Annotated in this window: 88 protein-coding genes, 1 tRNA gene and 1 riboswitch; of the genes, 34 read left to right on the plus strand and 55 right to left on the minus strand. The window is 64.5% G+C overall.

The genetic code is table 11. The features are described from left to right. Positions 1-12: 12 nt before the first annotated feature. The 5 genes from AYJ54_RS47920 to AYJ54_RS28805 form a co-directional block, all read right to left on the minus strand. A protein-coding gene (locus AYJ54_RS47920; RefSeq protein ID WP_430641378.1) for an IS5 family transposase occupies positions 13-773 on the minus strand; the annotation gives its coding sequence in 2 pieces (ribosomal slippage) (positions 13-414 and positions 417-773; 759 coding nt in all). Positions 774-970: 197 nt separating this feature from the next. Then, positions 971-2653 (minus strand): DUF262 domain-containing protein, encoded by a 1683-nt coding sequence (locus tag AYJ54_RS28790; protein WP_063704310.1) that lies wholly within the window; start codon positions 2651-2653, stop codon positions 971-973. A gap of 234 nt (positions 2654-2887) precedes the next feature. Further along, positions 2888-2964: transfer RNA gene (locus tag AYJ54_RS28795), tRNA-His, on the minus strand. A 194-nt stretch (positions 2965-3158) separates the two neighbouring features. After that, the gene (locus AYJ54_RS28800) at positions 3159-3593 is read right to left on the minus strand and encodes a phasin (protein WP_063704311.1); all 435 of its coding nucleotides are present in this window, start codon (positions 3591-3593) and stop codon (positions 3159-3161) included. Between the two features lie 268 nt (positions 3594-3861). Continuing rightward, positions 3862-4245 carry a phasin family protein gene (locus AYJ54_RS28805; protein ID WP_063704313.1) on the minus strand — a complete coding sequence of 128 codons (384 nt, stop codon included), beginning with the start codon at positions 4243-4245 and terminating at the stop codon, positions 3862-3864. 318 nt (positions 4246-4563) lie between these two features. Here AYJ54_RS28805 and AYJ54_RS28810 point away from each other — a divergent pair, with 318 nt between their 5' ends. Beyond that, positions 4564-7971, plus strand: coding sequence for a PAS domain-containing sensor histidine kinase (locus AYJ54_RS28810; RefSeq protein WP_063704315.1), 3408 nt, complete (start codon positions 4564-4566; stop codon positions 7969-7971). Between the two features lie 283 nt (positions 7972-8254). Here AYJ54_RS28810 and AYJ54_RS28815 read toward each other — a convergent pair whose 3' ends face one another. The 12 genes from AYJ54_RS28815 to AYJ54_RS51475 form a co-directional block, all read right to left on the minus strand. Beyond that, positions 8255-9427 (minus strand): thiolase family protein, encoded by a 1173-nt coding sequence (locus AYJ54_RS28815; protein WP_063704317.1) that lies wholly within the window; start codon positions 9425-9427, stop codon positions 8255-8257. A 247-nt stretch (positions 9428-9674) separates the two neighbouring features. Next, positions 9675-11264 (minus strand): phosphoglycerate dehydrogenase, encoded by a 1590-nt coding sequence (gene serA, locus AYJ54_RS28820; protein ID WP_063704318.1) that lies wholly within the window; start codon positions 11262-11264, stop codon positions 9675-9677. Between the two features lie 18 nt (positions 11265-11282). Then, a complete protein-coding gene (locus tag AYJ54_RS28825; RefSeq protein WP_063704320.1) occupies positions 11283-12059 on the minus strand; it encodes an enhanced serine sensitivity protein SseB C-terminal domain-containing protein in 777 nt (258 codons plus the stop codon). Between the two features lie 75 nt (positions 12060-12134). Next, positions 12135-13307: a phosphoserine transaminase gene (locus tag AYJ54_RS28830; protein ID WP_063704321.1), complete on the minus strand. Its 1173-nt coding sequence runs from the start codon at positions 13305-13307 to the stop codon at positions 12135-12137. Positions 13308-13395: 88 nt separating this feature from the next. Further along, on the minus strand, positions 13396-13593 hold the full coding sequence (locus AYJ54_RS28835) for a hypothetical protein (RefSeq protein WP_063704323.1): 198 nt from the start codon (positions 13591-13593) through the stop codon (positions 13396-13398). Positions 13594-13750: 157 nt separating this feature from the next. After that, positions 13751-14224 carry a GNAT family N-acetyltransferase gene (locus tag AYJ54_RS28840; RefSeq protein WP_063704848.1) on the minus strand — a complete coding sequence of 158 codons (474 nt, stop codon included), beginning with the start codon at positions 14222-14224 and terminating at the stop codon, positions 13751-13753. 16 nt (positions 14225-14240) lie between these two features. Then, positions 14241-14831, minus strand: coding sequence for a glutathione S-transferase family protein (locus AYJ54_RS28845; protein WP_063704325.1), 591 nt, complete (start codon positions 14829-14831; stop codon positions 14241-14243). Positions 14832-14906: 75 nt separating this feature from the next. Beyond that, a complete protein-coding gene (locus tag AYJ54_RS28850; protein WP_063704327.1) occupies positions 14907-15794 on the minus strand; it encodes an outer membrane protein in 888 nt (295 codons plus the stop codon). A 169-nt stretch (positions 15795-15963) separates the two neighbouring features. Next, complete coding sequence (locus tag AYJ54_RS28855) at positions 15964-16812, minus strand: outer membrane protein (RefSeq protein ID WP_063704329.1); 849 nt, start codon at positions 16810-16812, stop codon at positions 15964-15966. 227 nt (positions 16813-17039) lie between these two features. Next, entirely contained in the window at positions 17040-18293 is a 1254-nt protein-coding gene (locus AYJ54_RS28860) for an MFS transporter (RefSeq protein WP_063704331.1), read from the minus strand. A gap of 293 nt (positions 18294-18586) precedes the next feature. Then, positions 18587-19930, minus strand: a complete 1344-nt coding sequence (gene glmM, locus AYJ54_RS28865) for a phosphoglucosamine mutase (RefSeq protein WP_063704332.1) — start codon at positions 19928-19930, stop codon at positions 18587-18589. A gap of 219 nt (positions 19931-20149) precedes the next feature. Further along, positions 20150-20320: a hypothetical protein gene (locus AYJ54_RS51475; RefSeq protein ID WP_201724275.1), complete on the minus strand. Its 171-nt coding sequence runs from the start codon at positions 20318-20320 to the stop codon at positions 20150-20152. A gap of 92 nt (positions 20321-20412) precedes the next feature. Here AYJ54_RS51475 and AYJ54_RS28875 point away from each other — a divergent pair, with 92 nt between their 5' ends. After that, a complete protein-coding gene (locus tag AYJ54_RS28875; protein WP_063704336.1) occupies positions 20413-21549 on the plus strand; it encodes an alpha-hydroxy acid oxidase in 1137 nt (378 codons plus the stop codon). Between the two features lie 385 nt (positions 21550-21934). Here the strand turns inward: AYJ54_RS28875 and AYJ54_RS28880 are convergent, their stop codons facing one another. From AYJ54_RS28880 to AYJ54_RS28920, 9 genes are all read right to left on the minus strand, one after another. After that, entirely contained in the window at positions 21935-22561 is a 627-nt protein-coding gene (locus AYJ54_RS28880; RefSeq protein WP_063704337.1) for a single stranded DNA-binding domain-containing protein, read from the minus strand. Positions 22562-22637: 76 nt separating this feature from the next. After that, complete coding sequence (locus tag AYJ54_RS28885) at positions 22638-23264, minus strand: hypothetical protein (protein ID WP_063704339.1); 627 nt, start codon at positions 23262-23264, stop codon at positions 22638-22640. Between the two features lie 54 nt (positions 23265-23318). Beyond that, the gene (locus tag AYJ54_RS28890) at positions 23319-24152 is read right to left on the minus strand and encodes a shikimate dehydrogenase (RefSeq protein ID WP_063704341.1); all 834 of its coding nucleotides are present in this window, start codon (positions 24150-24152) and stop codon (positions 23319-23321) included. An 82-nt stretch (positions 24153-24234) separates the two neighbouring features. Beyond that, positions 24235-24879 carry a YoaK family protein gene (locus tag AYJ54_RS28895; protein WP_063704343.1) on the minus strand — a complete coding sequence of 215 codons (645 nt, stop codon included), beginning with the start codon at positions 24877-24879 and terminating at the stop codon, positions 24235-24237. A 70-nt stretch (positions 24880-24949) separates the two neighbouring features. Next, the gene (locus AYJ54_RS28900) at positions 24950-26701 is read right to left on the minus strand and encodes a SulP family inorganic anion transporter (protein ID WP_063704344.1); all 1752 of its coding nucleotides are present in this window, start codon (positions 26699-26701) and stop codon (positions 24950-24952) included. Between the two features lie 91 nt (positions 26702-26792). Continuing rightward, positions 26793-27065: a helix-turn-helix domain-containing protein gene (locus tag AYJ54_RS28905; RefSeq protein ID WP_063704346.1), complete on the minus strand. Its 273-nt coding sequence runs from the start codon at positions 27063-27065 to the stop codon at positions 26793-26795. A gap of 431 nt (positions 27066-27496) precedes the next feature. Next, complete coding sequence (locus AYJ54_RS28910; RefSeq protein ID WP_063704347.1) at positions 27497-29545, minus strand: elongation factor G; 2049 nt, start codon at positions 29543-29545, stop codon at positions 27497-27499. A gap of 231 nt (positions 29546-29776) precedes the next feature. Continuing rightward, positions 29777-30259, minus strand: coding sequence for a DUF992 domain-containing protein (locus AYJ54_RS28915; RefSeq protein WP_063704349.1), 483 nt, complete (start codon positions 30257-30259; stop codon positions 29777-29779). Positions 30260-30422: 163 nt separating this feature from the next. Further along, a complete protein-coding gene (locus AYJ54_RS28920) occupies positions 30423-31625 on the minus strand; it encodes a pyridoxal phosphate-dependent aminotransferase (RefSeq protein WP_063704850.1) in 1203 nt (400 codons plus the stop codon). Positions 31626-32303: 678 nt separating this feature from the next. On the opposite strand from AYJ54_RS28920, the gene AYJ54_RS28930 reads away from it, so the two are divergent. From AYJ54_RS28930 to AYJ54_RS28950, 6 genes are all read left to right on the plus strand, one after another. Next, positions 32304-32924, plus strand: a 621-nt coding sequence (locus AYJ54_RS28930; protein WP_136624034.1) for a glutathione S-transferase family protein, incomplete at its 3' end; no start/stop codon positions are given. Between the two features lie 185 nt (positions 32925-33109). Continuing rightward, positions 33110-33286 (plus strand): hypothetical protein, encoded by a 177-nt coding sequence (locus tag AYJ54_RS51480; protein ID WP_201724276.1) that lies wholly within the window; start codon positions 33110-33112, stop codon positions 33284-33286. 76 nt (positions 33287-33362) lie between these two features. After that, a complete protein-coding gene (locus AYJ54_RS51485) occupies positions 33363-33509 on the plus strand; it encodes a hypothetical protein (protein ID WP_201724277.1) in 147 nt (48 codons plus the stop codon). A 149-nt stretch (positions 33510-33658) separates the two neighbouring features. Continuing rightward, a complete protein-coding gene (locus AYJ54_RS28940; protein ID WP_063704356.1) occupies positions 33659-34471 on the plus strand; it encodes a PAS-domain containing protein in 813 nt (270 codons plus the stop codon). A gap of 95 nt (positions 34472-34566) precedes the next feature. Then, the gene (locus tag AYJ54_RS28945) at positions 34567-35022 is read left to right on the plus strand and encodes a GNAT family N-acetyltransferase (RefSeq protein ID WP_063704358.1); all 456 of its coding nucleotides are present in this window, start codon (positions 34567-34569) and stop codon (positions 35020-35022) included. Between the two features lie 269 nt (positions 35023-35291). Next, on the plus strand, positions 35292-36233 hold the full coding sequence (locus tag AYJ54_RS28950; RefSeq protein WP_063704360.1) for an aldo/keto reductase: 942 nt from the start codon (positions 35292-35294) through the stop codon (positions 36231-36233). 16 nt (positions 36234-36249) lie between these two features. Here the strand turns inward: AYJ54_RS28950 and hmuQ are convergent, their stop codons facing one another. The 3 genes from hmuQ to AYJ54_RS28965 form a co-directional block, all read right to left on the minus strand. Next, positions 36250-36573, minus strand: coding sequence for a heme-degrading protein HmuQ (hmuQ, locus tag AYJ54_RS28955; RefSeq protein WP_063704362.1), 324 nt, complete (start codon positions 36571-36573; stop codon positions 36250-36252). A gap of 138 nt (positions 36574-36711) precedes the next feature. Further along, complete coding sequence (locus AYJ54_RS28960) at positions 36712-37929, minus strand: DUF1501 domain-containing protein (protein WP_063704852.1); 1218 nt, start codon at positions 37927-37929, stop codon at positions 36712-36714. Beyond that, a complete protein-coding gene (locus tag AYJ54_RS28965; RefSeq protein WP_063704364.1) occupies positions 37929-39491 on the minus strand; it encodes a DUF1800 domain-containing protein in 1563 nt (520 codons plus the stop codon). The genes AYJ54_RS28960 and AYJ54_RS28965 overlap by 1 nt, the downstream gene beginning before the upstream one ends. A gap of 114 nt (positions 39492-39605) precedes the next feature. Here AYJ54_RS28965 and AYJ54_RS52855 point away from each other — a divergent pair, with 114 nt between their 5' ends. Further along, the gene (locus AYJ54_RS52855) at positions 39606-39815 is read left to right on the plus strand and encodes a cysteine-rich CWC family protein (protein ID WP_063704854.1); all 210 of its coding nucleotides are present in this window, start codon (positions 39606-39608) and stop codon (positions 39813-39815) included. Positions 39816-40044: 229 nt separating this feature from the next. Here the strand turns inward: AYJ54_RS52855 and AYJ54_RS28975 are convergent, their stop codons facing one another. Together AYJ54_RS28975 and AYJ54_RS28980 are read right to left on the minus strand one after the other, a co-directional pair. Beyond that, entirely contained in the window at positions 40045-40743 is a 699-nt protein-coding gene (locus tag AYJ54_RS28975) for a glutathione S-transferase family protein (RefSeq protein WP_063704366.1), read from the minus strand. A gap of 246 nt (positions 40744-40989) precedes the next feature. After that, positions 40990-41697, minus strand: coding sequence for a glutathione binding-like protein (locus AYJ54_RS28980; RefSeq protein ID WP_063704367.1), 708 nt, complete (start codon positions 41695-41697; stop codon positions 40990-40992). A gap of 214 nt (positions 41698-41911) precedes the next feature. Between AYJ54_RS28980 and AYJ54_RS28985 the strand changes: the two genes are divergently transcribed. Both AYJ54_RS28985 and AYJ54_RS28990 read left to right on the plus strand, forming a co-directional pair. After that, positions 41912-43027, plus strand: coding sequence for an MBL fold metallo-hydrolase (locus AYJ54_RS28985; RefSeq protein ID WP_063704369.1), 1116 nt, complete (start codon positions 41912-41914; stop codon positions 43025-43027). Further along, the gene (locus AYJ54_RS28990; protein WP_063704371.1) at positions 43027-43641 is read left to right on the plus strand and encodes an SCO family protein; all 615 of its coding nucleotides are present in this window, start codon (positions 43027-43029) and stop codon (positions 43639-43641) included. Before AYJ54_RS28985 ends, AYJ54_RS28990 begins: the two co-directional genes overlap by 1 nt. Positions 43642-43734: 93 nt before the next feature. On the opposite strand, the gene AYJ54_RS28995 is transcribed toward AYJ54_RS28990, so the two are convergent. Next, positions 43735-43965, minus strand: a complete 231-nt coding sequence (locus tag AYJ54_RS28995) for a hypothetical protein (RefSeq protein ID WP_063704373.1) — start codon at positions 43963-43965, stop codon at positions 43735-43737. After that, on the minus strand, positions 43962-44741 hold the full coding sequence (locus tag AYJ54_RS29000; RefSeq protein WP_063704374.1) for a sulfite exporter TauE/SafE family protein: 780 nt from the start codon (positions 44739-44741) through the stop codon (positions 43962-43964). The genes AYJ54_RS28995 and AYJ54_RS29000 overlap by 4 nt, the downstream gene beginning before the upstream one ends. A gap of 332 nt (positions 44742-45073) precedes the next feature. On the opposite strand from AYJ54_RS29000, the gene AYJ54_RS29005 reads away from it, so the two are divergent. The 5 genes from AYJ54_RS29005 (at position 45074) to uvrB (ending at position 51091) form a co-directional block, all read left to right on the plus strand. Further along, on the plus strand, positions 45074-45991 hold the full coding sequence (locus AYJ54_RS29005) for a LysR substrate-binding domain-containing protein (protein WP_063704376.1): 918 nt from the start codon (positions 45074-45076) through the stop codon (positions 45989-45991). A 100-nt stretch (positions 45992-46091) separates the two neighbouring features. Beyond that, a complete protein-coding gene (locus AYJ54_RS29010) occupies positions 46092-46316 on the plus strand; it encodes a hypothetical protein (protein WP_063704377.1) in 225 nt (74 codons plus the stop codon). Between the two features lie 38 nt (positions 46317-46354). Next, the gene (locus AYJ54_RS29015; protein ID WP_063704379.1) at positions 46355-46588 is read left to right on the plus strand and encodes a hypothetical protein; all 234 of its coding nucleotides are present in this window, start codon (positions 46355-46357) and stop codon (positions 46586-46588) included. Between the two features lie 117 nt (positions 46589-46705). Beyond that, positions 46706-48055, plus strand: a complete 1350-nt coding sequence (locus tag AYJ54_RS29020; RefSeq protein ID WP_063704380.1) for a metallophosphoesterase family protein — start codon at positions 46706-46708, stop codon at positions 48053-48055. Positions 48056-48175: 120 nt separating this feature from the next. Further along, on the plus strand, positions 48176-51091 hold the full coding sequence (uvrB, locus tag AYJ54_RS29025) for an excinuclease ABC subunit UvrB (protein WP_082905905.1): 2916 nt from the start codon (positions 48176-48178) through the stop codon (positions 51089-51091). A 133-nt stretch (positions 51092-51224) separates the two neighbouring features. On the opposite strand, the gene AYJ54_RS29030 is transcribed toward uvrB, so the two are convergent. Beyond that, on the minus strand, positions 51225-51461 hold the full coding sequence (locus tag AYJ54_RS29030) for a hypothetical protein (RefSeq protein WP_063704382.1): 237 nt from the start codon (positions 51459-51461) through the stop codon (positions 51225-51227). Between the two features lie 289 nt (positions 51462-51750). Here AYJ54_RS29030 and AYJ54_RS29035 point away from each other — a divergent pair, with 289 nt between their 5' ends. The 5 genes from AYJ54_RS29035 (at position 51751) to AYJ54_RS51490 (ending at position 55495) form a co-directional block, all read left to right on the plus strand. Then, positions 51751-52203 carry a nuclear transport factor 2 family protein gene (locus tag AYJ54_RS29035; protein ID WP_063704384.1) on the plus strand — a complete coding sequence of 151 codons (453 nt, stop codon included), beginning with the start codon at positions 51751-51753 and terminating at the stop codon, positions 52201-52203. Between the two features lie 390 nt (positions 52204-52593). Further along, a complete protein-coding gene (locus AYJ54_RS29040) occupies positions 52594-53034 on the plus strand; it encodes a nuclear transport factor 2 family protein (RefSeq protein ID WP_063704386.1) in 441 nt (146 codons plus the stop codon). Positions 53035-53461: 427 nt separating this feature from the next. Next, positions 53462-54367, plus strand: a complete 906-nt coding sequence (locus tag AYJ54_RS29045; protein ID WP_063704388.1) for a hypothetical protein — start codon at positions 53462-53464, stop codon at positions 54365-54367. Positions 54368-54609: 242 nt separating this feature from the next. Next, entirely contained in the window at positions 54610-55026 is a 417-nt protein-coding gene (locus AYJ54_RS29050) for a hypothetical protein (protein WP_063704390.1), read from the plus strand. Positions 55027-55357: 331 nt separating this feature from the next. After that, positions 55358-55495: a hypothetical protein gene (locus tag AYJ54_RS51490; protein ID WP_014492018.1), complete on the plus strand. Its 138-nt coding sequence runs from the start codon at positions 55358-55360 to the stop codon at positions 55493-55495. A gap of 42 nt (positions 55496-55537) precedes the next feature. Here the strand turns inward: AYJ54_RS51490 and AYJ54_RS51495 are convergent, their stop codons facing one another. The 3 genes from AYJ54_RS51495 to AYJ54_RS29060 form a co-directional block, all read right to left on the minus strand. Further along, complete coding sequence (locus tag AYJ54_RS51495) at positions 55538-55684, minus strand: hypothetical protein (RefSeq protein ID WP_027551866.1); 147 nt, start codon at positions 55682-55684, stop codon at positions 55538-55540. Between the two features lie 361 nt (positions 55685-56045). Further along, a complete protein-coding gene (locus tag AYJ54_RS29055; RefSeq protein ID WP_063704392.1) occupies positions 56046-56528 on the minus strand; it encodes a MaoC family dehydratase in 483 nt (160 codons plus the stop codon). Beyond that, positions 56528-56980, minus strand: coding sequence for a MaoC family dehydratase (locus tag AYJ54_RS29060; RefSeq protein ID WP_063704394.1), 453 nt, complete (start codon positions 56978-56980; stop codon positions 56528-56530). The genes AYJ54_RS29055 and AYJ54_RS29060 overlap by 1 nt, the downstream gene beginning before the upstream one ends. 153 nt (positions 56981-57133) lie before the next feature. On the opposite strand from AYJ54_RS29060, the gene AYJ54_RS29065 reads away from it, so the two are divergent. After that, positions 57134-57430 carry a DUF4282 domain-containing protein gene (locus AYJ54_RS29065; RefSeq protein WP_063704396.1) on the plus strand — a complete coding sequence of 99 codons (297 nt, stop codon included), beginning with the start codon at positions 57134-57136 and terminating at the stop codon, positions 57428-57430. 119 nt (positions 57431-57549) lie between these two features. On the opposite strand, the gene ychF is transcribed toward AYJ54_RS29065, so the two are convergent. The 4 genes from ychF to AYJ54_RS29085 form a co-directional block, all read right to left on the minus strand. Further along, positions 57550-58647, minus strand: coding sequence for a redox-regulated ATPase YchF (ychF, locus tag AYJ54_RS29070; protein ID WP_063704398.1), 1098 nt, complete (start codon positions 58645-58647; stop codon positions 57550-57552). A gap of 149 nt (positions 58648-58796) precedes the next feature. Beyond that, the gene (gene pth / locus AYJ54_RS29075) at positions 58797-59408 is read right to left on the minus strand and encodes an aminoacyl-tRNA hydrolase (RefSeq protein ID WP_063704400.1); all 612 of its coding nucleotides are present in this window, start codon (positions 59406-59408) and stop codon (positions 58797-58799) included. 57 nt (positions 59409-59465) lie between these two features. Then, entirely contained in the window at positions 59466-60185 is a 720-nt protein-coding gene (locus tag AYJ54_RS29080) for a 50S ribosomal protein L25/general stress protein Ctc (protein WP_063704402.1), read from the minus strand. Between the two features lie 318 nt (positions 60186-60503). Beyond that, a complete protein-coding gene (locus AYJ54_RS29085; protein ID WP_063704858.1) occupies positions 60504-60764 on the minus strand; it encodes an accessory factor UbiK family protein in 261 nt (86 codons plus the stop codon). Positions 60765-60926: 162 nt separating this feature from the next. Between AYJ54_RS29085 and AYJ54_RS29090 the strand changes: the two genes are divergently transcribed. The 8 genes from AYJ54_RS29090 (at position 60927) to AYJ54_RS29125 (ending at position 68716) form a co-directional block, all read left to right on the plus strand. Continuing rightward, entirely contained in the window at positions 60927-61658 is a 732-nt protein-coding gene (locus AYJ54_RS29090) for a dienelactone hydrolase family protein (RefSeq protein ID WP_063704404.1), read from the plus strand. A 14-nt stretch (positions 61659-61672) separates the two neighbouring features. Continuing rightward, positions 61673-62518 (plus strand): prolipoprotein diacylglyceryl transferase, encoded by an 846-nt coding sequence (gene lgt, locus AYJ54_RS29095; protein WP_063704406.1) that lies wholly within the window; start codon positions 61673-61675, stop codon positions 62516-62518. 21 nt (positions 62519-62539) lie between these two features. Continuing rightward, positions 62540-63658 carry a class I SAM-dependent methyltransferase gene (locus AYJ54_RS29100; RefSeq protein ID WP_063704407.1) on the plus strand — a complete coding sequence of 373 codons (1119 nt, stop codon included), beginning with the start codon at positions 62540-62542 and terminating at the stop codon, positions 63656-63658. Further along, positions 63655-64422 (plus strand): peptidoglycan editing factor PgeF, encoded by a 768-nt coding sequence (pgeF, locus tag AYJ54_RS29105; RefSeq protein WP_063704409.1) that lies wholly within the window; start codon positions 63655-63657, stop codon positions 64420-64422. The genes AYJ54_RS29100 and pgeF overlap by 4 nt, the downstream gene beginning before the upstream one ends. A 192-nt stretch (positions 64423-64614) precedes the next feature. Continuing rightward, entirely contained in the window at positions 64615-65232 is a 618-nt protein-coding gene (locus tag AYJ54_RS29110; protein ID WP_063704411.1) for a hypothetical protein, read from the plus strand. Positions 65233-65425: 193 nt separating this feature from the next. After that, positions 65426-66379: a ribose-phosphate pyrophosphokinase gene (locus AYJ54_RS29115; RefSeq protein WP_063704859.1), complete on the plus strand. Its 954-nt coding sequence runs from the start codon at positions 65426-65428 to the stop codon at positions 66377-66379. Between the two features lie 277 nt (positions 66380-66656). Continuing rightward, complete coding sequence (locus AYJ54_RS29120; protein WP_063704412.1) at positions 66657-67685, plus strand: putative zinc-binding metallopeptidase; 1029 nt, start codon at positions 66657-66659, stop codon at positions 67683-67685. Further along, positions 67682-68716: a D-alanine--D-alanine ligase family protein gene (locus AYJ54_RS29125; protein ID WP_063704414.1), complete on the plus strand. Its 1035-nt coding sequence runs from the start codon at positions 67682-67684 to the stop codon at positions 68714-68716. Before AYJ54_RS29120 ends, AYJ54_RS29125 begins: the two co-directional genes overlap by 4 nt. Before the next feature lie 75 nt (positions 68717-68791). Here the strand turns inward: AYJ54_RS29125 and AYJ54_RS29130 are convergent, their stop codons facing one another. From AYJ54_RS29130 to AYJ54_RS29170, 9 genes are all read right to left on the minus strand, one after another. Next, complete coding sequence (locus AYJ54_RS29130) at positions 68792-69250, minus strand: SRPBCC family protein (RefSeq protein ID WP_063704416.1); 459 nt, start codon at positions 69248-69250, stop codon at positions 68792-68794. 9 nt (positions 69251-69259) lie between these two features. Further along, the gene (locus tag AYJ54_RS29135; RefSeq protein WP_063704418.1) at positions 69260-70099 is read right to left on the minus strand and encodes an XdhC family protein; all 840 of its coding nucleotides are present in this window, start codon (positions 70097-70099) and stop codon (positions 69260-69262) included. 11 nt (positions 70100-70110) lie between these two features. Then, on the minus strand, positions 70111-71319 hold the full coding sequence (locus AYJ54_RS29140; protein WP_063704420.1) for a vWA domain-containing protein: 1209 nt from the start codon (positions 71317-71319) through the stop codon (positions 70111-70113). Next, entirely contained in the window at positions 71316-72182 is an 867-nt protein-coding gene (locus tag AYJ54_RS29145) for an AAA family ATPase (RefSeq protein WP_063704422.1), read from the minus strand. Before AYJ54_RS29145 ends, AYJ54_RS29140 begins: the two co-directional genes overlap by 4 nt. A gap of 102 nt (positions 72183-72284) precedes the next feature. After that, positions 72285-74705: an aerobic carbon-monoxide dehydrogenase large subunit gene (locus AYJ54_RS29150; protein WP_063704424.1), complete on the minus strand. Its 2421-nt coding sequence runs from the start codon at positions 74703-74705 to the stop codon at positions 72285-72287. Then, a complete protein-coding gene (locus AYJ54_RS29155) occupies positions 74702-75202 on the minus strand; it encodes a (2Fe-2S)-binding protein (protein WP_063704426.1) in 501 nt (166 codons plus the stop codon). The genes AYJ54_RS29150 and AYJ54_RS29155 overlap by 4 nt, the downstream gene beginning before the upstream one ends. A gap of 11 nt (positions 75203-75213) precedes the next feature. After that, positions 75214-76077 carry an FAD binding domain-containing protein gene (locus AYJ54_RS29160; protein WP_063704861.1) on the minus strand — a complete coding sequence of 288 codons (864 nt, stop codon included), beginning with the start codon at positions 76075-76077 and terminating at the stop codon, positions 75214-75216. 368 nt (positions 76078-76445) lie between these two features. Next, positions 76446-77636 (minus strand): MHYT domain-containing protein, encoded by a 1191-nt coding sequence (locus AYJ54_RS29165; protein ID WP_063704428.1) that lies wholly within the window; start codon positions 77634-77636, stop codon positions 76446-76448. Positions 77637-77735: 99 nt separating this feature from the next. Continuing rightward, entirely contained in the window at positions 77736-78323 is a 588-nt protein-coding gene (locus tag AYJ54_RS29170) for a 6,7-dimethyl-8-ribityllumazine synthase (protein WP_063704430.1), read from the minus strand. 76 nt (positions 78324-78399) lie between these two features. Continuing rightward, a riboswitch (FMN riboswitch) is annotated at positions 78400-78558 on the minus strand. Positions 78559-78966: 408 nt separating this feature from the next. On the opposite strand from AYJ54_RS29170, the gene AYJ54_RS29175 reads away from it, so the two are divergent. Both AYJ54_RS29175 and proC read left to right on the plus strand, forming a co-directional pair. Further along, positions 78967-79467, plus strand: a complete 501-nt coding sequence (locus AYJ54_RS29175; protein WP_063704432.1) for a type III secretion system chaperone family protein — start codon at positions 78967-78969, stop codon at positions 79465-79467. Positions 79468-79711: 244 nt separating this feature from the next. Beyond that, positions 79712-80539 (plus strand): pyrroline-5-carboxylate reductase, encoded by an 828-nt coding sequence (gene proC, locus AYJ54_RS29180; protein ID WP_063704433.1) that lies wholly within the window; start codon positions 79712-79714, stop codon positions 80537-80539. A gap of 115 nt (positions 80540-80654) precedes the next feature. On the opposite strand, the gene AYJ54_RS29185 is transcribed toward proC, so the two are convergent. The 5 genes from AYJ54_RS29185 to AYJ54_RS29205 form a co-directional block, all read right to left on the minus strand. Then, the gene (locus tag AYJ54_RS29185; protein ID WP_063704435.1) at positions 80655-81050 is read right to left on the minus strand and encodes a thioesterase family protein; all 396 of its coding nucleotides are present in this window, start codon (positions 81048-81050) and stop codon (positions 80655-80657) included. Positions 81051-81268: 218 nt separating this feature from the next. Then, entirely contained in the window at positions 81269-81523 is a 255-nt protein-coding gene (locus AYJ54_RS29190) for a tautomerase family protein (protein ID WP_283808716.1), read from the minus strand. 67 nt (positions 81524-81590) lie between these two features. Further along, complete coding sequence (gene hisS / locus AYJ54_RS29195) at positions 81591-83171, minus strand: histidine--tRNA ligase (RefSeq protein WP_063704437.1); 1581 nt, start codon at positions 83169-83171, stop codon at positions 81591-81593. A 224-nt stretch (positions 83172-83395) separates the two neighbouring features. Next, positions 83396-84286: a branched-chain amino acid aminotransferase gene (locus tag AYJ54_RS29200; RefSeq protein ID WP_063704438.1), complete on the minus strand. Its 891-nt coding sequence runs from the start codon at positions 84284-84286 to the stop codon at positions 83396-83398. A gap of 133 nt (positions 84287-84419) precedes the next feature. Continuing rightward, positions 84420-85502, minus strand: a complete 1083-nt coding sequence (locus AYJ54_RS29205; protein WP_063704440.1) for a branched-chain amino acid aminotransferase — start codon at positions 85500-85502, stop codon at positions 84420-84422. A gap of 336 nt (positions 85503-85838) precedes the next feature. Here AYJ54_RS29205 and AYJ54_RS29210 point away from each other — a divergent pair, with 336 nt between their 5' ends. Both AYJ54_RS29210 and AYJ54_RS29215 read left to right on the plus strand, forming a co-directional pair. Further along, positions 85839-86381 carry a MarR family winged helix-turn-helix transcriptional regulator gene (locus AYJ54_RS29210; protein ID WP_063704442.1) on the plus strand — a complete coding sequence of 181 codons (543 nt, stop codon included), beginning with the start codon at positions 85839-85841 and terminating at the stop codon, positions 86379-86381. Continuing rightward, a partial coding sequence (locus tag AYJ54_RS29215) for a response regulator transcription factor (RefSeq protein ID WP_245329161.1) occupies positions 86378-87049 on the plus strand: 672 nt, incomplete at its 3' end. The genes AYJ54_RS29210 and AYJ54_RS29215, both read left to right, overlap by 4 nt.

Below are 87049 nucleotides of genomic sequence, written 5' to 3' on the forward strand. Positions count from 1 at the left end.
TAGGGTCCAGACTCAATTGATCCAATAGGCGACGATGGCTGCGATGTGGACGGCAGCCAAGAAGTTTCTGGCGAGTTTATCGTAACGAGTTGCGACACGCCTGAAATCCTTGAGCCGGCAGAAGCAACGCTCGATAACATTGCGCCCTTTATAGATGCGCTTGCTGAAGTTGTGGAAGGTCACCCTGTTGGATTTGTTTGGAATGACGGGCTTGGCGCCACGATTGACGATTTCGGCGCGAAAGCCGTCGCCGTCGTAGCCTTTGTCCCCAATGAGGGCAGACATGGGCGGCGCGAGTTCCAAAAGGGCCGGCGCTGCGGCAATATCTGCGTCCTGGCCCGGAGTGAGATGAAATGCGCAGGGTTTGCAATCAGGGTCGCTCAGCGCGTGGATTTTCGTGGTCCGCCCGCCGCGCGAGCGGCCGATCGCCTGTTCATGTTCCCCCCTTTTCCGCCGCTCGCCGAGCGATGCGCCTTGATCGAGGTGGAGTCGATGGACAAAGTCACGCCATCCTTGCCGCAGCGGGCGAGCGCTTCAAAGATCGCCTGCCAATGTCCGCGCTTGGCCCAGCGATTGAACCGATTGTAGATCGTCGTGTAAGGACCAAAGTCGGGCGGGCAATCGCGCCAGCGCGCGCCACACTGAAGCATGTGGATGATACCGCTGATGATGCGTCGATCATCTTCGCGCTCCGGTCCGGTCTGGTTCGTTGGCAGATGCGGCTTTATCTGAGCCCACTGCTTGTCGTTGAGCCAGAACAGCCCCTTGCGCATCAAAGCCCCCGTGCCGAATCAGTTCGGGTGCAAGAGAATCAGAGCGCGCTAATTAGGTACAGACCCTAATATCCCACCCCTAAGGATGAGTGCAGCCCTCAAAGTCTTCCTTGAGTTGGCCCTGCCTTCGCCAACAAGGGGCGGCGAGGCTTCTTCCATTACGGCCAATGGTCAACTGGTTCGCGCCGATAGGTTAATTAGCCTATTGGCCAAGTCTTAACAGCGATTTTGGCAAGCTTACTTTGCCGCGCGTTTATTTGCTCCAGAGACCATGCCGAGGAATTGGCAACCTCCTTGGTGACAAGAAAATTAGATTGTTGATAGGTCTTTCGCTTGTCCGAAAACGACGAATTTCCTGCAGCTACATTCTTCGTTGCCTGAAGAAGAACCATGTTTCCGATACGGCGCTCGCACGCTGCCGCAACCTCGGGATCGACCTTCCAGGCTTGGCTGGGCGTTTTCGGCATTACGTGCTCGAGGTTAATCACGTCAGACTCTGGATTTGCAATATACTCCGGCTCATCTTCGCCGCGCATTTTGCGATCGAGTGTACGCAGGTAGTAGCGGGCCAGGAACGCTTGCGACACTCGCGCCTTCTTGAAGTCTTCCTCAAACGTGGCATCGTTTGGAATTAGGTCCTTCATCGCTGCGAGTAGCTGCTTGGCTTTCGTGATTTTCCCAATTCCGATTTCGTGGGCTCGCAGCGAGTAATTGCGATCCAGCACGCCGCCTCTTCCTCCAGATATTAAAAAGCGGACCGACCAACTGACGAGCATCTTGAGCGCTTTGACAGCTTCTTCAGGTGAAAATTTCCGAGCCACAGCGAAAAGAAGGGGCCGGATTTGCTCGACCTTCAAATCTTGGTCGATATTCTGGACGTATGTTCTGACCACGCTCTTGTACTTATTCCACTTGATGTGACCGGGATTGAACAGCGCCACGTAATCTGGCGCAGCCTCATCAAGCTGCCGTAGAAAGTCTCTGGTTTTCTGATCTCCAGAAATCTTTTTACGGATGCTATCAGCTAGCTCCCGTTCTTTCGTAGGCCCATGCTGCGTAATCCAAAAATGACGTATATAGGTGACAAGAAGGTCGTCGCTGCCGACCGACTCTACAGCTCCCGCAATCGATGACCATCTTGCGTTGGCCTCCTCGATCTTGGTTGTCTTGCTGAAGAAGTAGTTTTTCAGCAAATCTGCTTGAGAAGCCCGAAGTCCACGATCGTTAAGCGTCTCAAACATGCGATACGTCAAAGCACTGTCAGTAACACGCACGACAACCACCTTCGCGTTCTCGTCGAGGAAGGTGACCCAGCGGACTAGAATTTCCTCAGCATCCTTGGAATTGTAGGGGGCTACTATCTTTTCAATGTGCAGCTGAGCGAGTTGAGCCGCGCGCAAAATGCGATGGTTAGACTCTCTCAAATTCTCATGAGGCGCGACATCGGTCCGCTCCTCTGCATCGAGCAGAACATTATTTATGAAAAATTGCTGATCGTCGGCATTTAGGCCGAGACGCGGTTTCGTTTCATCCGTCTTTAGGTCGATCGTGCGAAGATAGTCTTGGTCAATTTGCCGTGCCTTCTTCGGCTTGCCCTCTTTCTGAAAATAGTCCCGAATCATGGCGAGCAGGATGGATGTCGTAGCGAGACGCTGCTGACCGTCCGAGACGTCCGGGACGCCTTCGCCCGTTAGAACAACCGTTCCCAGAAAATAATCGGTATCGCCGTCCTTGATCGCACCTGAGAGATCAGTGAACAGGTCGGTCACATGATCTTCCTCCCATGCGTAAGATCGCTGATTAGGAGGCACAGTAAGACGTCCGCTACGTAGCAGGGCGCCAATTCCCGTGTACTCAAAACCGATCTTGCCTCCAGCCATGCTTCCCCCCTGCAACGGTTACGGGGTCGGAAGATACTCGATCACAGCCAGCGGTTGCGAGGGTCTCCGGAATGTACGAACAGGAAGGTTGCTTCAAGCGGATCGTCTAATAGGGCCGCATATCCTGAGAAAGAGCGACTTCTGCGCTGAGCCGATAGCCGCGGGAAGGGTACCTAAGATCGCCACCTAAAGCGAGCGAACGGATCTGGCACAGAATTAAATCATTGAAATCATTGGTACAGTTGGGTGGGCTCGAACCACCGACCTCCTGTTCCACAGACAGGCGCTCTAACCAACTGAGCTACAACTGCATCCTTGCGAGCCGCCTTAGGTCGCGCCTTGAACGGGCCGGTGCCAAGGGGGCTGGACGGGGCGGAAACTAGGTGCAACGGCCGTTTTTGGCAAGGCCGCAGTCCCCTGGAATCACCCCTCTAAACGACGTTATTTCCAAAACAAAACCCGGGCCGCGGGGCCCGGGTTTCTTGATCAAAACGGGCCAGTTCGGTCAGGCGGCGGGCCGGCCGAACTTCGCGGCGCTGGCCTTGATCGGCTCGGCGGTCTCGGCAGCGACGCGCTGGCCGATCTCGAGGAGCTCCTTGGCCTGGGCCTGGAAGGTCTCGAACTGCTTGCGGGTATGGCTGGTCCACAGCTCCATCGCCTCCGACGGCGACTTGATGCCGAGCAGCTCGTGGGCAAAGTCCAGATGGGCGCTGGTGTTGGCCTTCATGAACTCCATCAGCTTGGCAGTGTATTCGCTCGCGCCCTTGCTGGCGGAGGTGAACACGGCCTCGATGGTGCCGTTCTGGCTTTCGGCCGCGTCCTTGAACTTGGCATAGTTTTCCCGGGCCTGCGAAACGCCCTTCTCGGCGAACGCCCGCATCTGTTCCGGGACCTCGAACGGAATGATCGAGGCGGAGAATGGATCAGTCGCACCTGTCATGATTGTCCCTCACGATTAAGTTGCAAATCGAGTGAGCCGTCTGGCGCGCCCGCCGGCCAAGGCGGCGGGTACAAGAACTGAAAACGCTTTAAACGAGATGGCTCGCCCAGCGCCCAGCATTCTTCACGCCTATCATGTCAACATTGTGCAACGCAATGTGATTGGAGGTGCGCCGCGAAAATTTAACCCGGCCAGGATGCGGTTCCTGGCCGGGGGAACCCGTGGTTGAGGTATCTCGGTGCCAAATCTTGGTGCCAGTGCCAGAACCTCAGTGTTTGGGCTTGGTCGCGTCGATCGCAGCGCGGCTGACGATCTGGCCCAACTCGCTGGCCTGTTCGGCAAGCACGCGCATCTGGGCCTGCACATATTCGCTGTGCAGCCGCATCACCTCGGAGAGGTCCTTGGCGTGGACCAGCGACTGGGCGTAGTCGAGGGACGCCTGCACATTGGCCTCGGCGAAGGCGATCGCCCTGGCGCCGATATTCCTGGCGCCGGCGCGCATGGTCGCGCCGCGCTCCTCGAGCGAGCCGGCTGCGGCCTCGGCGCCGGCGAAAAGCTTCTCGAACGTCTCGCGCGCCTGCTTGAAGTTGGTTTCCGCCATGGATCGCATCTCCGGCGAAATCTCGAAACGATCATGCGCCTGTTCGGTCATGCCTACCACTCCCTGTCATGTTGCTTTCAGCCTTTGCGGCCGGTCCCCGACGCGCCCGCGTCAAGACTAGCAGCGGCGGGTATTGCCGGTATGACGCGGCGGCCCACGCGCTGCGAATCTTGAGGGGTGTAACGCGGGAGCGGGCTTGCGAGTTCAGCCGGATTAAGGTTATCGCGGCTTTCGGCCGCCCCTGAAGGACCGCAGCCGTGGACCTGCCCGCGCCCGCGCGCGATACTAACCCTTTCTTAAGGCTGTCATTCCGGCAGCCCCCGAAACCCGACGCCAGCGACGCGTGAGAGCAAGAAGCAAGCCGGTTGGATGAGTAGTTCGGATTTCCAGTTGCGAGGCGTGGGCGATCCGCGGCTGGCCGTACATGCGACCTCCCCGCTGCCTTCGTGGCTCTGGTCGATCGACGGCACGCGCGTGCTGTGGGCCAATCCGGTCGGTGCAAGGCTGTTCGGCGCGCCCCATGCGGCCGCGCTTGCGGCGAAGACGTTCGGGCCGGCGGATCCACATCGCCGCCAGGTCGCCCGCCTTGCACGCCAGCTGGCTGCCAACGGTGCGGTCCGGCTCGAACGGCTGCGCGGCTTTGGCGCCCGGCTCGGCGTCCTGATGACCTGCGCCTGCGCGCGGCTCGATTTTCCCGACGGCAGCCGCGGCGTGCTCGTCACCGCGATGGACCCGACCGGCCGCACCATGCCGCTGGTGGAGCGCCTCCAGCGCCTGGTTGAAGGCGCCAGCATACCAATGGCGGCTTTTGCGGCCGACGGCCTGTTCATTGGCGCAAGCGAAGCTGCCCGCTCCCTGCTCGGCTTTCGCGATCTCGGCGAGGCCGGCCTCGAGCAGGCCCGCAGCGACGCGCTGCAGCAGGGCCGCGTGGAGACGCCGATCGACACCGGTCACATGGTGCTGCAGAGGGTCGGAGCCGGCGCCGATGCCGGCCTCGTCGCGCTGATCGCGCCAGCCCCCGCGCAGGCCGAACCTGGCGCGGACGAGATTACGCCGGAGGTCCCCCGGGAAACTGCGCGCGAGGAGCCCGTTCGGCCTGCGCCCGAGGCCCCGTCGCCTGCAACGCCGGCCGCAACGCCGGATTACGAGCAACCGGCGCTGTCGAACGAGGCACCTGCCGAATTCGCCCTGTTCGATGCGTTCGCCGAACCGCCCGAGACGCCGGCCCCCGCATTGGCCGAGCCGGATCCGCCCGCAGGCGAGTTCGCGTCCGGTACGGCGTCAGCGCAGGCTACGACAAAATCTCCGGTTGAAAGCCTCACCGAAGCCATCGTCTCGCCTCAAGCGGGGCGGATCACGGCCGGTATGGTCGAGCCGCCGTCACACCCCACGGAGCCGCCCGCACCGCGCCATCACCCGCTACGCTTCCTGTGGCAGATGGATGCGCAGGGACGCTTTGTGGTCGGCTCCGATGAGTTCATCCGCCTGATGGGCGCGCACACGGCCGCCGGCTTCGGACGGCCCTGGCATGAGATCGCGGATGAATTCGCGCTCGATCCGGACGGGCGGGTCGCACAGGCGCTCGCCAGCCGCGACACCTGGGCCGGGATCACCGTGAACTGGCCGATCGATGGCAGCGAGGGACTGCCTGTCGAGCTCGCCGGCCTGCCGGCCTATGACCGGATGCGCAATTTTGTGGGCTTCAAGGGTTTTGGCGTGTGCCGCGATCTCGACGGCCTCAACCGGCTCGATGCGCTGCGGCGGTTCGAACTGCTCACCGAGCCGCCCGCGCCGCAGCGCCTCTCCGCCGACATCGTCGAGCCCGAGCCCGAACCGGAGGCACCGCCTCCGCCAGTCGAGGCCGCCTCGCCCGCATCTGAGCCGCCAGAACCAGAACTGCAAGAACCTGGACTGCAAGAACCCGAATTACCCGAACCCGAACTGCCCGAACCTGCAACCGAAGCGAATTCACACCCAACCGATCCGGAAACGCCAGTGGAAACGCCTCCCAACGTTGTGCCGTTCCGCCCGCTCGGCGACGCGAAATCGCCGACGCTCACGCCTGTCGAGAACAGCGCGTTCAACGAGCTTGCCCGGCAATTGTCGGAGCGGCTCGAGCGCGAGCGAGAGACGATGGCGGTCGCATCGTCCGATCAGCTAGCGAGCGAGATCGCCGCCGAGCCCTCGCCGCCGGAGCCGGAGGCGCCGCGCGCGCTGGCTGAATGGCTGGCCGAAGCCGAGCCGCCGGCGCGCGGCGACAGTGCGCGCGACCGCACGCTGCTCGATCTGTTGCCGACCGGCATCCTGATCTATCGCCTCGACCGCCTGCTCTACGCCAACCCCGCCTTTCTCGCGCGCATGGGCTATGCCAGCCTGAGCGCGCTGGAGCATGCCGGCGGGTTGGATGCGCTTTATGTCGAGGCCGGCGTTTCCTCCGCCAGCAGCACGTCGCAGGCCGGCACGCCGATCACGATCAGCGCGAGCGTGGCAGACGGCGACCGGCCGCTCGCGACCACCGAAGCGCATCTGCACACGATCGCCTGGGACGGCGAGACCGCGCATGCGCTGATCTGCGCGCTGCCGCAGGCCGCGCCTATCGCTGCAGCTGTCGCCGCCGAGCCCATCGTGATGATGCCTGACGCGCCCGAGCCGGAGCTCGAGGCCGGCGACGCGGACGCCGAGGATCTTGCCGCGATCCTCGACACCACCGCCGAAGGCATCGTCATGTTCGATGCCGAAGGCAACATCCACGCGTGCAACCGCAGCGCCGAAGCGCTGTTCGGCTATGACGGCGAGGCGCTGCTACAGCAAAATCTGCTGACCCTGTTCGCGCCCGAGAGCCAGCTTGTCGTTACCGACTACCTCGAGAGCCTCAAGAACCAGGACATCGCGAGCCTGCTCGACCATGGCCGCGAGGTGCTGGGACGCGAGAAGAAGGGTGGCGTCCTTCCTCTCGCCATGATCATGGGCCGCACAAGGCCCGACGGTCCGAACTTCTTCGCCGTGTTCCGCGATCTGTCGCAGAGCAAGAAGGGCGAGAGCGAATTGAAGCAGGCCCGCCATCTCGCCAACGGCGCGGCCAGCGCCAAGGCCGACATGCTGGCGCGGATCAGCCACGAGATCCGCACGCCGCTCAACGCCATCATCGGCTTCGCCGAGGTGATGATCTCGGAACGCTTCGGCACGCTCGGCAACGAGCGCTACGGCGAATACATGAAGGACATCCGCGCCTCCGGCGAGCGCGTCATCGCGATCATCGATGACCTGCTCGAGCTCTCGCGCATCGAGACCGGCAAGCTCGACCTCAACTTCGCCAATCTCAGCCTCAACGAGCTTGTCGAGGCCTGCGTCACGGTGATGCAGCCGCAGGCCAACCGCGAGCGCATCATCATCCGCACCTCGCTCGCACATGCGCTGCCGCAGGTCACGGCCGATGCGCGCGCGGTGCGGCAGATCACCATGAACCTGATCTCCAACTCGATCCGGCTCGCCAGCGCCGGCGGCCAGGTGATCGTCTCGACCGCGCTGACCGATCGCGGCGAGGTTGCCCTTCGCATCCGCGACACCGGCCATGGCCTGACCGAGAAGGAGGTCGCGGCCGCGATGGAGCCGTTCCGCACACCGCCGCCCGGCGATGCGTCGGACAATACGGCGCTCAGCCTGTCCCTGACCAAGGCGCTGGTCGAAGCCAACCGCGCCAAGTTCAACATCAAGAGCGCGGCCAATTCCGGTACGCTGATCGAAGTGGTGTTCGCGCCGACGCTGGCCCGGGCTTAGACGAGTGCGAGGTTTACCTCTCCCCAACGGGGAGAGGTAGGATTGCGCCTGGCGATGCGAAGCATCGTCCAGCGCAATCCGGGTGAGGGGCCGCAGCGCTCAGTGAGACCTAAACCCCTCACCCGGATCGCATCTTTCGATGCGATCCGACCTCTCCCTACGGGAGAGGTGTTCTGAATTCTCGGCCTGCATCGATTCAACCAAAACTCATTCTGCTTTGGCGCGGCAAACAAAAAGGCACGGCGCTAGTGGCGTCGTGCCTTTCGCATTCCTGCGGCTTTGATCAGCTATAGATCTCGAACAGGCCCGCGCCGCCCTGGCCGCCGCCGATGCACATCGTCACGACGCCCCATTTGGCTTTGCGGCGCGCTCCTTCCTGGAGGAGGTGGCCGGTGAGACGCGCGCCGGTCATGCCGAAGGGGTGGCCGATCGCGATCGAGCCGCCGTTGACATTGTACTTGGCGGGATCGATGCCGAGCTTGTCGCGGCAATACAGGCACTGGCTGGCGAAGGCCTCGTTGAGCTCCCAGAGATCGATGTCGTCGATCTTCAGGCCGGTGCGCTTCAAGAGCTTCGGGATCGCGAAGACGGGGCCGATGCCCATCTCGTCGGGCTCGCAGCCGGCGGTCGCCCAGGCGACGAAGCGGCCGAGCGGCTTGAGGCCGCGCTTCTCCGCGTCCTTGGCTTCCATCAGCACGACAGCCGCGGCGCCGTCCGAGAGCTGGCTGGCATTGCCGGCGGTGACGAACTTGCCCGGGCCCTTCACCGGCTCGAGCTTGGCGAGGCCTTCCATGGTGGTTTCCGGCCGGTTGCACTCGTCGCGATCGACGACATAGTCGACAATGCTCTCGGCCTTGGTCTGCTTGTCGACGACCTTCATCCTGGTCTTCATCGGGACGATCTCGTCCTTGAACTTGTTCGCCTGCTGGGCGGCCGCCATGCGGCGCTGCGATTCCAGCGAGAACTCGTCCTGGTATTCGCGGCTGAGCTTGTAGCGCTCGGCGACGATGTCGGCGGTGTCGATCATCGCCATGAAGATGTCGGGCGCGACCTTGAGCAGTTCCGGATCAATCGACTCCTTCGGCGAGCCGCCGCCGGGAATCGAGATGCTCTCGACGCCGCCGGCGACGATGCAGTCGGCGCCATCGGAGCGGATCGAGTTGGCGGCCATCGCGATGGTCTGGAGGCCCGAGGAGCAGAAGCGGTTCACCGAGACGCCGGCGGTGGTCTTCGGCAGGCCCGCAAGCAGCGCGGCCTGGCGGCCGATGTTCGGCGCACCGTGGGCGCAATTGCCGAGATAGCAGTCCTCGACATAGTCCTTGTCGACACCGGCGCGATCGACCGCGTGCTGGATGGCGTGGGCCGCGAGAGACATCGGCGGCGTGATGTTGAACCCGCCGCGGGCGGACTTCGCCAGCCCCGTGCGCGCATAGGAAACGATGACGGCTTCACGCATTGGTTTCTCCCTTTTTCGAACGACTTGGAGGTAGCGTCCTCGCGCCATTGGTACACAAAGTTTGGAGGCCGCGGGGAAAATAAAGCGCTGGCCTGGGCCAACAAAAACACCGCCTCCGGTGATGGAGGCGGCGTTGTTCCGCACGTCGGAATATATGATGCCCGTCATTCCGGGGCCATGCGAAGCATCGAACCCGGAATCTCGAGATTCCGGGTTCGCGCTTACGCGCGCCCCGGAATGCCCCCTCTTAGAACGTCAGCGCCTTGACCTGCTTGACCTGCGGCAAGGCTCGCACCTTGGCGAGCACGTCCGCCGGAACCGCACCATCAACCTCGACGAGCGCGATGGCGTCGCCACCCTGCTCGACGCGGCCGAGATGGAAGGTCGCGATGTTGATCTTGGCATCGCCCAGCAGGCCCGCGAACTTGCCGATGAAGCCCGGCTTGTCCTCGTTGGTGACATAGATCATCGACTTGCCGAACTCGGCGTCGACGCGGATGCCCTTGATGTCGACGAGGCGCGGCTTGCCGTCGTGATAGACCGTGCCGGAGACCGAGCGCTCCTGGCGTTCGGTCGCGACCGTGACAGTGATCAGGCTCTCATAGTCGCTCTGGGCGGCGCGTACGATCTCGTCGACCACCATGCCGCGCTCCTTGGCGACGACGGGCGCGGAGACGACGTTGACCTCGCCCAGCATCGGCCGCAGCAGGCCCGACAGCACCGCGGAGGTGATCGCCTTGATCTTCATCTCGGCCACGTGTCCCTCATAGGTGATCTGCACCTTGAGGATGCCGGTCTCGGTGAGCTGGCCGGCGAAGGAGCCGAGCTTCTCGGCGAGCGCGATGAACGGCTTCAGCTTCGGCGCTTCCTCCGCCGTGATCGAGGGGAAGTTGACGGCGTTGGAGATCGCGCCGGTGAGCAGGTAATCCGACATCTGCTCGGCGACCTGGAGCGCGACGTTCTCCTGCGCCTCGGTGGTGGAGGCGCCGAGATGCGGCGTGCAGATCACGTTGGGATGGCCGAACAGCACGTTCGAGGTGGCAGGCTCCTCGACGAAGACGTCGAAGGCGGCACCTGCGATGTGCTTGGAATTCAGCGCATCGACCACCGCCTGCTCGTCGACCAGGCCACCGCGGGCGCAATTGATGAGGCGCACGCCCTTCTTCATCTTGGCGATCGCGGCCGCATCGATGATGTTCTTCGTCTTCTCGGTCAGCGGCGTATGCAGGGTGATGAAATCGGCGCGCTTGAGCAGCTCGTCGAGCTCGACCTTCTCGACGCCGATGTCCTTGGCTCGCTCCGGCGACAGGAACGGGTCGTAGGCGACGACCTTCATGCGCAGGCCGAGCGCGCGGTCGGCGACGATCGAGCCGATGTTGCCGCAACCGACGACGCCGAGCACCTTGCCGGTGATCTCGACGCCCATGAAGCGGTTCTTCTCCCACTTGCCGGCCTGCGTCGAGACATCGGCCTGCGGAATCTCGCGCGCCAGCGCCAGCATCAGCGTGATGGCGTGCTCGGCGGTCGTGATCGAATTGCCGAACGGCGTGTTCATCACGATGATGCCCTTGGCGGTCGCCGCGGGAATCTCGACGTTGTCGACGCCGATGCCGGCGCGGCCGATGACCTTCAGCTTCGCCGCCTTCTCGATGATCTTGGCGGTTGCCTTGGTCGCGGAACGGATCGCAAGGCCGTCATAGTTGCCGATGATCTCGGCCAGCTTGTCCTTGTCCTTGCCGAGGTTCGGCTGGAAGTCGACCTCGACGCCGCGGTCCTTGAAGATCTGCACGGCGGCGGGCGAGAGGGCGTCGGAAATGAGTACTTTCGGTTTTGACATGGGAGGTCTGCCTGGCTGTTATCTGAAGAGTCTCTGGAGGAAACCGCGCTTGGCGGGGAAAATAGGAATTCCGGTACGTAACGTCGATGCGAGTGAACTGCCTTCGAGCGGCACGGCATCGAGCGGCCGGCCTTTCAGCACGTCGCCCGCAACCGCGCGGTTGATCGCGGCCTGCACGTTCGACCACGACCCCGCGTGATCGACGCCGAGCATCCAGCTCTGCTCGGGATGTCCCGCGCGCGCCGCCAGCATCAGCCAGGCGCCGCGGATGGACTTGACCGCACTGAGCTCGCGGGAGAGCGCCCCGATCAGCTCGATCGGCACATCGCTGGGATGGCCGAGCAGCAGCTGCTCGCCCGCGGGAATCCTGATCGTCTCCGCGCCTTCCTCGAAGTGACCGGCGAGCAGCCGCTTCACTTCGGCAGGGGTGAACTCCTTGCCGTAGTCGGAGCCTGGATTGAGCACGAAGGATGCCTCCGGGTAGCGGCCAAACAGATCACGCGTGCGCTCGGGAGCTGCGATATGATCGCCGCTGAACCAGGCACGCGCCCGGGAAGGCGCAGTGAAGAACGGAAGGAGCTTCTCCTCGCCGCGCGTTGCGCTCGGCAGGGTCAGCTTGGTTCCTTCCGGAATGATTGCATTGCCGTCCGGCCCCGGCACGATGTTGCCACCCTCGGGCACCAGCACCACGACGATATCGGCGTCGAGCAGCGCCCGCGCGAAGGCCGGCCGCTCGGACGGCTCCTGCGCGGCACGCATCAGCATGCGCTCGATCTCGTTCTCGGGTTCGAACATGACGGGCCTGTGGCGATCAGGCCGTGCGGAGACATCCGCACGGCATCAACTCACGGCGTTGTCAGGCCGCCTTTATCAGGCCGCCTTGGGCAGCGCGGCTTTGGTCTCGGCGAACGCCCAGTCGATCCACTGGGTCAGGAGCTCGACGTCCTTGGCCTCGACGGTCGCGCCGCACCAGATGCGCAGGCCGGCCGGCGCATCGCGGTAGTAGGCGAAGTCGAAGCCCGCGCCTTCCTTCTCGACCAGCGCGACCAGCTTCTTGCAGAACTCGGCCTGCGCGTCCGCGGAAAGCGAGGTGATCGCGGGATCGGTGAACTTCAGGCACACGGACGTGTTGGAGCGGATCGAGGCGTCCTTCGCCAGGAAGTCGATCCAGGGCGTCTTCGCCTTCCAGTCGGCGAGCACCTTGGTGTTGGCGTCGGCGCGCGCGATCAGCGCCTTCAGGCCGCCGATCGACTTGCCCCAGTTCAGCGCGTCGAGATAGTCCTCGACGCAGAGCATCGACGGCGTGTTGATGGTCTCGCCGACGAAGATGCCTTCGTTGATCTTGCCGCCCTTGGTCATGCGGAAGATCTTCGGCAGCGGCCAGGCCGGCTTGTAGGTCTCGAGCCGCTCAACGGCGCGAGGCGAAAGGATCAGCATGCCATGCGCGGCCTCGCCGCCGAGCGCCTTCTGCCAGGAGAAGGTGACGACGTCGAGCTTTCCCCAATCGAGCGGCTGCGCGAACGCCGCCGAGGTCGCGTCGCAGATGGTCAGGCCTTCGCGGGTCGCGCTGATCCAGTCGGCGTTCGGCACGCGCACGCCGGAGGTGGTGCCGTTCCAGGTGAAGACGACGTCGTTGTTCGGATCGACCTTGGAGAGATCCGGGATTTCACCATAGGCCGCGTTGAGCTTGGTGACGTCCTTGAGCTTCAATTCCTTGATGATGTCGCTGACCCAGCCCTCGCCGAAGGATTCCCAGGCGAGCGTGGTGACGGGGCGCGCGCCGAGCAGCGACCACAGCGCCATCTCGACCGCGCCGGTATCGGAGGCGGGCACGATGCCGATGCGATAATCGGCGGGCACCTCGAGCACCTCGCGGGTCAGATCGATCGCGAGCTTGAGCTTGGTCTTGCCGATCTTCGCGCGATGCGAGCGGCCGAGAGCTGCGTCCTTGAGATTTTGGGCGTTCCAGCCGGGGCGCTTGGCGCAGGGGCCGGAAGAAAAATGCGGCACGTTCGGCCGCGAAGCGGGCTTCGCTACAGTCATGATCTACCCTTCCAGATAGTAAGCCTCCCGTTGGGGGGAGGTGTCCCGCGGCGGCTCATACGGGAAACGGGCAGAATCGTCAAGGAAGTTAGGGCGCCTCACGGCGGAGTGATGGTGTCTCCTCCGCCTTTTCAGGGGATTCGGCTGCGGCCTGGGCGTTCAACAAGTCCATCGCGTCGCTGATCAATTGCGCGGCCCGGCGACGGCTGCTGACTTTCAAAATGCATTTGTCGCCGGCCTGCACGACATAGTCGTTGCCGACCTTGATCAGAGAATAGCTTGTCATCGAAATCCCCGAACCAACCGAGCCCGGTGTCAGACGCTACGTAGCACCGTTCGTTCTGGAGGAAACGTGAACGACGGCTCGGTAGTTTATCAGCCCTTAAGATGAACGAATGCGCGATCCGATTTTGCAAGTCCCACAAAAGCCGTGACGACCTGCCTCAAAAGCGGACAGTCATGCCCACATGACTCGCTGCGAATCCGAGTCGCTTGTAGAAGCGCTGCGCATCGACGCGGCTCGCATGCGTAAGCAGTTCGACCAGATTGCAGCCTTTCGCTTTCGCTTCCGCCACCGCCCATTGCACCAACTGCTCGCCGATGCCGCGGCTGCGGCAATCTGAAGCAACGCGAACGTCCTCGAGCAGACCGCGCACGCCGCCTTGCGAGCTGAGGCCAGGCAGGATGGCGAGTTGCAGACAGCCGACCACCCTGCCCTCGCTCTCCGCGACCACAAGCTGGAGGCTGGGATCGCGATCGACCCGCTCGAACGCCTCGTAATAAGAGGTGGGCAGCGGATCCTCCAGCCGCTCGCGAGCGCGCCCGAGATGGTCGTCGGCGAGCATCGCCACGATCGCAGCAACGTCGTCGCGGCGCGCGCGACGGATGGAGACGGACGAAATGGACTTGGCAGTCATGCACATACTCTCGAACTCAGCGCGCCGGCGGAAGACCAAGAGCAGTCTCGGCTTCGCCGATCCAGCGGCGGACGGCGGCGAAGCGGTTGAGATCGAAGCCGCCTTCATGCGCGAGGCGGGTATAGGCGAGCAGCGCGACGTCGGCGAGCGAAACCACCTCGCCAACGAAGAAGCGGCTTGCCGCAAGATGCTGCTCCATGCGGTCGAGCGCCGCATAGCCGCGCTTGACCTTCTCCGGATCGAGCTCGGACGCAGACTTACCGAGATAGACGAGCTGGAAGCGGCACACCGCGATATAGGGCTCGTGGCTGTACTGTTCCCAGAACAGCCATTCGTCCATCTTGGCGGCAGTGAAGGCATCGCGCGGAACGAGTGCACTGTCACGGGCGAGATAGCGGATGATGGCGTTGGACTGCGCCAGCGTGCGGCCGTCGTCGAATTCGACCGCCGGCACCTGGCCGGCGCCGTTCATCTTCAGGAATTGCGGCGTGCGCGTTTCGCCCTTGCGCGTGTCGATCTCGATCCAGCGATAGGGCAGCGCGAGCTTGTCGCAGACCCACTTCACCTTGAGACAATTTCCGGAATTGCTATCGCCGTGGATCTTCATCGCTGCCGCCCGATTCGAAGCGACAGAGCATCAGGACGGAGGCAGGCTGTCAAACCACGGCGTCGTGAAGCCGCGTCAGAACTTGTAGCCGAGCCCGACGCGCGCATTGTTCAGCGTCACCGAAGTATTCATGACGGGAGAGAATTTCACATACTCGTATTCCACGCGCGCGAACAACCCTTCCCACAGGCAGTATTCGAGCCCGAGGCCGGCGACCCAACCGACCACGAAGTTGTTGGTTCGGTGTTGGGTCTGCGTCTGCGACTGCGCCGGAACGGGGTTCGTCGTTCCCGTCACGATCACCGTATTGCCGAAGGCGTCCGTTGTCGTCGTATCCTGGCGCAGGGTCACGTTGCTCGTCACCGTGCGCGAGACGTCCATCCGGCCGACGGCGGCGCCGGCGAAAAAATAAGGCATGAAGTCGCCGCCATCCCAACCCATGCGCCCCCGGAGCGAGATCATGTCCTTGACCTTCGCCGCGGCGGTGCCGGTCAACGTCACGCCCCAGTGGTCGGTCACGTTGGCGGGCGGTTTGTCACCAGGCGGGTTGATGATGTCGAGCGAATTGGAGCCGCTCGTGAATGTGGAGAGATTATTGAAGTAGCTGTAGGTGCCCTCAAGCCCGAGAATGGCATCGTACCATTGCCAGTTGCGGCCGAGGAAGGCGCCGAAATTGCTGCTTTGCGTGTTAGTCTTGTTCATGAGCGACCAATTCGCGGTCGGCTGCTGAAGCACACTGTCGCGGAAGATGTAGTTCGTCAGGCCGACGACGCTTTGGCTGAAATCGGTCGCGTCGGCCGTGTAGCCGGCATTGCCGCCGACATAGACGCCGTCCCAGTTATGGCTCGTCTTCGACAGGCCGTCGGTGAAGCCGCCGCGCAGAATGGGCAGATCCGGCATGTCGGCCGCTTGTGCGGTGGACGCCGCCGCCAACATCCCCGCCGCCCACAAAAGCCTACGCATTGCCACGCTCCATCGAACTCGAACTTTCGCTCGTGATCATGGCTCGTTAACCTTAACCAATGGTTGAATTGGGCGCTTTCGTGGCTGTCGAGCAATGAAAAAAACACAAAGCAAAACGGCGCGGGAGGATCCCGCGCCGTTAAGAAAGCTTAAGCGATCGAGTTGCCGATCAGCCCTTGGTGACGAGCGGCGGCGGCGCGTAGACCGGCGGGCTGTCGAGATTCCAGCGCACGCCGAGCTTGAGGTCGTGCGAGGTGATGTCCTTGAACGTCATCACGTGATTCTGGCCGGCACCGACGCCGTCCTTGTTCACGAGCTCGCCGGTCACAGCGTCGCCGAGGTTGACGTAGCTATAGCCAAGCTCGAGCGTCACGTTGGGCGAGATCTGGTAGGCGAGGCCGGTATGAAGCGCCCAGGCAAAATTCCATTTGGAGGCCGACGTTGCCGACGCGAAGCCCGGCACCGAACCGAATGCCGCCGTGCCGTTCACACCGTGGTCCGTGAAATTCGAGATCGTATTGCGCGACGCGCCTATGCCGGCGCCGATGAATGGCGTAACGCACCACCAGGTGCCGAGATCGACATAGGCGTTCGCCAGCAGCAGGATCTCGGATTTGCTGGCGCTGTAGGTATCGCTGCCATACTGGACCGTTCCGGTGTCGGTGTAGCTGGTCCTGTCGAAGCCGTGGAAGTTCGCGTTTCCGCGGTACTGCCCTGTGACGTCGGCCCGAAACCAGTTGTTGAACCTGTAGCCAACGCCGACGCCGAAGATGCCGGCGGTGTCGAAGCCGTTCTGCTGATTGAGGCTAAGCAGCGTCGGATACGAATAATAGTCGCGCTTCTTGATGCTCTGGTTGCTGAAGCCGATGTCGCCGCGAAGATACCAGCCGCCGAAGTCGGCGGGCGGAGCCGGCGCGTACATCGGGGGCGGCGCCGCGATCGGCATGTCGGCGGCGAACGCCACCGACGAGATCAGGGTTGCCGCACCCGCGGCAAGCAGAGACTTCACGCTACGCATTTGGCTTCGTCCTTTTGGCCGGTGAGGCAATACGGACGCCTCACGTTCTGGAAACTCACGGGGGGACGATGGCACTAATTGCTTAAGCGCCGCTTAACCCTAATTTTTAAGGTTGATTTTTCCTCACTGCACACGCGCGCGCCGCGCGAGCGTTGCAAAAAGGCGGCGTCTCGCGCATCACAATCGCTAACAATGTATGAAGGCGCCAGGCGCCTGAAGACGGCGCGTTAACGCGCGTGCTGCGGCAGTTTTGGCAGGAACACCGCGAGCAATCCGATCGCCGGCAAATAGGCGCAGACCTGGTAGACGAACTCGATCGAGGTGTGGTCGGCGAGCTTGCCGAGCACCGCCGCCCCGAGGCCGCCGATGCCGAAGGCGACGCCGAAGAACACGCCGGAGATCATGCCGAAGCGGTGCGGCACCAATTCCTGCGCGAACACGATGATCGAGGACGTTGTCGAGGAGATGATCAGGCCGATGATCACGGACAGCACCGCGCTCGCGTAGAGCCCGGCATGGGGCAGCGCCAGCGTGAACGGCAGCGCGCCGACGATCGAGATCCAGATCACGATCTTCCGGCCGAAGCGATCCCCTAACGGTCCGCCGAAGAACGCGCCGACTGCGTTCGCCGCAAGGAAGATGAACAGGTAGATCTGCGCCGCCTGCGTCGACACGCCGAAGCGGTCGATCAGATAGAAGATGTAGTAGCTCGACAGGCTGGAGACGTAGAGCTGCTTGGAGAACAGCAGCGCCACCAGCACGAGAAGCGCAACCGCGACGCGGCGTGAGCTCGGCCCGTCCGGATGCGCATGAATCGGCTTCTCCTTCTTCGTCGTGATCTGCGGCGCGTACCAGCGGCCGATGCGCCAGAGGATGAGAATCGCGAGGAAGGCGATCGAGGAGAACCAGGCGATGCTGCCCTGCCCGAACGGCACCACGATGAGCGCGGCGAGCACCGGCCCCATCGAGGTGCCGAAGCTGCCGCCAAGCTGAAACACCGATTGCGCGAAGCCGTAACGGCCGCCCGACGCAAGCCGCGCGATGCGTGCGGATTCGGGGTGGAACACCGCCGAGCCGAGCCCGACCAGCGCGGCAGCAACGAGGATGACGAGATACTGGTGCGCGGCGCTGAGCAGCAGCAGGCCGAAGAAGGTCGAGGCCATGCCGATCGACAATGAATAAGGCTGCGCCTTCTTGTCGGTGTAGTGCCCGACCACCGGCTGGAGCAGCGAGGCCGTGAACTGGAAGGCCAGCGTGATCATGCCGATCTGCGCGAAGTCGAGCGCGTAGGTGTCCTTCAGGATCGGATACACCGAGGCGATCAGCGACTGCATGGTGTCGTTGAGGAAGTGCGAGAAGCTGATGCCGGCAAGCACGATATAGGCCGGCCCCGCGCTCGGCTTCGGCACAGCGGATGCCACGTCGGCCACGACGACGGGCTCGGTCAGCGTTTCCTCAGGTACGACGACAGGCTTGTTCAATGGAGGAATCCCGGCAGGAGCGGCGAACCGCCCCCGTGATTACGATGCCTCTGGCGGTGGAACCACCGCCAATCGCCGATGGCTGGGCTGCAGCTAGGGCCTTGGATGATCCAGATCGCGCGCGTCGTTGGAGGCCCTTACCGCTCCCCAGCGGGGAGAGGTCGGATTGCGAAGCAATCCGAGTGAGGGGCCGCAGCTCGACGAGAGATCGAAACCCCTCACCCGGCGCTTCGCGCCGACCTCTCCCTATGGGAGAGGTGAGAGGTCCGAGTCTGCGGAATTTGCGTGCCTGCTTAAGCCGCCGCCTGCCCGAGCGCCGAGACGATGGTGTCGACGACTTCCTCGACCAGGATGCGGTCCTCACCCTCGCCCATCACACGGATCACGGGCTCGGTGCCGGAGGAGCGGATCAGGAGGCGGCCGTGGCCGTTGAGCCGCTTCTCGCCGTCGGAGATCGCCGATTTGACGTCGGAATCATCGAGCGGCTTGCCGCTCTTGTAGCGGACATTCTTCAGGATCTGCGGCAGCGGATCGAAGCGGTGGCAGACCTCGGAGACGGGCCGGCGCAGCTTCTGCACCACGGCCAGCACCTGCAATGCGGCAACGAAGCCGTCGCCGGTGGTCGCGTAGTCGGACAGGATGATGTGGCCGGACTGCTCGCCGCCAAGATTGTAACCGCCGTTCAGCATCTGCTCGAGCACGTAGCGGTCGCCGACCGGCGTGCGCACGAGATCGAGCCCGTGCCCTTTCAGGAAGCGCTCGAGCCCGAGATTGGACATCACGGTCGCGACGATACCGGGCCGCGACAGCCGTCCGTCCTCCTTCCAGCTCTGCGCGATCACCGCGAGCAGCTGGTCGCCATCGACGAGATGACCGCGCTCGTCGACGAGGATGACGCGATCCGCGTCGCCGTCGAGCGCGACGCCGATGTCGGCGCGCATCTCGCGCACCTTCCTCGCCAGCGCCTCCGGCGAGGTCGAACCGCATTCCTTGTTGATGTTGAAGCCGTCGGGCTCGACGCCGATCGGCACCACGTCGGCACCGAGCTCCCACAGTGCTTCCGGCACCACCTTGTAGGCCGCGCCATTGGCGCAATCGACCACGACGCGCAGGCCGTCCAGCGAGAGGTCGCGCGGCAGCGTGCGCTTGGCGAATTCGATGTAGCGGTCATGCACGCCGTCGATGCGGCGGGCGCGGCCGAGGCTCGCGCTCTGCGCCAGCCGCTTGTCGAGGGATTCGTCGAGCAGCTGCTCGATCTGCTTCTCGACGTCGTCGGAGAGCTTGAAGCCCTGCGGCCCGAACAGCTTGATGCCGTTGTCCTCGAACAAATTGTGCGAGGCCGAAATCATCACGCCGAGATCGGCGCGCATCGACTTGGTCAGCATCGCGACCGCCGGCGTCGGCATCGGGCCGACCAGCAGCACGTCCATGCCGACGGAGGTGAAGCCCGCGACCATCGCATATTCGATCATGTAGCCCGACAGGCGGGTGTCCTTGCCGATCACGACGCGATGGCGGTGATCGCCGCGCTGAAACGCGAGGCCGGCCGCCTGGCCAACCTTGAGTGCGAGCTCCGGCGTGATCAGTCCGTTGGCGCGGCCCCTAATCCCATCCGTCCCGAAATATTTGCGGCTCATATGATCCCCCACGCACAACCAGGAATCCCCGCGGCAACCATCGGATGCCCAAGCGGGCCCCGCATCCCTGATCTGCTGAACTCTTATAATGCCATCGCGGCCAACTTGGCTTCAAAAAATATGATGAATCATTACGGAACCGGGGCCGGATCGCCCTGGTAACCTATTGTTAGCATTAATTTTCCGGCTGGAACACTGGAACGAAATGGAACCCGCCGACTAGTCCGTGCGCTTTACGTGGCTGTCCCCGCGGCTCGGCGGCGGCTGGGTGACGTTGACCGGATCGGAAGCTGGAAAGGTCTCTTTCAAGCCCTCCTCCAGAGCTTCTTCGAGGCGGTGCTTCTCCTTGATCTCTTCCGGCGTCGGCTCATTGTGCGGCGGCCTGCTCATGGCGCCCTCCTCGCAAACGATTTGGCTGTGCATCCAACCATGCTAGATGACCCCTCAAATCTTCTGACGCAAGACGGGCCGGGGGAACGTTCATGAAGCACATCACCTGTATCGACGATCTTCGCGCGCTGCATAAGCGCCGCGTGCCGAAGGCGTTTTTCGACTACTGCGACCGCGGCTCCTATGCCGAGGAAACGCTGCGCGCCAATCGCGAGGACTTGCAGGCGATCAAGTTTCGCCAGCGCATCCTGGTCGACGTCTCCAAGCGCGACACCTCGACCACGATTCTCGGCGAGCCCTCGACCATGCCGCTGATCCTGGCGCCCGTTGGCCTCCTGGGCATGCAGCATGGCGACGGCGAAATTCACGCCTGCCGCGCCGCACAGGCCGCCGGCATCCCGTTCACGCAGTCGACGATGTCGATCTGCTCGATCGAGGACATCGCCGCCAATGTCGAGAAGCCGTTCTGGTTCCAGCTCTACGTGATGAAGGACCGCGGCTTCATCAAGGACCTGATCCAGCGCGCGATGGCCGCCAAGTGCAGCGCACTGGTCCTGACCGTCGACCTCCAGGTGATCGGACAGCGTCACGCCGACATCAAGAACGGCATGACGGTGCCACCGGAATGGTCGCTGTCGAAACTCCTGGATTTCGCCAGCAAGCCCGCCTGGGTCTCCGGCGTGCTGCGCGGCAAGCGCCGGACCTTCGGCAACATCGCGGGCCACGTGAAGAATACCGAGGATCTCAACCGCCTCGCGGAATGGACCGCCTCGCAGTTCGACACGTCGCTGAACTGGAAGGACATCGAGTGGGTCCGCAGCATCTGGCCGGGCAAGCTGATCATCAAGGGCATCCTCGACGTCGAGGATGCCGAGGAAGCCGCCAAGACCGGCGCGCAGGCGCTGGTCGTGTCGAACCATGGCGGCCGGCAGCTCGACGGCGCGCCGTCCTCGATCGAGGTACTGCCCGAGATCGTCGACGCCGTGGGCTCGAAGATGGAGATCATGTTCGACGGCGGCATCCGCTCCGGCCAGGACGTGATGCGCGCGCTCGCGCTGGGCGCAAAGTCCTGCATGATCGGCCGCGCCTATGCCTATGGGCTCGGTGCCGGCGGCCAGGAGGGCGTCGCCAAGGCGATCGACATCATCCAGAAGGAGCTGCTCACGACCATGGGCCTGTGCGGCGTCAACAAGATCGACGAGATCGACGATCACATCATTGCGGTGTGAGGCGCTTGGCGTGACGCCGCAGCGATTACGACTGTCGTCCCGGACAAGCGCAGCCGTAGGGTGGGCAAGCCGTAGGGTGGGCAAAGCGAAGCGTGCCCACCAACTTTCGTACGCGAAACATGGTGGGCACGGCGCAAGAGCGCCTTTGCCCACCCCTACGATTCCGGGATGACGTGGGAGCGCGCAGCAATAACAACTGTTGTCCCGGACAAGCGAAGCGCCGATCCGGGACCCATACCCCCAGGGTGGAGTCGTAGCGCGAGATGGTGGTTGGCAATCTTCGCCAAACACAATCCTGTAGTTATGGGTCCCGGATCTGCGCTGACGCTTGTCCGGGACGACAGCGGAAATTGTGGCGGCAGTTACGCACTACACTTACCCACCCTCACATCGGCGGCGTGATCCCGTCGCGGCCGACATTGATGCGGTTGGCCTCCAGCGAGCCATCCTCCTTCTTCGCCGCGCCGAAGATGATGAGCTTGGCGCCCGGCTTGATCTCGGACCTGTCGCTGGCAACGAAGGTGACGATCGGCGTGTCCGGCGGCACCACGACTTTCTTCTCGCCGTCCTTGTACTTCACCAGGATGTTCTGGCCATCCGTGCCTTTCACCGTCTGCGCCACGGTCGCATTGGTCATGGTCGAGTTGGCGCGCGCATCCCAGGGGCGGAAGCCTTCGGCTGCACCGCGCTGGTTTTCGGGGAAGATGTGAACCGCGATCGCCCGCTGCGTGCCGTCAGGCTCGGGCATGCCGGTCACGCCGATATAGGAGCCTTCCTTGATCTCCGACAGCGAGGTCTTGACGACGGCGAAGACGGCGACGTTGTCGGTCATGCGCACTTTCGCGTCGGCCCCTTCGCGCGTCTTGATGCCGAGCGTGTTGCCGTCGACGCTCTCGATGGTGCCGCGAATGCGGACCGTCGGTGCCTGCTGCGCCGAGGCGGACGAAACGAAGATGCTGGCCGCAAACGCGGCCACGGCAAGGCGTGGCATCAAGTTGATCAGCTTCGGCATGGTCTTGTCCCTCCAGGGTGTTGCGGCGGTCAATCACGGCAAACCCCGCGAGACCGCCGCTATTCCGCGACGCCGATCACATCGGCGGCGTCAGCCCATCACGACCGACGCTGACACGGCTGGCTTCGAGCGAGCCGTCCGGCAGCGGTTTGACGAAGGCGATGATCTTGGCGCCGGCCTTGAGGTCAGACTTCCCGCCGGGCACGTAAGTGACCACCGGCGTGTCGACCGAGACGAAAACCTTCTTCTCGCCGTCCTTGTATTTGACCAGCAGCGTATGACCATCGTTGCCGACCACGCTCTCGGCGACCGTCGCATTGGTCATGCTGGAGTTCGGCTTGAGGTCCCAGGGGCGCGAGCCCTCGCCGGTGCCTCGCATGTTCTCCGGAAACACGTGGACCTCGACCGCGTTCTGGCCACCGTCCGGACCCGGCACCGTGGTGGTGCCGACGAAGGAGCCGACCTTGATGTCGGAGAGCGAAATCTTCGTGATCCCGGACACCATCAGATCGGAAGGAACGTGCAGCTTGACGTCCTCGCCGCTGCGCGACTTCACGGACAGCGTATCGCCGTCGAGGCTTTCGATCGTGCCGCGCACGCGCGTGGGCACGGGCGCTTTCTGCGCGAATGCGTAAAAGGTCGAGAAGGCCACCATCGCGACGGCGAGAAGCGGGCGTGCGAAAGTTACACGTTGAATAGTCATTGACGATCTCCGATTGCCCCAGAGACACAACTCCGGAGGTCGTGCGCTATTCTCTCAAGATTTCGTGAGATCAGTCTCGACCAGCGCGCGCAGTTCCGCAGTGACCTGCGGCCTTTGGCCGAACCACAGCTCGAAGCCGCGCACCGCCTGGTGCAACAGCATGCCAAGCCCATCGGCAGTCTTCAGCCCGCGCGCTTGCGCGGCCGCGAGCAGCGGCGTGACCAGTGGAACATAGACGAGGTCGGCGACGACAGCCGCTTGCGGCAAATGTGTCACATCAACATCCAGTGACGGTTGTCCGTGCATGCCGAGCGAGGTCGTGTTCACCAGCAGTCCTGCACGCGGCAGGACGTCATTGATCGCGTTCCATGGAATCGGATGCACGTTCGGCCCGAACTGCTTCGTGAGCGCCTCGGCCCGGGCAATGGTGCGATTGGCGAGATGGACACGACTGACACCGCGTTCGAGCAGGCCGAATACGACCGCGCGCGAGGAACCGCCTGCACCCAGCACCAGCGCCTCCTCGGCCGTATCCCAGCCGGGCGCGCTGGCGTCGAGATTGTTGATGAAACCTTCGACATCGGTGTTGGTCGAACGCAGTTCGCCGTCGGCGAACCACAGCGTGTTGGCAGCGCCGACGGCCTTGGCGCGCGCGTCGGGCGTGGACAGTGCCAGCACACTCTCCTTGTGCGGGATGGTGACGTTGGCACCGACGAAGCCGTGCAGCGACAGCCGCAGCACGAAATCGCGCAGATCATCAGGCGGGACAGCCTCGATGACATAGCCGCCGGCAATGCCGAGCGTGCGCAACCAGTAGTGATGGATCAGCGGCGAGCGCGAATGCGCCGCCGGCCATCCGATCAGGCAGGCCGCGGGCGCCTTGGTCACGATCGTCCTCTCAAGCCGCAGGCCTGCATGGTCCCTCCCCGGATCGTCTCGCGGCGATCCATTTCGCGTCCGGTCGGCCCTGTCAAGCACGCGGGCGCCGCAGGACCGCGGCGATGACGGCCCCGATCGTGAGCGCTGCCGCCGCAGCGAACCAGATCGCGGCAAGGTTGATCCAGAAATAGGCCAGAGCGCCCGCCGTCGAGCCCGCAACCAGGGCCGCCCACAGCAACAGGTTCGGCGCCCAGCGCCAGCGTGGTCCGCCGGTGAGGCCGACGGCCAGCAATTGACCGACCTTGACCAGAGCGCCGGTGACATAAGTGAGGCCGAGGCCCGCACCGCCATCGATCTGGAACACGGTGTTCTCCAGCCCCATCGCGAGCACGATCCCAGCAATCGCGAGGACGGGCAGGCCGAACATATGGGACAGCGCGGCGCCCGCAAGCAGTATGGCCTCGGTGAGAAGCAGCCAGGGCTGCCGCTCGACACCGCCGCCGAGCACCACGAGGCTGCCGGCAGCCGCACCAGCGACGAACAGCGCGATCAGCCCGAAGGCCTCGGCGGCCTGCCACCATTGGGCTTCCGCAAGACTGACGCCCAATCGCGTGGAATTGCCGCTCATGAACGAGACGAACAGGCCGCCGAGATGCAGGAAGCCGATGCCATCGACATAACCTGCGAGCGCGCTGAGCGCGGAGGCCAGCGCAATATCGCGACGCGAATCCAACATCCCCGATGCCCCATTGCCGTGACGTCGGGGCAGTGTCGATCAAATCCGCCGGCTTGAGAAGGATGCGCCGCTAGCCGGCATCATCGGCCACGGACACGCTCGCAGCCGGGGCGCCCTTGATGTCGGCAACCGCGCGCTCGATCGTCGCGCGGTAACGCGCGCGCGGAGGAGACACGCCATGGGTAAGCAACGCGCGGCGGACCGCGGGCGAGGCTCCGGTGACGAACAGCCTGATGCCTTGGCGGTGAGCCTTGGCAGCGACGCGCCCCAAGACGTTCGCCGCGGTGGAGTCCAGGAACGGGACCGCGGCAAAATCGACGACGAAAGCCTTGCGCCCGTCAGTAACGCCGTCGAGCACGCTGCCGATTGCGGAGGCGGCGCCGAAGAAGAACGCCCCCGTGATGCGATAAACCAGCACGTCACGATCAACCGCCAGCGCGGGATCATAAGGTACGCGCTCGCCATTTCCGTCGTCGGGGCGGTCGGCGACGACCAGCGGCGAGCGCTCCTCGATCCCGGTCATTTCCGCCATGCGGTGGATGAACAGCACCGCACCGAGCGCGAAGCCGACCAGGATGCCTTCGGTGAGGTCGCGGAAGACCGTGAGCAGGAAGGTCGCGAGCAGCACGACGGCGTCGCCCCACGAGGAGCGCAGCAGCGTCGCGAACTCCTGCTTCTCCGCCATGGTCCAGGCCACCACCACGAGCACGGCGGCGAGCGCGGCCAGCGGGATGTAGCTTGCGAGCGGCGCTGCGACCAGCATGAACAGCAAGAGGAAGACGGAATGCAGCATGCCCGCGAGCGGGCCCATTGCGCCGGCGCGGATATTGGTGGCGGTGCGCGCGATCAGGCCGGTGACGCAGATGCCGCCGAACAGCGCCGAGCCGATATTGGCGACGCCCTGCGCGACCAGCTCGCAATTGGAGCGGTGGCGACGTCCGGTCATGCCGTCGGCGACCACGGCCGAAAGCAGCGACTCGATTGCGGCGAGCAGCGCGAAGGCGATCGCATCCGGCAGCACCGCCTTCGCCTTCTCCAGCGAAAACACCGGCAGCGCTGGCGACGGCAGTTCACGCGGAATCCCGCCGAAACGTGTGCCGATGGTTTCGACCGGCAGCGACAGCGCAGAGGTCACGACCGCCGCAAGCACGACCGCGATCAGGATGCCCGGCCAGGACGGCCGCCAGCGTCGCAGCGCGGCGATGACGAGAATGCTGAGGGCTGCAATCGCGACGGCGGACGGATTGACGGTGTGCAGGCCCCCGGCCAGCGCGACGAGTTTTGGAATGAACTCGCTGGGCTCCTTTGCCGACAGCGTGATCCCGCCGAGATCGCGAAGCTGGCTTGCGAAGATGATGACGGCGATTCCGGCCGTGAAGCCGACCGTCACCGGATAGGGAATGAACTTGATGTAGGTGCCGATCCGCAGGAAGCCCGCGGCGATCAGGAACAGCCCCGCCATCATGGTGGCGAGGATCACGCCGTCGACGCCGTGCCGCTCCGCGGTCACCGCGACCAGCACGATGAATGCGCCGGCCGGTCCGCCGATCTGGAAGCGGCTGCCGCCGAGAAGCGACACGATGAAGCCGCCGACAACGGCAGTGTAGAGGCCGCGGTCCGGCGTCACGCCGGAGGCGATCGCGATCGCCATCGACAGCGGCAGCGCCACGATCGCAACCGTGAGGCCCGCGAACAGATCGGCGCGGAAATCCGCTAGGCCATAGCCCTCGCGCCAGACCGTGACGAGCTTCGGCAGGTAGAGTTCGGTGAAGGTCGGCTGACGAAACTGATGCAGCGCTGCGCGCTCGCTGGTGATGCTCATGCCCCACAATGCTCCGGTGCATCGTGCGGCCGCGTTGTCTCGGCGCAACGGTGCGCTAGTTCAATTGCCCCCGAGCACGATCATTGCCGGATCATGCTCCAACCCGGCGTGGCGGTCCCGGCTCCCTGAGGCGAACGCCACGCCCACCGCTGTCGCTGCGTGCATGCTCACCGATCAGTTCGACGCCGGCCCGCTCGAACGCCTCGACCACCTTGATCAAGGTCTCGACCACGCCACGAACGTTGCCGGTGCTGGCTTCCATCCGCTGGATGGTCGGCAGCGAAACGCCGGCGAGTTCCGCCAAGGTCCTCTGGTCAATGCCGAGCAACGCGCGGGCTGCCCGCATCTGGAATGACGTGATCACCTTGGCCTCACGTATTGGAGCTTATAATTGATGCTTTATATATTTACAATGATGTAAAATACATCATCCATGACCAAACGCAAGCGCCGCTCCACCTCTCCCCGCTCTTCCGCGGGAGAGCCATAGACCGCCTTCGGCGGTCGTCCTGAAGAACGCCGAAGTGAAACTTCGGCTATGTCGCGTCAGCGATCCGGGTGAGGGGCAGAGCATTCCGTTGCCACGACGGAATGTCTATCCGACTCGTGAGACAACTGCATCGAGCGCATTCCACCTCGAACTCCCGGAAGCGGCCCTCCCCCCTCCCTCTCCCCGTAAGGACGGGAGAGGGAGTGAAAGAGTGGTGCGTCCCTTACCGCGAGAGTCGAACTGGAGGGCAATACGAATGCGGCTCCATAGCGCCTGCTGGCGCATGAGGCCGACTGCGGCAGGTCTCACGCCGCGTCGCGATGCGCGGCGATGATCTGGTCGGCGGCACGCCCGGTCACCTCGGCCATGTGGTCGAACTGACGGGTGAAGCTGCCGGCGCCGGCGGTGGCCGAACGCAGTTCCACGATCAGCTCACCGATCTCGGCTTCCGGCATCATGGCGCGGACGCAGTCCCAGCCACTCCAGCCATCGCGGGTGTCGAAACCGAGGATCTGCCCGCGCCGCGCCGACAGGATCGCGTTGATCTTGGCGGTTGCGTCCGTCGGGCAGACGATCTCGACCATGTGGATCGGCTCCAGCAGTACCGGCTGGCATTGCGGCAGGCCTTCGCTGAGCCCGATCCGCGCCGCCGTGCGGAAGGCGAGGTCGGAGGAGTCGACGCTGTGAAAGGAGCCGTCGGTGAGCGTCACCTGCACGTCGGTGACGGGGAAGCCGAGCGGGCCGCGCGTCAGCCCGTCGACGACGCCTTCTTCCACCGCCGGGATGTAGTTGCGCGGCACGGCGCCGCCGACCACCTTCTCGGCGAATTTGAAGCCGTCGCCGCGCTGCAACGGCCTGATATCGAGCACGACGTCGCCGAACTGCCCGTGGCCGCCGGACTGCTTCTTGTGGCGGCCGCGCTGGGTGATCGGCTTGCGGATGGTCTCCTGATAGCCGATCGCGGGCGGGTGCGACTTCACGTTGACGCCGAAGCGGTCACGCAGCCGCTCGACCTCGACGCGCAGATGCATCTCGCCCTGCCCCCACAGCACGGTGTCGTGGGTCTGGGCGTTCTGCACGATGACGAGCGAGGGATCCTCCTCGTGCAGCCGGGCCAGCGCCTGGCCGAGCTTGACGTCGTCCTTGCGATCGCTCGCCGCAATCGACATCCCGAGCACCGGCGGCGTCGGCTCTGCGACGACCAGCGCCGTCGGCTGGGTCTTTCCGCTCGAGACCATGTCGCCGGTCTTGATCGGATCGAGCTTACCGAGCGCCACCGTGTCGCCGGCTTCCGCCGACGGGCGCTTGGAGTCGTAGGCGCCGTTGACGGCGAGAATGCCGGCGATGCGGCCCGCCCCTCCGGAGGAGGACTGCAGCGTCGCACCGTCATCGAGATGGCCGGCGATAAGCCGTGTCAGCGACAGCTTGCCGCCGTGCTGGGAGTGCAGGGTCTTGAAGACGTAGCCGAGCGCATCCTTGGCTTCCGACGCACCGAGACGCTTCGCAGTCTCGGCGATGCCGGGCGCCTCATGGCGCAGCGCCTTCATCAGGCGCAGCACACCATTCTCGCGCGCGGCGGCACCTAGCAGCACGGGACAAATGAGCCCTTCGCGCAATTCGCGGGCGAGATCGTCGAACACGGCATCGCGCGGCGGCTGGATATCCTCGAGCAACTGCTCCATCAGCGCATCGTCGTGATCGGCGAGCTTCTCCAGCATCGAGAAGCGGGCCTCCTTCTCGCGATCGAGATCGCCGCCTTCGAGCGCGACTACCTCGGACGCCTTGTGCTCGCGATAGACGAACGCGCGCTCCAGCGCGAGATCGACGAAGCCTTCGATCAGTTCGCCATTCCAGATCGGAATCTGACGCAGCACCAGCGGCACGCGGGAGGCGGGTTGGAGCGTTGCGAGCGTCTCGCGGATGCGCTTGTTGGCGCGGTCGATCTTGTTGAGGAAGAGGAAACGCGGGATCTTCAGCTCCTCCAGCTCGCGCAGGATGATCTGAAGCTGCGGCAGCTTCTTCTCGTCGGCCTCGCAGACCACGACCGCGGCATCGACCGCGGGCAGCGCGGCGCGCATGTCGTGGGCGAATTCGACGGAACCGGGACAATCGAGGAAGGTGTAGCTGTCACCCATGAAACTCGTGGTGGCGGCGGTCAGGCCAACGGTCATCTTGTGATGACGGGCCTCGGGACTGGCGTCGCCGACGGAGGTTCCGGCGTCGACGCTGCCGGCGCGCGGGATTGCGCCCGTTCGCGCCAGGATTGCTTCAAGAAGAGTGGTTTTACCGCTTTGGAAAGGGCCCACCAGCGCGATGCACCGTGGACCTCGGGGACTTCTGACGTCTTGTCCCATTCGCCGCCTCCTTCATGTGGAGCTCGGCCCGTGATTGGGTCGGCAATCGGCGATGCTCTGCCCGTCCTCAAGGTTTGGCAAGCATCAAACTTCGCTGCGCTGCGTCGTCAGTTGGATCAAGCCTTGGCGCCTGATGAGATCAGGTACGGCCTGTTGCCCCAGAGGTGTTCCACCTCTCCCCGGCGGGAAGAGGTGGACGGAGCTGGCGCTGACTCTACACTTGGCCGCGCATCAACGGCCCGGGCGGAGCTCCAGGCTCTCGAGGCCGGCCGCGACGTTGAGGCCGACCTGACCCTGCACGCCGAGGGGCTGGAGCGCGATCGAATTGTTGGAGCCGCCGACCAGCACATTGCCCCCTAAGCCGACGCCGATCGACGCGCTGCCCTGCGCGCCCGCATAGTTGCCCGAGAGATCGCCGGGACCGAGCCGGTCGACCGGCGCGAACACGCCCCAGGCGAGCGCCGTCTCCTGGGTGATGCCGATATCGAGGCCCACCTTTTGGATGGTCGCAACGTAACGGTCATCGGGCACGCCGTCGGCGCGCAGGACGCAGCCGAGATTGGTCACCGACCCCACCACGAAGCCGATGCTGGCGCCGCCGCGGCATTCGAGCACGCCGACCCGCACCATCCGCTGCTGCTGCGCGCTGGCGCCCACGACGGAGGCAGCGAGGCTCGCGACAGTGAGCCCGGCGAGGAGGAATGAGCGGCGCATGAAATGTCTCCGGCTATGATGTGATGCGAGCATGAACGGCGCGATACCCGCCGCGCGCGACGTTCTATGCCACAATAGTTCCACTGGTGCCAGATCGCGCGCGTCCCAAAGAAAAAGGGCCCGCAGCGAGCGGGCCCTTTCATCTCGCATCGTTACTGCGAGCTTATCGCAGATTGCCGCAGAAGCGCTGGATCCGCTTGCAGGCATCTTCGAGATCCGAGGTCTTGGTCGCATAGGAGATGCGGAAGGCCGGGCCGAGGCCGAAGGCCGAGCCTTGCACCACGGCGACGCCCTCGGTCTCCAGCAACTCGGTGACGAACTGCTCGTCGTTGGAGATGATGTTGCCGGACGGCGCGGTCTTGCCGATCGTGCCGGCGCAGGACGGGTAGACGTAGAACGCACCTTCCGGCCGCGGGCACTCGATGCCGTTCGCCTGGTTGAGCATGGAGACGACGAGGTCGCGGCGCTCCTTGAACACCTTGTTGTTGGCGGGGATGAAGTCCTGTGGACCGTTCAGCGCCTCCACCGACGCCCACTGCGCGATCGAGCACGGGTTCGAGGTCGACTGCGACTGGATGGTCGCCATCGCCTTGATGAGCTGCGCCGGACCGCCGGCATAGCCGATGCGCCAGCCGGTCATGCAGTACGCCTTCGAGACGCCGTTCACGGTCAGCGTGCGGTCGTAAAGCTTCGGCTCGACCTGCGCGACGGTGGTGAACTGGAAGTCGTCGTAGACGAGGTGCTCGTACATGTCGTCGGTCATCACCCAGACCTGCGGATGCTTGACCAGCACGTCGGTGAGCGCCTTCAGTTCGGACTTGGTATAGGCCGCGCCGGTCGGGTTCGACGGCGAACACAGGATGACCCATTTGGTCTTCGGCGTGATCGCGCGCTCGAGCGCCTCGGCCTGGAGCTTGAAGCCGGTCGCGGCGGTGCACACCACCGGCACCGGCTCACCGCCGGCGAGCGCCACCATCTCGGGATAGCTGACCCAGTAGGGCGCGGGGATGATCACCTCATCGCCCGGATTGATGGTCGCCATCAGCGCGTTGTAGAGTACCTGCTTGCCGCCGGTGCCGACGATCACCTGGTTCGGCTTGTAGCTGATGCCGTTCTCGCGCTGGAATTTCGCGACGATCGCTTCCTTTAGCTCGGGGATGCCGTCGACCGCGGTGTACTTGGTCTTGCCGGCTTCGATGGCGCGGATCGCCGCCAGCTTGATGTTGGCGGGCGTGTCGAAGTCGGGCTCGCCGGCGCCAAGGCCGATGACATTGCGGCCCGCCGCTTTCAGCGCGCGTGCTTTATCCGTGACCGCGATGGTCGCGGACGGCTTCACACGGTCGAGCGCAGCGGCAAGGAAGGACATCATCATCTCCTGGCGAGCGTCGTGAGCCATAGGGCCTCACGACTCTGATTGTGGGAATGCGCCACCCTAAAACGTGCGCCGCTGCACCGCAAGAAACTTCGGCCCGATCTCGAAAAAGTTTACGAATCCGGGCGTTACGAGCCTCGGTTCGACGCAATATTCCGCAACTTTGCTGCGGGAATCCCTCATATCCGGCAAGGCCTGTCCTCGGAGCAATTCCACGCCTCCCGACGGCCACGACACTGACGCCGACCTGACGTCGAACAGCAGGGTGATCGCGTATGCCAGCTTGCAGGAGGTCCCGGGCATCCACGTTCGTTGAGCCACGGGGGCGCGTGGATGTCGGGAGACACGCGAGCGGAAGCGACGCTGTCCTTCAGACAGCTATGCCCGGCAATGACGATGCGGAAGCTTCAGCGCACCAAACGCTCGCGTCGTATGCGATTACCCTGCCTCGTGCACGATCGCGTGGAATAATGCCTGCGCATGTTGACGCAAGCGTGATCCGATTTGCCTCGTCGCGCGGAAATGATTTTCCGTGGCGTTGCAGTGCGGTAGGGTTTTCGAGTTTTTCTATTGGCCGGGCCTTGCGGCGGATTCGCAACGGCATCATTGTTTAGCCGCGTTGCGGGGGAACAAGCTCCGCAACTTATTATCCCTCGGAATCGAATCCTCAGAATGTACAAGCTCTATTCGATGCAACGCTCCGGCAACAGCTACAAGGTCCGCCTTGCGCTGGCGCTGTTGAACGTGCCCTACGAAGCGATCGAGGTGGACATTCTGCGCGGCGAGAGCCGCACGCCGGAGTTTCTGGCGAAGAATCCGTCCGGACAGGTGCCGCTGCTCGAGGTCGGCGACAACCGCTACCTCGCTGAGTCCAACGCCATTCTCTGGTATGTCGCCGTCGGCACGCCGCTCGCGCCGGAGAACCGCATCGATCGCGCCGAGGCGCTGCAATGGATGTTCTTCGAGCAGCACGCGCTCGAGCCCAACCTCGGCGCGGCCTATTTCTGGCTGTCGCTGGTCAAGGGCGGTCGCGACCTGCAGACGCACGCGTTGGAAGACTGGATGGAGCGCGGCTATGGCGCACTCCAGGTGATGGAAAATCACCTCAAGACCAACGCCTATTTCGCCGCGCGCCAGCTCACCGTCGCCGACATCGCGCTCTACGGCTACACCCACGTCGCCGAGCGCTGCGACTTCGACCTCTCGACCTTCCCGGCGGTCCGGGACTGGCTGAAGCGGGTCGAGGAGACGCCCGGCTTCGTAACGATGGACTGGCGGCCAGCCGATATCGACNCCCCGCCAGCATCGCGGCGGGCGCCTGACGGCCAAAGCCGTCTCAACGAATAGCGGGCATAACGTTAACCATTGCCGCAATCCCGCCATCTTCGGCGCGGCAGCCGCCGCAATATTGCCGGTTGAAACCGTGAAATTGTTCGGCGTCGCGGGTGATTCGCTCGCACGCTGAAGGATTTAGACCCATGATTCGGGCGTCCGGCACGGCCGGCTTTCAGGGCCGCCCCGTCATCGCCGCCTCTTCCCGGTTGACCGGCGCGGTGGCGGCCTCGCTCGCGATCGCGGCATTGTCGCTCTGCCTGATCGTCACCCTCACGGCGCTGTCGACCAAGGCGACCATGGCGATGGGTCTTCCGGTCTGATTCCCGTCTCATCCTGGACCAGCCTTCAAGGCGCCCTGTGAGCACCCGCGCCGATCGGCATCGCGACAGGACATCGATGAAGTCACCGGTGATACTCGTTGCCATTACCCTGACCGCGGCCATCCTGGTCGCGGCGTCGCTCCTGATTTTTGCCGGCACGCGCAAGTCCACCGGGACCTCGACGCTGAACGCGCCCGCGCACCTCATTCGCAATCACGCGTGATGCACGGCGCACTTGGCTTAAATCATCCGAAAGCTTTGCGCTCCCTCGCAAGCCGGCCTTAAGCGCTACACACGAAATCGCATCGCATTTTCTCGACGATCGGTCAGTCTGACGACCTCACCCCGTTCGGGGAGGAGCGAGACAGAGCCATGCGGTTCGGATGGCGTGCGATCTCCGGTCCGGCAGTGACGGCAGCGATTGCGCTGCTGACGATCCTGCTCGATCGATCCTTTCCAGTCCCCTCGCCCGCGCCACTGTTCGTCTGCATCGTGGCCGTTGCCGGCTCGCTGTCGGGCTTCGCCTCCGCCATGACCAGCGCGGCCATTGCAGTGATCGGCGCGGCGCTGCTCTTTCTTAGTCACCGCGCCGTTCCCGGCTACACCGTGATCGACCTGGTCCGGCTCGGCCTGCTGGCGATGACAGCCGCCGGCACCGCCGCCATCACCGGGCTGATGCGCGAGCGCCTCACCGACACAGTCGCCGCCGAGCGCCGCAACCACGCCACCGCAGCCCGCCTGTCGGCGGCGCTCGACCAGATCGATATCGGCATCGTGCTGCTCGACGCCGAGACGCGCGCCGAGTTCATCAACGGCGCCTTCCGCGACTATTTTGCGCTGCCCGATGCGAAGGCGGACGGCAAGCCGCCCTTCATCGCGCTGATGTATCATGGCCGCGACACCGGCGCGTTCGAACTGCCGGAGGACGAACTGAGCGCCTTCATCGCACAGCGAATGGAGATGGTGCGGATCGGCGATGCCACGCCGATCAACATCAATCTCGCCAATGGCGAGGTGCTGCGCTTCGTCTGTACCGCACTGCCCGATGGCGGACGCATGCTGAGCTACACGCCGGTGACCGACCTCGTGCGCCACACTGATACGCCGGAGCGTGCAGACTACTACCGCTCGCTGCGCGATCCCTCAAGCCGCAAGCTGACCCGGTACTTGCACGTCGCCGAGTAGCGCGAGCGCGATTGATCGGCGCGCCCATCATCACGTATGAAGGGATGTCACCGAGGCTTCGCACCTCTCCTCCTTTGAGATCGCGGGATTTCGACATGTCGCTCACCATTCGCTCCGTCACGCGGCAGGATTACGATCAATGGCTGCCGCTGTGGGACGGCTACAACACCTTCTATGGCCGCTCCGGCCCGACCGCGCTCGCGCCCGAGATCACGCGCGTGACGTGGCAGCGCTTCTTCGACGCCTACGAGCCGGTGCATGCGCTGGTGGCCGAGAGCGATGGCCGGCTGCTCGGGCTGACGCACTATCTGTTCCACCGCAGCACGACCGCGATCGAGCCGTCCTGCTATTTGCAGGACCTGTTCACGCTTGAAGCCGCGCGCGGCAAGGGCGTCGCGTCGGCGCTGATTTACGGTGTCTATGAGCGGGCAAAGCTCGCAGGTTCGCCGCGCGTCTATTGGCAGACGCATGAGACCAACCTCACGGCGCAGAGCCTCTACGACAAGGTCGCCGAGCGCTCCGGTTTCATCGTCTACCGCAAACTGTTCTGATCCCCGGCGGCCCCGAAGCCCCTGTGGATAACTTTGCCTGTCACCTGCACGTAACAGTAGAGGACTAGGTTTGGCCTGCGTCTGATCAGGCCCCCCGTCACCGATCAAGCGCCCCAAAGCGGTCCCCGTCAGTCGCCGCGTCTGACAGGGGCCGCGTTTTTTTGCCTGCAATTCTCTTGTCGGCATGGCAGCACCGCATTCGTCGCCTTGCCGGTGCGGCGCACGGCGGGTCACAATGCCGCCGCCGCTTCCCTCTGACAGGATCTCCGATGGAAATTCGTAATCTCGGCGCCTCCGGCCTGCGCGTGTCTGCGGTCGGGCTTGGCTGCAACAATTTCGGCCAGCGCACGGATCTGGAGACCTCGCGCAAGGTGATCCACCGCGCGCTCGATCTCGGCATCACGCTGTTCGACACCGCCGACATCTATGCCGGCATGGGCGGCTCGGAGACGGTGCTCGGCATCGTGCTCGGCGATCGCCGCAAGGATATCGTGCTCGCCACCAAATATTCCAAGCCAATGGCGGCCGACGGCACCAAGCAGGGCGCCTCGCGCCGCTACATCATGAGCGCGGTCGAGGCGAGCCTGACGCGGCTCAAGACCGATTACATCGATCTCTACCAGCAGCATGATTACGACCCCTTGACGCCGATGGAAGAGACGCTGCGCGCGCTCGACGATCTCATCCGTCAGGGCAAGGTTCGCTACATCGGCAATTCCAACTTCCCGGCCTGGCGCATCGCGGAAGCCGAGTTCACCGCGCGCGCGATGAATGTCAGCCGTTTCGTCTCGTGCCAGGACGAGTACAGCCTCGTGGTCCGCGACATCGAGAAGGACCTGTTGCCGGCTGCGCAGGAATACAGACTGGGCCTGTTGCCGTTCTTCCCGCTCGCAAGCGGCCTGCTCACCGGTAAATATCAGCGCGGCGCCGCAGCGCCCGCCGACACGCGCTTTGCCAAGGCGCCGGCGCTGCGCGACCGCTACGTCACGCCGCGCAACGAGGACATGGTCGAAAAGCTCCAGGCCTTTGCCAAGGCGCGCGGCCACACCATGCTCGAGCTCGCCTTCTCCTGGCTCGCGGCGCGCCCGCAGGTGTCGAGTGTGATCGCAGGCGCCACCCGCGTCGAGCAGGTCGAGGAGAACGTCAAGGCGATCGCCTGGCAGCTCAGCGCCGAGGATCTTGCCGAGATCGACGAGATCACCAAGGGCTGATGTTCGCGACGCGGCGCTACTTCGCGCCGCGTCCCACCGTCTGCATCACTTCAAAGCCTTCGAACTGCGGATGGCCAAGATAAAGCGGCTTGTTGTCGCCGGCCCGCTGATGCGCCGCCCGAAACGCCTCGGATTTGGTCCAGGCCTCGAACGCCGCGTGGTTCGCCCACACCGTGTGCGAGGCGTAGAGCGTGTGGTCCTCGAGCTCCGGTCCCCTCAGCAGATGAAACTCGATGAAGCCCGGCACCTTGTCGAGGTGGGTGTCGCGCGTGAGCCAAACCTGCTCGAACGCAGCCTCCGAGCCCTTGGCGACACGGAAGCGATTCATGGCGATGTACATGCGGATAGTCTCCTGATGTTCGGCCAATTATTTCGTCATTCCGGGATGCGCCGCAAGGCGCAGACCCGGAATCCATCGCTCCGCGGAGGAATGGATTCCGGGTTCGCGCTGACGCGCGCCCCGGAATGACAGTGTTGGCTAGGCAACCAGCCCCTTCATCGGCCGCGCTGCCGCGCTGTCGGGAAACACCGTCTCCGCCAGCACGCGGTCGGACAGGCCGAACTGGCCTTGCAGCACACCCTTGATCACCGAACGTAAATCGGTGGTGGGCTTGAGGTCGCGGCCTTCGTAGAGATTGGCGAGCTTGAGGCCGGGCCAATCGGAGATGACGCGGCCGCCTTTTACGGCGCCGCCGGCGAGCAGTGCGATGGTGCCGGTGCCGTGATCGGTGCCGTCGGTGCCATTGATGCGCGCGGTGCGGCCGAACTCGGTGGCGACCACGACGACGGTGTCGCGCCAGCGATCACCGAGGCCGCTTTCGAACTCGGCAAGCGCACCGTCGAGTCCGCCGAGCAGGAAAGCGAGACGACCGACCGGACCGCCTTCATTGGCGTGCGTGTCCCAGCCGTCGAAGGCAAGTGCCGCGATGCGCGGGCCATCGTCGGCGCCCATCAGCTTGGCGGCGCCACGCGCCACCTGCCGCATCTGCATGGCCGCATTGCCCGGTTTCGGCTTCATGTCGTCTCCGCTCGCCGCCTTTTCGAGCTGGAGGCCCTGCGACAGGGCTGAGGCCAGCGCGGGGTCGCGGTGGCGATAGAGATCGACGAGCCGCATCGCGGTGTCGTCGTCGGCCTGCGGCAGCGCGACCGGCGCCCAGCCGACCGTCGGCGCGGCGCCACGCAGCACCAGCGGCGTGGTCGGACCGACCGCAAGGCCGCTCGACACCCGCTCGCCACGCGGCAGCGCTTCCAGCGCGCGGTTGAGCCAGCCGGACTGCACGCGGCCCGGGCCGGCATAGCCGCTTTCGAGCACGTCCTGGCCGTCGAAATGCGACCGATCGCGATAGGGCGTTGCGACGGCGTGGATCACCGCGGCGTGCATGTCGCGATACATGCGGGCGAATTCCGGCATCGCCGGATGCAGCGCGAAGAATGTGTCGAGCATGATCGCGGGATGCGCACCATCCGCCGTGAGCGCGATCGAGCCGTGCAGGCCGGCGTAATCAGGATCGCCGATCGGCGCGACGGTCGAGAGCCCATCGAGCGCGCCGCGCAGGATCACCACGATCAGCCGCGGATCGCGCCCGTCCGCCGCGCGCGCGAATTTCGGCAGGTAAGCCCAGGCCGCGAAGGACGCGCCGCCGAGCAAGAGGCCGCGGCGCGACGTGATGAGCCGGTTCTCGACGCAATCCATCATCATCTCCTCTGCATTTCCGGAGACATCAGCAGCAGCGCCAGCGCCTGCTGGCGCGATTCCGCGCGCTCGACGGTCCGCCGCGTTTCGATGGAGGCCGCATCGGCCGCGGCGAACTCCAGGAGATCGAGCGGATCGATATTGTTGCCGAGCCGCGCGCCCATCTGCGCCGCGATGTCGAGCCTGAGCTTCATGCCTTCCGGCGCGGCCCAAGCGGCGCTGGTGTCGGGGAAGCCGTTGGGTCCGGCCGGCGACCACAGCGGCTGGCCGAGCAGATTCAGATTGTTGAGATAGGCGCTGGGATCCTCCGGCACGCGCGCGAGCAGACGTCCGCTCGCGACCAGGAAATCGTAAGGCGAGCGCATCTTGGTCAGCGGTGCCTTCCAGGCCTCGTCGGAATCGACCAGCGCGGTCGCAAGCGCCCTGAGATCGCCGTCGGTCCTGACGAAGACGTCGCGCAACCGCGCGACCAGGACTGCCGGCGGATCGTCCGCGACGAAGTGGCGGACGAATTTGGTGGCGATGAAGTTGGCGGTCGAAGGATGGCGCGCGATGTCGGCGAGCGCGGCCTCCCCCTGCGCGAGGCCGGTCGGCGCATAGGTCTTGCCGAGCAGCACCTGCGGCCCGGGCTGGTGCGCATTGGTGTTGAACACGAAGGAGCCGGGCACCCCAAGTTGCCCCTGCCGGCCGGCAAAGGTCCAGCCGGTGATGATGCGCGCGAGCGAGGTGACATCTTCCTGAGTGTAGCCGCCGCCGACGCCGAGCGTATGCAGCTCCATGATCTCGCGCGCGAGGTTCTCGTTCAGCCCGCGCTTGCGATTCTGGCCCGCGCGCGAATCCGGTCCGAGCGATTGCTGGTTGTCGAGGAAGAACAGCATCGCCGGATGCTGCTCGACCGCCTTCAGCATGTCGGCAAAGCGCCCGAGCACATGCGGGCGGACCGCCTCGCGCTCGAACGCGCCGGCCCACATCCGTGCCAGCTCGCCCTTATTGGCAGAGATGCAGAAATGGTTGGACCAGAACACCACGAGCCGCTCGGTGAAGCCGCACTCGACCAGCGTCGCGCGCTGCAATCGCGCCAGCGCCTCGGCGCGAAAGGTTTTCTGGATGACGTTGAGCGGCTGCGGCGCGGGCTTTGCAGCAGGCGGCGTGGCCGCGTTCGGTTGCATGGTGTCGGGCTTCGCCATGTTGTCCGCCGGCTTCGCGTCGGCCATCTGGCCGGCGATATCGGTCATCACGGCGTTCAGCGACAGATTGCGACGCAGCTTGGTGTCCGGCTTCTGATCGGCCGGCGCCTGCGGCGGCGCCTCAGTGGGTGCCGCCGCCTTCGCGGCCTCGCGCGCCTGCTTGACCTGGTCCTGATACGCAAACACCGCCTGCCCAAGCTGCGGCGTCGATTGCAGGCCCGGCGCTTCCAGCAGCACGCCGTTGGGCCGGCCGAGTTCCGCCTTCACGAAGCCGCGCGGATCGGAGGCCGCATTGATGAGATCGCCGGAGGCACCGCCCCGCGCACCGAAGCCGAACCGGTTGAGTGCAACGAGGGCGGCTTGCGAATCGCGGGCCATCGATTTGTCCTCCGCGCATTGCCAGGCGCTTTGCGGGCGGCTGCGCCGCGCCTAATATACCGCGGCGGGAGATGAACCCGACATGAAAATGACGGCAAAGCTTCGGCGCGAATGATGACAAATCCGAAAGAATTTCCGTTGCAGGCTCCGCCTGCGCGCCGCCTCGCCTGTGCCCGCTGCGGCACCGAGTTCGGCTGCGACCTGTCGGGCACCTGCTGGTGCGTGGAGGAGACGGCCCGACTGCCGATGCCGGTCGAGGGCGAGGATTGTTTGTGCAGGGAGTGTTTGCGGAAGGCGGCGGAGGCTGCGAGCGCAGCGAAATAAGCCGCACTACCGCCCGCGAGACGCGAGCACGCCGCCACATCCTCCAGTGTCGTCCTGGCGAACGCCAGGATCCATTACCCCAGGCAGATGTTTGGCGAAGACTCGTCGTTCGGTACGACGACCAACCGCAACCCGAGGGATCACGCGGTATGGGTCCTGGCGTTCGCCAGGACGACGTTGTGGTGAGACCGTGCACGCGCGCAACGACATCGTTGCGGCCCTCCGCCAGCTACACTGGATACCCCGGCGACTTCCGCGCCATGCCGTCGAAGGCGTCCAGCAGTTGTTCGCGCCAGGCGTACACGGGATCATCGGTCTCGAGCAGCTTGAACGGGCTGGTGACGCGGGCCCATTGGAAGCCGCCGAACACGATGTAGTCGGCATAGTTCGGCGCGTCGCCGCCGATATAGGGCTGCTTCTTCAAGGTCTGCCGCATGACCTCCAGCGATTTCCGGAATGCCACCACGCCGGTGTCGCGGCTTGCCATGATCTCTTCCAGCGCCTTGCCGCCGAAGCGTGCCTCGCGCGACTTGCGGAAATAGGCGGCATCGGCCTCAGCGAGGTTTTTGGGGATGTCGGCGATGATCAGCGGAAAGATGCCGCCGACGATGGCGATGTCGCCCCATGCATTGAGCATGCGCGCCATGGCGCGGCCGCCCTCGCCGCCGAACAGCGACGGGCGGTCCGGAAAGTTGTCTTCGAGATAGTTCGCGATCGTCCAGGACTCGACCACCGGCTTGTCATGATGCAGCAGCACCGGGACCTTTTCCGAACCGTGCGGCGCGATCGCGCTCTTCTCGGTGAAACGCCAGGGCAGCGATTCCGCCGACAGCCCCTTGTGCGCGAGCGCGAGGCGCGTGCGCCAGCAGTACGGGCTGAAGGGGCGAGCGGCATCGGTGCCGACGAGTTCGAACAGCTTGAGTGACATGGAAGGCCTCTTCCCGGAGCTCCGTCATTGCGAGCGAAGCGAAGCAATCCAGACTATCGCCGCGGAAGCATTCTGGATTGCTTCGCTGGCGCTCGCAATGACGATGTGCGAGAGGTACTCGCAGCAACTTCCGCTGTCATGCCCCGCGAAAGCGGGGCATCCAGTACGCTGCTGCGGCCTCTCCGCACCCCACCGCCGTCTCTGGAATACTGGATCATCCGCTTTCGCGGATGATGACGGCTGCCCCTATCGCACCACCGACGCGGTCTGGCCGAACAGGATCTTGCGCTCCTCCTCGGTGCGGATCGCAGGCTTGCCGAAATTCGGGTTGACGTCCTTGGCGAGCGCATAGGCCCGCTCGGTGGCAGGGCGCGCGCGGATGGTTTCGAGCCACCGCTTCAGATGCGGGAAGTCATCGAGGTTCTGGCCCTGGTTCTGATAGCCCACCACCCAGGGATAGGACGCCATGTCGGCGATCGAGTAGTCGCCGGCGACGAATTCGCGGTCGGCGAGGCGCTTGTTGAGCACGCCATAGAGACGGTTGGTCTCGTTGACGTAGCGGTCGATCGCATACGGAATCTTGTCCTGCGCGTAGTTGCGGAAGTGGTGGTTCTGGCCCGCCATCGGCCCGAGGCCGCCCATCTGCCAGAACGTCCACTGGATCACGTCGTAACGCGCGTAAATGTCGGTCGGCAGGAATTTTCCGGTCTTCTCGGCGAGGTACAGCAGGATGGCGCCGGATTCGAAGATCGACAGCGGCTTCGTCCCGCCTTTCGGCGCGTGATCGACGATCGCGGGGATGCGGTTGTTGGGCGCGACCGCCAGGAACTCCGGCTTGAACTGCTCACCCTTGCCGATGTTGACCGGGATGATCTTGTATTTCAGCCCGGTCTCTTCGAGGAACATCGTGATCTTGTGGCCGTTCGGCGTGGTCCAGTAGTGCAGATCGATCATGGCTGGGGCTCCCGGCTTCTGATTGGCGCCGCTCGAGGGCGCGGGCGATAAACATGCAGTTGCATGAAATTCGCACCGTCGCGCCGGCCTGTCAATCACCCCGGGCGATCACACTCGCGCGAAACTGATTTCGCGGAGATTGCCGTGCGTTGAGCCGACTCCGGATCGGACCTAAGCTCGCGGCATTTCGAACATCCCATACGGGAGAATTGCAATGACCAGGGCCATTCCACGGCGCGATTTTCTTCTGGGCTCAGTGGCGCTTGCCGGCGCGGCGGCCACGAATGCCTTCACCTGTGTCGAGATCGCGAGCGCAGCGCCGATCGCGGTTCCGACCGTCGACAAGCTCTCGGTCCGCGTGCTGGTGGACTCGAGCTTCGACCTGTTCTTCCGTCCCAAGCAGATCAACGGCGTCTCCATCGCACCGGCCGCGCGCGGCGGCGACTTCCGCAAATCGCTTCACAATGAATGGGGCTTGTCGCTTTGGCTGGAGTCGGAAGGCGGCGGCAGCCAGCGCACGCTGATGCTCGACTACGGCTACACGCCGGAGGTGCTGCTCAACAACATGGCGCTGATCGGCGTCGATCCGGCCAAGCTTGACGCGCTCATCGTCAGCCACGGCCATTATGATCATTTCGGCGGGCTGAACGGCTTCCTCGACAAGTTTCGCGACAAGCTGCCGGCGGACGTCAAGCTCTATGCGGGCGGCGAGGACAATTTCTGCCATCGCCTCAATCCGACGCCGACGCAGGGGCAGTTCAGTGACTTCGGCACGCTCGACCGCCGGCAGCTTGCCGCGCAGAAGGTGACGACCGTGCTGTGCGAGACGCCGACCGTGATCGCGGACCATGCCTTCACCACCGGCAAGATCACCCGCCGCAGCGGCGAGCGCGTGCTGCCGAATACCTTCGTCGAGTTCGGCATGAAGGACGGGCTCGGCTGCAATGTCGGCCACTATTTGCCGGCCGAGATGGAGGGCAAGATCGTTCCCGACGAGCACATCCACGAGCACGCCACCTGCTTCAATGTGCGCGATCTCGGCCTCGTCGTCATCTCGTCCTGCGGACATGTCGGCATCGTCAATTCGGTGAAGCAGGCGCAGGAGGTGTCGGGCATCCAGAAGGTGCATGCCATCGTCGGCGGCTTCCATCTCGGGCCGGCGCCGAAGGACTACCTCGCGCAGGTCGTGAGCGAGATCAAGGCGCTCGATCCCGATGTCGTCGTGCCCATGCATTGCAGCGGGCTCAACTTCGTACAGGAGGCCAATGCGCAGATGGACGGCAAGGTGGTGGTGACGACGACCGGCAGCCGCCTCACCTTCGGGCTCTGATGCGGCGTCCCCTCTCGTGGCTGTGCGTGGTGCTGGCGCTGTCCTGCGCGGGAGCGGCGCAGGCGCGCTCGGCTGCGGAGACCATGGACATCCTGATGTGGAATCGGGAGCCGGTCGGCGGACCGTTCGAGCTCATCGACCACACCGGCAAGCCGCGCAGCGACCGCGATTTTCGCGGGCAGCTGATGCTGGTCTATTTCGGCTTCACCTATTGCCCCGACGTCTGTCCGACCGACTTGATGGCGATCGGACAGGCGCTCGAGCAGATCGGGCCGGACGCAGACGCGGTGCAGCCGATCTTCATCACCGTCGATCCCGAACGCGACACGGCCCAGCATCTTGCCGAATACGTGCCGCTGTTTCACCCGCGGCTGATCGGACTGACCGGCGACCCAGATGCGATCCGGAAAGCGGCGGATGCCTACAAGGTCTATTTTGCGAAGGTCGCGATTGGCAAGGAGGCCGGCGACTACACCGTCGACCACACGTCCTTCATCTATCTCATGGACCGCGACGGAAAATATCTCGGCTTCTTTCCGCCGGGCACCTCGGCCGAGCGCATGGTCGAGATCATCCGGCCGCGGCTTGCGGGGAAGCAGGGACACCAACGATGACAGCGAATTCGCGGAAGCTCGCCCTCACCCGAAATTTGCTCTCGCAAATTCCGGCCTCTCCCCGCAGGCGGGGAGAGGCGAAGAAAGCGGCCCTCACCGCCCGTTGGTGCGTAGCAGCTTCTCGCCAGCCGCGGTCACCGCGATGATCAAGCCCATGCCGGGCAGCGTCTCGCGCGCGACATAGCCGAGGTCGGCGGCGTCTTCCCAGATGGTGAGGCGCGGGCAGGACGTCTTCCAGGTCGAGACCACTTCGGCATAGGCGCGCGGCTCGCGCGCGATCCACTCGACGAAGTCGAGCACCAGCGGATCGGCCGTCTCGCTCATTGCAATCCTCCCTTATCGAAGGCCGCCATGACAGGCGTGCGGACCAGGAGCCAGCTGCCATAGGCGATATAGTAGCAGGCGATGGTGGTGATCAGCCGTGTCGCCCAGACGCGGTATTGCTGGTCGCTCATCGCCTCCAGCAGGCGGCGGGCAAGGCTGGTGCCGAGCATCGAGGCGGCGATGGCAACCGCGGCCAGCACCGGATCGAGCGAAGCGGCCTGATCGATGATGCCGCCGAAATAGAGCAGCTTGGTGAAGTGGCTCGCGACCTGGCAGGTCGCTTTCGTTGCCACGATCTCGCGGCGGCCGAACTTGCCGCCCAGGAAGAACGTGTCCATCAGCGGGCCGGAGACGCCGGTCATCAGCATCAGGCCCATGCAGACCGAGCCATAGAATGCGCCCTGCCAGATGCTGTCGGGATCGGGCTTGATGCCGGACGGCATCATCCGCGCCATGAACGGCGTGACGCCGAGCATCAAGAGCGCGACCGGCTTGTCCGGCACGTAGCGCGTGATCGACCACAGCGCGAGCGCCAGCGCGCAGCCGATCAGATAGACGAACACCGGCCGCCAGCGGATATGCGCGCGCCACAGGAAGGCGCGCCAGCCGTTCGAGGCCATCTGCGTGATCGCATGCAGCACCATCGCGGTCGGCAGCGGCATCAAGGCGAGCAGCACGCCGATCAGGATCAGCCCGCCCGCCATGCCGAACAGCCCCGACAGGAAGGCGGTGGCGACCATCAGCAATCCGAGGGCAGCGATCATGATGGGCGTCACGAAGGTCTCCTGTGGTGGCACGTCAGGGACGCAAACTGCCTGCACTCCCTCGCCCCGCCCTTGCGGGGAGAGGGCGGGGTGAGGGGCTGCGTCCGCAGTAACGGCGAGAGTTGCCCCCGCGGAAGCTCCCCCTCACCCGCCGCGCACCGGACGATGCTTCGCATCGCTCGGCGCGCGCCGGCCTCTCCCCGCGGGCGGGGAGAGGCGAAGAGGCGGCCTCCTCATCCCAACAAGTCAGCTTGGAATTACGCTCATTCTTGTGCCGCGCTTGTCCCCCGCGCGCAAACTGAGTTATCTTGGCCTGGCATCAGCTTTCCTGAGGGTATGGACGTTTGCGACGGCTGCTCTTTCTCAACGGCATCAAGGCTTTCGAGGCGGCGGCGCGGACCGGCAGCTTTGCCTCCGCCGGCGTCGAGCTGAACGTGTCGGCCGCTGCCGTCAGCCGCATGGTGCATATCCTGGAGGAGCGCCTTGGCGTCGCGCTGTTCGAGCGCAAGGCCAACCGCCTCGTGCTGACCCAGGCAGGGCGCGCCTATCAGAGCGGGCTGACGCCGATCTTCGATGCGCTCGCAAGCCTCACCGCGCAGGTGACGGCGCCCTCGAGCGTCCGCGTGCTCACCATCGGCGTCGGGCACACCTTTGCGATGCGCTGGCTGATCCCGCGCCTGTCGGAGTTTCGCAGCGAGGAGCCCGATATCGAGGTGCGCTTCACCACCGGCGGCGCGGCGGTGCCGTTCGGCGAGGACTGGAACTGCGGCATCAAGCTCGGCACCGGCGACTGGCCCGGCCTGGTCGCCGAGCCGCTGTTCGCCGGCGACCTCACGCCGGTCTGTGTGCCACGACTCGCCGCCAGCCTGAAACGGCCGTCCGACCTGAAAGGCCCGAGCCTGATCCGCGTCGCGCATTCGCCGGAGGACTGGCCGATCTGGCTCAAGGCCGCCGGGCTCGCCCGGATCAACGCGCGCGGCCCCGAATTCCAGTTCTACGGCCAGGCGCTCCAGGCCGCCGCAGACGGGCTCGGCATCGCCATGGGCATCCGGCCCTATATCGATGACGACCTCGCCGCCGGCCGGCTGATTGCGCCGTTCGACCTCTCGGTGCCCAAGGGCATGCGCTGGTATCTCGTGTATCGCAGCTTCCAGACCGAGCAGCGCGACTTCGCGGCGTTCCGGCGCTGGATCATGCGCGCCGCGGCCGGGCCCGCGGCCCGTCCGGCCAAGCGAATCGGCCGCGCCGCCGCGCGGAACTGAAGGACTGTGGCGAAAAAGCCGCCGCCCTGTGAACCGCTTCACATACGCAAATCCGGAAACGTGGTCCCCTAATCCCCCAACAAGAAACATGGGGACTGCAATGACGACCATCTACGACGGCTTTGACATCGAATCATTCGAAGCTGGCAAGGGGCTGTGGCACGCCCGGATCCGGCGCGCCGACTTCAGCCCGGTTGCCATCGACGGCGTACTGTTTCCGGCCATGGAGGTCGGTTTCGCCTGGCCCGATCGCGACGCCGCGATTGCCGATGCGAAGACCCACATCGACCGCTTCCGCCGGCGGTTCGATGGCGACGACGAGTAAGCAGGCGGGACTGCGCGGCGCAATACGAGGACCGGTTTATGTCGTACATCGAAATTGAAGAGACACAGCCGCTCGCCCGATCCTACGCAAAATCCGTACTGTCGAAATGCACGGAATGCGACGGCGATCTCGCGGTGCTGCGCGTGATCGGCGGCCGCGCCGGATGCGAATACTGGACCATGCGCTGCACCGGTTGCGGCGGCATCCATCTCGACATCCTCAAGCCGCACACGGCGAGCGAGGACGACGACGGGCCGCTGCCCGCGGCATGACACCCCGGCCAAAGATGCGGCCGCAGCGGTCTCTCCTGGGAAAATCAGGAAACCGTCTTCTTGAGGTTGTAACAATCAGCAAATACGCTTGCGGCTTTCCAGAGAGGAGAGCCTGCAATGGCCAGAGCCGTTCACTCCCGTCTTCCTGATGCCGTTTTTCACGAACCCATTTTCGGCGAGCCTGAAAAGCTGCCGGAGCCCAACGGCTTTTCCACGGAGCACCCGAGCGATTCGGAATTGTACAAGCAGATCGAGGAACTGCTGAAGAAGGACGTCGTCGCGATTCCGCCATCGCGGGCCGCCGCCGACGCCGTGCTTCCGCTTGCGGAGGCTTATGGAAGCCACGGCCCGCAGGTCACGAAACTGATCGAGGACGCCGGCAAGATCATCTTTCACGCACTTGGCGATTCCGGCGCATCAAACGTCCGCAAATATGCCAACGAGTTGCATGTCGCCGACCAGGTGACGCTTGACGCTGCGTCATCGTCGGCAGGCAACCGGCCGGCGTTCCTGTTCCATCTCGGCGACATCGTCTACAACTTCGGCGAGGCGCAGTACTACTACGACCAGTTTTACGATCCGTTCCGCAATTACCCCGCGCCGATATTCGCGATTCCCGGCAATCACGATTCCTTCGTCGTTCCAGGCACGCCGGAAGGGCACGAGCCGTTGACGACGTTCGAACGCAATTTCTGCGCCCGCGAACGCACCATCACGCGGGAGGCCGGCTCGCTGCACCGGACCGCGATGGTCCAGCCCGGCGTCTATTTCGCGCTCGACGCTCCCTTCGTCAGGATCATCGGCCTGTTCAGCAATGCGCTGGAGGATCCCGGCGTGATCTCCAGTGAAGACGGCAAATGGCCGGAAGTCTCCGACCTGCAGATCAAATTCCTCCACGCCCAGCTCAAGAAAATCAAAGACGAGAACTACCAGGGCGCCGTTCTGATCGCCACGCATCACCCGCCCTTCAGCTATTCGCCGCAACACAGCGGCGACGGAACCGGCGGCAACCATGGATCCAGCACAGCGATGCTGAAGCAGATCGACAAGGTCTGCCATGATGAAGGCGTCTATCCGCACGCCTTCCTGTCGGCGCACGCTCACAATTACCAGCGCTACACCCGGATCATCGAGTTCGGCGGCAAGGAGATCGACGTGCCGTTCATCGTGTGCGGCGACGGCGGTCACAATGTCAATCCGCTGGTGCGGGCCGCGCGCGGACATCGGGCGGAGGAGCCGCACAGCGGCTCGAATGTCAGGTATCTCGAGGGCCAGCATCGGCCGGCATGGGCCAAACAGCTGCTGCTGGAGAAATATGACGACCAGAATTACGGCTATCTGCGCATCCATGTCGACAAGGAGGAGCTCAAGATCGGCTTCCACCAGGTCGGCGTGCGAACGCTGGCGCAGTCGCGCTATGACATGGTGACGGTGAACCTCGCCGATCATACCATGGTGGCGAACTAGTCGCCGCTTTGACCCGCGGAGCCGAAAGAGGCTGACCTGCTGCCACATGATGTCAGCAGGTCCGCATTACCATGCCTTTTCGGCCTTTTCTGAGCGCCGGACTCGTCCCATATTCGGCGCATGGCGAAGAAACCTGCACCCTCCGAAAAATCCGGCAAATCCCCCAAAACCAAGACGCCGAATTCCAAGGCGCATCGGCCCGACGTGCAGCCGATCGCACCCGCGCTGGCTGAACTGCTCAATCCCGCGATCAATCGCGGCGACGCCGGGCTTGGATCGGGCACCGGCCTGCAGCCGCCACCGGATAATTCGCGCGACCGCCGCGCCGGCGGCGAGGCCGCCGCGCATCGCGCGCGGGCCTCGACGCCCAAGGATTTTCCCGGCGATCGCCCCGCAGGACTGGAAGAGGCGCCGCAGGCCAATTACGGCACCGCCGCGACCGTGCCGTTCCTCGATCCGGAACTGGCCCGCCAGCTCGGGCTCCCCACTGAGGAGGACGACGCCGAGGCGCTGGCGCGTCCCCCGCGCTCGAAGACCGAAGCGCTCGGCGTGAAGGCCACCGCGGATGCGCTGGAGGCGCTGATCCGCGACGGCCGGCCGGAGTTCCGCAAGGACGACGGCTCCATGAAAGTGTGGACGCCGCACCGGCCGCCGCGCCCGGAAAAGTCCGAAGGCGGCGTGCGCTTCGAGATCAAGTCGGAATATCAGCCCAAGGGCGACCAGCCGACCGCGATCGCCGAGCTCGTCGAGGGCATCGAGCGCAACGACCGGTCACAGGTGCTGCTCGGCGTTACCGGCTCGGGCAAGACCTACACCATGGCCAAGGTGATCGAGGCGACGCAGCGCCCTGCCCTGATCCTGGCGCCGAACAAGACGCTCGCCGCCCAGCTCTATGGCGAGTTCAAGAACTTCTTCCCCGACAACGCCGTCGAGTACTTCGTCTCATATTACGACTACTACCAGCCGGAGGCCTATGTCCCTCGGACGGACACCTACATAGAAAAGGATTCATCGATCAACGAGCAGATCGACCGTATGCGCCACTCGGCGACGCGTGCGCTGCTCGAACGCGACGACGTCATCATCGTTGCGTCCGTGTCCTGCATCTACGGTATCGGCTCGGTCGAGACCTATACCGCGATGACCTTCGCGTTGAAGAAGGGCGAGCGCATCGACCAGCGCCAGCTCATCGCCGACCTCGTCGCCTTGCAGTACAAGCGCACCCAGGCCGATTTCACCCGCGGTACGTTCCGCGTACGCGGCGACGTCATCGACATCTTCCCGGCGCACTATGAGGACCGCGCCTGGCGCGTGAACCTGTTCGGCGACACCGTGGAGAATATCGAGGAGTTCGATCCGCTCACCGGCCACAAGCAGGACGAGCTCGAATTCATCAAGATCTACGCCAACTCGCACTATGTGACGCCGCGCCCGACGCTGGTGCAGGCGATCAAGTCGATCAAGTTCGAGTTGAAGCAACGGCTCGACCAGCTCCACGACCAGGGGCGCCTCCTCGAAGCGCAGAGGCTGGAGCAGCGCACCATGTTCGACCTCGAGATGATGGAGGCGACGGGAAGCTGCGCCGGCATCGAGAACTATTCGCGCTACCTCACGGGACGCCGTCCCGGCGAGCCACCGCCGACGCTGTTCGAATATGTTCCCGACAACGCGCTGATTTTCGCCGACGAGAGCCATGTCACCATTCCGCAGATCGGCGCCATGTTCCGCGGCGACTTCCGCCGCAAGGCGACGCTCGCCGAATACGGCTTCCGCCTGCCCTCCTGCATGGACAACCGCCCGCTCCGCTTCGAGGAGTGGGACATGATGCGGCCGCAGACCGTCGCGGTGTCCGCGACGCCGAGCGGCTGGGAGCTCAACGAGAGCGGCGGCGTGTTCGTCGAGCAGGTGATCCGTCCCACCGGACTTATTGATCCTCCCGTTGATATTCGCCCCGCCCGCACCCAGGTCGATGATCTCGTCGGCGAGGTGCGCGCCACCGCGCAGGCCGGCTATCGTTCGCTGATCACGGTGCTGACAAAGCGCATGGCGGAGGACCTCACCGAATATCTGCACGAGCAGGGCATTCGCGTCCGCTACATGCACTCGGACATCGACACCATCGAGCGCATCGAGATCATCCGCGATTTGCGCCTCGGCGCCTTCGACGCGCTGGTCGGCATCAACCTGTTGCGCGAAGGCCTCGACATTCCCGAATGCGCGCTGGTCGCGATCCTGGATGCCGACAAGGAAGGTTTTCTGCGCAGCGAGACCTCGCTGATCCAGACCATCGGCCGCGCCGCGCGCAACGTCGACGGCAAGGTGATCCTCTATGCCGACAGCATGACCGGCTCGATGGAGCGCGCCATCGCGGAGACCAACCGCCGCCGCGAGAAGCAGGTCGAGTACAACAACGCCAACGGCATCACGCCGGAGAGCGTGAAGAAGCAGATCGGCGACATCCTCAACTCCGTCTACGAGCGCGACCACGTGCTGGTGGAGGTCGGCGGCCACGACATGACCGACGATGTCATCTCGATCGGCCACAATTTCGAGGCCGTGCTCGCCGATCTCGAAACGCGGATGCGCGAGGCCGCCGCCGACCTGAACTTCGAGGAAGCCGCGCGCCTGCGCGACGAAGTCAAGCGCCTGCGCGCCACCGAGCTCGCGGTCGTCGATGATCCCACCGCAAAACAGCGCACCGTGCAGAGCAAGGCCGGCGCCTACGTCGGCACACGGAAGTACGGCGACGCCGCCAACCTCCCCGTCAGCGCCATGAAGAAGAGGACCGTGGGCTCGGCGCTGAAAGCCAGCGGCGGCGGTGGCGGCTCGAAGGTGCACAAGCCGCATCTCGACGAGATGCACGGCCCGGAGTCGTTACCCTATCGCGCCAACCGCACGCTGCCGTCAAAGCCGTTCGGCGGCGAGAGCCGGATCATCCAGCCGACCGACTCTCGGCAGTCAGGACCGGAGTTCGGACCCGCGCCGAAGTCGACGGGCGGCGCGCCGGGGCGACGTGGGGGATGGAAGAAGAGGTAGGCCGCTCGATTGGTGAGGACCAGCGGGGCAACGCTGCCTCACCCCACGCTCGCCCTGCGCGATGGATTCCAGGCTCGCCGCTGACGCGGCGCGCCAGAATGACGTGGGAACGCATGGTACGGCTGTCGTCCGCCTATAGCTTCCCCTGCCCGATCGTCTGGTGCCTCTGTTGCTGCTGCTTCTCCTGCTCCTTGGCGTGATGGCGGCCGTAGAGGCAGCCGGCGGCCGCCCCTAAGACGCCGTGATGGCCGGCATAGTGGCCGGCGACGCCGCCGACGATGGCGCCCTTGATGCAGCCCTTGGCATCGGCGGCGGATGTCGCACCGAGCATGAGAAGCGTGGCGGCGCAGGCGACGAGCGGGGATTTCATGGATGTCTCCGAATTCGGTGTCGGCGTCTCAACGGGCGTGCGCGGGCCGGGTTCCCGCTCGGGCCGCATGGCGCAGCGCGCCGGCTAGTGTGCGCGAGGCGCCATCGCCGGCCTGGCGTTTGGCCCGAATTCTTGCACGGGGATATGCAAACAACGTTGTATCTCATGAACCTGGCATCGCGTCTGCGCGTCACAACCTCTGCAATGACTCCTGTGTTTTTGCGGATTGATGGGCGAATGGACCGCGCGATAGCGTTTTTGATCGGCGGCCGACGAGGGCGAGCGCAGCATGACGGTTGAATCGTTGAACAGGCAGCGCGTGCTTCATCTGCTCGACTGCTTTGCGCGCGGCGATCTCGACGCTGCGCTGTCGTGCTGCACCGACGACGTCGACTTCCTCACTCACGCGCCGATCGACGTGCTGCCGCACATGGTGCCGCGCCATGGCAAGAAAGAGCTGCGCGAGCTCTGGCAGACGGTCTGGTCGCGCTATTCCGAGATCCGTTACAAGGCTCCCCACATCGTCGCCGAGGGCGACGAGGTCGCGACCTACATGCACACCTATTTCAGGAAACGCGGCAACGACCGCATCGTGCAGTTCGACATGGCCGTGTTCTACACCTTCCGCAACGGGCTGGTGGCGGAGATCCGCGAGATCATCGATTCCTACGACCTGGTGCAGCAGGTGCTCGAGCGCGAGATCGGCCCGCTGATCCTGGGCGAGCGGATGGACGGGGTGTAGGGCAGCTCCCCAATGTCGTCCTGGCGAAAGCCAGGACCCTTACCGCGGAATCTATCGATGGCGGGCGGTAGAAGTACCGACCTCGAATCTTCGCCAAACGGCTCCCTGGGGTAATCGCGACGAGCGCAAGGCTCGCGCGGAGGTCCTGGCTTTCGCCAGGACGACATCGAATGTGTGGCGCACGCTCGCGAACTTCGACAGGTAGAATTACGGGGTTCTATTGTAAATCTCACAAACTGCGCTCAATTGTGCATGGCAAAAACGTGAATTGCGTTTTGGCAGAAACTCCGTATTTGTTCGTACACGAATGAGTTGACCGACCCCGCGGGCACCTCCTGTGCATGGGGTTGTTTTCCGTTTTTTTGCAAGCCAGCTTCAGGACTGCCCAAAATGACAGAGCACAGCCTCTGGCGTTTCTCGCGCGCGTTGCATCGCGCGATCAACGACCGGCATTTCCAGGATATCGAGGCCCTGATCGACGAGGACGTCGACTGGGCGCTCTATGGTCCGATCGACATGTTTCCGTTCTTCGGGGCGCGCCAGGGCAAGCAGGCGGTGCTCGACGTCATCCGGCAGCTCGCCGACAACTTCCACGTCCGCCGCTTCGACCGCGAGAGCATCATGCTGGGCGTGGATTCCGCGGCCTCAATGCTGCGCTATTCGTTGACCGCGCTCGACTCCGACAAGCCGCTATCGTTGCGGGTGGCGCAGTTCGCCCAGTTCAAAGCGGGCCGCCTCGTCAACATGCGCGTGCTGATCGACACCTTCGACCTCGTGGAGCAGGCACTCGGCCGCGCCATTCATCTGCCCAAGATGACCAGCGTGGGCTGAGGGGGACGCCAACGGGTCCCGCTTTCGGGACCGATGGCGACGCTCGCGCGACGTCCTGGCCTCCAGCCCCGCCGGATGCCGTCGTCAAGAGCTCGTCATCGGGCGCGCGCCTTTCGCGCGGCCCGTTGGTTCGTAATTTGAGGCGAGGCTGCGGGCCTCGATCCTTCGAGACGCGCTCCTTCGGAGCGCTCCTTAAGGATGAGGGGTGACAGTTATGTCCGGGCCCTTCTATCCCCTCATGGTGAGGCGGCGCGCCGTCTGGCGGACGATGCTACGCATCGCCGCGAGAACCAACGCCCAGCTACACCGCCACAATTTCGCAACGATACAACCGCATGTTGGATGGGGACCGAATGGCGCATGGTTTTCGCGAGAAACCGCTCTATATTGCTTCGGGAAGCATGCGCCGGGGCTCGCGGGCAGGACGATGGAATTCTTGACAGGTTTTGGCAGGACCAGGCTGCCAGTGTTGGCGGCCGCGTTCATTTTCGGCTCGGTGCTGACGGCCTCAGCGCAGATCATTCCGCCAGCGGCAGCGGCTCCAGACGACGAGACCGAGGCTGCGACGACGCCTGATGCCAACGACCCCGACCTGCTGAGGGGGATCGACGTCGACAAGCTCGACTGGAGCCAGCTCGCGATCGACGCCGGCACGCTGAACGATATCATTGCCGCGAAGAAGCGCGCACAGGCCGCGGCCAAGGACGGGCTGAACTGGTCGTCGAACCTGAACGCGAACGGCTCCTCGGCCGTCACCGTGAAGCAGTCAGTGTCATCGTTCTGGGACACGCGGATCGGCGCCGACATGACGGTAGCGCGCGAGCCGACCACGATGTCCGAGCTTCTGGCGCAGAAGGTCGCCAATGGCGGCAGCCTGCCGCAATCCTCGGGCAGCGCCTGGGCGGCCGCGACCGCGCCGGGCGCGGGCTCGATCTGGGACAAGACCGCGGTGGAAGCCCGCGTCGATCCCGGCGCCGAGCAGAGCAAGATCGGCGCCTCGCTGACCAAATCGGTGCCGCTCTCTGACGATTATTCGCTGACGCTTCAGAACGGCTACAGCGTGAACCAGCAGGGCACGACGGCGCTCCCCGGCATCGCCGGGCATACCATCCGCAATTACGAGACCGACCAGTCGGCCAAGGTCACGATCAACGATACCGGCACCAGCATCACCGCCGGCCAGACGCTGTCGACCACGGACGACAAATGGCTGCGCAAGTTCGGCGCCGAGCAAAAACTGTTCGACAACGTCACCGTCTCCGGCTCGGTCGGCGAGACCTCCCAGGGCGTCATGAACAAGAGCCTCACCGCCGGCTTCAAGAAAAGCTGGTGAGCCTCTTCGCCTCTCCTCGCTTCCGCCTTCGCTGAAGCTTCGGCGGAGAAGAGCGGGGCGAGGGAGCCGGGTCAGCATTTAGATTTTTGCAACCATACGCCACGGCAAAGCCCCCGAATGGTCCGGCCTTGCCGCATATTGGCCCAGTTGCTGTCAAAATCGGACGCCCTGATGCAGAGCCTTACAGACGTCGTCGTGCGGGGGACACTCGCGCTGCGCCCAACGTGAACAGGGGAACAACGATGAACGCCACCCGCCCGGAAAAGATTGAAGCGACCGAGACCGAGACGGTCGACACCAACCTCGCCGCCGTGACGGAGGTCGAGGCCGGCATCCGCGATTTCGTGCGTAACGACATCGCCTATCTGCGCCGGCCGGCATCTGGCAGCGAGCCCGCGCTCGATTCCAACGCGGAAGCCACCGTCAACAACGTCAACTCGCTGATCCAGCGCGTCGCCGGCACTTCGCTCGCCGAGATCGAGAACCTGATCTCCGAGCTCGAGAGCCTGCGTGATCTCCTCCACGCCGAAGGCCAGCGCGTCCAGCGCGAGATCTCCGGCTACGCCCAGCTCAGCCAGGCCGCGATGAAGTCGACGCGCATGATCGCCGACAACGTCTCGCAGTGGAAGCGCACCGCCGACGGCCTGCGCAACGGCTGATCGCCTGCATCACACGTCATCAGCCGCCGCGTTTCCCGAGAGGGGACGCGGCGGTTTTGATTTGATGGGGCACGAGAGCGCGCAAGCTCCCAACTGTAGGTGTCATCACCGGCGAAAGCGGGTGATCCAGTATTCCAGCGACGGCGAGGCTGGAGCCGAGAAGCTGCGGCGTACTGGATGCCTGCGCTGTCGCGGCGCATGACAGCGGAGGATTTGGCGCGCCCCGCGCTCCGGACCAGCCACAAAATCCCCGCGTTGAACTTTCAGCGGTTCCGCGGCGACCAATGCCAAGCGCCCGCAGCCTTTGCGGCCGGGCCAGGGGACAATTCACATGGAAAGCATTCGGCCCGACAATACGGACCCGATCCCGCTACGGCCTGCGCCGAACCAGTTCGGCACGATCATGCTACGCTTTGTGGGACTGCTGGCTGTCGCTATCGCGGTGCTGGCGTTCGTTTACAGCCGCTGAGCGGCGAGGCCTGAAATCCGACGGGACAGCGTTAACGAAGTCTTAGTGGCTCGCCTCGACCGTCGAGGCTTCCAGGGTATAGCCACCATCGGCATAGCCCTTCACCACCATGCCGGCGACCAGCATCACTGCCAGCGTCGCGGTAGCGAAGATAAATCCGACCAGCTTGAGTGCGCCTCGGTCTGCCATGGTTCTCGTCCCCTGTCCTTTGCCTATTCGTTCAAATAGACAGCGACAGGTTCATAATTGGTTAGCAACTCGGTGGTTCCGCCGACTGCTTCGTGGGCGGCCCGTCTCGGAGGGGCTTATGGCAGCCAGCCTGAATCGCGTCCATAGCGCGCGGGCAACACTCGGCCTCTATCTCCTCTCCCTCTCCCCGCCCTTCGCGGGGAGATGGTTGGGGTGAGGGGCCTCTTTCCACGCGTGAGACTGTCGTGAGACCTTTACCCCCTCACCCGAATTCGATCTGCAATCGAATTCGACCTCTCCCCGCAAGCGGCCGCAAGCGGGGAGAGGTGAAGACAGAGCGACCACCTGGATAGATTCTAAATTACGCCTTGTTCCCGCGCATCGGCACGAAGGCGGTGGCGGTGATGGAGTAGACCTCCTCGCCGCGCTGGTTGGTGCCGGTGGTGCGCGCCGTCAGGATGCCCCAGCCGGGACGCGAGCCGGATGTGCGCTTGTCGATGACGACACTGACGTAAGCGACGGTGTCGCCGGCGAGCACCGGCCTGATCCAGCGCAGGTCACGGAAGCCCGGCGACGGCCCCCACACCGCGATCTCCGCGCCGCGCGCGGCCGCCTCTTTCGCCAGCCGCTGGCCGTCCGCCACGACCAGGCTCATGCAGGCGGAGCCGACATGCCAGCCGGATGCGGCGAGCCCGCCGAACAGCGAATTCTTGCCTTCCTCCTCGTCGAGGTGGAAGCGCTGCGGATCGAATTTTGCGGCGAACGTCTTGATGGACTCAGCCGTGAACGTATAGGCGCCGAGTTCGCGGCGGTGACCGATCTCGATCTCTTCGAAGAACCGCATCAGACCGCCCCCTCGCGACGCTTGATCAGGATCGGCGAGGTCATCTCGCACAGCGCCTCGCCCTTGGCGTTGCGCGCGGTGCATTTGAACTTGACGATGCCGAGTGAGGGACGGCTCTTCGAGGTGCGGGCTTCCACGACGTCGACATCGAGCGAGAGGTCATCGCCGGGCCTGAGCGGCGACAGCCAGCGCACCTCGTCGACGCCCGGCGAGCCGAGCGAGGCGGCGCGGGTGATGAAGCCGTCGGCCATCATTCGCATCATCAGTGAGCAGAGATGCCAGCCGGACCCGGACAGGCCGCGCAGCATGCTCTTGCTAGCTGCCTCCTCGTCCAGGTGCATCGGCTGCGGATCGAACTCGGCGGCAAAGGCCAAAATCTCGTCGCGGGTGACATGGCGCGGGCCGAACGTGCCGAACCGGCCGGGCGGGAAGTCTTCGAAGGTCAGGGTCATTTCGGGAAAGCTTTGCGGAAATGACAGATTGTGGCCGCACTTTGCGGCAATCTCAACCCGCCGGCCCGCATGGCTCGTGCTACATTCGATCCGGCCGCCTTGGTCTGAGTCGGATCAACCGAGGGCCGAGGCCCGATTTGCCCGGGGAGAGCAATGTTTTCATTCAGCGATCTGTTTCAGTGGGACCGCTTCATCACGCCGACGATCATCAAGACCTTCTACTGGCTGGTGATCGCGCTGATCTGCCTGTTCGGCCTCTCCGGCATCTTCTACGGTCTCACCGAAATGGCGATCAGCCCGTTCGGCGGCTTCCTGATCCTGCTGCGCTCGATCGCCGGCGTCGTCGCCGGAACGGTGTTCTCGCGCATCGCCGCGGAGCTGATCCTGATCGTCTTCCGCATCAACGAGCATCTCGGCGCGATCCGCGACCAGGGCGGCGGGATGCGCTAGCACGTCATTCCGGGGCGCCTCGAAGAGGCGAGCCCGGAATCCATCGGGCCGCCGGAGCGAGCGGATGAATGGATTCCGGGTTCGCGCTACGCGCGCCCCGGAATGACGATTTCGGCTCTTTACGTATTAAACCGGAAATGCATCACGTCGCCGTCGGCGACGGTGTAGTCCTTGCCTTCGAGACGCAGCTTGCCGGCGTCGCGGGCGCCGGCTTCGCCGTTGAGCGCGACGTAGTCGTCATACGCAATGGTCTCGGCGCGGATGAAGCCCTTTTCGAAATCGGTGTGAATCACACCGGCCGCCGCCGGCGCCTTGGTGCCGCGATGGATGGTCCAGGCGCGCGCCTCTTTCGGTCCCACCGTGAAATAGGTGATGAGATCGAGCAGCGTGTAGCCGGCGCGGATCAGGCGATCGAGGCCGGCTTCTTCGAGGCCCAGCGTCTCCAGGAAGTCGACGCGCTCTTCGCGCGACAGCGTCGCGATCTCGGATTCGATCTTGGCGGAGATGACGACGGCTACCGCGCCCTCTTTTGCGGCCTGCTCCTCGACCGCCTTGGAGAAGCCATTGCCGGTGGCGGCGGAGCCTTCCTCGACGTTGCAGACGTAGAGCACCGGTTTTGACGACAGCAGGCCGAGCATCGAGAAGGCGCGCTCTTCCTCAGCCTTGCGCTCGACGAGGCGCGCCGGCTTGCCGTCGCGCAGCAGCACCAGCGTGCGGTTGACGAGGTCGAGCTGCTCCTTGGCGTCCTTGTCGTTGCCCTTGGCCTTCTTGGTGAGATTGTCGACGCGCTTCTCGAGGCTGTCGAGGTCGGCGAGCATCAGCTCGGTCTCGATGGTCTCGATGTCGGCGAGCGGCGCGATCTTGCCCTCGACATGGGTGATGTCGGAATCTTCAAAGCAGCGCACGACATGCGCGATGGCATCGACCTCGCGGATGTTGGCGAGGAACTGGTTGCCGAGGCCTTCGCCCTTGGAGGCGCCACGCACGAGACCTGCGATGTCGACGAAGGTCAACCGGGTCGGGATGATCTGCGCTGACTTGGCGGCCGCCGCCAACTTCTCCAGCCGCGGATCGGGCACGGCGACCTCGCCGACATTCGGCTCGATCGTGCAGAACGGATAGTTCGCGGCTTGCGCCGCGGCCGTCTCGGTCAGCGCGTTGAACAAGGTCGACTTGCCGACATTGGGCAACCCGACAATCCCGCATTTGAATCCCATAACATCCTCTATCCGAATTCGTCATGGCCGGGCTTGTCCCGGCCATCCACGCCTCAACGCGCGGAACGAAGCACGTGGATGCCCGGGACATCTAGCGCGAAGACGCGCTTCGCGCTTCTGCCCGGGCATGACGGAGGAGGCAGAGCAAGCTAACCCTGCTTCTCTCCGTTGTCGTCCTTGGTCAAAAACCCCTTCGCCTGCATGGCGAGATGCACCCTGTTGGCGAACGTCGCATCCGTGCCCTTGGCGAGCAGTTCGGCGTGCTCGGCGACTGCGTCGCAAAGCGTCGCCACCCACTCGCCGTCGGCCTTGGAGAAGTCCGACAGCACGTGGCCGTGCACCAGTTGCTTGACGCCGGGATGACCGATGCCCAGCCGCACCCGGCGGTACTCGTTGCCGATATGGGCGGAGATCGAGCGCAGGCCATTGTGGCCGGCGATGCCGCCGCCGATCTTCACCCGCACCTTGCCCGGCGGCAGTTCGAGCTCGTCCTGGAACACGGTGACGTCGCCCGGCGCGATCTTGAAGAAGCTTGCCGCTTCCTGAACGCTACGGCCCGACTCGTTCATGTAGGTCGTGGGCTTGAGCAGGATCACGCGCTCGGTGCCGAGCACACCTTCCGAGGTCTCGCCCTGAAAGCGACGGCGCCATGGCGAGAAACCATGACGCCGCGCGATCTCGTCGACGGCCATGAAGCCGATATTGTGACGGTTGCGTGCGTATCGTGCGCCGGGATTGCCGAGCCCAACAAAGAGTCGCATGACGCGGCGCGCCCCTCGCTTGGCGCGCGATCAGGACCGCGCGCCAGCTTTGAGAGATTACTTCTTCTTGTCGCCGCCGGCGGGAGCCTTGGCAGCCGCTGCCGGAGCAGCAGCACCCGCAGCCGGCGCAGCAGCGCCAGCCGCCGGAGCAGCCGCAGCGGCACCCGGAGCCGCAGCACCGGCCGCAGCCGCAGCCCTCTGCTCTTCGGCGTAGCCGGACGGCGGCACGATGGTGACGAGCGTTGCGTCTTCGCGGGTCAGCGCCTTCACGCCGGTCGGCAGCTTGATGTCCGACAGATGGAGCGAGTGACCGATCTCGAGCGAGCCGACGTCGGCCTCGAGGAACTGCGGGATGCTCTCGACACCGCATTCGAGCTCGATCGCGTGGGCGACGATGTTGACCGTGCCGCCGCGCTTCACGCCGGGCGAGCCTTCCGCCTTCACGACGTGCAGGGGCACGCTGATGCGGATGGTGGCGCCTTCGCCGAGCCGCATGAAGTCGACATGGATCGGGAAGTCCTTGACCGGATCGAGGTGGAAGTCGCGCGGAATCACGCGGTGCTTCTTGCCGTCGAGGTCGATGTCGACAAGGGTGGTCAGGAAACGGCCGGCGAGGATGCGCTGGCGCAGTTCGCGATCGTCAACCGAGATCGGGAGCGGGGGCTGGTTGTTACCATAGATCACTCCGGGCACTCTCCCGGCGCGACGCTCAGCCCGGGCGGCCCCCTTGCCGCTCTTCGGACGTGCGGTCGCCTTCAATTCCTTGACGGTCGCCATAGTCATAAGTCCTTGTTTTTGCAAAAGTTAATGGGCCGCAAGGCGGCCCATGGTGCTGTCCGCAGCAAGCCTCCAGGGGTGCGGGGGCCGCGGACGTGGCGGGCTTTTACCCGGAAGATGCGGAAATGACAAGGAAAATGGGCTGCCGGGTCGGGCTACCACCCTCCCCTGGAGGGCGAGGGTGCGCGAAGCGATGGGGTGGGGTGACTCTCTCCCCTGGAGCGATGCCCGAGTGGAGAGATCACCCCACCCCGCTGCGCATTCCGCTTCGCTCCATGCGTAATCGACCCTCCCCCTCCAGGAGAGGGTAAGAACGCCCTACGCCGACGTCGCGCCCAGCTTGGCCTCCAGCGCCGCGATCCGCGCTTTCAGTGCCTCGTTCTCCTCACGCGCCAGGCGCGCCATGTCCTTGACCGCCTCGAACTCCTCGCGCTTGACCAGATCCATATCGCGCAGGAATTTTTCCGCCTGGGTGCGCATCACGGTGTCGAACTCGCGCTTGACGCCCTGGGCGGCACCCGCGGCGTCGTTCATCAGGCGGCCGATCTCGTCGAAAAACCGGTTGGTGGTCTGGGTCATGGCGGCCTCCGATAAACTTTGCGCGAACAGCTTCAAAGACAATGGCAATCCGGACAGGGCGGTTCAAGGGCTTTTGCGGCCAGGGTGTATCCTTGTCACGCCCCGGTTTCCTTGCAATCGTATTCAACGTCCCTGCATAAGAAGAATCAAAAGGCGCAAGTGATGATCGACCAGCAGATCGCAATTCCCACCCAGGACGGCCACACCGCAACCTTCATCAGTCATCCCGAGCGCGGCGGACCGTTCCCGGTCCTCCTGTTCTACATGGATGCGCCGGCGATCCGCGAAGAGCTGCGCGACATGGCGCGCCGGCTCGCGACATCGGGCTACTATGTGATGCTACCGAACCTCTATTACCGCTCCGGCGTAATGGAGCTCGGCCCGTTGCCGGCCGATCCGAACTCGCCGGCGCGCAAGCGTATGTTCCAGCTCATGGCTTCCCTCAACATCCCCATGATCATGGACGACACCAGAGCGCTGCTCACCTATGCCGAGGGCCAGACGGCCGCGAACACGAAGCTGATCGGCACCGTCGGCTATTGCATGAGCGGCCGTTACGCCATCAACGCCGCCACGCATTTTCCCGATCGCGTCAAGGCGGCGGCCTCGATCTACGGAACGCATCTGGCAACCGACGAGGCCAACAGCCCGCATCTCGCCGCCGGCAAGACCAAGGCCGAGCTCTATTTCGCCTGCGCCGAGACCGATATCTACGCGCCGCCCGAGGTCATCGAGAGGGTGAAGCAGGGCATGAACGGCGCGAAGGCCGAGGTCGAGATCTATCCCCGCACCCATCACGGCTTCGCCTTCCCCAAGCGTCCGGTCTATGACCGCGACGCCGCCGAGCGGCATTGGGAGCGGCTGCTGGCACTCTATCGCCGCAATCTCGTCTAGACACAGAAGGCGTGATGCCCTTCCTGCTCATCGACTTCCCATCCTTCAATCCGATCGCGGTCGCGATCGGACCGTTCGCCATCCGCTGGTACGCCCTCGCCTATATCGGCGGGATCGTGCTCGGCTGGCTCTATGCGCGCTCGCTGCTGAAGAACGAGAGACTCTGGGGCGGGCCCGCGCCGATCTCGCTGGTCCAGATCGACGACTTCATCCTCTGGGTCACGCTCGGCATCATCCTCGGCGGCCGTACCGGCTATGTGCTGTTCTACAACCTGCCCTTCTTCATCGAGCATCCGACCGCGATCTTCAGATTGTGGGAAGGCGGCATGTCGTTCCACGGCGGCTTCCTCGGATGCGTCATCGCGGCGGTCTGGTTTGCACGCCGCAACCACATCCCCATTCTGTCGCTCGGCGACGTCGCCACCGCGGTCGGGCCGATCGGGCTGTTCCTCGGCCGCATCGCCAATTTCATCAACGGCGAATTGTGGGGCCGCGCCACCGATCCGAGCCTGCCCTGGGCGATGATCTTCCCCAATGACGTGGCGCACCTGCCGCGCCATCCGAGCCAGCTCTATGAAGCCGGCATGGAAGGCATCCTGCTGTTCACCGTGCTCGCGGTGATGATCCGCTTCGGCGCCCTGAAGCGGCCGGGCATGGTCCTCGGCGCCTTCATCCTGATCTACGGCCTGACCCGGATCGCCGGCGAGCAGTTTCGCGAGCCGGACGTCCAGCTCGGCTTCCTGTGGGGCGGGTTAACCATGGGCATGCTGTTGTCGATCCCGATGCTTATTGTCGGCGGCATACTTATTGTATGGGCAGTACGGCGCGGCGCGCCGGGGCCCCTCGAGGCCATTCGTTAATCCATTCCGAGAAAGCAGGCCGTGAGCGACTCGCCGCTGTTGAACGAGATCAAGGCACTCATCAAATCGTCAGGCCCGATGCCGGTCTGGCGCTACATGGAACTGTGCCTGATGCATCCGCGCTACGGCTATTACGTCTCGCGCGATCCGCTCGGGCGCGAGGGCGACTTCACCACCGCGCCCGAGGTCAGCCAGATGTTCGGCGAACTCCTCGGCCTGTGGAGCGCCTCGGTGTGGAAGCAGATGGGCTCGCCACAGGCGCTGCGGCTGATCGAGCTCGGCCCCGGCCGCGGCACCATGATGGCCGACGCGCTGCGGGCGCTGCGGGTGCTGCCGCCGCTCTACCAGGCACTCAACGTCCATATGGTCGAGGTCAACCCGGTGCTGCGCGAGCGGCAGATGGCGACACTGTCCGGCATTCGCAACATCACCTGGCACGACACAATCGATGACGTGCCCGAAGGTCCGTCCATCATCCTTGCCAACGAATATTTCGACGTGCTGCCGATCCACCAGATGGTGAAGCGCGAGGACGGCTGGCACGAGCGCGTAATCGAGATCGACGGCAACGGCAAGCTTCAGTTTGACGCGGCGGCCGAGCCGACGCCGCGCTTCGACGTGCTGCTGCCGCCCCTGGTGCGCGCGGCACCCGTGGGCGCCGTGTTCGAATGGCGCCCTGACTCCGAGATCATGAAGCTGGCAATGCGCGTGCGCGACCAGGACGGCGCGGCGCTGATCATCGATTACGGCCACTTGCGCAGCGACGCCGGCGATACCTTCCAGGCGATCGCGCGCCACACCTTCACCGATCCGTTGAAGGCGCCGGGGCAGGCCGACGTGACCGCCCATGTCGACTTCCAGGCGCTGGCGCGCGCGGCCGAGGACGTCGGCGCCCGCGTGCACGGCCCGGTGACGCAGGGCGATTTCCTCAAGCGCGTCGGCATCGAGACCCGCGCGGCGGCCTTGATGCAGAAGGCCACGCCGGACATCGCCACCGACATTTCGCTGGCGCTCAAGCGCCTGACCGACACCGGTCGCAGCGGCATGGGCTCGATGTTCAAGGTGCTCGGCATCTCCGAGCCACGGCTGACCGGAATTGCAGGCCTCAGCGATCTCGAACAGGCCGGAGAGGCCTCATGACCATTGCTTCGTCGCTGCTGTCCGCGGTGCCCGGCCTGCGCCACGCCTTCTTCACCCGCGAGGGCGGCGTATCGGGCGGCATCTACGCCGCGCTCAATGGCGGGCTCGGCTCCAATGACGATCCGGCCCATGTCGCGGAGAACCGCCGCCGCATGGCCGAGCATGTCGGCGTCGCACCGGAGCGCTTCCTCAGCCTGCACCAGATCCACTCGCCCGATGTTCTCGTCGCCGAAGCACCGTGGCCGAGCGGACCGCGACCGAAGGGCGATGCGCTTGTCACCAGGACGCCAGGCATCGCGCTCGGCGTCTCCACCGCCGATTGCGGGCCGGTGCTGTTCGTCGATCCCAACGCACGCGTCATCGGCGGCGCGCATGCCGGCTGGAAGGGCGCGCTGACCGGCGTGCTGGAATCGACGATATCAGCGATGGAGAAGCTCGGTGCGACACGCGGCGGCATCATCGCCGCGATCGGCCCGCTGATCCGCCAGGAGAGCTACGAAGTCGGCAACGAGTTCGTGGCGCGCTTCATCGAGGCGGATGCAGAGAATGCCATGCTCTTCATTCCATCGGTGCGCGACGGCCACGCGATGTTCGATCTCGCCGGCTACATCCGGAAGCGGCTGGAGGGCGCCGGCATTCTGATGATCGACGATCTCGGTCTCGACACCTATGCCGACGAGCGCTTCTTCAGCTATCGCCGCTCGGTGCATCGCAAGGAGCCGGATTACGGCCGCCACATCCACGCGATCGCGCTGGAAGGGTGAACGCACAGGCAACATCAACAACTGTCATTCCGGGGCGCGCTCAGCGCGAACCCGGAATCCATCGTGCAGCAATTCACGCGGCGAAATGGATTCCGGGCTCGCGCCAAGTGGCGCGCCCCGGAATGACGGTGTGTTTTGTGGCGCCTCCGCCCTAGACGTTAATGGATTTTAACGATATCGCTGCCCTCCATAATGAGGGAAGCGTCATCAATCTTGCGCCGCGCGGGCTCGCGCGTGCTGGCGGTCGTGCTGCTGGCGGCGGCGAGCACGCTTGGCGGCTGCGCCGGCGGCAGTGCGCCGAGCAATTCCTATGCGATGGCGCCGAGCGCCGGCAGCGGGGCGACGGTGGCGTTCGAATCGATCGACGGGCCGCCGCCGCAGGTGTTCGACCGCATGGTCGGGGTGCTCGACAGCGAATCCAAGCTGCGCAGCCTGTCCGTCGTCTCCCGCGAGGGGACGGCCGCCTATCGCGTGCGCAGCTACCTCTCCGCCCAGGTCGTGCGCGGCAAGACCGTAATCGCCTGGGTCTGGGACGTCTATGACGCCAACCAGCAGCGTGCGCTGCGGCTCTCGGGTGAGGAACCGGCCGCCGGCAAGGGCGGGCGCGACCCCTGGTCGGCCGCCGACGATCTGGTCCTGCGGAAGATCGCCCAGGCCGGATTCAGCGGACTTTCCAATATGATCAACGGGGCGCCCCCGGATGCGCCCGAGGCCGCCCCGGGCCTGAGGGGACCGGCCGTGGCGAGCGTAGTGCCGGGCGCAGGCGCGCCGGAGACGCCGGCCGCCGCGCTCGGCTATGCCGAGCGATAACCAGCGCTAAACCACGGCCCCAAGTCCTGGCCAAGCCGTTGGCCCGACTCGGGATTTTCGCTGGGAAAACGTAGCATCCCGGGTTGCCAGCGCGGCCTTGGGCCTGATATTTCCTCGCCCGTCGTAACCGTGCTTCCAGTGGGTATCTGAGATGTTGAACGTCGTATCCAGCAAAGCGCGGGAGGAAGCGTCCATGTCGGCCAAGAACGGCTCAATCAAGCTTGTCGCCGGCAATTCCAATCCGGCTCTCGCCCAGGCGATCGCTCAAGGGCTGGATCTGCCGCTGACCAAAGCGGTGGTACGGCGCTTCGCCGACATGGAGATATTCGTCGAGATCCAGGAGAACGTCCGCGGCTCGGACGCCTTCATCATCCAATCGACCTCGTTCCCGGCGAACGACCATCTGATGGAACTGCTGATCATCACCGACGCGCTGCGCCGCTCCTCGGCGCGCCGCATCACCGCGGTGCTGCCCTATTTCGGCTATGCGCGGCAGGACCGTAAATCGGGTTCGCGCACGCCGATCTCCGCAAAACTCGTCGCCAATTTGATCACGCAGGCCGGCGTCGACCGCGTCATGACGCTCGACCTGCATGCCGGCCAGATCCAGGGCTTCTTCGACATTCCGACCGACAATCTCTACGCGGCGCCGCTGATGGTGCGCGACATCAAGGAGAAGTTCGACCTCTCCAAGGTGATGGTGATCTCGCCCGACGTCGGCGGCGTGGCCCGCGCGCGCGGTCTTGCCAAGCGCATCAACACCCCGCTCGCGATCGTCGACAAGCGGCGCGAGCGTCCCGGCGAGTCCGAGGTCATGAACGTGATCGGCGACGTTGCCGGCTACACCTGCATCCTCGTTGACGACATCGTCGATTCCGGCGGCACGCTGGTGAACGCGGCCGATGCGCTGATCGCAAAGGGCGCCAAGGACGTCTACGCCTACATCACCCATGGCGTGCTTTCCGGCGGCGCGGCCGCCCGCATCGCCTCCTCGAAGCTGAAAGAGCTCGTGATCACCGACTCGATCCTGCCGACGGATGCGGTAAGCAAGGCGCCGAACATCCGCACGCTGCCGATCGCCAGCCTGATCTCGGACGCGATCGCGCGTACCGCCGCGGAGGAGTCGGTGTCGAGCCTGTTCGACTAGCTTCTTCGTCTTTCGAACGTTCGCAGGGTGGGCAAAGGTGCAAGTCGCCGTGCCCACCTTTTCTTTTGCGATGAAGTCGGTGGGCCCGCTTCTGCCTTCGAGCTAAGGCGGACAAGTCGCTTTGCCTGCCCTGCGGTCTGACAACGCGCGTCGGCCGGGTGAAGATTGCCTGGAACCAAAGCGCCCCGCAGCACGCCTCGAAGACTCTGCGGTTGTTGCCGGCTGCGGCCCATGACATCATCCAGATACCGAGCCGTCTCTGCCCTCTGGATGCCTGATGCCACGCCGGAAATTTGCTTGGGAAAAGCTGTCGGATGACCAGTTGCTCAAGCAACGCCTTAGCAGTTTGAGGGTTGCGGTCGAAGGCACCTGGCTCGAGGATTGTGTCAGCACTCTCCACGAAGAGCTCGAAGAGCGGGGCATCCGGCTAAGGCCACACACGTGGATCTCGAGCGAATGGTTTAGTCCGGGAGGCGTGCCCGGCATCGCCATCCCATTCTATCTCGCCCATCCCCGCCTGATGAAGCTCGAGAAGAAGATGATGTTCGACGTCGAGGGCGGAACTTGGCGCGAGTGCATGGCTATCCTCCGTCACGAGGCAGGCCATGCCATGCAGCACGGCTACCAGTTGCAACGCCGCCGGCGCTGGCAACAGCTCTTCGGCCCGTCGTCGAAACACTACCCGCGCTACTATCGGCCCAATCCGGCCAGTAGGCGTTACGTCCAGCATCTTCGGCTCTGGTACGCACAGAGCCACCCGGATGAAGATTTCGCCGAAACCTTCGCGGTGTGGCTGCGGCCGCGTTCGAACTGGCGGACACGATATGCCGGTTGGCCAGCGCTGAAGAAGCTCGAATATGTCGACGAGCTGATGAGCGAGATTGCGGGAAAGCGACCGCTGATCACGACGCGAGAGCATGTCGATCCACTGCGTGATCTCAGCCAAACGCTCGAAGACCACTATAAGAAGAAGCAGGCGTTCTACGCCTTCACGCCACCGAAGACCTACGACCGCGACCTCTCCAGGCTCTTTTCCGCCGATCCACGGCACCGGCGGGCAAACCCGGCTTCGGTCTTGATACGGCGGCATCGCGCCCAGATCAGGCAATTGGTCGCGCGATGGACGGGCGAGAATCAACTTACGCTCGATGCCGTGCTTGACGACATGATCTCCCGCTGCCGTGAACTCGATCTGCGCGCGGTCGGCCCTGAACAGAAGCTCGTCCTCGACTTCACGGTCCTCGTGACCGCCAAGACGATGCACGCGCTGTTTGGCCCGTCTCAGCGCAAATGGATCGCGCTATGAGACGCCTCCGCATTCTGGTGCTCATGCATCCGGACTTCGTGCCTCCGGACTCAACCGACGGATACACCGCGCAGGAAATCAACGCGTGGAAAACAGAATATGATGTGGTGAGTACCTTGCGCGCGGCCGGCCATGAGGTTCGCCCACTCGGCGCGCAGGAGGAAATCAAGCCGGTGCGCGATGAGATCGAAAGCTTCAAGCCGCACGTGGTTTTCACGTTGCTGGAGGAGTTCCACTATAACGTTGCATATGACCAGCACATCGCAAGCTATCTCGAGCTGATGAAAATCCCGTACACCGGGTGCAACCCGCGTGGCCTGATCCTGGCGCGCGGCAAGGACCTGTCCAAGACGTTGGTGCATCATCGCCGGATCGCGGTGCCGGCCTTCGCCGTCTTCCCGATGCGCCGCAAGGTCAAACGGCCAGCGCATCTTGCGCTGCCGCTGATCGTCAAGAGCCTGAACATGGACGGATCCTTTGGCATCTCGCAGGCATCCATCGTCGATTCGGACGAGAAGCTCGCAGAGCGGGTCGCCTTCATCCACGATCGGGTCGAATCCGCCGCCATCGCCGAGCAATTTATCGAAGGGCGAGAGCTTTATGTCGGCGTGCTCGGCAACAATCGGCTGCGTGTTCTGCCAGTTTGGGAATTGAAATTCGGCAGCATGGGCGGGCGCAGGTCACGGCACATCGCCACCGAAAAAGCCAAACACGATCCCGATTATCAGGAGCGCGTCGGAATTGTCGACGGGCCCGCGAAAGACCTGACGCCCGACGTAACCGCTCGCATTCAGCGAGCTGCGAAACGCATCTACCGGGCGCTTGGACTCGATGGTTACGCGCGCATCGACTTTCGTCTCTCCGCCGACGGCACTCCGTATTTCATAGAGGCAAACCCCAATCCCGAAATCGCGAAGAGCCAGGAGTTCGCCACGGCGGCTCAACATGACGGGCTCGCCTATCCGGATCTCCTGCATCGCATCCTGACCCTCGGAATAAGCCGTGCCAAGGCAGGCGTATCTCTGGGCTGAAGGCAAGATGGTCGCGCGTGGCGGTGCGTGCTGATCACCACCAGCGTCGATCTCGACGCCTTGCAGATATACGATCTAAACAGCTTCCACCCTGACGCCAACGACCTCGGCAAAGGATTTGAAGAACTCTCCGGCGAGCTTTGTCGCGGTCGAGTTGATCAGCCGCGCGCCGAGCTGGGCGAGCTTGCTGCCGATCTGCGCGTCGACCTCGTAGTGCAGCACCGTGACGTCAGCGCTTTCGGATTCCAGCCGCACGACAGCGCCGCCCTTGGCAAAGCCGGCAACGCCCCCGGAGCCCTCGCCCGAAATGCGATAGCCGTTGGGCGGATCGAGGTCGGACAGGGTCACCTTGCCGCCAAACGTCGCCTTCACCGGGCCAACCTTGAAGATCACAGTGGCGGTCATCTCGTTCGGGCCGGTCACCTCGAGCGCCTGACAGCCGGGGATGCACTGCTTCAGCACAGCGGGGTCATTCAGCGCCGCCCACACCTGCTCGCGTGACGCGGGGATACGCTGGCTGTCGTTCATCTGCATGATCGGCTCTCACTCTCTCGTTGCTGCCTGATTGGCGGCGCGCTGGCCGCGCCGGCGCTCCCTGGTGATCTCAGCAAGGATCGACATCGCGATCTCCTCCGGTGTGATGGCGCCGAGATCGAGTCCGGCCGGCGCCTTGACGCTATCGATCGCGCCGGCATTCGCGCCTTCCGCAATGAGCCTGGCGCGGAGCGAGGCCATCTTGCGGCGGCTGCCGACGAAGGCATGATAGTCGGCCTTGGTTGCGACGGCAGCGCGCAAGGCGGCTTCATCGCCCTTGCCCTGCGTCGAGACCACGACGAAGCGCTTCGCCTCGTTGAGCTCACCGAGCTGGTAGCCATCAATAATGGTGTCGGCATCTGGCTGAGCGGTGAGATCGGCCGAGCGCGCGGCGAGCGTGACGTGATAGCCGAGCGTGCGCGCCTGCGCCGCCAGCGACAGTGCCACCGGGCTTGCGCCGAGAATGACGAGCGAAGGATGCGGCAGCACCGGCTCGACGAAGATGTCCATGGTGCCCTTGCTCGGGCACATGTTGCTGGCGAAGCGGACGCCGTCGCGGCTGTCCCCCGCCCTCACCCCCAGCTCGGCGAGCAGGTTCTCCGGCTGCACCGAGACCATGCGCGGCTCGCCGTCCGCAAGCGCCTCGCGCGCCGCCTTCAGCACCGCGCCGCGGGCGCAGCCGCCGCCGATCCAGCCCGCAACGATGGTGCCGTCCGCTGCGATGATCGCCTTCGCGCCGGCCTTGGCCGCGGTGACCGAGACCGTACGCACCACGGTCGCGAGGACGAAGGCGCGCTCGGCCGCCTTCATCTGCGCCACGAGATCCAGCACTTCGACGTGAGCGGTCATCGGTGCCTCCTCTAGAGCTTCACCAGATAGGGTTCGAGCGCGCGCAGGCTTTGCAGCGTGTTGGCGGGCGCATAGAGATCGACATGCGGCAGCGCCGCCTTGATGCCCCGCGCCTCCGGCGCATAGCCCTCCCAGGCCATCATCGGGTTGAGCCAGACGATGCGCCGGCAGCGCCGCGACAGCGCGGCCATTTCGCGTCCGAGCAAAGCGGCGTCGCCGGTCTCGTAGCCATCGGACACGATCATCACACAGCTGCGCGAGTGGATCACGCGCGCCGCGTGCCAGCGGTTGAAGGTTTGCAGGCTTTCGCCGATCCGTGTGCCACCGCCTGCGCCCTGCGCCATGATCGAGAGGCGATCGAGCGCACGGCCGGCGTCCTTCTCCTTCATCGCGTCGGAGACGTAGGCCAGCCGTGTGTGGAACAGGAACGCCTCGGCCTCGCGGAATTCGTCGAGGACGCCGTGGATGAAGCGCAGGAACACGGAGGTATACATGCTCATCGAGCCGGAGGCGTCGAGCAGCACGATGAGCCGCAGCGGCTTGTCCTTGCGCTGCCGTTTCACCAGGCTGATCGGCACGCCGCCATGACTGATGTTGCGATGGATGGTGCGCCTGAGGTCGAGACGATAGCCGCGCCGGCGCGCCAGATCACGCCGGGTCAGCCGCGTACGCATCACCCTTGCGAGCTGCGCGGCGGCGTCGTGGGCCTGCGCGACCTGATCGGGATCGCTGAGCTTTCTGAAATCGACCTCGGCGAGATTCTCCGCACGCGAGGCGCCCTCCATGCGGCCCTCGCCGGAGCGCCCCTCCGGCGCATCGTCAGAGGATGGAAGCTGGTCGGCGACAGACTGGCTACCGCCCAGCTCAGCCGTCTTGTCCTGCAAGCTCTTCAGCGACGGGTTGCTGGCGCCGGGCGCTGAGCCGATGGTGCGGGAGCGCGACCGCACGCGCTTGCCGAGCCAGAATGCATCGAACAACCCGTCGAACTTGTCCCAATCCGACTTGCGTGCGGAGAAGAGATGCTTGAACGCCGCGCGCAAGAGGTTCGGCCGTGCCGCATAGCCGGTCGACATCAGCGTCGCCGCATCCTGCCCTTCGGCGAGTCCGATCCGGAAGCCGGCATCGCGCAAGCTGCGCAGGAAGGCGGCGAGCCTTGCGGAAACGAGGTGAGACACCTCATTGAGATCGTCGTAACCGGGGCTGGAGCCACAGCAGCTCATGCGACCCTCCCGAGCAGGCGCTGCGTCACCTGCGGCGTGACGCGCGCGCGGTCCTCCTGCGTCTTCAAAAGGCAGATCAGGGTCTCGTGCACGGTCTCGGGCGCATCATGGAGATCGCGGATGTCCAGGCCGACCAGCGCCGCCGCCCAATCCAGCGTCTCCGCTACGCCCGGGACCTTGCGCAACTCCTCCTTGCGGACACTTTCGACCATGCGCGCGATCTGGAGCGCGAGTGATGGGCTCGCACCGGCGATGCGCGCCAGGATGATGCGGGCCTCGCGATCGACATCGGGATAGTCGACGTAGTGATAGAGGCAGCGACGGCGCAGCGCATCGGAGAGCTCGCGCGTGCCGTTCGAGGTCAGCACGACATGCGGAATGGTGATCGCCGGAATGGTGCCGAGCTCGGGGATCGAGACCTGGAAATCGGACAACAGCTCCAGCAGGAATGCCTCGAACTCGTCATCGGCGCGGTCGATCTCGTCGATCAGCAGCACCGGCGCCTGCGCGCGACGGATCGCGGCGAGCAGCGGCCGCTCCAGCAGATACTTCTCCGAGAAGATCTGGTCCTCGATGCTGTCCGTGCCGCGATGCGCCTGGATCGCCAGCAACTGGCGCTGGTAATTCCATTCGTAGATCGCGGAGGACTGGTCGAGGCCCTCATAGCATTGCAGCCGGATCAGCTCGGTCGCATGCACCTTGGCAAGCGCCTTCGCCACCTCCGTCTTACCGACGCCCGCCTCGCCTTCCAGCAGCAGCGGACGCCGCAACAGCTGCATCAGCGAGATCGCCGTCGCCAGATCCGCATCGGCGATGTAACCCGATCCGGCCAGCGCTTGGGCGATCTCGTCGCGGCCTTTCATCTCAGTATTCCTCCGTCATTGCGAGCGAAGCGAAGCAATCCAGAAATGCCCCGCGGAGAAAGTCTGGATTGCTTCGTCGCCTCGCTCCTCGCAATGACGACATTACGCGACCGCTCCGAGATCCTTCGCCGCCTTCCAGTTGCGCCAGTAGTCGTGCGGCATCTGGATGTGCGTCGCGCCCAGGAACGAGAACGCATCGTTGACGGCATTGGAGAAGGCCGGCACGCCGCCGACATTGGGGCTTTCGCCGACGCCCTTGGCGCCGATCGGATGATGCGGCGACGGCGTGACGGTGAAGTCGGTCTCCCAATGCGGCGTCTCGACCGCGGTCGGCATGAAGAAGTCCATGAACGAACCGGTGACGACGTTGCCGGTTTCGTCGTAGCGGATCTCCTGGCCCATCGCGATGGCGAAGGCTTCGGTCAGGCCGCCATGCACCTGGCCCTCGATGATCATCGGGTTGATGCGGGTGCCGCAATCGTCGAGCGCATAGAAGCGCCGGACCTTGTACACGCCGGTATCGACGTCGATGTCCATGACGCAGAGATAGGCGCCGAACGGATAGGTCATGTTGGGCGGATCGTAGTAGCTGACCGCTTCCAGCCCCGGCTCCATGCCCGGCGGCACCGCGTTGTACGCCGCCCAGCAGATATCCTTCATCGACATGAACTTCTCCGGCAGGCCCTTCACACGGAAACCATCGATGTCCCATTCGAGATCGTCCTCGTGGACCTCGAGCTTGTAGGCCGCGATCATCTGCGCCTTGGCCTTGATCTTTCGCGCCGCCATGGCGATCGCGGCGCCCGCGACCGGTGTCGAGCGCGAGCCGTAGGTGCCGAGCCCGTACGGCGCGGTGTCGGTGTTGCCCTCCTCGACCTGGATGTTGTCGGCGGGAATGCCGATCTCGGTCGCGATGATCTGCGCCCAGGTGGTCTCGTGGCCCTGGCCCTGGCTCTTGGTGCCCATCCGCGCGATCCCCGCACCGGTCGGATGCATGCGGATCTCGCAGGAATCGAACATCGCGATGCCGAGGATGTCGCAGTTCTTCGACGGACCAGCGCCGACGATCTCGGTGAAGAAGGAGACCCCTAACCCCATGATCTCGCGGGTTTCCCCCCGCGCGAACGCAGCGCGCTTCTCCGCCTGCTCTTTCCGGAGCGCGGCGTAGCCGGTGGTCTCCATCATCTTGCGCATGGCGGTGTGGTAGTCGCCGGAATCGTATTCCCAGCCCAAGGCCGAGTGGTACGGGAACTGCTCCGGCTTGATGAAGTTCTTCAGCCGCAGCTCCGCCGGATCCATGTTGAGCTTTTGCGCCAAAATATCCATGGCGCGCTCGATGCAATAGGCCGCCTCCGTGACGCGAAACGAGCAACGGTAGGCGACACCGCCCGGCGCCTTGTTCGTATAGACGCCATCCACCGCCAGATGCGCGGTCGGGAAGTCGTAGGAACCCGTGACGATGTTGAAGAAGCCGGCCGGCCATTTCGACGGGTCGGCACAGGCGTCGAACGCGCCGTGATCGGCGAGCACGTGGACGCGAAGACCCGTGACCTTGCCCTCCTTGGTCGCGGCGATCTCCGTCGTCATGTGGTAGTCGCGCGCGAACGAGGTCGCGGTGAGGTTCTCGATGCGATCCTCGACCCATTTCACCGGCTTGCCGGTGACTATGGAGGCCACGGCCGCGCAGATGTAGCCGGGATAGGCGCCGACCTTGTTGCCGAAACCGCCGCCGATGTCGGGCGCGATGACGTGGATCTTCTGCTCCGGCAGCTTTGCGATCAGCGATACCACGGTGCGGATCACATGCGGGGCTTGGAACGTGCCCCAGATCGTGAGCTCACCCTTGATCTTGTCGAAGGAGCAGACGCACTGGCAGGTTTCCAGCGGCGACGGATGGGTGCGGTGATAGGAGATCATCTCCTTGATCGTCACCTCGGCCTTTTTAAACGCTGCGTCGGTCAGCTCCTTGTCACCGACCGTCCACTCGAAGATGTGGTTGTGGTGCTTGCGCGGACCATGCGCGCCCGTGGTCTTGCCGGCGAGGTCCTCGCGCAGCACCGGAGCGTCGGCATCCATCGACTTGAACGGATCGACCAGCGGCGGCAGCGGCTCGTACTCGACCACCACCTTGTTGATGCCGTCGTCGGCAGCATAGCGGTCGGTCGCGACGACGAAGGCCACTTCCTGGTTCTGGAACAGCACCTTGCCATCGGCCAAGACCATCTGGACGTCGCCGGCGAGCGTCGGCATCCAGGCGAGGTTGACCGTCTTCAGCGTCTCGGCGGTGATGACCGCGAGCACGCCGGGGACTTTCAGCGCCTCGCTGTCGTCGATCTTCTTGACGCGCGCATGCGGATGCGGCGAGCGGACGAAGTCGCCGTGCAGCATGCCCGGCAGCTTGACGTCGTCGACGTAGTTGCCCTTGCCTTGGGTGAAGCGGATGTCCTCGACGCGCTTGCGCTTGCAGCCCATGCCTTCGAGCACGGCTTCGCGTTGTTCCCGCGTGGGAGTCATGTCGTTCATTCTGCGGCCTCCCGGAATTCCACGCCGTTGATCTTGGCGGCGGCGTACTGGATTGCTTTGACGATGTTCTGGTAGCCGGTGCAGCGGCAAATGTTGCCGGAGATGCCCATCCGGATCTCCTGCTCGCCCGGCGAGGGATTTTCTTTGAGCAGCCGGTGCGCGCGCATGATCATGCCGGGCGTGCAGAAGCCGCATTGCAGGCCATGCATCATGCGGAAGCCTTCCTGCAGGGCCGACAGCGTGCCGTCGGCGTTGGCCATGCCTTCGATCGTCGTGATATCGCTTCCCTGAGCCTGGACTGCGAACATCGTGCAGGACTTCACCGACATGCCATCGATGTCGACGGTGCAGGCGCCGCAATGGGTGGTCTCGCAGCCGATATGGGTGCCGGTCATCCCGAGATTCTCGCGGATGAAATGCACCAGCAGCGTGCGCGGCTCGACGAGGCCTTCGACCTCGGCGCCGTTCACCTTCATGGTCACATGTGTTTTTGCCATCGATCCCTCCCTCATTTCGCCCTGGCGGCGGCGCGCTGCAGCGCGCGCGTCACCATGATGCCGCCGACGTGCTTGCGGTATTCGATCGGCCCGCGGGCATCCGCGGCCGGCGACATGATCGCCTCCGCCGCCTCGGCCGCCTTCTTCATCGTCGCGGCATCGAGGCTGGTGCCGATCACGGCGTTGGCCGCGTCAGTTGCGAGCAGCGGCGTCTCGTGGACATTGGTGAGCCCGATCGTGCAGGTCGCGACCTTGCCGCCTGCCATGGTCAGCACGACCGCGGCGGCGGCCGTGGCGTAGTCGCCGACCTTGCGCTTGAGCTTTTCATAGGCGTAGCCGTGGCCGGCCGCGGGCACTGGGACCAAGACGGAGGTCAGGATCTCGCCGGGCTCGAGCGCGGTGAAATAGGCGCCCTGGTAGAAGTCGGCAGCGGCCACATCGCGGACACCGCCGGGGCCTTCGAGGCGATAGGCCACGCCCAGCGTCATCATCAGCGCCGGCATGTCGTTGCCGGGATCGCCATTGGCGACATTGCCGCCAATCGTGCCGCGGTAGCGCACCTGCGGATCGGCGATGAGCAGCGCTGCCTCGTGCAGGATCGGCACCGACTTGCCGACCTCGTCGGAGGCCAGGAGATCGTGCTGGGTGGTCATCGCACCGATGACGAGATTGTTGCCGTCGCGGCGGATGCCCTTCAGGGCGGCAATGCCGTGCAGGTCGACCAGATGGGCGGGGGTCGCGAGCCGAAGCTTCATCATCGGCACCAGACTGTGCCCGCCGGCCAGCGGCCGTGCATCCTCGCCGAGGTCTGACAAGAGTTTGACGGCATCGGCGACGCTCGCCGGCCGGTGATAGCTGAATGAGCCCGGGATCATCATCTCCTCCCAATCGTCTCTGGCGCTGACGGCGCGGACGTTGGCGGGACGGTCTCTCCGGGCGGAGTTGACCGCAATCATTGGGGCACAAGCGCGGGGTTTTTGCACGAATTGCGGCGAGACACGCACGAATTGCGTCAAGGTCGGCGACGTATGGAGGCAAACTCTGAAACCTCTCCCGCTTGCGGGGGAGGCATAGGCCGCCTTCGGCGGCCGTCCTCTAAGGGACGCCGAGGCGAAGCCTCGGCTATGGCGAAGCGCCGGGTGGGGGCTCTATCCACATTGGGAGTATCGATTGCGGCGACACCCCCACCCCAGCCCTCCCCCGCAAGCGGGAGAGGGAGCGCACCTACAAATGCGGTTGAAGTCTACGCGTGCCGCCGATTGGCCAGTCCCAGACGCGCCTTCACCTCGGCGATCTTGGCCCGGCTGACTGGCACGCGGTGCGGCGACGGACCATCGAGTTCGAGGACGGCGCCGTCGCCCTCTTTCCGGACCAGCGCGACGTGGGGGATCGCGACGATATGGCTGCGGTGCACCCGCAGGAACAGCGAGGGATCGAGCTGCGCCTCGGCCTCCGAGATCGACCACGGACACATCCGCTCGCGCGTGCCGTCATGGACCCGCGTGTAATGCGCATCCGCGCGGACGCTGCGCACATTGGCCGTGTCGATGAAATGCGTGCCGTCGGCTCCTTCGACCGGCAGGCGCGGCGCCGGCCTACGGGGCGGCTGACCGAGACCACCGAGCGGCGTCACCGGTCGCGGCGATGTGACCATGGCAACCGGCTCGGCAGCGGCCGGGGGTGCAACTGGATCAGCGGTGACGGACACCTGCGCCTGCCGCCGCGGATCCGGTACCAGGGACAACAGAAAGCCGGCCGCGATCACGAAGCACAGTACGGCAACGACGATCGACAAGATTTGCTGCGATGCGGCAAGGCTGCCGCCGAGATGGCGGTGTGCCTCGCCCGTTAGCGGCACGAAGTGCATGCCGAGCATCGCGGTGTAGTGCATGCCGGAGACCGCAATGCCGAAGGCGATCGAACTCACGATCAGGCGAAAACCTTCCTGCTGCGCCAGGAAGGCGCGCAGGCCGCCATAGGCGGTGACAACCGCAACCAGGATCGACAGCAGCACCATCGACCAATCGTGCACGATGCCGAAGGACCCGGCGAGGCCGTGGATTCCGACATAATGCATGCTGGCGACACCGACGCCGAGCAAAACGGCGGACGATGCCACCCGCTTCAGTGAAGGCTCGCCGATCGAGACGAAGAACAGGGAAATGCCGACCACCAGTGCGCAGATCAGGAACGAGATGATGGTGGGCAGGACGAGGTAGACGGTGTCGGGCGGCAGAGGCGCGGCCAGCATGCCGACGAAATGCATGGTCCAGATGCCGACGGCCAGAAATGCCGCCGCACCCGCGAGCAGCACGCGGTTGCTGACGCCGGGCGTGTTGCGGATACGAGCCGCAAGCGCAAAGCCGGTATAGCCACCCAGGCTCGCGACCGCCACAGAGAGCGCGACGAGATAGGGATCGTGTCCTTCGAACATGATCTTGTCGGCCGCCCCGTCTCCACGGAGCGTCCTCCTCCCGCCGCCGACTTTATAGGGACGGCGGCGGGATTGACAATCAGCGGCGTGTGAGGGTGTCTAGCCTACAATCCCCGCCGCGACCTGGCCGCGCAGGCGCTCGAGTCCGAGCAGCGTGTTGGCGCAGGCTTCCGCAACTTCGACACCCTTGATCGCGAAGTGCCTGCGGAAGAAGTCGTAGTGCACCTCGGTCTCGTGGAATTGCTGCGGCGTCAGCACTGCGGAGAATACCGGCACCTCGGTGCGCAACTGCACGTCCATCAGCGCCTTGATCACGGTGTCGGCGACGAACTCGTGGCGGTAGATGCCGCCATCGACGACGAGGCCGGCCGCGACGATCGCGGTGTAGCGCCGCGTCTTGGCGAGGATCTGCGCATGCAGCGGAATCTCGAACGAGCCGGGCACCTCGAAGACGTCGACATGATTGAGGTGGCGCGCCTCCGCCTCCTTCAGGAAGGCGATGCGGGCCTCCTCGACCACCTCGCGGTGCCAGCAGGCCTGCACGAAGGCCACGCGTTGCGGTTTTGCAAAACGTGGATGTTCTGGTGCCGGCGGCGGATCCACTGGAACCGGCGGCGGCTGTGTTTGGGTTTGGGACGTTTCGGCTTTGGAAGTTTGAACTTGGGGGTCTTGCAACATCTGATTCATGGCTTTCCTCAGTTAAGGACCAGAATCAGGGCATACGGAACGACAAACAGCCGCATCTAGCGATGCGTCTGCCACCGACCGTTCTCTTTCATCCGGACTTTGACCGTCGGCTTCGGAGTTGCACCGAATCTGCTGACCCTTCCCTTCAGAAAAATCCTTGGGGAAGGCGCTCGCGGGCTTAGGCCTTTCGGCCCTTACCGCCGGTGGGGACTTTCACCCCGCCCTGAGAACATCGGCCGCCCGGGATGAGCGACCTGGACGGAAATATGACGCCGACGAGCTGCCACAGCAAGCGCGTTCCGCATGGGGAAACCGCATGGTCCCATGCCGCCATGGCGGCCCGTGCCTCGCGGGGCGGAATTAACGAATGCACCTTTCGGGAATCCGATTCCGATTTGTTCTTTTCGTTAAGAATTGTGGCCGAGATGAGCTGTGGACGAATGAGTCCGAGGTTGTGGACGGACTCGGGACCCAGTTGCGCAGATTCCGCAAATCACATCACTTGATCCGCGAAAGGCCCGCGCTGATCCGAGGGATCGCAAGAGCGACTCCGAGGGGATCGCCGTTACGACGTTGAGGGAGCGCGCGCCGGGCCAACCGCGTGCGTATCAAAGACAACAAGAAGGCAAGAGGTCGAGACGGCATGTCCCTGCTCGAAGGTGCTATCGATTCCCGAAACCACCCGCTCGCGGTGGTCGAGGACATTGCCGCCAGCAACAACTGGCCGTTCGAACGTTCCGGCGAGGACGAACTCACCATCGTCTCCAAGGGACAGTGGACCGACTATCAGCTCTCCTTCACCTGGATGGGCGACATCGAGGCGCTGCATCTTGCGTGCGCGTTCGACATGAAGATTCCGGTCGCGCGCCGTGCGGAGGTCCAGCGGCTCGTCGCCGCCGTCAACGAGCAATTGTGGATCGGGCATTTCGATCTGTGGACCAACACCGGCATGATCATGCATCGCCAGGCGCTGGTGCTGCCGGGCGGCCTGACCGCCTCGACCGCGCAATGCGAGGCCATGCTCGCCGGCGCCATCCACGCCTGCGAGCGCTACTTCCCCGCGTTCCAGTTCGTGGTGTGGGCCGGCAAGACCACGACCGAAGCGATGGACGCGGCGATGTTCGATACGGTGGGAGAGGCGTAAGGCCCGCTGCCTGTCCAACGCGGTGAGGGTAAGAGAGCCGCGGCTCTCCTCATCGTCGTCCCGGACAAGCGCAGCGAAGCGAAGCGCCGATCCGGGACCCATACGCGTGATTTCGCCGTATTGCGCGATGCTTGTTGCTTTGCCTTCGATCCACTAGAACCAGTCGTGGTACGCGACGAGCGCAAGCGCTCGCGCGGGGGTCCCGGCCTTCGCCGGGACGACAGCGGATTTTGTGGCAACAGCGATGGCCGATAGCAGCACTCTTCAAAACATCACCGGCACCATCCTCCTTGCCGGCGCCGGCAAGATGGGCGGGGCGATGCTGAGCGGATGGCTGGCGGGCGGACTCGATCCGCGCCGGGTCGCGGTGATCGATCCGCACCTCTCGCCCGAGATCAGCGCGCTCGCGGCAAAGGGCGTTGCGCTCAATCCCGATGTGAAAGCGGCCGGCACGGTCGAGACGCTGGTCGTCGCGGTGAAGCCGCAGTTGTTTCGCGAGGCCGGCGCCAAGCTGAAGCCGCTCGTCTCGGACAAGACGTCGGTGGTGTCGATCATGGCGGGAACCACGATCGCATCGCTCCAGGAAGTCTGCGGCGGCGCCGTGGTGCGCGCGATGCCGAACACCCCGGCCGCAATCGGCCGCGGCATCACGGTCGCGGTCGCAGCGAAGAACGTCAGCGCCGGGCAGCGCGCGGTGGCCGATGCGCTGCTGCGCGCCACCGGCTCGGTGGAATGGGTCGACGACGAAGGCCTGATGGATGCGGTGACCGCCGTCTCCGGTTCGGGTCCGGCCTATGTCTTCCTTCTCGCTGAAGAACTCGCGCGCGCCGGTGTGGAGGCGGGGTTGCCCGAGGCGCTCGCGATCAAGCTTGCGCGCGAAACGGTCGCCGGCTCCGGTGAGCTTCTCCACCAATCGGAGCTTGCCGCAAGCACGCTGCGCCAGAACGTCACCTCGCCCGGCGGCACCACCGCCGCCGCCCTCGGCGTGCTGATGGGTGAGCCCGGCCTGCGCGATCTGATGATCCGCGCGATCGCCGCTGCGACGAAGCGCTCGCAGGAGCTGGCGAAGTAACGACAGTGCGGTAGGGTGGGTTAGCGAAGCGTAACCCACCTCTTTGGTTTCCGCTGGGAGAGACCTTGGTGGGTTACGCCTTCGGCTAACCCACCTTACGGTTTCGTGTCCGCCGCTACGTCGCGCCCAACCGCTTGTTGAACAGCTCGACATTGACGAGACCGCGGGCGTGGCGGCCCTCGCCGAGCTTGCGCGTGCCCTCGAACGCCTCGACCTCGAAACGGATGATGCGGCGCTCGACGGCGACCACCTTCGCAGTGGTCCGCACTGTCGCGCCGACGAGGGCTGCTGCAAGATGGCGGATGTCGACCTCGGTGCCGACCGTGACCCAGCCCGGCTGAAGCGCAGAGCGGATCGCATCGCCCGAGGTCATCTCCATCTCCAGGATCATCATCGGCGTCGCATAGACCATCGGCATGCCCGGAACGAAATGCCCGACCGTGCGCTCCACTGGGACCACCAGGCTGCGCTCGGCGCTCATGCCGACAGTAATGAAGTCGCGTGCGTCCATGCTGCCTCACACACAGTGTCGTCCCGGACAAGCCAAGCGCAGATCCGGGACCTCCGCGCGAGCGCTCGCGCTCGTCGCGATAACCACAGGGCATGGTTTGGCGAAGACTCGGGGCTATCAGCTCGCGCCCACAACCGCTCCCTGGGGTTGGGTCCCGGCTTTCGCCGGGACGACGGCTGTGATTGCTTCTGCAGCTGGGCTTATTGCTGCAGCCGAAACTATTTCTTCGCCGCGGCGGCGCGCTCCACAAAAGTCTTGCCGCCCTTCATCTTGTGGCGAAGCGGAGCTTCGTTGATCTGGATGACGACGGCATCGGCATCGACGCCGAGATTCTTCACCAGCGCTTGCGTAATGTCGCGCATCATGCCGGCCTTCTGTTCGTCGGTGCGGCCTTCGGCCATGCTGATGGTGATCTCAGGCATCGTCTTCTCCCTGCTGCTCTCGCGATGACCAGGCACACCCCGGCCATTCATGATCGTGCACATCAAACAGGACGTAGATGCCCGGGACAAGCCCGGGCATGACGATCCCACCGAATGGCTAGCCCCAGCTCACGTCATGGCGCGCCAGCACTTCGCGCACTTTTGTGACGAGGTCGGCCTCGCTGCATGAGAACTGCGCCGGGCGGCTCTCGCGCCATTCCTGGTTGGAGGCGATGGCAGCGGCCGCTTTCGCGCCCTCGATCAGATCCTTGATCTGGACCTCGCCGCGCGCCTTTTCATCAGAACCCTGGATGATCACGCAGGGCGCATTGCGGCGATCGGCATATTTGAGCTGGTTGCCCATGTTCTTGGGATTGCCGAGATAGAGCTCGGCGCGGATACCGGCGGCCCGCAAGGTCGCGACCATCTTCTGATAGTCGGCGACGCGGTCGCGATCGAACACGGTGACGACCACGGGACCGAATTCAGGCCGCGTGTCGAGTTTGCCGAGCAGCGTCAGCGCAGCCTGGAGCCGCGACACGCCGATGGAGAAACCGGTCGCCGGCACCGGCTCGCCGCGGAAGCGAGAGACCAAACCGTCGTAGCGCCCGCCACCGCCAACCGAGCCGAAGCGCACCGGGCGACCCTTCTCGTCCTTGGTGTCGAGCAGCAGTTCAACTTCATAGACGGGGCCGGTGTAGTATTCGAGGCCACGCACGACGGAGGGATCGATCTTGATGCGATCGGGACCATAGCCCGCGGCGCTAACCAGCTCTGCTATATCCTTCAGTTCATTCAGTCCTTGCCGCGCCAATTCGTTGTGACCAAATCGATCCAACAGCACCCTCAGCATATCGGACTGCGCGTAGGACAGTGGCATGGCATCGCCCGCCGCAAGTGCACCGCCGTTCACCTGCGCACTCTCGGGAGGGGCACTCGTCGTAGCGGAGACAAAGACGAAGTCGACAATTCCTTGGATCTGCGACGAATCCAGTCCCGCGCCCTTCGTGAAATCGCCGCTTTCATCTTTGCGGCCTTCACCCAACAACTCTCGTACACCCGGCAAACCCAACCGATCGAGCTTATCGACGGCGCGCAGGACTGTGAGCCGGCGACCGGCGTTCTCGTTCCCACCGAGCCCGATGCTCTCCATCACGCCATCGAGCACCTTGCGGTTGTTCACCTTCACCACATACTGGCCGCGCGCGATCCCGAGCGCCTCCATCGTATCGGCGGCCATCATGCAGATCTCGGCATCGGCGGCCGGCGTCGCCGAGCCCACCGTATCCGCGTCGAACTGCATGAACTGGCGGAAGCGGCCCGGGCCGGGCTTTTCGTTGCGGAAGACGTAGCCGGCGCGGTAACTGCGATAGGGCTTTGGCAGCGTGTCGAAATTCTCGGCGACGTAGCGCGCGAGCGGCGCGGTGAGGTCGTAGCGCAAGGAAATCCACTGCTCGTCATCATCCTGGAACGAGAACACGCCCTCATTCGGACGGTCCTGGTCGGGCAGGAACTTGCCGAGCGCATCGGTGAATTCCATCGCTGGCGTTTCCACGGGCTCGAACCCGTAGAGCTCGTAGACGGCGCGGATCTTCTCGACCATCTGGCGCGTCGCCCGGATCGCGGCGGGATCGCGATCCTCGAGCCCGCGCGGCAGGCGCGCCTTCAGTTTCTGGGGTTTTTTGGATTTCTCGGCCATGCGCGGCGTTTACCAGCCGACGCGCGGTGCGGCAACCGCTGCCTTTCACCCTCTCCGCTTGTGGGAGAGGGTGGCTTCGCAGCAGGCGAAGCCTGGTGAGGGGTCTCTCTCCGCGGAGACAGACCCTGATCCGGCGCCGTAGCCGAAGCTTTGCTTCGGCATTCGCTCAGGAACGGCGGCCGAAGGCCGCCTATGCCACCTTCTCCCACAAGGGGATTCTTCCCTTACGCCGCCGCCTGCTTGCCCTTGGGCTGCACTTCCGCGGCGTAGTCCCGCATCAACTGTTCGGAGATCGCGCCCGGCGTGAACTTCCACGCGGCGATCTCGGAGACCGGGGTGACCTCGGCGGCGGAGCCGGTGATGAAGCACTCGGTGAATCCGTCGAGCTCCTTCGGCATGATCCGCCGCTCGACCACCTCGATGCCGCGGCGCTTGGCCAGCTCGATCACGGCTGCGCGCGTGATGCCGGGCAGGAAACAGTCTGCGATAGGCGTGTGCAGCTTGCCGTCGCGCACGAAGAAGATGTTGGCGCCGGTGCATTCGGCCACCCGGCCCTCCCAGTCCAGCATCATCGCATCCGCGTAGCCCTTCCGTTCGGCCTTGTGCTTGGAGATCGTGCAGATCATGTAGAGGCCGCTCGCCTTGGCGAGCGCGGGGATCGTGCGCGGATCGGGGCGGCGATACTCCGCAAGATCGATGCGGATGCCTTTCAGCCTCTCGGCCGGATCGAAATAGCTCGGCCAGGTCCAGGCCGCGATGGCCAGATGGATGGTGTTGTCCGGCGCCGAGACGCCCATCATCTCCGAGCCGCGCCAGGCGATCGGGCGGAGATAGGCGTTCGGCAGGCCGTTGCTGTTGATCACGAGCTGTTTTGCTGCATCGATCTCGGCGACCGAATAGGGAATCTCGAAATCGAGGATGTTGGCCGAGGCCTTCAGCCGCGCGGAATGCGCGGTGCTCTTGAACACCCGCCCGCCATAGGCGCGCTCGCCCTCGAACACGCAGCTTGCATAATGCAGGCCATGGGTCAGCACATGCACATTGGCCTCCTTCCACGGCACGAGCTTGCCGTCGAACCAGATGACGCCGTCGATGTTGTCGAATGAAACTCCCATGGCTCTCTCCCGGTGCTGTTGAATTTTCCGCGCACGCGGCCGCGCGCGCGTCTCGGCGAGACGCGTGCCGTCCGTGCTTCAATCAGGAAATCTTAGTCAGTCGCAGGAGCGGCGGCGTAATGCCGCCGCCCGGCTACACGACCGTCTTGATCCAGTTATGCGGATCGTTGGTCCGGCCGTACTGGATGTCGACGAGCTGCTTGCGCAGCCCCATGGCGACCGGGCCGGCCGCGCCGCCATTGATGACGAAATCGCCGCTCACCGAGCGCACCTTGCCGATCGGCGAGATCACGGCCGCCGTTCCGCAGGCGAAGGCCTCCTTCAGCTTGCCGCTCGCGGCATCCTTGCGCCACTGGTCGATCGTGTAGGGCTCCTCGCGCACCGGCGTGCCGGCATCCTTGGCCAGCGCAATGATCGAGTCGCGGGTGATGCCCGGCAGGATCGTGCCAAGCGGCGGCGTGAGCAGCGAGCCGTCCTCGAACACGAAGAAGACGTTCATGCCGCCGAGCTCCTCGATGTAGCGGCGCTCGACCGCATCGAGGAAGACGACCTGGTCGCAGCCGTGCGTGATGGCCTCGGCCTGCGCGCGCAGGCTCGCGGCGTAATTGCCGCCGCATTTGACGGCGCCGGTGCCGCCGACCGCGGCACGTGTGTAGTTCTCCGACACCCAGATCGACACCGGCGCAGGGCCGCCCTTGAAATAGGAGCCGACCGGCGAGGCGATGACCGCGAAGATGTATTCGGCGGACGGCTTCACGCCGAGGAAGGTCTCACTCGCGATCATGAAGGGCCGCAAATAGAGGCTGCCCTCGCCGCCCGGTATCCACGCGCGGTCGATGCGCACGACCTGCTCGATCGCTTCGATGAAGACGTCTTCGGGCAGCGGCGCCATGGCCATGCGTTCGGCCGAGGCCTTGAAGCGCCGCGCATTGGCGTCTGGACGGAACAGGTTCACGCCGCCATCGTCGCGCCTGTAGGCCTTGAGGCCCTCAAAGATCTCCTGCGCGTAGTGCAGAACCGCACCGGCGGGATCGAGCTGGAAATTGGTGCGCGCCTCGACGCGCGCGTCATGCCAGCCGCCCTTGGCCTGGTTGTAGCGGACGATCGCCATGTGATCGGTGAAGACCCGCCCGAAGCCGGGGTCCACGAGCTTGGCCACGCGGTCCTTCTCGGAAGTCGGATTTGCGGCGGGCTGGATCTCGAATTTCATGCTCATTTCCTTGCCTCCCGCTGTCGGAATCGGCGCGATTTATGGCGCCGGCCTGCCTCTATACGGGCCTGCTGGCTTACTTGGGTTCGGGCTGGAACACCGCCAGCCTTGTTACGGCCGGTTTCCGTGGCCAGCATGCCGCGGAGGACATGCTTTTGCGGAAGGCGGAAGTCCAGTATGTTTTGCCGAAATGCCGCTCGACAATCGCACGGTAGATCTGATCGGCCGTCGCCACCTGTCCGGCTATTCCCGGCCGACTTGGACGATGCCACCCGGCGCGAAACGACCTAATATTTCGTGCTGGCTGATCGTTTTGTAACATTGAACCCAAGATACGTCAATATGCCTGACATAAATTTCATGACATCCTCTCATGACACGACCGAGCCCAGGCCGGCGGCGTCCGATGGAGGCAATTTGCGCTGGGATATCATCGAGCTCCTGTTCTTCGCCTATCGCGATTTCGTTGGCGATCCCGACCAGGAACTGGAGGCGTTCGGCTTCGGCCGGGCCCATCACCGCGTCATGCACTTCGTCTATCGCTATCCCGGCCTGAAGGTCGCCGACCTGCTCGACGTCCTGCGCATCACCAAGCAGTCGCTTGGGCGTGTGCTCAAGCAGCTTCTGGACGAGGGCTACATCGTGCAGAAGACCGGCGACAACGACCGACGCCAACGCCTGCTCTACGCGACGCCCAAGGGCGAGGCGCTGGTGCAGAAGCTCGCAGGACTGCAGACCACGCGGATCACCAAGGCTCTCGCCGAGATGGGTCCGCAGGATGCGGAGACCGTCAAGCGCTTCCTGCGCGCGATGATCGACCGCGACGATCCGGACAAGGTGCTCGAGACGATCTTCGCTTCCGTCAATCAAGACGCAAAGGAGTGAACGTGCCGCTCGCTGCCACCCTCGCCCGCCCGCCGGCACAGCCTGCCGACGATGCTCCGCATCTCCTGCTGGTCGACGACGACCGCCGCATCCGCGATCTGTTGTCGCGCTTTCTCGCCGGCGAAGGCTATCGCGTCACCACCGCGGCGAGCGCCAGCGATGCGCGCTCGAAGCTTCTGGGGCTGCATTTCGATCTCTTGATCCTCGACGTCATGATGCCCGGCGAGACCGGTTTCGACCTCGCCCGCTTCATCCGCCAGTCCTCCTCGGTGCCGATCGTGATGCTGACGGCGCGGCACGGGGCGGAAGCCCGCATCGAAGGTCTTCAGATCGGCGCCGATGACTACGTGGCCAAACCGTTCGAGCCGCGCGAGCTCGCGCTGCGCATCAACAACATCCTCAAGCGCGCCGCGCCTCCGCCGCAGGCCGCGACGCTAGAGAAGATCGCGTTCGGTCCTTACGTCTTCCACCTCGATCGCGGTGAATTGCGCCAGGGCGAGGAAGTCATTCACCTGACCGACCGTGAGCGGGAGATGCTGCGGATCCTCTCGGTAACGCCCGGCGAAACCGTGCCGCGCAGCGCGCTCACCGGCGATGGCAGCGTGAACGAGCGCGCCGTCGACGTGCAGATCAACCGCCTGCGGCGCAAGATCGAGATCGACCCCGCC

The organism is Bradyrhizobium centrolobii, assembly GCF_001641635.1.
Classification (GTDB): Bacteria; Pseudomonadota; Alphaproteobacteria; order Rhizobiales; family Xanthobacteraceae; genus Bradyrhizobium; species Bradyrhizobium centrolobii.

Coding starts and splice junctions, on each gene's coding strand:
- AYJ54_RS28790 (WP_063704310.1), bottom strand. CDS start 2,653: ATGGCTGGAGGCAAGATCGGTTTTGAGTACACGGGAATTGGCGCCCTG.
- AYJ54_RS28800 (WP_063704311.1), bottom strand. CDS start 3,593: ATGACAGGTGCGACTGATCCATTCTCCGCCTCGATCATTCCGTTCGAG.
- AYJ54_RS28805 (WP_063704313.1), bottom strand. CDS start 4,245: ATGACCGAACAGGCGCATGATCGTTTCGAGATTTCGCCGGAGATGCGA.
- AYJ54_RS28810 (WP_063704315.1), top strand. CDS start 4,564: ATGAGTAGTTCGGATTTCCAGTTGCGAGGCGTGGGCGATCCGCGGCTG.
- AYJ54_RS28815 (WP_063704317.1), bottom strand. CDS start 9,427: ATGCGTGAAGCCGTCATCGTTTCCTATGCGCGCACGGGGCTGGCGAAG.
- serA (WP_063704318.1), bottom strand. CDS start 11,264: ATGTCAAAACCGAAAGTACTCATTTCCGACGCCCTCTCGCCCGCCGCC.
- AYJ54_RS28825 (WP_063704320.1), bottom strand. CDS start 12,059: ATGTTCGAACCCGAGAACGAGATCGAGCGCATGCTGATGCGTGCCGCG.
- AYJ54_RS28830 (WP_063704321.1), bottom strand. CDS start 13,307: ATGACTGTAGCGAAGCCCGCTTCGCGGCCGAACGTGCCGCATTTTTCT.
- AYJ54_RS28835 (WP_063704323.1), bottom strand. CDS start 13,593: ATGACAAGCTATTCTCTGATCAAGGTCGGCAACGACTATGTCGTGCAG.
- AYJ54_RS28840 (WP_063704848.1), bottom strand. CDS start 14,224: ATGACTGCCAAGTCCATTTCGTCCGTCTCCATCCGTCGCGCGCGCCGC.
- AYJ54_RS28845 (WP_063704325.1), bottom strand. CDS start 14,831: ATGAAGATCCACGGCGATAGCAATTCCGGAAATTGTCTCAAGGTGAAG.
- AYJ54_RS28850 (WP_063704327.1), bottom strand. CDS start 15,794: ATGCGTAGGCTTTTGTGGGCGGCGGGGATGTTGGCGGCGGCGTCCACC.
- AYJ54_RS28855 (WP_063704329.1), bottom strand. CDS start 16,812: ATGCGTAGCGTGAAGTCTCTGCTTGCCGCGGGTGCGGCAACCCTGATC.
- glmM (WP_063704332.1), bottom strand. CDS start 19,930: ATGAGCCGCAAATATTTCGGGACGGATGGGATTAGGGGCCGCGCCAAC.
- AYJ54_RS51475 (WP_201724275.1), bottom strand. CDS start 20,320: ATGAGCAGGCCGCCGCACAATGAGCCGACGCCGGAAGAGATCAAGGAG.
- AYJ54_RS28875 (WP_063704336.1), top strand. CDS start 20,413: ATGAAGCACATCACCTGTATCGACGATCTTCGCGCGCTGCATAAGCGC.
- AYJ54_RS28880 (WP_063704337.1), bottom strand. CDS start 22,561: ATGCCGAAGCTGATCAACTTGATGCCACGCCTTGCCGTGGCCGCGTTT.
- AYJ54_RS28885 (WP_063704339.1), bottom strand. CDS start 23,264: ATGACTATTCAACGTGTAACTTTCGCACGCCCGCTTCTCGCCGTCGCG.
- AYJ54_RS28895 (WP_063704343.1), bottom strand. CDS start 24,879: ATGTTGGATTCGCGTCGCGATATTGCGCTGGCCTCCGCGCTCAGCGCG.
- AYJ54_RS28900 (WP_063704344.1), bottom strand. CDS start 26,701: ATGAGCATCACCAGCGAGCGCGCAGCGCTGCATCAGTTTCGTCAGCCG.
- AYJ54_RS28910 (WP_063704347.1), bottom strand. CDS start 29,545: ATGGGACAAGACGTCAGAAGTCCCCGAGGTCCACGGTGCATCGCGCTG.
- AYJ54_RS28915 (WP_063704349.1), bottom strand. CDS start 30,259: ATGCGCCGCTCATTCCTCCTCGCCGGGCTCACTGTCGCGAGCCTCGCT.
- AYJ54_RS28920 (WP_063704850.1), bottom strand. CDS start 31,625: ATGTCCTTCCTTGCCGCTGCGCTCGACCGTGTGAAGCCGTCCGCGACC.
- AYJ54_RS51480 (WP_201724276.1), top strand. CDS start 33,110: ATGATTCGGGCGTCCGGCACGGCCGGCTTTCAGGGCCGCCCCGTCATC.
- AYJ54_RS51485 (WP_201724277.1), top strand. CDS start 33,363: ATGAAGTCACCGGTGATACTCGTTGCCATTACCCTGACCGCGGCCATC.
- AYJ54_RS28940 (WP_063704356.1), top strand. CDS start 33,659: ATGCGGTTCGGATGGCGTGCGATCTCCGGTCCGGCAGTGACGGCAGCG.
- AYJ54_RS28945 (WP_063704358.1), top strand. CDS start 34,567: ATGTCGCTCACCATTCGCTCCGTCACGCGGCAGGATTACGATCAATGG.
- AYJ54_RS28950 (WP_063704360.1), top strand. CDS start 35,292: ATGGAAATTCGTAATCTCGGCGCCTCCGGCCTGCGCGTGTCTGCGGTC.
- hmuQ (WP_063704362.1), bottom strand. CDS start 36,573: ATGTACATCGCCATGAATCGCTTCCGTGTCGCCAAGGGCTCGGAGGCT.
- AYJ54_RS28960 (WP_063704852.1), bottom strand. CDS start 37,929: ATGATGGATTGCGTCGAGAACCGGCTCATCACGTCGCGCCGCGGCCTC.
- AYJ54_RS28965 (WP_063704364.1), bottom strand. CDS start 39,491: ATGGCCCGCGATTCGCAAGCCGCCCTCGTTGCACTCAACCGGTTCGGC.
- AYJ54_RS52855 (WP_063704854.1), top strand. CDS start 39,606: ATGACAAATCCGAAAGAATTTCCGTTGCAGGCTCCGCCTGCGCGCCGC.
- AYJ54_RS28975 (WP_063704366.1), bottom strand. CDS start 40,743: ATGTCACTCAAGCTGTTCGAACTCGTCGGCACCGATGCCGCTCGCCCC.
- AYJ54_RS28980 (WP_063704367.1), bottom strand. CDS start 41,697: ATGATCGATCTGCACTACTGGACCACGCCGAACGGCCACAAGATCACG.
- AYJ54_RS28985 (WP_063704369.1), top strand. CDS start 41,912: ATGACCAGGGCCATTCCACGGCGCGATTTTCTTCTGGGCTCAGTGGCG.
- AYJ54_RS28990 (WP_063704371.1), top strand. CDS start 43,027: ATGCGGCGTCCCCTCTCGTGGCTGTGCGTGGTGCTGGCGCTGTCCTGC.
- AYJ54_RS28995 (WP_063704373.1), bottom strand. CDS start 43,965: ATGAGCGAGACGGCCGATCCGCTGGTGCTCGACTTCGTCGAGTGGATC.
- AYJ54_RS29010 (WP_063704377.1), top strand. CDS start 46,092: ATGACGACCATCTACGACGGCTTTGACATCGAATCATTCGAAGCTGGC.
- AYJ54_RS29015 (WP_063704379.1), top strand. CDS start 46,355: ATGTCGTACATCGAAATTGAAGAGACACAGCCGCTCGCCCGATCCTAC.
- AYJ54_RS29020 (WP_063704380.1), top strand. CDS start 46,706: ATGGCCAGAGCCGTTCACTCCCGTCTTCCTGATGCCGTTTTTCACGAA.
- uvrB (WP_082905905.1), top strand. CDS start 48,176: ATGGCGAAGAAACCTGCACCCTCCGAAAAATCCGGCAAATCCCCCAAA.
- AYJ54_RS29030 (WP_063704382.1), bottom strand. CDS start 51,461: ATGAAATCCCCGCTCGTCGCCTGCGCCGCCACGCTTCTCATGCTCGGT.
- AYJ54_RS29035 (WP_063704384.1), top strand. CDS start 51,751: ATGACGGTTGAATCGTTGAACAGGCAGCGCGTGCTTCATCTGCTCGAC.
- AYJ54_RS29040 (WP_063704386.1), top strand. CDS start 52,594: ATGACAGAGCACAGCCTCTGGCGTTTCTCGCGCGCGTTGCATCGCGCG.
- AYJ54_RS29045 (WP_063704388.1), top strand. CDS start 53,462: ATGGAATTCTTGACAGGTTTTGGCAGGACCAGGCTGCCAGTGTTGGCG.
- AYJ54_RS29050 (WP_063704390.1), top strand. CDS start 54,610: ATGAACGCCACCCGCCCGGAAAAGATTGAAGCGACCGAGACCGAGACG.
- AYJ54_RS51490 (WP_014492018.1), top strand. CDS start 55,358: ATGGAAAGCATTCGGCCCGACAATACGGACCCGATCCCGCTACGGCCT.
- AYJ54_RS51495 (WP_027551866.1), bottom strand. CDS start 55,684: ATGGCAGACCGAGGCGCACTCAAGCTGGTCGGATTTATCTTCGCTACC.
- AYJ54_RS29055 (WP_063704392.1), bottom strand. CDS start 56,528: ATGCGGTTCTTCGAAGAGATCGAGATCGGTCACCGCCGCGAACTCGGC.
- AYJ54_RS29060 (WP_063704394.1), bottom strand. CDS start 56,980: ATGACCCTGACCTTCGAAGACTTCCCGCCCGGCCGGTTCGGCACGTTC.
- AYJ54_RS29065 (WP_063704396.1), top strand. CDS start 57,134: ATGTTTTCATTCAGCGATCTGTTTCAGTGGGACCGCTTCATCACGCCG.
- ychF (WP_063704398.1), bottom strand. CDS start 58,647: ATGGGATTCAAATGCGGGATTGTCGGGTTGCCCAATGTCGGCAAGTCG.
- pth (WP_063704400.1), bottom strand. CDS start 59,408: ATGCGACTCTTTGTTGGGCTCGGCAATCCCGGCGCACGATACGCACGC.
- AYJ54_RS29080 (WP_063704402.1), bottom strand. CDS start 60,185: ATGGCGACCGTCAAGGAATTGAAGGCGACCGCACGTCCGAAGAGCGGC.
- AYJ54_RS29085 (WP_063704858.1), bottom strand. CDS start 60,764: ATGACCCAGACCACCAACCGGTTTTTCGACGAGATCGGCCGCCTGATG.
- AYJ54_RS29090 (WP_063704404.1), top strand. CDS start 60,927: ATGATCGACCAGCAGATCGCAATTCCCACCCAGGACGGCCACACCGCA.
- lgt (WP_063704406.1), top strand. CDS start 61,673: ATGCCCTTCCTGCTCATCGACTTCCCATCCTTCAATCCGATCGCGGTC.
- pgeF (WP_063704409.1), top strand. CDS start 63,655: ATGACCATTGCTTCGTCGCTGCTGTCCGCGGTGCCCGGCCTGCGCCAC.
- AYJ54_RS29110 (WP_063704411.1), top strand. CDS start 64,615: ATGAGGGAAGCGTCATCAATCTTGCGCCGCGCGGGCTCGCGCGTGCTG.
- AYJ54_RS29115 (WP_063704859.1), top strand. CDS start 65,426: ATGTCGGCCAAGAACGGCTCAATCAAGCTTGTCGCCGGCAATTCCAAT.
- AYJ54_RS29120 (WP_063704412.1), top strand. CDS start 66,657: ATGCCACGCCGGAAATTTGCTTGGGAAAAGCTGTCGGATGACCAGTTG.
- AYJ54_RS29125 (WP_063704414.1), top strand. CDS start 67,682: ATGAGACGCCTCCGCATTCTGGTGCTCATGCATCCGGACTTCGTGCCT.
- AYJ54_RS29130 (WP_063704416.1), bottom strand. CDS start 69,250: ATGCAGATGAACGACAGCCAGCGTATCCCCGCGTCACGCGAGCAGGTG.
- AYJ54_RS29135 (WP_063704418.1), bottom strand. CDS start 70,099: ATGACCGCTCACGTCGAAGTGCTGGATCTCGTGGCGCAGATGAAGGCG.
- AYJ54_RS29140 (WP_063704420.1), bottom strand. CDS start 71,319: ATGAGCTGCTGTGGCTCCAGCCCCGGTTACGACGATCTCAATGAGGTG.
- AYJ54_RS29145 (WP_063704422.1), bottom strand. CDS start 72,182: ATGAAAGGCCGCGACGAGATCGCCCAAGCGCTGGCCGGATCGGGTTAC.
- AYJ54_RS29150 (WP_063704424.1), bottom strand. CDS start 74,705: ATGAACGACATGACTCCCACGCGGGAACAACGCGAAGCCGTGCTCGAA.
- AYJ54_RS29155 (WP_063704426.1), bottom strand. CDS start 75,202: ATGGCAAAAACACATGTGACCATGAAGGTGAACGGCGCCGAGGTCGAA.
- AYJ54_RS29160 (WP_063704861.1), bottom strand. CDS start 76,077: ATGATCCCGGGCTCATTCAGCTATCACCGGCCGGCGAGCGTCGCCGAT.
- AYJ54_RS29165 (WP_063704428.1), bottom strand. CDS start 77,636: ATGTTCGAAGGACACGATCCCTATCTCGTCGCGCTCTCTGTGGCGGTC.
- AYJ54_RS29170 (WP_063704430.1), bottom strand. CDS start 78,323: ATGAATCAGATGTTGCAAGACCCCCAAGTTCAAACTTCCAAAGCCGAA.
- AYJ54_RS29175 (WP_063704432.1), top strand. CDS start 78,967: ATGTCCCTGCTCGAAGGTGCTATCGATTCCCGAAACCACCCGCTCGCG.
- proC (WP_063704433.1), top strand. CDS start 79,712: ATGGCCGATAGCAGCACTCTTCAAAACATCACCGGCACCATCCTCCTT.
- AYJ54_RS29185 (WP_063704435.1), bottom strand. CDS start 81,050: ATGGACGCACGCGACTTCATTACTGTCGGCATGAGCGCCGAGCGCAGC.
- AYJ54_RS29190 (WP_283808716.1), bottom strand. CDS start 81,523: ATGAATGGCCGGGGTGTGCCTGGTCATCGCGAGAGCAGCAGGGAGAAG.
- hisS (WP_063704437.1), bottom strand. CDS start 83,171: ATGGCCGAGAAATCCAAAAAACCCCAGAAACTGAAGGCGCGCCTGCCG.
- AYJ54_RS29200 (WP_063704438.1), bottom strand. CDS start 84,286: ATGGGAGTTTCATTCGACAACATCGACGGCGTCATCTGGTTCGACGGC.
- AYJ54_RS29205 (WP_063704440.1), bottom strand. CDS start 85,502: ATGAGCATGAAATTCGAGATCCAGCCCGCCGCAAATCCGACTTCCGAG.
- AYJ54_RS29210 (WP_063704442.1), top strand. CDS start 85,839: ATGCCTGACATAAATTTCATGACATCCTCTCATGACACGACCGAGCCC.